The sequence below is a fragment of the Wenjunlia tyrosinilytica genome, from assembly GCF_014646055.1.
Taxonomy (GTDB): Bacteria; Actinomycetota; Actinomycetes; order Streptomycetales; family Streptomycetaceae; genus Wenjunlia; species Wenjunlia tyrosinilytica.
Genome location: NZ_BMMS01000012.1, coordinates 1 through 115,343, shown reverse-complemented (window position 1 = coordinate 115,343; position 115,343 = coordinate 1). Strand labels below are relative to the sequence as shown.

94 protein-coding genes and 2 tRNA genes (1 of these 96 running past the window's edge) are annotated in these 115,343 nt (G+C 70.7%); 49 read left to right on the top strand and 47 right to left on the bottom strand.

What is annotated here, in order from left to right; all coding sequences use genetic code 11:
- On the bottom strand, positions 1–4 hold the 5' portion of the coding sequence (locus IEY86_RS15380) for a GntR family transcriptional regulator (RefSeq protein WP_189132248.1). Its footprint begins 767 nt before the window's first position; the window shows 4 of its 771 coding nt (coding positions 1–4); it begins with the start codon at positions 2–4; the stop codon falls past the left edge of the window.
- Positions 5–227: 223 nt separating this feature from the next.
- On the opposite strand from IEY86_RS15380, the gene IEY86_RS15375 reads away from it, so the two are divergent.
- From IEY86_RS15375 to IEY86_RS15365, 3 genes are all read left to right on the top strand, one after another.
- Positions 228–887 carry a hypothetical protein gene (locus IEY86_RS15375; protein WP_189132247.1) on the top strand — a complete coding sequence of 220 codons (660 nt, stop codon included), beginning with the start codon at positions 228–230 and terminating at the stop codon, positions 885–887.
- Positions 888–1,045: 158 nt separating this feature from the next.
- Positions 1,046–2,101, top strand: coding sequence for an LLM class flavin-dependent oxidoreductase (locus IEY86_RS15370; RefSeq protein ID WP_189132246.1), 1,056 nt, complete (start codon positions 1,046–1,048; stop codon positions 2,099–2,101).
- 276 nt (positions 2,102–2,377) lie between these two features.
- Entirely contained in the window at positions 2,378–4,198 is a 1,821-nt protein-coding gene (locus IEY86_RS15365) for a glycosyl hydrolase family 18 protein (protein ID WP_189132245.1), read from the top strand.
- 91 nt (positions 4,199–4,289) lie between these two features.
- Here IEY86_RS15365 and IEY86_RS15360 read toward each other — a convergent pair whose 3' ends face one another.
- Positions 4,290–6,077, bottom strand: coding sequence for a putative bifunctional diguanylate cyclase/phosphodiesterase (locus tag IEY86_RS15360; protein WP_189132244.1), 1,788 nt, complete (start codon positions 6,075–6,077; stop codon positions 4,290–4,292).
- A gap of 269 nt (positions 6,078–6,346) precedes the next feature.
- Between IEY86_RS15360 and IEY86_RS15355 the strand changes: the two genes are divergently transcribed.
- The 3 genes from IEY86_RS15355 (at position 6,347) to IEY86_RS15345 (ending at position 11,690) form a co-directional block, all read left to right on the top strand.
- Positions 6,347–7,546, top strand: a complete 1,200-nt coding sequence (locus IEY86_RS15355) for a M6 family metalloprotease domain-containing protein (protein WP_229698447.1) — start codon at positions 6,347–6,349, stop codon at positions 7,544–7,546.
- Positions 7,547–7,657: 111 nt separating this feature from the next.
- A complete protein-coding gene (locus IEY86_RS15350; RefSeq protein WP_229698446.1) occupies positions 7,658–8,926 on the top strand; it encodes a M6 family metalloprotease domain-containing protein in 1,269 nt (422 codons plus the stop codon).
- Between the two features lie 121 nt (positions 8,927–9,047).
- Entirely contained in the window at positions 9,048–11,690 is a 2,643-nt protein-coding gene (locus IEY86_RS15345; protein ID WP_189132242.1) for a beta-glucosidase family protein, read from the top strand.
- Positions 11,691–11,767: 77 nt separating this feature from the next.
- Here IEY86_RS15345 and IEY86_RS15340 read toward each other — a convergent pair whose 3' ends face one another.
- The 3 genes from IEY86_RS15340 to IEY86_RS15330 form a co-directional block, all read right to left on the bottom strand.
- Positions 11,768–12,526 carry a zf-HC2 domain-containing protein gene (locus tag IEY86_RS15340; RefSeq protein ID WP_189132241.1) on the bottom strand — a complete coding sequence of 253 codons (759 nt, stop codon included), beginning with the start codon at positions 12,524–12,526 and terminating at the stop codon, positions 11,768–11,770.
- Positions 12,523–13,119 (bottom strand): sigma-70 family RNA polymerase sigma factor, encoded by a 597-nt coding sequence (locus IEY86_RS15335; protein WP_229698464.1) that lies wholly within the window; start codon positions 13,117–13,119, stop codon positions 12,523–12,525. The genes IEY86_RS15340 and IEY86_RS15335 overlap by 4 nt, the downstream gene beginning before the upstream one ends.
- Before the next feature lie 88 nt (positions 13,120–13,207).
- On the bottom strand, positions 13,208–13,492 hold the full coding sequence (locus tag IEY86_RS15330; RefSeq protein ID WP_189132239.1) for a hypothetical protein: 285 nt from the start codon (positions 13,490–13,492) through the stop codon (positions 13,208–13,210).
- A gap of 420 nt (positions 13,493–13,912) precedes the next feature.
- Here IEY86_RS15330 and IEY86_RS15325 point away from each other — a divergent pair, with 420 nt between their 5' ends.
- Complete coding sequence (locus IEY86_RS15325) at positions 13,913–14,869, top strand: CHRD domain-containing protein (RefSeq protein ID WP_189132238.1); 957 nt, start codon at positions 13,913–13,915, stop codon at positions 14,867–14,869.
- Between the two features lie 205 nt (positions 14,870–15,074).
- Here the strand turns inward: IEY86_RS15325 and IEY86_RS15320 are convergent, their stop codons facing one another.
- Positions 15,075–16,097, bottom strand: coding sequence for a hydroxyacid dehydrogenase (locus IEY86_RS15320; RefSeq protein WP_189132237.1), 1,023 nt, complete (start codon positions 16,095–16,097; stop codon positions 15,075–15,077).
- A 241-nt stretch (positions 16,098–16,338) separates the two neighbouring features.
- On the opposite strand from IEY86_RS15320, the gene IEY86_RS15315 reads away from it, so the two are divergent.
- The 5 genes from IEY86_RS15315 to IEY86_RS15295 all read left to right on the top strand — a co-directional run bounded on the left by IEY86_RS15315 (position 16,339) and on the right by IEY86_RS15295 (position 21,617).
- Positions 16,339–16,569 (top strand): DUF6059 family protein, encoded by a 231-nt coding sequence (locus IEY86_RS15315; protein ID WP_189132236.1) that lies wholly within the window; start codon positions 16,339–16,341, stop codon positions 16,567–16,569.
- Positions 16,570–16,652: 83 nt separating this feature from the next.
- Positions 16,653–18,461, top strand: a complete 1,809-nt coding sequence (locus tag IEY86_RS15310) for an acyl-CoA dehydrogenase family protein (protein ID WP_189132235.1) — start codon at positions 16,653–16,655, stop codon at positions 18,459–18,461.
- Positions 18,455–20,266: an acyl-CoA dehydrogenase family protein gene (locus tag IEY86_RS15305; RefSeq protein WP_189132234.1), complete on the top strand. Its 1,812-nt coding sequence runs from the start codon at positions 18,455–18,457 to the stop codon at positions 20,264–20,266. Before IEY86_RS15310 ends, IEY86_RS15305 begins: the two co-directional genes overlap by 7 nt.
- A gap of 44 nt (positions 20,267–20,310) precedes the next feature.
- The gene (locus IEY86_RS15300; RefSeq protein WP_189132233.1) at positions 20,311–20,604 is read left to right on the top strand and encodes an acyl carrier protein; all 294 of its coding nucleotides are present in this window, start codon (positions 20,311–20,313) and stop codon (positions 20,602–20,604) included.
- On the top strand, positions 20,601–21,617 hold the full coding sequence (locus IEY86_RS15295) for an acyltransferase domain-containing protein (protein WP_189132232.1): 1,017 nt from the start codon (positions 20,601–20,603) through the stop codon (positions 21,615–21,617). The genes IEY86_RS15300 and IEY86_RS15295 overlap by 4 nt, the downstream gene beginning before the upstream one ends.
- A 59-nt stretch (positions 21,618–21,676) precedes the next feature.
- On the opposite strand, the gene IEY86_RS15290 is transcribed toward IEY86_RS15295, so the two are convergent.
- Complete coding sequence (locus IEY86_RS15290; protein WP_189132231.1) at positions 21,677–22,072, bottom strand: helix-turn-helix domain-containing protein; 396 nt, start codon at positions 22,070–22,072, stop codon at positions 21,677–21,679.
- The gene (locus tag IEY86_RS15285; RefSeq protein ID WP_189132230.1) at positions 22,062–22,610 is read right to left on the bottom strand and encodes an ATP-binding protein; all 549 of its coding nucleotides are present in this window, start codon (positions 22,608–22,610) and stop codon (positions 22,062–22,064) included. Before IEY86_RS15285 ends, IEY86_RS15290 begins: the two co-directional genes overlap by 11 nt.
- A 409-nt stretch (positions 22,611–23,019) precedes the next feature.
- On the opposite strand from IEY86_RS15285, the gene IEY86_RS15280 reads away from it, so the two are divergent.
- From IEY86_RS15280 to IEY86_RS15250, 7 genes are all read left to right on the top strand, one after another.
- A complete protein-coding gene (locus IEY86_RS15280; protein ID WP_189132229.1) occupies positions 23,020–24,429 on the top strand; it encodes an NsdA family TPR-like regulatory protein in 1,410 nt (469 codons plus the stop codon).
- A gap of 32 nt (positions 24,430–24,461) precedes the next feature.
- Positions 24,462–25,367 carry an aminoglycoside phosphotransferase family protein gene (locus tag IEY86_RS15275; protein WP_189132228.1) on the top strand — a complete coding sequence of 302 codons (906 nt, stop codon included), beginning with the start codon at positions 24,462–24,464 and terminating at the stop codon, positions 25,365–25,367.
- Between the two features lie 721 nt (positions 25,368–26,088).
- On the top strand, positions 26,089–26,805 hold the full coding sequence (locus tag IEY86_RS15270) for an NsdA family TPR-like regulatory protein (protein WP_189132227.1): 717 nt from the start codon (positions 26,089–26,091) through the stop codon (positions 26,803–26,805).
- Positions 26,802–27,446 carry a phosphotransferase gene (locus tag IEY86_RS15265; protein WP_265804515.1) on the top strand — a complete coding sequence of 215 codons (645 nt, stop codon included), beginning with the start codon at positions 26,802–26,804 and terminating at the stop codon, positions 27,444–27,446. The genes IEY86_RS15270 and IEY86_RS15265 overlap by 4 nt, the downstream gene beginning before the upstream one ends.
- A 402-nt stretch (positions 27,447–27,848) precedes the next feature.
- Positions 27,849–28,394 carry an NsdA family TPR-like regulatory protein gene (locus tag IEY86_RS15260; RefSeq protein ID WP_189132226.1) on the top strand — a complete coding sequence of 182 codons (546 nt, stop codon included), beginning with the start codon at positions 27,849–27,851 and terminating at the stop codon, positions 28,392–28,394.
- 677 nt (positions 28,395–29,071) lie between these two features.
- Positions 29,072–29,929, top strand: a complete 858-nt coding sequence (locus tag IEY86_RS15255; protein WP_189132225.1) for a caspase family protein — start codon at positions 29,072–29,074, stop codon at positions 29,927–29,929.
- Between the two features lie 14 nt (positions 29,930–29,943).
- Positions 29,944–30,747, top strand: a complete 804-nt coding sequence (locus tag IEY86_RS15250; protein WP_189132224.1) for a DUF6424 family protein — start codon at positions 29,944–29,946, stop codon at positions 30,745–30,747.
- A 131-nt stretch (positions 30,748–30,878) separates the two neighbouring features.
- On the opposite strand, the gene IEY86_RS15245 is transcribed toward IEY86_RS15250, so the two are convergent.
- The 7 genes from IEY86_RS15245 to IEY86_RS15215 all read right to left on the bottom strand — a co-directional run bounded on the left by IEY86_RS15245 (position 30,879) and on the right by IEY86_RS15215 (position 37,420).
- A tRNA-Lys gene (locus IEY86_RS15245) sits at positions 30,879–30,951 on the bottom strand.
- A gap of 18 nt (positions 30,952–30,969) precedes the next feature.
- On the bottom strand, positions 30,970–31,563 hold the full coding sequence (locus tag IEY86_RS15240) for a bifunctional DNA primase/polymerase (RefSeq protein ID WP_189132223.1): 594 nt from the start codon (positions 31,561–31,563) through the stop codon (positions 30,970–30,972).
- Between the two features lie 120 nt (positions 31,564–31,683).
- The gene (locus IEY86_RS15235; protein WP_189132222.1) at positions 31,684–32,052 is read right to left on the bottom strand and encodes a DUF8844 domain-containing protein; all 369 of its coding nucleotides are present in this window, start codon (positions 32,050–32,052) and stop codon (positions 31,684–31,686) included.
- Positions 32,053–32,322: 270 nt separating this feature from the next.
- Positions 32,323–33,651 (bottom strand): AAA domain-containing protein, encoded by a 1,329-nt coding sequence (locus tag IEY86_RS15230; RefSeq protein WP_189132221.1) that lies wholly within the window; start codon positions 33,649–33,651, stop codon positions 32,323–32,325.
- Complete coding sequence (locus tag IEY86_RS15225; protein WP_189132220.1) at positions 33,648–35,183, bottom strand: hypothetical protein; 1,536 nt, start codon at positions 35,181–35,183, stop codon at positions 33,648–33,650. Before IEY86_RS15225 ends, IEY86_RS15230 begins: the two co-directional genes overlap by 4 nt.
- On the bottom strand, positions 35,180–36,415 hold the full coding sequence (locus IEY86_RS15220) for a hypothetical protein (protein ID WP_229698463.1): 1,236 nt from the start codon (positions 36,413–36,415) through the stop codon (positions 35,180–35,182). Before IEY86_RS15220 ends, IEY86_RS15225 begins: the two co-directional genes overlap by 4 nt.
- A gap of 96 nt (positions 36,416–36,511) precedes the next feature.
- Complete coding sequence (locus IEY86_RS15215) at positions 36,512–37,420, bottom strand: phosphatase PAP2 family protein (RefSeq protein ID WP_189132342.1); 909 nt, start codon at positions 37,418–37,420, stop codon at positions 36,512–36,514.
- 352 nt (positions 37,421–37,772) lie between these two features.
- Here IEY86_RS15215 and IEY86_RS15210 point away from each other — a divergent pair, with 352 nt between their 5' ends.
- Positions 37,773–38,447, top strand: a complete 675-nt coding sequence (locus IEY86_RS15210; RefSeq protein ID WP_189132219.1) for a TetR/AcrR family transcriptional regulator — start codon at positions 37,773–37,775, stop codon at positions 38,445–38,447.
- 21 nt (positions 38,448–38,468) lie between these two features.
- Positions 38,469–39,065, top strand: coding sequence for a histidine phosphatase family protein (locus tag IEY86_RS15205; RefSeq protein WP_189132218.1), 597 nt, complete (start codon positions 38,469–38,471; stop codon positions 39,063–39,065).
- 199 nt (positions 39,066–39,264) lie between these two features.
- Here the strand turns inward: IEY86_RS15205 and IEY86_RS15200 are convergent, their stop codons facing one another.
- Entirely contained in the window at positions 39,265–39,639 is a 375-nt protein-coding gene (locus IEY86_RS15200; RefSeq protein ID WP_189132217.1) for a hypothetical protein, read from the bottom strand.
- A 269-nt stretch (positions 39,640–39,908) separates the two neighbouring features.
- Here IEY86_RS15200 and IEY86_RS15195 point away from each other — a divergent pair, with 269 nt between their 5' ends.
- The gene (locus tag IEY86_RS15195; RefSeq protein WP_189132216.1) at positions 39,909–41,402 is read left to right on the top strand and encodes an NsdA family TPR-like regulatory protein; all 1,494 of its coding nucleotides are present in this window, start codon (positions 39,909–39,911) and stop codon (positions 41,400–41,402) included.
- A gap of 32 nt (positions 41,403–41,434) precedes the next feature.
- Here the strand turns inward: IEY86_RS15195 and IEY86_RS15190 are convergent, their stop codons facing one another.
- A complete protein-coding gene (locus tag IEY86_RS15190) occupies positions 41,435–41,977 on the bottom strand; it encodes a hypothetical protein (protein WP_189132341.1) in 543 nt (180 codons plus the stop codon).
- A gap of 42 nt (positions 41,978–42,019) precedes the next feature.
- Here IEY86_RS15190 and IEY86_RS15185 point away from each other — a divergent pair, with 42 nt between their 5' ends.
- The 3 genes from IEY86_RS15185 to IEY86_RS15175 all read left to right on the top strand — a co-directional run bounded on the left by IEY86_RS15185 (position 42,020) and on the right by IEY86_RS15175 (position 45,675).
- Positions 42,020–42,697: a response regulator transcription factor gene (locus IEY86_RS15185; protein ID WP_189132215.1), complete on the top strand. Its 678-nt coding sequence runs from the start codon at positions 42,020–42,022 to the stop codon at positions 42,695–42,697.
- A complete protein-coding gene (locus IEY86_RS15180; RefSeq protein WP_189132214.1) occupies positions 42,694–44,049 on the top strand; it encodes a sensor histidine kinase in 1,356 nt (451 codons plus the stop codon). The genes IEY86_RS15185 and IEY86_RS15180 overlap by 4 nt, the downstream gene beginning before the upstream one ends.
- 135 nt (positions 44,050–44,184) lie before the next feature.
- Complete coding sequence (locus IEY86_RS15175; RefSeq protein ID WP_189132213.1) at positions 44,185–45,675, top strand: cellulose binding domain-containing protein; 1,491 nt, start codon at positions 44,185–44,187, stop codon at positions 45,673–45,675.
- A gap of 299 nt (positions 45,676–45,974) precedes the next feature.
- Here the strand turns inward: IEY86_RS15175 and IEY86_RS15170 are convergent, their stop codons facing one another.
- From IEY86_RS15170 to IEY86_RS15160, 3 genes are all read right to left on the bottom strand, one after another.
- A complete protein-coding gene (locus tag IEY86_RS15170; protein WP_189132212.1) occupies positions 45,975–46,832 on the bottom strand; it encodes a carbohydrate ABC transporter permease in 858 nt (285 codons plus the stop codon).
- 18 nt (positions 46,833–46,850) lie between these two features.
- Positions 46,851–47,825, bottom strand: a complete 975-nt coding sequence (locus IEY86_RS15165) for a carbohydrate ABC transporter permease (protein ID WP_189132211.1) — start codon at positions 47,823–47,825, stop codon at positions 46,851–46,853.
- An 80-nt stretch (positions 47,826–47,905) separates the two neighbouring features.
- Positions 47,906–49,222 carry an ABC transporter substrate-binding protein gene (locus IEY86_RS15160; RefSeq protein ID WP_189132210.1) on the bottom strand — a complete coding sequence of 439 codons (1,317 nt, stop codon included), beginning with the start codon at positions 49,220–49,222 and terminating at the stop codon, positions 47,906–47,908.
- Between the two features lie 144 nt (positions 49,223–49,366).
- Here IEY86_RS15160 and IEY86_RS15155 point away from each other — a divergent pair, with 144 nt between their 5' ends.
- Positions 49,367–50,398: a LacI family DNA-binding transcriptional regulator gene (locus tag IEY86_RS15155; RefSeq protein WP_189132209.1), complete on the top strand. Its 1,032-nt coding sequence runs from the start codon at positions 49,367–49,369 to the stop codon at positions 50,396–50,398.
- Between the two features lie 93 nt (positions 50,399–50,491).
- Here the strand turns inward: IEY86_RS15155 and IEY86_RS15150 are convergent, their stop codons facing one another.
- The 5 genes from IEY86_RS15150 to IEY86_RS15130 form a co-directional block, all read right to left on the bottom strand.
- Entirely contained in the window at positions 50,492–50,863 is a 372-nt protein-coding gene (locus tag IEY86_RS15150) for a hypothetical protein (RefSeq protein ID WP_189132208.1), read from the bottom strand.
- 56 nt (positions 50,864–50,919) lie between these two features.
- The gene (locus tag IEY86_RS15145; RefSeq protein WP_189132207.1) at positions 50,920–51,240 is read right to left on the bottom strand and encodes a hypothetical protein; all 321 of its coding nucleotides are present in this window, start codon (positions 51,238–51,240) and stop codon (positions 50,920–50,922) included.
- A 519-nt stretch (positions 51,241–51,759) separates the two neighbouring features.
- A tRNA-His gene (locus IEY86_RS15140) sits at positions 51,760–51,832 on the bottom strand.
- 91 nt (positions 51,833–51,923) lie between these two features.
- Entirely contained in the window at positions 51,924–52,550 is a 627-nt protein-coding gene (gene orn / locus IEY86_RS15135) for an oligoribonuclease (RefSeq protein ID WP_189132206.1), read from the bottom strand.
- A 5-nt stretch (positions 52,551–52,555) separates the two neighbouring features.
- Positions 52,556–53,836 carry a helix-turn-helix domain-containing protein gene (locus IEY86_RS15130; protein WP_373287029.1) on the bottom strand — a complete coding sequence of 427 codons (1,281 nt, stop codon included), beginning with the start codon at positions 53,834–53,836 and terminating at the stop codon, positions 52,556–52,558.
- Between the two features lie 1,282 nt (positions 53,837–55,118).
- On the opposite strand from IEY86_RS15130, the gene IEY86_RS15125 reads away from it, so the two are divergent.
- Positions 55,119–55,643, top strand: coding sequence for a universal stress protein (locus IEY86_RS15125; protein WP_189132204.1), 525 nt, complete (start codon positions 55,119–55,121; stop codon positions 55,641–55,643).
- Between the two features lie 241 nt (positions 55,644–55,884).
- On the opposite strand, the gene glmS is transcribed toward IEY86_RS15125, so the two are convergent.
- From glmS to IEY86_RS15090, 7 genes are all read right to left on the bottom strand, one after another.
- Entirely contained in the window at positions 55,885–57,699 is a 1,815-nt protein-coding gene (glmS, locus tag IEY86_RS15120) for a glutamine--fructose-6-phosphate transaminase (isomerizing) (protein WP_189132203.1), read from the bottom strand.
- A gap of 135 nt (positions 57,700–57,834) precedes the next feature.
- Positions 57,835–58,110: a hypothetical protein gene (locus IEY86_RS15115; protein WP_189132202.1), complete on the bottom strand. Its 276-nt coding sequence runs from the start codon at positions 58,108–58,110 to the stop codon at positions 57,835–57,837.
- A gap of 79 nt (positions 58,111–58,189) precedes the next feature.
- A complete protein-coding gene (locus IEY86_RS15110) occupies positions 58,190–58,504 on the bottom strand; it encodes a cupin domain-containing protein (protein WP_373287035.1) in 315 nt (104 codons plus the stop codon).
- 121 nt (positions 58,505–58,625) lie between these two features.
- Positions 58,626–59,786 carry an acyl-CoA dehydrogenase family protein gene (locus IEY86_RS15105; RefSeq protein WP_189132340.1) on the bottom strand — a complete coding sequence of 387 codons (1,161 nt, stop codon included), beginning with the start codon at positions 59,784–59,786 and terminating at the stop codon, positions 58,626–58,628.
- Positions 59,787–59,788: 2 nt separating this feature from the next.
- The gene (locus IEY86_RS15100) at positions 59,789–60,724 is read right to left on the bottom strand and encodes a hydroxymethylglutaryl-CoA lyase (RefSeq protein ID WP_189132339.1); all 936 of its coding nucleotides are present in this window, start codon (positions 60,722–60,724) and stop codon (positions 59,789–59,791) included.
- A gap of 14 nt (positions 60,725–60,738) precedes the next feature.
- Positions 60,739–62,892 (bottom strand): acetyl/propionyl/methylcrotonyl-CoA carboxylase subunit alpha, encoded by a 2,154-nt coding sequence (locus tag IEY86_RS15095; protein WP_189132200.1) that lies wholly within the window; start codon positions 62,890–62,892, stop codon positions 60,739–60,741.
- A gap of 53 nt (positions 62,893–62,945) precedes the next feature.
- On the bottom strand, positions 62,946–64,607 hold the full coding sequence (locus tag IEY86_RS15090; protein WP_189132199.1) for a carboxyl transferase domain-containing protein: 1,662 nt from the start codon (positions 64,605–64,607) through the stop codon (positions 62,946–62,948).
- A gap of 145 nt (positions 64,608–64,752) precedes the next feature.
- Here IEY86_RS15090 and IEY86_RS15085 point away from each other — a divergent pair, with 145 nt between their 5' ends.
- A complete protein-coding gene (locus tag IEY86_RS15085) occupies positions 64,753–65,391 on the top strand; it encodes an SACE_7040 family transcriptional regulator (protein ID WP_189132198.1) in 639 nt (212 codons plus the stop codon).
- Positions 65,392–65,456: 65 nt separating this feature from the next.
- Complete coding sequence (locus IEY86_RS15080) at positions 65,457–66,041, top strand: Uma2 family endonuclease (RefSeq protein ID WP_189132338.1); 585 nt, start codon at positions 65,457–65,459, stop codon at positions 66,039–66,041.
- 122 nt (positions 66,042–66,163) lie between these two features.
- Here IEY86_RS15080 and IEY86_RS15075 read toward each other — a convergent pair whose 3' ends face one another.
- Positions 66,164–66,967, bottom strand: a complete 804-nt coding sequence (locus tag IEY86_RS15075) for a phosphatase (RefSeq protein WP_189132197.1) — start codon at positions 66,965–66,967, stop codon at positions 66,164–66,166.
- Positions 66,968–67,035: 68 nt separating this feature from the next.
- Entirely contained in the window at positions 67,036–68,538 is a 1,503-nt protein-coding gene (locus IEY86_RS15070) for a PucR family transcriptional regulator (protein ID WP_189132196.1), read from the bottom strand.
- 181 nt (positions 68,539–68,719) lie between these two features.
- Here IEY86_RS15070 and IEY86_RS15065 point away from each other — a divergent pair, with 181 nt between their 5' ends.
- From IEY86_RS15065 to IEY86_RS15050, 4 genes are all read left to right on the top strand, one after another.
- Positions 68,720–70,186 (top strand): sodium:solute symporter family protein, encoded by a 1,467-nt coding sequence (locus IEY86_RS15065; RefSeq protein ID WP_189132195.1) that lies wholly within the window; start codon positions 68,720–68,722, stop codon positions 70,184–70,186.
- A 49-nt stretch (positions 70,187–70,235) separates the two neighbouring features.
- A complete protein-coding gene (gene speB, locus IEY86_RS15060) occupies positions 70,236–71,204 on the top strand; it encodes an agmatinase (protein WP_189132194.1) in 969 nt (322 codons plus the stop codon).
- A complete protein-coding gene (locus IEY86_RS15055) occupies positions 71,201–72,844 on the top strand; it encodes a thiamine pyrophosphate-binding protein (protein WP_189132193.1) in 1,644 nt (547 codons plus the stop codon). Before speB ends, IEY86_RS15055 begins: the two co-directional genes overlap by 4 nt.
- Before the next feature lie 167 nt (positions 72,845–73,011).
- Complete coding sequence (locus IEY86_RS15050; protein WP_189132192.1) at positions 73,012–77,010, top strand: ABC transporter ATP-binding protein; 3,999 nt, start codon at positions 73,012–73,014, stop codon at positions 77,008–77,010.
- 106 nt (positions 77,011–77,116) lie between these two features.
- Here the strand turns inward: IEY86_RS15050 and IEY86_RS15045 are convergent, their stop codons facing one another.
- Positions 77,117–78,937 (bottom strand): glycoside hydrolase family 3 protein, encoded by a 1,821-nt coding sequence (locus tag IEY86_RS15045; RefSeq protein WP_189132191.1) that lies wholly within the window; start codon positions 78,935–78,937, stop codon positions 77,117–77,119.
- Positions 78,938–79,363: 426 nt separating this feature from the next.
- On the opposite strand from IEY86_RS15045, the gene IEY86_RS15040 reads away from it, so the two are divergent.
- Positions 79,364–81,409 (top strand): PQQ-dependent sugar dehydrogenase, encoded by a 2,046-nt coding sequence (locus IEY86_RS15040; RefSeq protein ID WP_229698445.1) that lies wholly within the window; start codon positions 79,364–79,366, stop codon positions 81,407–81,409.
- A 93-nt stretch (positions 81,410–81,502) separates the two neighbouring features.
- On the opposite strand, the gene IEY86_RS15035 is transcribed toward IEY86_RS15040, so the two are convergent.
- On the bottom strand, positions 81,503–82,438 hold the full coding sequence (locus IEY86_RS15035; protein ID WP_189132190.1) for a hypothetical protein: 936 nt from the start codon (positions 82,436–82,438) through the stop codon (positions 81,503–81,505).
- Positions 82,439–82,667: 229 nt separating this feature from the next.
- On the opposite strand from IEY86_RS15035, the gene IEY86_RS15030 reads away from it, so the two are divergent.
- A complete protein-coding gene (locus IEY86_RS15030) occupies positions 82,668–83,612 on the top strand; it encodes an SRPBCC family protein (protein ID WP_189132189.1) in 945 nt (314 codons plus the stop codon).
- A gap of 70 nt (positions 83,613–83,682) precedes the next feature.
- Here IEY86_RS15030 and IEY86_RS15025 read toward each other — a convergent pair whose 3' ends face one another.
- Positions 83,683–84,471: a sugar phosphate isomerase/epimerase family protein gene (locus IEY86_RS15025; protein ID WP_189132188.1), complete on the bottom strand. Its 789-nt coding sequence runs from the start codon at positions 84,469–84,471 to the stop codon at positions 83,683–83,685.
- A gap of 220 nt (positions 84,472–84,691) precedes the next feature.
- On the opposite strand from IEY86_RS15025, the gene recD2 reads away from it, so the two are divergent.
- From recD2 to IEY86_RS15010, 3 genes are all read left to right on the top strand, one after another.
- Entirely contained in the window at positions 84,692–86,953 is a 2,262-nt protein-coding gene (recD2, locus tag IEY86_RS15020) for an SF1B family DNA helicase RecD2 (RefSeq protein WP_189132187.1), read from the top strand.
- A 150-nt stretch (positions 86,954–87,103) separates the two neighbouring features.
- A complete protein-coding gene (locus tag IEY86_RS15015) occupies positions 87,104–88,393 on the top strand; it encodes a citrate synthase (protein WP_189132186.1) in 1,290 nt (429 codons plus the stop codon).
- A gap of 547 nt (positions 88,394–88,940) precedes the next feature.
- Positions 88,941–89,684, top strand: a complete 744-nt coding sequence (locus IEY86_RS15010) for an SDR family NAD(P)-dependent oxidoreductase (protein ID WP_189132185.1) — start codon at positions 88,941–88,943, stop codon at positions 89,682–89,684.
- 164 nt (positions 89,685–89,848) lie between these two features.
- On the opposite strand, the gene IEY86_RS15005 is transcribed toward IEY86_RS15010, so the two are convergent.
- Complete coding sequence (locus tag IEY86_RS15005; protein ID WP_189132184.1) at positions 89,849–90,088, bottom strand: heavy-metal-associated domain-containing protein; 240 nt, start codon at positions 90,086–90,088, stop codon at positions 89,849–89,851.
- A gap of 376 nt (positions 90,089–90,464) precedes the next feature.
- Between IEY86_RS15005 and IEY86_RS15000 the strand changes: the two genes are divergently transcribed.
- Positions 90,465–91,325 carry a DedA family protein gene (locus IEY86_RS15000; protein WP_229698444.1) on the top strand — a complete coding sequence of 287 codons (861 nt, stop codon included), beginning with the start codon at positions 90,465–90,467 and terminating at the stop codon, positions 91,323–91,325.
- 153 nt (positions 91,326–91,478) lie between these two features.
- Here IEY86_RS15000 and IEY86_RS14995 read toward each other — a convergent pair whose 3' ends face one another.
- Positions 91,479–92,159 carry a TetR/AcrR family transcriptional regulator gene (locus tag IEY86_RS14995; RefSeq protein ID WP_189132183.1) on the bottom strand — a complete coding sequence of 227 codons (681 nt, stop codon included), beginning with the start codon at positions 92,157–92,159 and terminating at the stop codon, positions 91,479–91,481.
- Between the two features lie 194 nt (positions 92,160–92,353).
- Between IEY86_RS14995 and IEY86_RS14990 the strand changes: the two genes are divergently transcribed.
- Together IEY86_RS14990 and IEY86_RS14985 are read left to right on the top strand one after the other, a co-directional pair.
- Entirely contained in the window at positions 92,354–94,684 is a 2,331-nt protein-coding gene (locus tag IEY86_RS14990; RefSeq protein ID WP_189132182.1) for an MMPL family transporter, read from the top strand.
- A gap of 203 nt (positions 94,685–94,887) precedes the next feature.
- Entirely contained in the window at positions 94,888–95,838 is a 951-nt protein-coding gene (locus IEY86_RS14985) for a trypsin-like serine peptidase (RefSeq protein WP_189132181.1), read from the top strand.
- 46 nt (positions 95,839–95,884) lie between these two features.
- Here the strand turns inward: IEY86_RS14985 and IEY86_RS14980 are convergent, their stop codons facing one another.
- From IEY86_RS14980 to IEY86_RS14960, 5 genes are all read right to left on the bottom strand, one after another.
- Positions 95,885–96,091: a MarR family transcriptional regulator gene (locus IEY86_RS14980; protein ID WP_189132180.1), complete on the bottom strand. Its 207-nt coding sequence runs from the start codon at positions 96,089–96,091 to the stop codon at positions 95,885–95,887.
- A 333-nt stretch (positions 96,092–96,424) separates the two neighbouring features.
- A complete protein-coding gene (gene hrpA, locus IEY86_RS14975; RefSeq protein ID WP_189132179.1) occupies positions 96,425–100,375 on the bottom strand; it encodes an ATP-dependent RNA helicase HrpA in 3,951 nt (1,316 codons plus the stop codon).
- Between the two features lie 179 nt (positions 100,376–100,554).
- Positions 100,555–100,914 carry a hypothetical protein gene (locus IEY86_RS14970; protein WP_189132178.1) on the bottom strand — a complete coding sequence of 120 codons (360 nt, stop codon included), beginning with the start codon at positions 100,912–100,914 and terminating at the stop codon, positions 100,555–100,557.
- A 254-nt stretch (positions 100,915–101,168) separates the two neighbouring features.
- Positions 101,169–101,315, bottom strand: a complete 147-nt coding sequence (locus IEY86_RS14965) for a hypothetical protein (RefSeq protein WP_189132177.1) — start codon at positions 101,313–101,315, stop codon at positions 101,169–101,171.
- A gap of 649 nt (positions 101,316–101,964) precedes the next feature.
- The gene (locus tag IEY86_RS14960) at positions 101,965–102,600 is read right to left on the bottom strand and encodes a TetR/AcrR family transcriptional regulator (RefSeq protein ID WP_189132176.1); all 636 of its coding nucleotides are present in this window, start codon (positions 102,598–102,600) and stop codon (positions 101,965–101,967) included.
- Between the two features lie 220 nt (positions 102,601–102,820).
- On the opposite strand from IEY86_RS14960, the gene IEY86_RS14955 reads away from it, so the two are divergent.
- The 7 genes from IEY86_RS14955 to IEY86_RS14925 all read left to right on the top strand — a co-directional run bounded on the left by IEY86_RS14955 (position 102,821) and on the right by IEY86_RS14925 (position 111,889).
- Positions 102,821–103,624, top strand: coding sequence for an SDR family NAD(P)-dependent oxidoreductase (locus IEY86_RS14955; RefSeq protein WP_189132175.1), 804 nt, complete (start codon positions 102,821–102,823; stop codon positions 103,622–103,624).
- 61 nt (positions 103,625–103,685) lie between these two features.
- Positions 103,686–104,807 carry a DUF5938 domain-containing protein gene (locus IEY86_RS14950; protein WP_189132174.1) on the top strand — a complete coding sequence of 374 codons (1,122 nt, stop codon included), beginning with the start codon at positions 103,686–103,688 and terminating at the stop codon, positions 104,805–104,807.
- Positions 104,808–104,891: 84 nt separating this feature from the next.
- Complete coding sequence (locus IEY86_RS14945) at positions 104,892–106,631, top strand: AMP-binding protein (RefSeq protein ID WP_189132173.1); 1,740 nt, start codon at positions 104,892–104,894, stop codon at positions 106,629–106,631.
- An 8-nt stretch (positions 106,632–106,639) separates the two neighbouring features.
- Positions 106,640–107,833: a lipid-transfer protein gene (locus IEY86_RS14940; RefSeq protein ID WP_189132172.1), complete on the top strand. Its 1,194-nt coding sequence runs from the start codon at positions 106,640–106,642 to the stop codon at positions 107,831–107,833.
- Positions 107,834–108,047: 214 nt separating this feature from the next.
- Positions 108,048–109,481 (top strand): ATP-binding protein, encoded by a 1,434-nt coding sequence (locus IEY86_RS14935; protein ID WP_189132171.1) that lies wholly within the window; start codon positions 108,048–108,050, stop codon positions 109,479–109,481.
- A 741-nt stretch (positions 109,482–110,222) separates the two neighbouring features.
- Positions 110,223–110,747, top strand: a complete 525-nt coding sequence (locus IEY86_RS14930) for a DUF4365 domain-containing protein (protein ID WP_189132170.1) — start codon at positions 110,223–110,225, stop codon at positions 110,745–110,747.
- Positions 110,748–111,178: 431 nt separating this feature from the next.
- Positions 111,179–111,889 (top strand): hypothetical protein, encoded by a 711-nt coding sequence (locus IEY86_RS14925; protein ID WP_189132169.1) that lies wholly within the window; start codon positions 111,179–111,181, stop codon positions 111,887–111,889.
- Between the two features lie 522 nt (positions 111,890–112,411).
- On the opposite strand, the gene IEY86_RS14920 is transcribed toward IEY86_RS14925, so the two are convergent.
- From IEY86_RS14920 to IEY86_RS14910, 3 genes are all read right to left on the bottom strand, one after another.
- The gene (locus IEY86_RS14920) at positions 112,412–112,891 is read right to left on the bottom strand and encodes an NUDIX domain-containing protein (protein WP_189132168.1); all 480 of its coding nucleotides are present in this window, start codon (positions 112,889–112,891) and stop codon (positions 112,412–112,414) included.
- An 18-nt stretch (positions 112,892–112,909) separates the two neighbouring features.
- Positions 112,910–114,124 carry a helix-turn-helix domain-containing protein gene (locus IEY86_RS14915; RefSeq protein WP_189132167.1) on the bottom strand — a complete coding sequence of 405 codons (1,215 nt, stop codon included), beginning with the start codon at positions 114,122–114,124 and terminating at the stop codon, positions 112,910–112,912.
- Between the two features lie 243 nt (positions 114,125–114,367).
- A complete protein-coding gene (locus IEY86_RS14910; protein WP_189132166.1) occupies positions 114,368–114,733 on the bottom strand; it encodes a winged helix-turn-helix domain-containing protein in 366 nt (121 codons plus the stop codon).
- 242 nt (positions 114,734–114,975) lie between these two features.
- Here IEY86_RS14910 and IEY86_RS14905 point away from each other — a divergent pair, with 242 nt between their 5' ends.
- Positions 114,976–115,281: a hypothetical protein gene (locus IEY86_RS14905; RefSeq protein WP_373287028.1), complete on the top strand. Its 306-nt coding sequence runs from the start codon at positions 114,976–114,978 to the stop codon at positions 115,279–115,281.
- Positions 115,282–115,343: the final 62 nt, after the last annotated feature.

Sequence of the window (115,343 nt, the reverse complement as noted above, 5' to 3'; positions counted from 1 at the left end):
GCATCGGGGCTCCAGGGGCTCGGTTTCGGTCACATGGACCATACCGAGCAGTGCGGGGCAGTGGTGTTGCCGCAGTGTTGCGCCACCTGCGCGGGGTGCGCGGTCCGGGTGACCTGGGGCTTCACCGTCGCGAGCACAAGATCTGCCACCTCGGGGCGGGAACCGCGAAGGGGCCCGCGCCCGTCCACACTCACCGACAGAGCACAGTGGCGGGGGAGGAACGGGCGATGGCGGCTTCCAGGCGAAGGGCGGGGCTCGGGGCCGCGGCGGCGGCCCTGGCGGTGGTCGCCCTGGCGGGATGCTGGGGCACCGGTGGCGACGGCGGCGGCGAGGGCGGCGGCGGACAGGACCCCGAGCCGGACGGCAGCGCCACGCCGAACGCGTACCAGGCGGTCGACACCCCGCAGATGGCGTTCCGCTTCAAGGTGACACCCGCGGAGCGGCTGAGCTTCACCCCCGCGCCGAGCCCGTCCGCGGCCCGGCAGTGCAACGGCGGCGCGGACCAGAGCGCGACGCTGGAGCGCGGCAAGGACCGCATCGCCTCGTTCCAGGTCTTCGCCAAGTCCTGCGAGCCGACCCGCGACAACGACAAACCGGGCAACGGCTACCACGGTGTCTACCGCTCCCCCGAAGACATCCCCGCCGACCTGCGCGGCAGCGCGGAAAGGGTCCCCACGGCCATCGGCTCGGCCCTGGTCTTCGACCAGCGCTACTACGAATGCACCAACTCCTGCCGCACCTGGACCGAGCCAGTGGCGGTCATCGACCTGACCCACCCGGCCGACGCGTCGCACCCCGCCCTGGTGGTGATCTCCCCCCAGGGCAGGCTGGGGCACGCCGAACTGGCGGCCCTGATCAAGGACCGCTTCGCCGCCCCGGGCCGGTGAGCCGCGCCTCACCGGGGGAAACGAGCCGCGCACCCGCGGGGGATACGAGCCGCGCCCCCGCGGGGAATATGCGGAGGGTTTGTCCGGTTGGAAGTCCTTGATCGGGTCCTCGTCCGGCTCGACGTCCCGCCGGAGCAACCGCCCGAAGGAGTGCGCGCGTGACCAGCCCCTTGAACTCTCCCGTACCGCTGTCCGTACTGGATCTGGCAACGGTCGGGACCGGGCACACCGCCTCCGAGGCGCTGGCCACCAGCACCGAGCTGGCGCGCCGGGCGGAGGAGTGGGGGTTCCACCGGTACTGGGTGGCGGAGCACCACTCCATGCCGGGGGTCGCCAGCGCTTCGCCCGCCGTCCTTCTCGCCCATCTCGCCGCCGCCACCAGCACCATCCGGCTCGGCTCCGGCGGAGTCATGCTCCCCAACCACGCCCCGCTCGTGATCGCCGAGCAGTTCGGCCTGCTCGAAGCGCTGCACCCCGGCCGCATCGATCTGGGCCTCGGCCGCGCCCCCGGCACCGACCAGGCGACCGCCCGTGCGCTGCGCCGCAGCGCCGAGGCCCTCTCCGTGGACGACTTCCCCCAGCAGCTCGCCGAGCTGATCCGCTTCCTCGACGACTCCTTCCCCGAAGGCCACCCCTACGCCCGCATCCACGCCATCCCCGGCCCGGTGCAGGGAAAGGTGCCCGGCGGAGTGCAGTCGGCCTCCCGGCCTCCCGTCTGGCTGCTCGGCTCCAGCGGCTACAGCGCCCGGCTCGCGGGTGCGCTCGGGCTGCCGTTCTCGTTCGCCCACCACTTCTCCCCGGCCAACACCCTTCCCGCGCTGGAGATCTACCGCGAGTCCTTCCGGCCCTCTGAGGTCCTGGACAAGCCCTACGCGATGGTCGCCGCCGGTGTGATCGCGGCCGACACCGAGAAGGAGGCGCGCAGTTCCGCCCGTGCCGGGGCGCTGGCGATGCTGCGCCTGAGGACCGGCCGCCCGGGCCTGTTCCCCTCGCCGGAGGAGGCGGACGGCTACCCGTTCAACGAGCTCGAGCGCGAGTTCGTCGACAGCTGGCTGTCGAATGTGATCCACGGCGACCGCGACAAGGTCCGCCAGGGGCTCGACGACCTGCGGGCGCTCACGGACGCCGACGAGTTGATGCTGACGTCCAATGTGCACGGCCGCGAGCGCCGACTGCGGTCCTACGAGATCGTCGCGCAGGCCCACCGGAGTTGAGAAGGCCTGCGGCAGGGGTTAAATACGGGTTTCGCGATCGGCTGTGGTTCCTCCCCGCGAGGGCCTGCGGGCCTGCCTTAAGGCATCCCTAAAACTGCTTGCTGCCCGGGGTGTTGAGCGGTCGGCGAGCTGTCGGCACGTCTCTGACGACGGCGTTTCCCCATAGATTGGTCTAGCCCTAGGTCTAGTCCAAACCATTGACGAGCCGGTGGCCGCGGGGATACATCTTTGCCAATCCTCGCCCCGTCTCCCCCCCCCATCATCGGAGGCTCCGCCGTGCATTTCCGCAAAAGACCCGTCGTGGCGCTCGCCGCGACCGCCGCCCTGGTCGGAGGTTCGCTGGCCGCGCTCCTCGGCCTCGGGTCCGCCCAGGCCGCCGACACAACTGCCACGGCCGCCGCGGCGGCGAGCAGCGGGGGCGTGAAGATCGCTTACTACGACCAGTGGAGCGTCTACGGCAACGCGTTCTACCCCAAGCACCTCGCCACCCGGGGCATAGCGGGCAAGCTCGACATCCTCAACTACTCGTTCGGCAACATCCACCCGACCAACCTCACATGTTTCGAGGCCACCAAGGCCACCTCGGGCAATGAGAGCGACCCCAACGCGGGAGACGGCGGCGGCGACGCCTTCGCCGACTACCAGAAGTCGTTCGGCGCAGCGGACAGCGTGGACGGCGTCGCCGACAAGTGGGACCAGCCGATCGCGGGTGCGTTCAACCAGCTCAAGAAGCTCAAGGCCAAGTACCCCAAGCTGAAGATCAATATCTCGATCGGCGGCTGGACGTACTCCAAGTACTTCTCCGACGCGGCCAAGACCGACGCCAGCAGGCAGAAGCTCGTCAGCTCCTGCATCGACCAGTACATCAAGGGCAACCTGCCCGTCGACGGCGGCTTCGGCGGACCGGGCTCGGGCGCCGGGATCTTCGACGGCATCGACATCGACTGGGAGTACCCGGGCTCGCCCAACGGCCACACCGGCAACCACTACAGCGCCGACGACAAGCACAACTTCACCCTGCTGCTCGCCGAGTTCCGCAAGCAGCTCGACGCCTACGGCGCCGCCAACGGCGGAAAGAAGATGCTGCTGACGGCGGCGCTCCCGGCCGGCCAGGACAAGATCAACAAGATCGAGACCGACAAGCTCGGCCAGTACCTCGACTACGCCAACCTCATGACGTACGACATGCACGGCGCCTGGGACTCGACCGGACCGGTCTACCACCAGTCCCCGCTCCACCAGTCGCCTTCGGACCCGACGAAGCCCATCGAGCCGGGGGCGAAGAAGTACAGCATCGACGCCGCCGTCAACGCCTGGACCGATGGCGACAGCGAGTACGGCATCGCGGGCGGCTTCCCCGCCGACAAGCTGACGCTCGGCTACGAGCTGTACTACCGCGGCTGGACGGGAGTGCCCAACGGCGGCAAGAACGGCCTGGGCCAGTCGGCCACCGGCCCGGCCTCGGCCCGCCCGACCAGCCAGCAGGCCGGCATCGCGTACTACAAGGAACTCGGCGGCATCGTCGACAACCCCTCGACCACGTACTGGGACGACGCGGCGAAGTCCGCCTACTTCTACAACGGCAATGAGTTCTGGACCGGGCTCGACGCCAAGACCATCCAGGCACGCGCCGACTACGCGCACTGCAAGGGCCTCGGCGGCGCGATGATGTACTCGCTGCTCGACCTGGACGAGAACGCCACGCTGCTGAACAAGATCAGCGACGCGGTCGGCGGGGGCGCCCCGAGCAGCTGCGGCGGGGGCTCGACCACCGGCGGCTCGACCTCGACCGGTACGACCGGGTCCACGACCTCGGGCACCACGGGCTCGACGACCTCGGGCACCACGGGCTCGACGACCTCCGGCACCACCGGCTCGACGACCTCCGGCACCACCGGCTCCACGACCGCGGGCACGACCGGCTCGACCACCGGTGGCTCCTGCTCGGTGGCGGCCTGGGACCGGACCAAGGTCTATGTCGGCGGTGACCAGGTCTCCCACAACGGCAAGAAGTGGAAGGCCAAGTGGTGGACGCTGAACGAGGAGCCCGGCACCACCGGCGAGTGGGGCGTCTGGCAGGACCTCGGCGCCTGCTGACCGGGCGAACGCGCTCGACGGGCGGACCGGGCAAGGCCCGCTGACGGCGCGGCAGGCGGATACGAGTGGGGCCGGGGAGCGATCCCCGGCCCTACGCGTTGTTGTGCACCGCCCGCAGCGGTGCCCCGCTCAGGATCGAGTCGATGAGCTCCGGCGGCCCCGGCCGCGAGTAGAACCAGCCCTGGGCGGTGTCGCACCCGATCGCGTGCAGCCGCCGCGCCTGTGCCTCGCTCTCCACGCACTCCGCCGTCACCGTCAGCCCCAGCTCATGGGCGAGCTGCACCAGCGCGGTCACGATCGTCTCGTCCGCCGGGTTCGGGTGGGGCTGCGCGCCGAAGCCGCGGACGAACGAGCCGTCGAGCTTGAGCCCGCGCACGGGCAGCCGGCTCAGATACGCCAGGTTGGAGTAGCCGGTGCCGAAGTCGTCGATGGCGATGTGCACCCCCATCTCGGACAGCGCGTGCAGCGCCTGGAGCGGCCGCCCGGCCGAGCCCATCACCGCGCTCTCGGTCAGCTCCAGCTGGAGGAGTTCGGGGGCGAGCCCGGTCTCGGCCAGGATCGCGGCGACGTCGGCCACGAGATCGGAGTCCCAGACCTGGCGCACGGCGACATTGACGCTGACGAAGGGCGCGACCCTGCTGGGGTGGGCCAGCTGCCAGATGCGGGCCTGGCGGCAGGACTCGGCGAGCACCCAGCGGCCGAGCTGCACGATGGCGCCGTTCTCCTCGGCCAGCCCGATGAACCGGTTCGGCGCGAGCGTGCCCAGCTCCGGGTGGCGCCAGCGCACCAGCGCCTCCGCTCCCCGCAGGGCGCCGTCGCGGATGCCCACCAGCGGCTGGTACTCGATCACGAACTCGCCGCGCTCCACCGCCGGGCGCAGCGTGCTCGACAGCGCCTGACGGGTCATCCGGTGCGCGTTGCGCTCGGGGTCGAACAGTGTCCACCGCGCCTTGCCGTCGGTCTTGGCCCAGTACAGCGTGGTGTCGGCGGCCTGCATGAGACCGGTGGGCGTGGTCCCGGAGACGGGACGCTCGACGACGCCGACGCTCGCCGAGACCGCGAGGCGCTGCCCCTCGATGTCGAACGGGAGGTCGAGGGCGCCCAGGATGGCGTCGGCGACCGCCGTGGCATGGGCGGTTCCTCGGGAGCCCTCGATGAGCACGGCGAACTCGTCCCCGCCCAGGCGCGCCACCAGATGTCCCGCGGGCTCCGCCCACATCGCCAGGCGCTCGGCCACGGCGGACAGCAGCCGGTCGCCGATGCGGTGCCCCAGGGTGTCGTTGACCGCCTTGAAGCCGTCGACGTCCAGGTAGCACAGGCCGATGCGGCTTCCGGACGCTCCCTCGCCCAGCGCGCTGGAGAGCCGTTCGAAGAACAGCTCCCGGTTGGGAAGCCGGGTCAGCGGGTCGTGCATCCGCAGATGGCGCAGCCGCTGCTGGAGTTCGCGCTGCCCGGTGATGTCCTCGGCGGTCAGCAGCGACCAGCGCGCCGCGCCGCCGGCCTCGCGAATGGGGGTCAGGGTCACTCTCGCCCAGACCGTGTGGCCGTCGCGGTGCTTGAACCTGCGGGTGTAGCGGACGCGGTCGCGCTCGCCCCGCATCAGCTCGCGGTAGGCCCTTCCGGAGCGGGCGTCGTCGTGCGTGAGCGGCTCCAGTCCCTCGCCGAACGCGCGCAGGGCGCCGTTGGGCTCGCGGATGTGCCCCTCGGGGTCGACCAGGCCGACGGCGATCCCGGCGGCGGCCAGGGCGTCCCGAAGATGGCTGGCGGACACACCCTTGCAGGACTCGTTACGTTCCGTGACGGACGCGGGGACGGATGCCTGGTGGCGGCTCGCACCGCCCGGACTGCCGTCCGGCCTGCCCACAGCTCGCTCCCGCATGCCAATGTCTCGCCGTCGTCCGGGTACCGCACTGGAAATGTGGCGATCATAGAGGCTGGCTCTCGGCCCGTTCCAGCGTCGTCCATGGTGATTCACGGCACCACACTCGACCGAAGGACATACGAGTACGACTACTGACCGTAGTCACCCCATCCTCTTGTCGGGTTGCCGTACAGGCTGAACAGGTCACTCCGGCGATCGATCAGCCTGCGCCCGGACAGCGCAGCAAAACGGGCAATCAGCGGTCATTAAGTTACAAAATGATCGCTATGCGTAGCCGTAGCCTGCTCTCCGGAGTCATGGCGGCCCTTGCCGCGATGACCTGGACCCTCGCGACCGCCGGGCCGGCCTCACCCGCCGAGCCCGAGGGGCCCTGTGCCCTGGTGCGCACCACCGTCCACCACTCCGAGGGCGTGGACTCCTGGAACGGCTCCTACACCCGTCCCCTCGGTCGGATAGACGCGGCACTGGTGTTCCTCAGCTTCCCCGACTCCACCCCCACCGTGTCCACGCGGGAACTGGCCGACGACCACATCCCGGACACGCGGGACTACTTCCGCACCGCCTCGTACGGGCGGTTCGACTACCACCTCGACCCCGTCCCCGGCTATGTCCGGATGCCCACCGCCTCCACCGGCTACGGCATCGAGCGGGACTGGAACCCCAAGGACCGGCGCCGCTACCTGCGGGACGCCGTCGCGGCGGCCGACCCCCTGGTGGACTTCAGCGCCTACGACGTCGTCTTCTTCGTCGCCGACCCGGAGGCCCCCGGGGTCGACCCGGACGCCACCAAGATCGTCAATCTGGGCCGCCCGATCGTCGCCGACGGCGTCCGGCTGGACCACATGGGCACGATCTTCGAGGCCCATCCTCCGGACCACCACGTCCTCGCCCACGAGAGCGCCCACATCTTCGACCTGCCCGACCTCTACACCCGGCCGGGTGACGGGGCGCCGGCGGGCGAGTGGAACACACGGGTGGGGGACTGGGACCTGATGGGCGACCAGAAGGGGCTCTCACCCGAGCTGTTCGCCTGGCACAAGTGGAAGTTCGGCTGGCTGGACGGCGGACAGGTCGCCTGCCTGGCCAAGCCGGGCACCGTCCGCCGGACGCTGACACCGGTCGAGCGGCCGGGAGGCGTCAAGCTCCTGGTCGTCCCCATCGACAGCAGCTCCGTCTACGCCGTGGAAGTGCGCTCCCTGGAGGGCAACGACGCCCAGGGATGCACGGAGGGGGTGCTGGTCTACCGCGTCCGCTCCGACGTCGGCTCGGGATCCGGGCCGATCCGGGTGATGGACGCCCACCCCGACTCCGCCGCCTGCTCGGGCAGGTCGGTCTTCTCGCCCCTGGCCGACGCCCCGTTCGGAGCCGGGTCCGCATTCCGCGACCTCGCGCACGAGGTGGTGGTCAGGGTCCTCGGCCGTGGCCCGGACGGCAGTTACACCGTCGAGGCCACCCGGAACCGCTGACCGGAGCGCCGATGAGGCCCCGCCAGGGCCTAGCCCATCCGGCCGAGCAAAGGAGGAGAAGGTTCGCGAATGGTGTCAATGTGGTTGCGATCGCTCACGTAGGAGGCCGGAGTGAAGCAGTCGACGGACGGCGAAGGCGCCATATCCCTGGCGCGGCGGTCTCCGGCCCTGCGGTGTGTCAAGTCCGCGGCTGTGGTGGTCGCCCTGGCGCTGAGCACGGGCATACCGAGCGCGACAGCCCGGCCCCCCAGGCCCGTTGCCCACGGCAGCGCCTCCGAGGCGGCGTGCGCCCTGCGTTCCGTGGACGGCGTCACCATGTCCGAGGGCTTCCCCGTCGACTACTCGACCTTCTCCCGGGCCTCGGGACGGATACGCGCCCTGACCCTGTTCATCGACTTCCCCGACGCCCGCGCCGACGCGAGCGCGCAGGCACGGTACGACGAGTTCTTCCCCGCCGCGCAGCAGTGGTTCGCCACCGCCTCCTACGGAAAGCTCGAGTACGAACCCGTGCCGGTGCTCAAGTACTTCACCCTGCCCCGCAGTTTCACCGAGTACGGGATCGAACGCGGCTACGGCTGGCAGGTGCACCAGCAGATGATGCGGGATCTGCTCAAAGTGGCGGACAAACAGGTCGACTTCAAGGATTTCGACCTCGTCAACGTCCTGGTCACCCCCAACGCCGGCCCTCCCGCCTCCGAGACCGTCCTGTCCGTCACCTGGACCGGAGCCACCGCCGCCGTCAGCGACGAGGGCGGCGCCCTGGACAAGGTCTCCGTCATCTACGGGCACGACGCCGCCAGGTACCGCGTCCTCAACCACGAGAACGGGCACATATTCGGCCTGCCCGACCTGTACTCGGGCACCGACTTCCGCCGCACCGACCGACTGGCCGGGCAGTGGGACATGATGTCGCTCGACTGGGGGCTGCAGAACGACTTCCTCGCCTGGCACAAATGGAGGCTCGGCTGGCTGGACACGGGCCAGGTCGACTGCGCGGTAGGCGATGGCACCAGCGAGTACCAGCTCAGCCCGGTCGAGACTCCCGGCGGAACGAAGATGGTCGTGGTGCCGGAGGGGGAACACGGAGCCTTCGCCGTCGAGGTGCGCAGCAAGCAGGGCAACGACAGCTCGGCATGCAGCGAGGGCGTGCTCGTCTACTGGGTGCGCACCGACATATCCTCCGGCCAGGGGCCGATACGGGTGATGGACGCCAATCCCCGGACGGCGGCGTGCGAGACGAGCAGTAACTCCTTCAACTCCCACAACGACGCGCCCTTCGGTGTCGGAGGCGTCTACCGCGACCCCCTCACCCGCACCGCGGTCGACGTCGTCGCCAAGGACGACGACGGCCGCTACACCGTCCGGGTGACCAAGGGGTAGGGCCGCGGGTGTCTCCTCCGGACGCGGGGTGCGACGCCCTCTCCCTGATCCGCTTCCCGGGCTGCATGCTTCTCGCAGGCAGTCTGAGCCCGGGAGGACCCGGGGAAGGGAGCCGCCCACCATGGCGCGGAACGCAGCCGTTACCCCAGCCGGCACCCCAGCCGGCACCCCAGCAGAAGCCGCGGCCGAAGACAGGGCCGCGGACCCGGCCGCGGACCCGGCCGCGGATCGACGCGCAGCCGCGCGGGCAGCCGTCGAAGAGGCCGTCACCGCACGCCTGGCCGAGCTCGACCTGGACGCCAAGACCCGCATCCTGTCCGGCCGGGACATGTGGTCACTTCCCGCGGAGCCCCGGATCGGACTGGCGTCGGTGGTCATGTCCGACGGCCCCATCGGCGTACGCGGCCTGCGCTGGACCCCTGACGACCCGTCCGTGGCGCTGCCCAGCCCCACGGCCCTCGCCGCCGCCTGGGATCCCGGCCTCGCCCGCCGGGTGGGGCACCTGCTCGCCCAGGAGGCGCGCCGCAAGGGCGTCCACGTCCTGCTGGCGCCCACGGTCAACCTGCACAGGACCCCGCTGGGCGGACGGCACTTCGAGTGCTACTCCGAGGACCCGCTGCTCACCTCGGAGATCGCCGTCGGCTACATCACCGGTGTACAGGAGGGAGGGGTCGCCACCACCGTCAAGCACTACGTGGCCAACGACTCCGAGACCGACCGGATGAGCGTCGACGTGCGCGCCACGGCACGCACCCTGCGCGAGCTCTACCTCGCCCCGTTCGAGGCCGTGGTCCGGCGGGCCGGCGCCTGGGGCGTCATGGACGCCTACAACCGCGTCAACGGCCCCACCATGACCGAGCACGCCGAACTCAACAACGGTGTGCTGCGCGGTGAGTGGGGCTTCGACGGATTCATCGTCTCCGACTGGACCGCCGCCCGCGACACGGTGGCCGCCGCCAACGGCGGTCTCGACGTGGCGATGCCGGGGCCGCTCACCGTCTACGGCGAGGCACTGGCGCAGGCCGTACGCGAAGGGGCGGTGGACGAACGGGTCGTGGACGACGCGGTGAGGCGGGTGCTGCGCCTGGCCGCTCGGGTGGGCGCTCTCGAGGACGTGCCGGCCGCGGTCCGGGACCTGCCGCCCGAGCAGAGCGGCTCCGCCGTTGCCCGTGAGGTGGCGGTCCGCTCGTTCGTCCTGGTCCGCAACGAGGGCGGGGCACTGCCGCTGGACCCGGCGGAGCTGGGCAGTGTGGCCCTGATCGGCGCGGCCGCGCGGGACGCCCGGGTGATGGGCGGGGGCTCGGCGACGGTCTTCCCCGACCATGTCGTCTCCCCGCTGGACGGTCTGCGAGCCGCCCTGCCCGATTCCGTCCGGCTGACCCACCGCGTCGGCGCCGATCCGTCCACCGAACTGCCTCCGGCCGAACGGGGTTTCCAGCTCAGGGCGATCTGCAGGGACGAGGAGGGCAGGGTGCTGGCCGAGGTGCCGCTGCCGAACGGTCTGGTGCAGTGGCTGGGCGAGCTTCCCGAGGGGCCGGCGTACGAGGAGTTGGACAGCGTGGAGACGGTGGGGACGTTCACTCCCGCCGTCGGCGGCCCGCACCGCTTCGGTGTCGGGGGAGTGGGCCCGTTCCGGCTGACGGTGGCGGGCAAGACCCTCTACGACGGCGACCAGGCCCCCCTGCTCGAGGACCCGCTCTCCGCGCTGCACGCCTACCCGCCGGAGGAACTGCCGATCGACCTCGTCGCGGGCGAGCCGGTGGAGGTCTCTTTGCACCACACGGTCGTCCCCGCGGACTTCCCCATCCCCTTCGTGTGCTTCTCCCTCGCCCATGCCGAGCCCGAGAGGGATCCGGAGACCGCGATCGAGGAGGCGGTCGCGGCGGCCCGTGAGGCGGACGCGGCCGTGGTTGTTGTGGCCACCACCAGCACTGTCGAGAGCGAGGGCCACGACCGCACCTCGCTGAAGCTCCCCGGACGCCAGGACGAACTCGTCGCCCGGGTCGCAGCCGTCAACCCGCGCACGGTCGTGGTCGTCAACTCCGGTTCGCCGGTGGAGATGCCGTGGCTGGACGAGGTGCCGTCGGTACTGCTCGGCTGGTTCCCCGGCCAGGAGTGCGGCGCCGCGCTCGCCGACGTCCTGCTCGGCGAGGCGGAGCCCGGTGGACGGCTGCCCACCACCTGGCCGGTGCGCATGGAGGACTGCCCGGTCCTGTCGACCGAGCCGGTGGACGGCGAACTCCCCTATGACGAGGGCGTGTTCATCGGGTACCGGGCCTGGGAGCGCGGTGGGACGGCTCCGGCGTTCTGGTTCGGGCACGGGCTCGGCTACACCGCGTGGGAGTACGAGTCGGCGAGTTGGGCCCCGTACAAGGGGGACAAGGCCGAGGGGGACGAGGCGGAGGTGGACGAGGCGCAGGGGGCCGAAGAAGAGGCGGACGAGGCGCAGGGGGCCGAGGCGGAGGCACTGGGCACCGTGACCGTCCGGGTGCGCAACACCGGGCGGCGGGTCGGGCGCGAGGTCGTCCAGGTGTATCTGGCCCCGGCGGAGGGTGACGAGAACCGGCCCCGGCGGGTGCTGGCGGGCTTCGCGGCCGTGACCGCCGAGCCCGGCGAGAGCGCCGAGGCGACCGTCACGGTCCCGCTGCGGTGCGCCCGGATCTGGGACGACGGCTGGCGCACCGTCCCCGGCCCCTACCGCGTCGAGGTGGGACGCTCGTACGCCGACCTCCGGCTGGGCGTGGACTTCGACGTGCGGCCGTGAGCCCTGCGGCCCACGCGTGAGAGCACGTCAAAGGGACCCGGGTGTCTGTCGTCACCCGGGTCCCGCCTCGCCCGCCGCTATGCCTTGACGCTGACCAGGTGCTTGCCGTCCAGGGTGTTGACCTCGAAGTGGTCGATGTCCTGGGGGGACATGGCGGCCCCGCCGTGCATGTAGAGCGGCTGCTTGTTGTCCCTGGGGTCGGTCGGCTTCTTGATGCCGTAACCCCACTTCCCGACCGTCCACGTCGTGACCGTCTGCTTCTCGCCGTTCTTGGAGACGGCGATCAGATCGCACTTGAACGGCCCCCTGACATTGCCGATCTGCATGACGACGTGCGTGCCCCAGTCCTTCGGCTCCGTCTTGACGGTGGCCTGGACCTTGGTCTGCGGGTCGGTGCCGCTGGTCCCGTTCTCCTTCATCGTGTCGAAGAAGAACTTCGCCGGGCTCTTGTGGAATTCCGCCAGTTCAGCACTGCCGCCGTGAACGTCCGAGGCGCTGAGCGTGCCCACCGCCAGCGGTCCGCCGACGATCAGCGCGGCCGCGGCCGCCACCAGGTACAGACGGCGCTGACGCTGCGTGCGGCGCTTGACCGCGACCTCGTCCACGAGCCGGTCGAGCATGCCCTGGCTGGGGCGTGCGGTCAGCGTCTCGGCGGTGGGCGCCGAGGCCGAGAACTCGGAGAGGATGGATCCCAGGCCCACGAGCGAGTCGAACTCCTGGGAGCACCGCGCGCACGAGTTCAGGTGCTCCTCGAACACGACGGCGTCCGAGTCGTCGAGGACACCGAGGACGTAAGCTCCGACGTCGACATGCTGGTCCTGCCCATGGGACGTCATGCCGTCACCCCCCTTTCCTCCAGTGCGAGCTTCAGGGACCGCAGTGCGTAGAAGATGCGCGACCTCACGGTTCCGGCGGGTATGCCGAGCGCTGTGGCCGCCTCGTTCACCGTACGTCCCTTGAGGTAGGTGGCAACGAGCACCTCCCGGTGGGCGTCGGTCAGGTCGTCGAGCGCGTCTGTGATGGTCATGAGCCATAGCGCTTTGTCGATCTCGTCCTCGGCCGGCATGACTTCCAGGGGAGTCGCGTCGACCTCCTTGGGCCGGGCGAGCCGGCTCCGGTGGCTGTCGATCACGATCCGGCGCGCGACCGTCACCAGCCACGGGCGTATGGACCCCGTGGCACGGTTGAGCTGGTCGACGTTCTTCCAGGCCCGCAGCAGCGTCTCCTGGACCACGTCTTCCGCGCGGTGCCGGTCGCCCGCTACCAGCCTGAGTACGTATGCGAGCAGCGGACCCGCGTGTTCGCGGTAGAGCGCCCGCATCAGCTCCTCGTCCGGTGCCGCGCGGTGCCGTGGGCCGGATCCTGCGGCGGATTCCGAGTCCCGGCTCCTCGAAGGATGGTCGTTGGTCACGGCGGCATCCTTGCGCACCCGTACCTCCCGGTCGAGAGAAGCTCTGGACAATCGATGGCAAGTAGGGTTGTGAGAAGGAACACTGAAGGTTTTACTGACCATTGGATCAGTAACGGGTGGAGGGGCCGGCCGGGTGGCCGGCGCCGGGGCCCGAGTCGGGTCCGTAGTCGTAGCCGCTGTCATAGGTCGCGTCGGTTTCGCTGGAGTCGGTGCCCGTGTCGCCGCTGGAGCCGCTGTCGGCCGTGGTCCCGTCATTGGTCCCGTAGTCCTGGCTCAGGGGGGATGGATGGGCCTTCTTGCCCTGGGGACTGCTCACGAACCACACGCCGTCGACCCCCTGGTCAATGGCGTCCCCGGGCGTGATGTCCATGGAGAAGCGGTGGAGGGGCATGCCCCCGAGGGTGCGTTGCCTGTCGCGAGCGCGGCGCCCCCGGACACGGCGAGCAGGCTGATGCGCGTGGTCTTGTGCATGGCCGACTCCCCTTGGTGTTCGTGGGTGGACAGGGCAAGAGCTCGCACCTATCACTACGGGTCCAATGGCGAGGGGACTCAACGCTGAGGAAGGAAATTTTTCGGCCATGCCCTTGGTCCGAGTGGCCGAATACAGCAGGCTCCTGCTTGATGTGGCGCGGGCATGCCAGAAGTGTGGCGGAAGCGGTCAAACGCAGACGCACCCGCGAGGTCCCCGGTTCAACCGCATCGCTGTGATGTAGCCCCCAATTTCCTGTCGAGTCGCCCAGACGGTCCGGTGCGTACCAAAGCCCGAGAAGTCGGCGCAGGGAGCGCCGGCTCCACCGGGAGGGAACTCGAAATGAACATGACCACGGGGCGCCGCACGGCCAGGGCCGTCGGAGTAGTCGCGGCAATCGCGGGAGCGGGGCTGACCCTCGCCGTCTCGCCGGTGTCGGCCCACAGCCAGGGCCACTCCACCGCTCCGGCGTACGCCAAGGCGTGGTACTTCGCGGGCAGCCTCACGGGCGCCAACGAGGTGCCCGTCCCCGGCGGCCCGGCCACGGGGGACAAGGACGGCCGCGCGATCGAGTTCGTGAAGATCCAGGGCAACAAGGTCTCGTTCGCCATCCAGTGGAAGGGCATCAAGGCGCCCACCAATGCCCACATCCACCAGGGCAAGAAGGGCGCCAACGGCCCGGTCAAGATCGACTTCTTCCACGAGAAGCTGCCCGACAGCCTGAACTCGGTGACCGGCAGCGTCACCGTCAACGATGCCCACCTGCTCAAGGACATCATCAACGACCCGAGCAGCTTCTACTTCAACCTGCACACGGGTGAGTTCCCCGGCGGCGCCGTGCGGGGCCAGCTGCACAAGCTGACCGAGCCCGTCGCCATCAACAAGGCGCTGGGCAGCTTCCAGGCGTCCGTCGTCAAGGGCAAGCAGATCTACGCCTGCACCAAGCAGTCCGACGGCTCGTACAAGTTCACCCAGAACAACGTGAGCGCCAAGCTGGACCGCGGCATCGCCCACTCCTTCGTCCACCCGAACGCCGGGCCGCCGCAGTGGAAGGCGCCCGACGGCTCCGCCGTGACCGGCACGCTCGTCACCAAGACCCCCAACGGCACCGACAACATCCCGGAGCTCGACCTGCTGGCCAACCAGTCCGGCAAGAAGTCGGGCCTGCTGTCGAAGACCGCTGAGATCCTCCGGCTCAACACCGTCGGCGGTGTCGCCCCGGCCGGTACCTGCGACCCGTACACGCACCCCAAGGTGGGAGTGCCCTACCAGGCCGACTACCTGTTCGTGACCAAGTAAGCGGCAACCGGGCGGCCGTACGAGGCCGGCCACGCGGCGCGGTCCACCGTCGAGGTGGGCCGCGCCGCGGCGTTTGCGCGAGCCGGGCCGTGCCTGCCGGGCCGTGCCTGCCCGGCGCCGGGCCCGAGGCGCGCCTTCCGCCCCCTCCCTCGCCCCTCGTCCCGCCCCTCTTCCCCGCCCCTCGTCCCCGCCCCCCGCCTCCTGCTCAGGCCGAGCGGTCCAGCGCCCCCCGCTCCACCGGCTCCTCGAACGGCAGCCCGGCCGCGTACCGCTCCAGCTCCGCGAGGGCGGCGTGCGCCAGGCGGCCCAGCTCATTGCCCAGCGACCCGGCCACATGCGGGGTCAGCAGAACGTTCGGCAGGCCGTACAGCGGGGAGTCCCCGGGCAGCGGCTCGGGGTCGGTGACGTCGAGCACCGCGTCGATCCGGCCATGGACCAGCTCCTCGGTCAGCGCAGCGGTGTCGACCAGCGAGCCACGGGCGGTGTTGATCAGCGTGGCGCCGTCCCGCAGCAGGGCCAGACGACGGCGGTCGAAGAGGTGCCGGGTCTGCGGCAGCGCGGGCGCGTGCAGGGTCACCACATCGCTGCGGGCGGCCAGCTCGTCCGGACCGACCGCCTCCACGCCGAGCCCGGCGGCTTCCTTCGCACCGATACAGGGGTCATGGAGCAGGACGTGGAAGTCGAAGGGGCGCAGCCGCTCGACGACCAGGCGGCCGATCCGGGAGGCCCCGACGACGCCCACGACCCGCCCGTAGTTGCCCCGGTGCGGGCCGCCGAGCACCTCGAAGCCCCACCCACCGCGCTCGCGCGCGTAGGTATGGGCCGTGGGCAGCACCCGCTTCCCGGCGAACAGGATCGCCGCGACCGTGTACTCGGCCACCGGCACGGCGTTGGCCGAGGCCGCGGTGGACACGGCGATGCCGCGCCGCCAGCAGGCCTCGGTGACCAGGCCCTTGACCGAGCCCGCCGCGTGGACCACGGCCCTGAGCTCCGGCATGCGCTCCAGCGCCGCCTCGTCCAGCGGAGGGCAGCCCCAGCAGGTCAGCAGGACCTCGGCACGGGCGAGCGCGGCGGCGTACCGGGGGTCGGCGAAGTCGGTGACCGCCGCGCCGGGAGCGGTCTCGGCGGCGCCGGCCAGCCGGTCCAGCGCCTCGGCGTCCAGCAGGGCCGAGCGCACCTCGTCCGCCATGGCCAGGACGGTGGGTGGGCGGCGGCGTTGTGCGGTCATGGCGGCCAGTGCTCCTCGGGAGGGCGGGTCCCCCGACCGTACTGATCTTCCGTGGGATTGCGCACGTTCCTGTGCGGAAGGCGGCGCCGTTTCCGCCTCCGGCGCCCGCGTCCGCACTCGGCTGCGCCCTGAGCCCCCGGTAGGCCGCGGCAGGGCGGCGCTATATCGAGACTCGAGCGCGGCTGCCCACCGTATGGGCCGTGCCCGTACCGCGAGCGGGCACGGAACAGGAGAAACGCTTATGCGACGCCCCACCGGATGGGGACTCCTCGATCGCTTCCTGCGGAATCTGGTCGAGGGACTCATCTCGTTCGGCACCCACTGGGTGCACACGCCCTCGCGCGCCGTCGAGGGCAGCGGTCCGCCGATCGGCCACCCCGAGCGGCTGCGCTCCGACGTCCCGCTGACCGACCTGGAGCGATTCCTGCTCCATGACCTGGGACCACTGGAAAAGCTCCCAGAGCTCTTCTAGGCGCGCTTTAGCCCCGGCCCGCACGCTCCGAACGCCACGGGCAACCCGAAGCTGCGACCTACGCGGCAGTGAGGGACGGGTAGATGACAGCGATCCAAGAGGCCGAGACACGCAACGCACTGAGGTACGCACCACTCGAACTCGCCGAGCGCCTCGACCACCACCTCGGCGATCCGCACGACCCGGACAGCGTCTTCTCCTACCAGGACGCCGTGGACCACGACGTCAGGGAGGCATTCCCCGAGCGGGTGTGCGCAGAGCTCAACGCCTGGGGGCTGGCCGACTACTACGTGCCCGCCGAGTACGGCGGCGCGCTCACCAGCTACGAGGAACTGCTCGGCCTCATCCGGACGATGGCCCGCCGCGACCTCACCGTCGCGATCGGGCACGGCAAGACCTTCCTCGGCTCGGTGTGCGCCTGGGTCGCCGGGGACCCGGCGACCGCGCTGCGGCTGGGCGGGCTCATCCGCTCGGGCGCCCAGGTCTGCCTCGGGCTGACCGAACGCTCGCACGGCAGCGACCTGATGGCCGGTGAGCTCACCGCCGAGCCCAGGAACGGCCACTACCGCGTCAGCGGTGAGAAGTGGCTGATCAACAACGCGACCAGGGGCCGCCTGCTGTGCGTGCTCGCCCGGACCTCGCCGGTCGGCGGCCCCCGCGGCTTCAGCCTCCTGCTCGTGGACAAGGAGACCCTGCCCGCCGGGACGTACCGCTGCTCGCCCAAGGTGCCCACCCTCGGTATCAGGGGCGCGGACATCAGCGGCATCGTCCTCGACGGCGCTCCCGTGGACCGGCTCTCGCTCCTGGGCGACGAGGGCTGCGGCAGCGAACTGCTGCTGAAGGCCCTGCAGATCACCCGGACCCTCTGCCCCGCGCTCTCCCTCGGCGCGGCGGACCACGCCATGCGGCTGACCCTGCGGTTCGCCCGGGAGCGCGAGCTGTACGGCAAGCGGCTCACCGAACTGCCCCTGACCCGCGGTGTCCTGGCGGAGAGCTACGCCGACCTGCTCACCGCCGAGGCCGTCAGCATCGTCTCGGCCCGCAGCATCCAGGCGCTGACCGGTGAGCTGAGCGTCACCGCCGCCGTCGCCAAGTACCTGGTGCCCAGCACCGTCGACCGGGCCGTCGCCAGGCTGGGCTCGGTGCTCGGAGCCCGCTCGTTCCTCGCGGACCACTACGCGCACGGGATGTTCCAGAAGGTCGAGCGCGACCACCGGATCGTGGGCATCTTCGACGGCAACACGCTGGTCAACCAGTACCAGCTCGTCGCCCAGTTCCGCTCCCTGGCCAGGAACTTCCTGCGTCGGCAGCCCCACCGCGCCGACCTCGAGCCGCTGTACGACCTGCGGCGCGGGCTTCCCGCGCTGGACCCCGGGCGGCTGAGCCTTCTCTCCCGCCACGGCAGCACCGTCCTGGGAACAATGCCCGAGGCCGCCGCCGAGCTGGCCGAGGCCGCGCGCGACAACCCCGCGCTCGCCGGGGCCGCCGAGTGCGCCCGCCGCCTCACCGACGTCACCGAGCAGCTGCACGACCGGTTCCGGGACCGCGCCGAGACCATCGCGGGCGCCGGCGAGGAGTCCTTCGCCGACGCCCAGGCCTACGCCCTGTGCTTCGCCGGAGCCGCGTGCATCGGGCTGTGGCGGCACAACCACGAGGCCGCCGGGGCCGGGCGCACCGGCGGCCTGTGGCGCGACGGGCTGTGGCTGCACGCCGCCCTGACCAGGCTGCTGGACCGGCTGGCCGCGGGCGGTGCCCCCGGTCTGTCCGGCACCCGCCCGACTCCTCCCGACGAACTCTTCGACCGCATGCTCGCGCACCTCAACGCGCAGTACGAGGAGGGGGACCTCTTCTCGCTCCTGCCCTGCCGGACAGCCGAGGGACCACCATGCTGAACGACACGTCGCTCTACCCGTCATCCGGGCACAGCAGCGCCGCCGACGCGAGTGAGGCCGACCCGCCCGTCGGCGCGGCCGAGGCCGAGGTCCGGGCCCGCGTCGACGAGCTGGAGAGCCGCCTCGGCGACCCCCGGGACCCGGAGAACCCGTTCGGCCACGCAGCCGTCCTCGCCGCCGACGAACGGGCGGAACTGATCGCCGAGGCCGAGGTGATGCTCACGGAGTTCGGCCTCAACGCGGAGTTCGTCCCGCGTGCCCTCGGTGGGCGGCTGGACCGCGTGGACACGCTCGGCCGGGTGCTGCGAGGGGTGTTCCGCCGTGATGCCTCCCTCGGCCTCGGGTACGGAGCCACCTCCCTGCTCGCCTCGGTGAGCGTGTGGGCGGGGGGCACCGACGAGCAGAAGCGCCGCACCGCCGAACTCCTGCTCGGCGGCGGGCGGCTCGCTGTGGCGTTCCACGAACTCGCCCACGGCAACGACCTCGTCCGCAATGAGTTCAGCGCGCTGCCGCAGGACGGCGGCTACCTCCTCAACGGCCGCAAGGAGGTGATCAACAACGTGGAGCGGGCCGAGGCACTCGTGCTGTTCGCCCGCACCAACACCGCCCCCGGCAGCCGCAGCCACTCCGTCCTCCTGGTCGACAAGGCCGCCGTCCCCGCCGACCGCATCGGCTATCTGCCCCGCTTCGCCACCGCCGGGATGCGCGGATGCCTCATCGGGGGAGTGGAGTTCACCGACTGCCCGCTGCCCGGCGACGCGGTCGTCGGCACCGAGGGCGGCGGGGTCGAACTGGCCCTGCGCTCGTTCCAGCTCACCCGCAGCTGCGTGCCCTCCATGGTGCTGGGCAACGCCGACACCGCGCTGCGGACCGTGGTCGGCTTCGCCGTGGACCGCCAGCTCTACGGACGGTCCGTGCGCGAGATCCCGCACGCCCGCGCGACGCTGACCGGTGCCTTCCTGGACCTGCTGGTCGGGGACTGCATGGCCCTGGCCGCCACCCGGGCCGTGCATGTGCTCCCCGAGGAGGCCGCGGTCATCGCCTCCTCCACCAAGTACCTGGTGCCCAAGCTCCTCGGCGAGGCCACATACGAGATGTCCGTGGTCCTCGGCGCCAACTTCTATGTCCGGCAGGGAGAGTACGGCGCCTTCCAAAAGCATGTGCGCGACCTTCCCGTGGCCACCCTCGGCCACTCCGGCGCCGCCGCCTGCCAGGCCACGGTCATCCCGCAACTGCCGCGGCTGGCCAGGCGCTCGTGGTTCAGCGGCCCGCAGGCCCCCGAGGCGCTGTTCGGGGTCCATGACGATCTGCCGCCGCTCGACACCGACCGCCTCGCCCTGGTCAGCGGCGGCGACTCCCTCGCCGCCTCGCTGCTCGCCGCGGCGGAGGCGGCCGAGACCTCCACCGACGCGGGCGAGTACACCGATGCGCTGCGCACCCTGGTCCGCGGGTTCACCGGTGAACTGCGCGCCCTCCGGGAGGAGTGCGCCGCACTCGCCCCGCAGGACCGCACCGTGCTCGCCGACCCGCGGGTGTACGGCCTCGCCGACCGGTACGCGCTCCTACTGGCCGCGTCCGCCTGCCTGGGCGTCTGGCGCGGACAGCGCGACGAGGCCGCCACCCCGTTCCTGTCCGAGCCCGCCTGGCTCGTCGCCGCCCTGCGGCGGATCGCCGGACGGCTCGGCCATGCCCTGCCGCCGATCCCCGACGGCTGCTCGGAGGCGGTGTGGGACGAGTTGCTCGCCCGCACCTTCGACGACCGCAGCTTCGATCTGTACGACACACCGCTGGGCGGGCAGGGCTGAACCCCGTCCCCGCCCCAAGCCGTCCGACCCTCCAAGGAGCGCACATGGCCGTGCCTCAGCCCACCCGCACGGAAGCGGAGTTCCGTGACTGGCTGATCAACCGCTTGAGCCTGTATCTGCGGCGGCCGGAGGACGAGATCGACCTCCGGGTGCCGTTCGCCGAGTACGGCCTGGACTCGGTGGCGGCGCTCAGCCTCTTCGGGGACATCGAGGACGAGTACGGCTTCTACCTGGAACCGACCGTGGTCTGGGACTACCCCACGATCGCCGGGCTCGCGCGCTTCGTCGCCTCCCAGGCGGCCCAGCGCGCGGCGACCGGGACGGGAGGCGGGGAATGAGCGCCGCGCGCGGAGCCCGTGTCGCCTACCTGTTCACCGGACAGGGGGCCCAGTACCCGGCTATGACCATGAAGCTGTACCGGCAGTCGCCGGTGTACCGGATGCACCTGGACGAGGCCGCGCAGGCGCTCTTGCCCTACACCCGCGAGGACATGGCGGAGCTTCTGCTGGCCGGCGACGAGCGGGTCGACTGGACCGGCTTCACCCAGCCGGGCCTGTTCGCCGTGCAGTACGCGCTGGCCAAGACGCTCCAGGAACTGGGGGTCCGGCCGGCCGCGGTCCTCGGCTACAGCATCGGCGAGTTCGCCGCCGGTTGCGTCTCGGGCGCGCTGACCCTGCACGACGCCGCCCGCCTGGTGGCGGTCCGGGGAGCGTTCATGCAGTCGCTGCCGGACGGCGGCGGCATGCTCACCGTCCGCGCCGGGCGCTCCGAGGTCCAGCGTCTCGTCGACTCCGAACCCACGGTGGGCATCGGGGCGGACAACGGCCCCCGCGAGACCGTCCTGTCCGGCGATCTGCTCGCGCTGGACCGTATCGGCGGTGTGCTGAAGGAGCGGGGCGTCACCACCGTGCCCGTCCGGGTGTCGCACGGCTTCCACTCCCCGCTGATGTACCCGATGATCACCCGGTTCGCGCGGGTGGCGATCCGGTCGCACGGAAGGGTGCCCCGGATTCCGTTCTACTCCACGATGCTCGGCCGCCGTCTCGGCGGGGAACCTCTGGACGGGCCCTACTGGACCGAGCACGTCAGCGCCGCCGTGCGCTTCGGCGAGGCGATCGAGGCACTGCTGTGCGACGGCTACACGCATGTCGTCGAGATCGGTCCCCGCCCGTATCTCACCCAGCTGGTGCGGCGCCTGCCCAGAGGAGGGGAGCCCCTGCCGGTGTGCCTGAACACGGTGATGGACGAGGACTCGGGCCTGGAGGAGCTGCGGCAGGTGGCCACATCCGTGCTCGGTCAGGGGGCGCCGGGACGTCCCAAGGAGCCGACGTTCGAACCGCAGGCGGTCTGAGGCCATATGAATAGCTGAAGGGCCGCCGTCTGTTCGCCGCCGAGGCGGTTCCGGGGGTGCTACCCGTCCGCCCGGCGGTCGGTCGGGGCGGCGTTCGCGCCCTTCGCCAACAGCCTGAGCAGTGTCGCCGCCATCGGCTCCGGCATTTTCTCCACCGACCCCTCGACGACGAAGACGTGCACCGGCCTCGACTCGGCTCTGCGCCGTTCCGCTTCCAGCATGGGCAGCGCCGCTGCCAGGAGCCCGTTCGCGTCCAGCACGTCCTCGAGCCGCAGCGTGTACTCGTCCGTGGCAATGCGGGTGGCGGTCTCCACATGGCCGACCAGCGCACTGGCGTAGCGCAGCTTCTCTCCCAACTCCGTGTGGGTGAGTCGTGCGCGTCTGCGGAAGTGCCGGGCCACCTGACCGAAGTACCTCAGAGCTTCGGAGGGCTGCGTCAGGTCTTCAGTGATCACGATTCCTCCCACGGTGATGACTGTGCTCGTTGTGCGCGGCGCCCGCTCGGGCCGTCCGCTGGCCTTCCGTCACCGGCCGGAGCGGGTGGTGAAGGGCACCGTTCCGGACCGCCGACAAGCGAAGGTAGACCCACACCCTCTTTCCGCTCCCGCCGCTGTTCGGCCATGAGGCCCACGCATCGGCCAGTTCGGCCACCAGTCGAAGCCCGCGGCCGGATACGGCTTCTGGCCCGGTGACGCGGGGTAAGGGCAAGGCGCTGGAGTTGTCCGCCACCTGGATCAGGAGCCCAGCGCCCGGCCGCAGAGTCAGGACGAGGCAGATCCTCTCGTCCTCCTCACGCGGTCCGGTGCGGCCGTGCACGACGGCGTTGGTGGCCAACTCGCTGCAGATGAGCTCGGCCGAGTACTCGATTTCGGCGCATCCCCACTCGCCGAGCTTCTCCACTGCGAACCTGCGTGCCCGACCGGCGGCTCGGGCATCGCTGCGGATTTCAAGGGATGCGGAGACCGTTGCAGGGTCGTGGAGGATGAAGGACATGACCGCGGCCGGATTGGCCTTCCCGGGCCGATGTGCGGGAGCCGCCTCGTCCGATGCCGTGTTTGCGGGCGGGACAGCGAGCACGCAGTCCTGCGCTGGGTCGGGGGTCATCCATGTTCCTTTCCTGTACGCCGGGCGGTATCTGCGTGCCGTGCCGGGTCGGTCGGACGCGCTTCGGTTGACACAGCCGCCTTCGGACGGCGGTGAGGGGGCGCTTCCTCGCTGAACTTGCGACGCCCAGGTTCGACGAGCCGACCCGGCGGAACAACCTGGAAAAGACGCGGAATCGGCCACAGCCGTGTGGATCGACGGAAACAGCCCCAGATCCAGTGAAAGGTCACGGGCTGTCGTTACTGACTGTCGCCCGGATCATTACCCTGGGCTTCCAAGGGTCATCGAGGAGGTGAACGTGGCAGGTCACCAGCATCGCCCCTCTTGTGCAGGGCGGATACGAGAGCATGCGGCCGCAGAGGGATGGGAGCACCAGGAGACCGTTGCGTCGATCATCCGATGTTGCGGAGTCAGCAGACTGCGGGCACATCGCCTGGCCCGGGGCTGGACGCTACGTGGCGCCGTGGACCAGTACCGAGTCCTGGCCCAGAACGTTTCGGGTGCCGCAAGGCTGGATGAGGACCAACTGCGTCTGTGGGAGACCGATCCGAAACGCAGTCCTCGCATCCAGACCATCGACCTGCTGTGCCGGCTGTACCGCACCAACGCTCAGGGGCTGGGTCTGGCCGGTGATTACCACGAACAGCCACCAGAGACTGTCCCGGTCGTGGACCAGGGCGATCATGCGGCTCCGCACTTCTTACAGGGCCTTGCGCCGTTCCGCGCGGAGATGGACGTGACCACCGGTCCGCTCGACCGGTTGGTGGAGGACGCGCGCCGCAGCGTCGACCGCACGCTGGCTCGGGCCACCGTCACCCAAGCCCAACTCGATCTGCTGGACGAACGGATGCTGTGGCTCCGCCACCAGTACATCTTCACCGCGCCCATACCGATGCTGAGCCTGCTCTTGTCGGAGATGGAGGAGGTCCACGCGCTCGCGACGGAGCGTCAGCCGGCGGCCGTCCAGACGAGGCTGTCGGAGATGACGGCGCTCCTGGCCACCTTGGTGGCCGACGCGTTGATGAAACTGGGCAAGCTGCGGCAGTCCCGCGCGTGGTACGCCACCGCCACGACCGCCGCCGACGACAGCGGAAACGTCGAGCTGCGCGCTCGTGTTCGAGCTCAGGCGGCGATGCTGCCTTACTACTACGGGCTCCTGGAATCGGCAGTCACCCTGGCCCGGGAAGCCCGGTTGATCTGCCGCAACCGGCCAACAGCGACAAGCGTGCTCGCCGCAGCCGCCGAGGCCCGTGCTCTCGCACGACTGGGAGATGCCAAGGGAGCCGAGCACGCCATTCACCGCGCCCGGTCGGACTTCGAGCACTGTGACCAGGGCGCCGACGATGATGCCTTCGCCTTCCCCGAGCGCCGATTGCTGCTCTACCTGAGCGGCACCTACACCTACCTCGGTCGCAATCGCCAGGCCCGGCAGGTCCAGCGGCAGGCGCTTGGTCTCTATCCGGACGAGGGCGGCATCGACCCGGCCCTGCTCCGGCTGGAGGAGGCGATCTGCCTGGCCCAGGACCGCAGCCTCACCGAGGCGTGCCAACTGGCCGCAGTCACCTATCTGGAAGTCCCCGAGCAGCACCGCACACCGATCCTCGGTGCGCGGGCGCGGCATGTCATCAGTGTCCTTCCACCCGCGATGAGGTCTGCCCGAGCGGCCCGTGAGCTCGGACAGGTCCTGGAACAGCCAGCAGGGAGGTGACACTCGGGACGCCGGTCGGTCAGCCTTGGCCCATGACTGCACCGGCGCCGCTGCACGGCGGCTTCGAGAAATCCGAGATGTACGACGTCCTGGAGCGGGCCTGCGCGGTCGCGGGGCTCGACAGCAGCGAAAGCGATCTCCTGCGCGGCCACACCAACGCGGTCGTGCGTCTGCGCCGTGCACCTGTCGTGGTCAAGATCGCACGAAAGGGCACGCCGCCGGTGAAGGTGGGGCACACGGTTGCGTTCGTACGCTGGCTGATGAGCCAGGGCTTCCCCACGGTGCCGCTCCACACGGGCCCTGAGCAGCCCATGGTCGTCAACGGGCATGCGGTGACCTTCTGGACTTACCTGCCTCCAACGGCCGCCTCCATCACCGCCGCCGATCTCGCCGAGCCCCTCAAAGCGCTGCACCGGCTGCCCCCGGCCCCGGTTCCGCTGCCGCGCCTGGACAACATCGCGGCCATTCGCACCTCCCTTGCCGCGACCCGCACGCTTCCCGACGCCGACCTCGCCTTTCTCGCCCGCGTAGCCGACCAGTTGGAGCATGCCCTGAGCGGCGTCGCCTTCGTCCTGCCCGAAGCGGTGATCCAAGGCGACCCGCAGCACCGCAACGCCCTGCGCGACCGCAACCGGACCGTCCTGTGCGACTGGGACACGATCGCTTATGGGCAGCCGGAGTGGGACCTGACCACGGTCGAGGTCCACTGCCGCCGGTTCGGCTACGGCCAACCGCACTACGCGTCCTTCGCCGACACCTACGGCTTCGACGTGACCGCATGGTCCGGGTACCCGGTGCTCCGCGACATCCGAGAGCTGCGCATGATCACTACGAACGCCCGCAAGGCCCACCACGCGCCGGGAACGATCGCCGAGGTACGCCGCCGGATCGCAGGCCTGCGGGAGTCGGAAGGAGACCTGGCGTGGAGCATCCTGTAGGCCTGCGCGTCGGGCCGCGGACGGGGCTTCAGCCTGTAAGGAGGGCGGGGATCTCGAATGTGAGCGTCGAGCAGATCCACCGGGCCTGCACCGTCCTCGGCGACCGGCTCGCCGACGTGCAGAACCAGTACTCCCTGGGCGTACGGGACAGCGAGGCGCAACTGCGCCTGTGCGACGAGGTGGGCCGAGCATTTCCGCCGTGGAGACTCCTGGGCGGAATCTCACGCAGCTCGCTGGACGGTCCGTCGGGACCCGCCTCGACCGGCACGGCGTTCCACGGTCGCGGCCGAGCGCGGGGTGAGCCCGCAGCGGGTGTGCCTGCTGACCGCCGAGGAGCTAACACGCCTGGGTCCCGGCCACGTCCGACCCGGCGTCGGCCCGGTGCGATCGTGGATTACCGCTCCTTCGTTGGCGCAGGGGGCGTGAGGCTGTCCCGGATCACCCGCTCTCGACGTCGATCGATCGCCCGCTGCGCGTCCATCGGCTCGGCGATCGTTCGGAGCGGGCTCAGAATCGCCTGCGCGCTCACGTGGGCGAGAAGATACGTCTTGGATCCGATCCAGTGCCTTTTCGCCGGTGGCGACGGCATCGTGAGGCAGACAGCGACCACGGCCATGCTGTGGGCCGAGGACCTTCTCCAGGCCAAGTGCCGCGCTGATCTGGGCAGGACCGACACGGCGGCCTCCGCTCCGCGCTCTTCGTCGCGGTCGCCCGCCTCGGCATGGTGGTCGGTGCGAGCCACTTCGATGCGTGCGCGCACGCCGACGCGCGACAGACCTTCCGCTTCGCGGCCGTCTGCGCCGAAGAGGCGAAGGAGTGGCACCTACGGGCCAAGTCGTACTCGCTCCTCGCTCGCCAAGCCATCTGGATCGGCGAGCCCGACGAGGGGCTGACATTCGCAGAGCTGGGGCTTGCGCGATCCGACCGCCTCACGGCCACTGAACGAGCGATGCTGCACACGGCGCGCGCCCGCGCGTTCGCGAAGATGGGGCACGTCCATCAGACGCTGTGCGCGGTCGGCGAAGCCGATGACGCCTTCGCTCACGCTCGTCCCGGGGAAGACGCTCCGTGGATGGCCTACTACGACATGGCGCAGCACAATGGCGACACCGGCCACGCGCTGTACGACCCAGCCGTTCTGGGCCACGATCCGGCTCGCGCGGCCCGCCGTCTCAACACCGCGGTGGAAGGGCACGACGACCACTACGCGCGATCTCGCGCGATCAGCCGTACGAAGCTCGCATCACTGACCATGGCCACCGGCGATCCGAACGAGGCGGCTGAGATCGGACACCGAGCGCTGTCGGAGGTCGGACACATGCACTCCCGACGAGCGGCGGACGACGTGCGCGAGCTGGGTCGCCTCGCGGCCAAGCATCCCAAGAATTCGAACGCAGTGTCACTGCGTGAACGTATCGCCGCTACCGTGCCTGCGTGAGCAGTCAGAGCGAGGACACCCGCATCGCTCTGGCGGCGGCCTGCGCGGCCCTCGGATTGTCCGCCAGTGGCGCAGAGCCCATACGTCTGGCGGAGAAAGCCATTTGGCGCCTGCCCGGAGGCGTCGTCGCCCGCGTCGCCAAAGCCGGACAACGCGCCGAGACGGAGCGCGAGCTGCGCCTTGCGCGATGGCTGGCGGACATGGGCCTTCCCGTCGTGCGGCCCCACCCAGGGGTGCGGGCCATGGTCGTCGCATGCTGCCGACCGGTCTCCTTCTGGGAGGAACTGCCGCCGCACGAGCACGGCTCGGTGCTGGACGTCGCCGCCCTGCTGCGGCAGCTCCATGCTCTGCCCCCGCCGCCTTTCCCGGTGGGCCGTCTCGACCCCTTCACCAGAGTCAGTCAACGTATCGATGTCGCCGACACACTCACTGAGAACGACCGCGATTGGCTGCGAGACTTCCTCCGCGACCTCCAAGCCGCATGGCAGGACCTGCCCGCCGGGCTTCCGGAGTGCGTGGTCCACGGCGACGCCTGGGCGGGCAACGTCGCTCGCGTGTTCGACAGTGGCAAGACCCTCTTGATGGACCTCGAGCGTTGCTCGCAAGGGCAACCCGAATGGGACCTCGTATCCACGCGGTGAAGTTCACCAGCACCGGGTCGGTGTCGGCGCAGGAGTACAAGGAGTTCTGCGACGCATACGGCCTCGATGTGCTGGAGTGGCCCGGGTACACCACCATGCGTGCCGCCCGGGAGCTGCGGATGACCACCTACGCCGCACAACACGCATCCACTCACCGCGCCTGGCGTCAGCAGGCCCAGTACCGCGTTGGCTGCCTCCGAGGCCGCAACGGACCACGACCCTGGGCATGGACTGGGATTTGTAGCGCGCCACTCCTCGACAGCTGTGCTACGCCATGGTGCTCGGGGGCTCGCCCCAGCCGACGACCATTTCGACCAGGCCGACTTGGGGCTTACCGTCGAAGGCGATCCAGTGGAGACGCTGGGGCGGATTGGGAGAGCTGACATCGAGCGACGAACCCTCTTGACCACAGCCGCATACTCCGTGGCCGGCGCCGCCCTGCCTCTAGGCGTAGCAGGCGAGATCCAGGGCCGCACCGAGCACGCCGTGAGAGGCGGCGTCATCGGAGCCGCCGAGGTGGAGGCTGTCCGGGACATGGTGGCGCGGGGGGAGATCGGCGAGATGACGGGGTGGGCCTCTTTGTGGGGAGCGCCGTCCGCCACGGTCGATTCGCACACGGCGAAGATCTACGCCCGAGTCGGCGACCACGCAGCTGCCGAGGCGCATTACGCGGGTGCTCGGAAGAGGTACGGCTCGACGGCACACCAGCGGATTGCCGCGCTGTCGGCCGCAGCCGAGGGCCGCGCCCAGCTGAAGCAAGGGCAGATCGAGGCGGCGTGCGTCACCTGGGGCAAGGCGCTGGACACGATGACCGGCATCCGCTCGGCCCGCGCCCGAAAGTCGGTCCAGTCCATGCGCTCGGACCTGGCACCGTTCCGTTCGCGCGGTGCCCGCTCGGCGCTGGAGTTGGACGAGCGCGCCAGGACGTGGCTGCGGGAAGCGGTCTGAAGCCCTGCACGGTCGGACGGCATGCGCCCTCGAAGTGGTCGTCTCCTGCGGCCGTTCGTCGTTGCGCCCCGGAAGTTCGGCTCGAACCAGGGCACCGCCGTTGATGGCCCGTGCCTATGTGCACTCGTCCAGTGAGTCGTGATGTTCGCGACAGTCGAGGGCGTCATCGACTCCGCGGCCCTGGCGATGCTCGGTGCGCTCTCTGCTGTCTCTCATGACGGGGCGGTAGGACGCTGATGACATGCTGCTCCCATCCGCGCCGGAGTTGGGGAGCCGAAACCGATCCTTCGAACGCCCCACGCGCAGTCACCTCAACGACGGCGGCGCAGTCGGACGAGGCGAGGACGGCGGGGACCACCGCCATGCTGGTGTCCACCTCGCCCTGGTCGCCCTAGTCCCCCCACCGGCGCTCTGGCCGTGGTCACGCCTGTGGCCCAAGCTGCCAGCGATCTCACCGAAACCTCAAGGCGGCACCGGCTGCCCCCGCCCCCGGTATCCGTTGCGGCGCCCGGACAACACCGCGGCCATCCGTACCCTCCTTGCCGCGACCCGGACCTCCCGACGCCGTGTCGGGGGACTGGGCTGGGTGGGGGATTGGTGTTATGAACTGATTAGCGCCTGGGTGGAGCGTGGAACGCATCCCCGTGGATCGTCCCGCCCGCGTCGAGGAGAGCCCCATGCCCACTGGTCTGTCCATCCACATCGGCCTCAACGCAGTCGATCCCGCCCGGTACGAGGGCTGGGACGGCGAGCTCATCGCCTGCGAGCAGGACGCGCAGGACATGGCGCAGCTCGCCAAGAACTCCGGCTTCACCGTCACCCCTCCGCTGCTCACCGCCGACGCCACCGCGAAGAGAGTCACCGCCGCGCTGCGGGAGGCGGCCGGGTCGCTGAAGAAGGAGGACGTGCTCCTCCTGACGTACTCCGGCCACGGCGGGCAGGTGGAGGACCTCAACGGCCCGGAGGACGAGCCGGACCGGCTGGACGAGACCTGGGTGCTCCACGACCGGCAGTTCGTCGACGACGAGCTCTTCGCCCTTCTGGGGACCTTCGCCGCCGGTGTCCGCATCCTGGTGTTCTCCGACAGCTGTCACAGCGGGTCGGTCGTCAAGGAGGTGCCCCAGCTGCTCAGCCCGGCCGCGCTGGAGAGGCAGTTCCAGACGCAGGACGCGGCGGAGGTCGAGAAGCGCATCCGGGTGATGCCCCTGAAGACCCAGGCCAAGGTCAACAAGAGGGACAAGAAGCTCTACGACGGGATCCAGGCCGAACAACCGGCCAAGGACGCCGCCGACATCGCCGCCTCGATCCTGCTCATCTCCGGCTGCCAGGACTGCCAGACCTCCGCCGACGGCCTGCGCAACGGCCTGTTCACCTCCAAGCTCCTCGAGACCTGGAACGGCGGTCACTTCAAGGGCGGCTACCGGGCGTTCCACCGCCAGATCATGAAGAAGATGCCGATGAACCAGATCCCCAACCTGCTGAGGGTGGGGCACCTGGACAGCGCGTTCCTGCGCCAGACACCGTTCACGATCTGAGAGCGGGCCACGACATGGGCACGGACGGCAGCCACCCGCGGCACGAGGACTTCCCCTGGACGATCTCCGTGGCGGACCATCCGCCGCGCACCGAGAGCGCGCAGTACCGGGCGAGCAAGAAGCTGATGCGCAAGCTCGTCGACACGACCGCCGAGTGGGCCTTCGCCCCCGGCCCGTACCAGGACCACCACGGCGGGGGAGTGTGGGTCAAGGACAGCGACGGATGGCAGTGCCTGTTCATGCCGCTCGGCGTCGAGTGGTCGGCGCAGTTCTGCGCGGACCCGAAGAAGGTGGACCGGATGCGCCGCAGCGCCGCCCGGGTGGTCAAGGCGTTCCCCGACACCCTCCCCGGGTACGCCGAATTCGGCTACGACCACGGTGAGCGCCTGCTGGAGACCCCCATCAAGACCGCCGAGCAGGTGGCCGAGTGGACGGACTCGATCTTCAACGCCTCGGTTCCGCTGCCGGCGGGCACCCACTCGGGGGTACTCCCGAAAGCGGCGGGCTACCACCACTACCCGAAGCCGATCGTGGACATCGACCACTTCAGATTCGACGACTTCGAGCTGTTCGTGACCGACCAGCGGGGCCTGCCGGTCGCGGTGGTCCCGGTCTCCCCCCGTGGCTCGGGCGACGCACGGGTCCGCGTGCTCGCCGCCCATCCCGACTCCCCCTACGCCGAGCGCCTGGCCAGCCCCGTTCCCGCCGCCGACGGCGCACCCGGGGCCAAGGAGGGCCCCATGGCGGTCGACCAGGACGGAGCCGTCCTCCCGCCCGAGGACCACCTCGCCCGCGAGGCCTTCAAACGGCAGCGGTGAGAGGCAGCGGCCAACGGCGGCGGTGAGGTGCGCCCGCCTTCGGAGGGGGCCAGGAATGGGAGGGGGCCAGGGAATGACAGAAGGCGTCCCCCTCGTGAGGAGAACGCCCAAGTCAACGGTTGGACCGTGAGTGCGCCGCCAGGGACTCGAACCCCGAACCCGCTGGTTAAGAGCCAGCTGCTCTGCCAGTTGAGCTAGCGGCGCTCGCTGACGTCGAAGAGATTAGCATCCAGTCCGGGGCGACGAAAAATCGGTTTGGCGCACACGGGGGCGCGAGGCCTCGGGGGCGCTCCCGAGGGCCGCCGCCTCGGCCCGGGCGGCGCGGACGCAGGCCCAGATCAGCACGTCGGGACCGGGCAGCCAGGGGTCGCCGGTGTCGGGGGCCACCACCCACCGCGACGGGATGTTGGTCATCCGGTGCAGAGGCGGAATCGTTACTGCGTCACCGGCGCCGTGGCAGAGCATCGCGGGCACCCGAGGTCCCCACTCCTCCCAGGTCAGCAGGGACGGGAGGCGGTCGGCGGTGCCGGGGCGGCAGAAGGCGAGCAGCCGGCTCCGGTGCACCGCCACGGGGCCGCAGCCGGGGCCGGCCGACCACAGCTGCTCCAGCACGCGCCGGCCGAAGAGCACCGGCAGGTTGATCACGTCGAACACGTTCCCGCACGGAAGCACGCTGGGCGCCCATGGGCGGGCCGTCCACAGCGCTCGCACACTGCGCGGGAAGTCGCTCGACGAAGCGAGCCAGGCGGCCCCCTCCGCGGTCACGTACTCGACCGAGTCGGCGGCTTCCCAGAGTCCGTTGTCCCAACCATCCATGGCCCACAGCGTGGCCAAGCGCGTGCTTCAGGAATGGGACATTCGTTGAATTGCGTACAAGGGAGGGGGTGATGCGCTACGATCCCCCGCATATGCCAGAGGTGAATGCTTCTGGCTGATTCATTCTCCGGCGCGACCGTTTTTGATGAGGTCCCTGCCGAACTCGACCATCTTCTTGGCGTAGTCCGGGGTCCAGTCCGCGCGCTCGGCGATGGCCTCGAACGACACCTGGTCGAAGCGCCGGGGATCGGCGAGCTGGGCCGCCGCCAGGGCCTGGAACTCCATCGCGCGCTCCGCCGCGGCCCGGAACGCCAGCAGCAGCTCCGTCGACCGGTCCAGCAGCTCGCCGGCGTCCTCCATCGACTCCAGGTCGAAGAAGTGCTCCGGACCGCTCTCCTGCTGACCGGGCTCGAACAGCAGCGGAGCGGGGCGCAGGCGGCGCTGCTGGTCGGGGCGCCCCTCGTGTCGGGACGACTGCGGATCTGCCATGCGTGGAACCTCCGTCGTTCTGATCTCTTCCATTGTCCTTGCGGGCGCAAGACCCCTGCGGCGACCTCGGTCGGGGCCGGGGCGGAGCGGGCGAGGGGCGGCCGGGCCAGGCCGAGCCTGCGGTCGGTGCGGTCGGTGCGGGACGGCCGGGCCAGGGGCGGCAGGGTCAAGCCGGCCGCGTCAAGCCGGTGGCCGGGCCGGGCCCGCCGCGGCGCGGGCGGCCGGGTCACGGGCGGCCGGGTCACGGGCGGTCGGTGCGGGGCGGCCGGGTCACGGGCGGTACCGCACCCGGCGCTCGTTGAGGTGGGCCAGCACGGCGTGGTTCGCCTCCCAGCCGTCCGGGAACTTCACGGTCACCCCCAGCTGCACGGGCTCCGTCGACGGGTGCTCGTCCAGCAGCCGCTCCACCCCCGCCCTCGAGACCACCACGCAGGCGTGCCGGTGCCGCGAGGCGAGCACGCACAGCCGCCCGGTCTCCAGATGGAACGCGGTCGCGTCCGGCCGCCCCGACAGCGGGTGCAGGACCACGGTCACGTCGTACTCCTGGCCCTGGAGGCGGTTGGCGGTGTCCACGGTGACCCCGGCCACCCCCAGCCCGGCAAGGGCCGAGCGCACGGCCGCCGCCTGGTCCCGGTGCGCCGTGCCGACCGCGATCCGGTCCGCCGTCAGCGCCGCCGTGCCCTTCTCCGACAGGGTCCGCCCTCCCCGGTCCAGCAGCCGCCGCACCAAGGTGGCCACCGCCGCCACCGCCTCGGGGTCGGTACGGACCGTGCGCCGCTCCGGGAGCTCCAGCAGCCCCCAGCCCGACTCGGCGGCCAGATCCAGGACGCGGTCGTGGGCCGATCCGTCGCCCGCCGCCGCGAAGGACAGCCGCCGGTCCTCATGACCGGTGCCCGCGCGGAAGGGGGTGTAGGGGTAGAACGCGTCCGAGACCAGCCGCGCCGCCGACGCGGGCAGCCGCCAGGACACGGGCAGCCGGTGCTGCGGCAGCTCGGGGTTGTGGGCGAGCAGGGTGACCACCGCGCTCGCCGAGGGATCGTACGACAGCCCCGCCCACTGGTCGGCGCCCACGACCGTGAACGGGTCGAGCTGGCCCGGATCGCCCACGAACAGCGCCCGCTCGAAGAGCCCGGCCACCTTCAGCAACGCGTCCGAGCGCATCTGGTACGCCTCGTCCACGATGGCGTGCCGCCACGCCGGGACATCCTTGACGAACGCCCACTTCGCCGCCGTGGCGATCACCACCTCGCGCCCGGCCAGGTCCCCCACGGAGGAGGACAGCACCACCGAGGGCAGCTCGGACAGAGCCGGGTCCGGCGGGGAGTCGCTTCCGTGCAGGCGCCCGATCGGGAGCCGAGGATCCTCCTTCGCCAGCCGTTTCACCAGGTCGTCCACCTGGCTGTTGGTCTGCGCCACCACCATCGGCTTCTCGCCCGCCGCGGCCAGCTCACGCGCCGCCCGCACCACCAGCGTCGACTTCCCCGCTCCGGGCGGGGAGTCCACCACGACACCGCGGCGGGGGCTGTGCAGGGTGTCGTGCAGGATCTCCTCGGTGACCCTGGCGGCCTCCGCCGACGGGTCTCCCACGGGAGCGGTCACAGGTAGTCCTCCGCGGTGTGCGGGTCGGGTGCGGAGGCGCCCATGGCGGCCTCGCCGGGCGGTCCGCCGTGCGTCCACGGTGTCTCCTCCGGCGGGGGCAGCGGAGCGGCCGGCCGGGGGTCGTGCTCGAACGCCGTCAGGCACACCACGTCGCCGGGCTCGGGCACCGTGCCCTCGGCCGGGACCCTGCCGCGCCCCATCTGGTTGACCAGCCGGACCACCACCAGGCCGGGCTCGGCCGCCGCGACCTGCGCCTCCTGCGCCTTGCCCGCGAGCCGCCGGAACACCCGCGTGCCCGGCTCCACATGCGGACGGTCGTGTGTGCTCACCGACACCAGCGGCCGCGGCCGGGGCGAGCGCCCCTCGCTGTACGCCATCTCGACCGCGACGACCTCACCGGCGAACGCCTCGCCCGCCAGGCGCCGTTCGGCCATGACCAGCGGATCGTCCAGGGCCTCGTGGGCGTCCAGGCGCACCTGGTCGGTCTCGCGCCGCACCAGCTTTGCCGCCGCCGTCACCGCGTCGTCCCGCTTCGGCTGCGGGGGCTCGCCCGCGCGAAGGCGGTCCCGGTGGCCGGTGTACGACCAGCGGTCGCCCTCCCAGCGAGCCGCCACCCTGTCTCCAGGCGGCAGCTCACGCAGCAGGTCCAGCCCGCGCCACACGTGGTCCCAGGTGGGCCGCAGCTGGCTCCCGACGAGATCCCTCACCGCCCGTTCCGCGCCTGAGAGCCCCGCGTCGTAGCGGGTGATCGCCGGAGCGAGCAGCTTGTTGTCGAACGCCGGGTCGGTGGCCGGGCCCGCGGGCGGGCACTCCAGCAGGCCGCGTTCGTCCCTGGCGGTCTCCGCCCGCAGCGCCGCCTCGGAGCCGTGCACGCCCGGCGGGGGATCGAGCCACGCCAGCAGCGCGCCCAGGTGCTGGTCCTCGAGGCCGCTCTGGCCGCTCGCCCAGTGGCGGGAGAGCAGGTCGGTCATCGACACCAGCAGGCACGAGCCGGGGGTCAGCGCCCGCTCGCCGAAGTGGGTCATCCACCGGCCGAGCAGCGGCACCCGCGACGGCACCGGGTACGGCTCGTCGGGCGCCTCCTCCGCGGTGCGGCGAAAGCGCATGGAGCGGCCCAGCAGGCGGACGTACCGCACTCCCGAGCCATTGGGGACGAGCAACTGCGGGGCGTCCCGGCACAGCTCGCGCTCCACCTCGACCGGCTCGCCCGTCTCCGGGTCCTTGCCCTTCCTCACTTCCACGTCGACGTCGTCGGCGTACCCCTCGAGGTACGGCAGCATCCCCTGCGCCAGCTGCGCCAGGAAGGCGAACCGCAGGTCGCGGTCGCGCGGCTGCGGCACGACGAGCAGCGTCGGCTCCTCCCGGTCCGTGCCGAACAGCGCCCCCAGCGGCGCTCCGGCCTCACCCGCGGTGGTCAGGGGCACGAAGACCATCGGGCGCTCCGACAGATGCCGGTGCCGCACCGTGGCCAGCGGCCGCGCCCGGCCCTCCCGCAGCGCCTCCATCCGCGCCAGCGTGGCGATCAGGCTCATGCCCGGCCACCCGCGGCGGTGCCCGCCAGCGCCTCCGCCCGCAGCCGGGCCGCCTCACGCAGCCGCCAGGTCACCGCGTCGTCCCCGAAGTCCCGGCGGTCCCCGCCGCTGAAGTCCCCGCCGCCGAAGTCCCCGCCGCCGAAGTCCCCGCCGTCCTCGGCGTACCCGTGCGCGTCGGTACCCCCGCCGACCCCGCAGCCCCCGCCGCTCACGTGTTCCGCGGGCGCGCTCCCCTCGCCGTCCGCCTGCCACGCCCCGCCAAGTCCCGCAGCGGCGGCGGCCAGGACCTCGTCCACGGAAGCCAGTGCCCCCAACTCTCCGCGCACACCGCGCCCCAGCGCTTCCACCGCCCCGCACTCATGGGCGCGGGCGCGGCAGTGGAACGCCAGCTCGCACACGGACAGGCAGTCGGGGGCGTACGCCGCCGGCACGGCGTCGACCGCGGCGGCCAGCTCCTCGACCGGCCGCCGAGGCGTCCTGCGGTCGTCGTCGAGCGCCAGGTCGAAAGTGGTGCCCTCCGGCAGCTCCGAGACGATGTCCTCGACCCTCGTGAGCCTCGTGAGCTGCCGCACGGTGACCGAAAGCTGCTTGCGGACGTCCACCGCCGCGCACGTCGGGAGGTTGGAGAAGTCCTTCGGGCAGACCAGCACCACGGTGTGCTCGGGCTCTCCCCGGCCGATCCGCTCCGCGAGCGCGCGCAGCGCCAGCACGTACACCGCCGACTGCCGCGCCGCGGCCCCCACCTTCGCGGGGTCGGCGCAGCCGTCGAGGATCGGGAACGACTTGATCTCCACCACCGTCCAGCGCCCGTCGGGCCGCACGACGACGGCGTCCGGCTCCAGGTGGACCGCCGACCCGGCGACCTCCAGGCGCAGCATCGGATGGTCGAGCAGCGACCAGCCGCCCGCGGCCGTGGCCTCCTCCAGCGCCTGCCGGGTCCGCTCCGCGCGCCCGGCCGGGCCGACCGCCGACAGGTCGGGCAGCGCGGCCTCGTCCGGGGCGGGCAGGCCCAGCCGTTCGCACAGCAGCCGCAGCAACTCCGCGCAGCCGTCGGCCTTGACCCGTGCCTCGAACGCGTTGCCCCGCACGATCGAGAACTGGGACTGCCCGAACGGCGCGGGTCTGCCCAGGTGTTCGGCCACCGCCCCCTTGTCGACTCCCGCCGCGTCGAGCAGGGCCCGGCGCCCGCAGCCGGGGTTGGCGGCCAGCGCCGCCAGGGTGCGCGCGTCCATGGGCCGCGGCGGCGCGCTTCCGCGCAGAGCCGCGAGCCGGGACTCGAGTGTGGTGCTCACGCGCCGCAGTCTCGCACCTCGGTGTGACAGCGGGGGTCAGGAGCCCACGGCGGAGCCCGGTTCGATGCCGGTGCCGAGGTCGGGATCGAGTGCCGGTTCCTGCCGGGGACCGGGGACGCGGCGGTGGCTCTGGAGCGGGATGACCGCGGCGGTCCCGTGCCGCGACGGCCCGTCACCGGCGGCGTTGCCGCCGCGGCATGCGTCCCACGTGCTCCGCAGCCGGTCGGCGAGCCGCATCGCCGGGCGGGCCAGCAGCGCGCCGATGCCCATGACCGCCGCTCCGGCGACCGCGTCGAGCAGGTAGTGGTTGGCGGTCGCCATCACCACGAAGGTGATGACCAGCGGATACAGCACACCGAGCACCCGGACCGCGGGGGAGCGCCCGTACCGCCACAGCAGCACTCCGCACCACAGCGCCCAGCCGACGTGCAGGCTCGGCATGGCCGCGTACTGGTTGGTCATCCCGCCCAGTCCGCGCGGCGCGCTGGCCTCGCTGCCCCACCAGCCGAACGAGGCGTACTGGGCCATGGAGTCCACGAACCCGTAGGAGCGCTCCAGCAGCCGCGGCGGCGCCGTCGGCATCAGAGTGAACCCGACGAGGCCCAGGACGGTGGATATCGCGAGCCAGGTGCGGACGGCGCTGTAGTGCTTCTGGCGCCGGTGCCACATCCACAGCAGGACCGCGGGGGTCACCAGGTAGTGCAGGGCCGCGTAGGCGAAGTCGCAGGCCACGCCGACGGCGGTGCTGTGGGTGAGCAGGCCGTTGAGGGCCCGTTCCATGTCCAGGCGCAGGACGCGCTCGACGTGCAGGATCCGCTTGCCGTGGTCGAGGGCCGTGGAGACGTCGCCCCTGGCCAGGAGCCGTCCGAAGGAGTACGCCCCGTACAGGGCGCCGATCAGGAGTAGTTCGGTCCACCAGCGCAGGCGGCGCGCCGGCCCCGATATGCCCGGTTCCTCGGAGTCGCCCCGCTTGCTCGGCGTGCTCCCGTCGGCCCTCTGACGAGGCACGGCTATGGACACGGCAGGAAATCCCCCAGGTTCGGCTGTGAAGCTGTGAACGCGAACGTCCTGTATGGCGAACGTCGAACCTCTACCGTACGACGTACGCTAAGGAGAGCACGGACCGACCCCAGAGATTCGCGCCAATCATTTCATCCTCCAGCCGTCCCCAGGTCATCTTCTCGCAGGTCGGACCGGGCAGTATCCGCTCACTCACCCCTCGGCGCAACGCGGGGTCGCCAGGACCGCTGTCCCCGCCTCGGCGAACCCGGCGCCGCACTCCCCCTCGGTGTCCGCCATGACACATATGGAACCGGCCCGCTCCCCACGGCGCCGCGCACCACGCAATTCGCTCAACCGCGAGCTCATCATCGAGTCGGCCCTGCGCCTGCTCGACGGCGAGGGCGTCGGTGCCTTCACCATGCGCGCCCTCGCCCAGGAGCTCGGGGTCGGAGCGATGGCCCTCTACACCTATTTCCAGGGCAAGGAGGAGCTCTTCGACGCCGCGCGCGAACGGCTCCTCGCCCGCTACCAGCCCGTCGGCGCGGAAGGCAGCCCCCGCGAGCAGTTGCGCGAGTCCTGTATCGCCGTCTACCGGCTCTTCGCGGAGCACCCCTCCGTCATCGAGCTGCTCATCGGGCGGCCCGAGCGCTGCGACGCCGCGTCAGCGGGCGTCGAGCACATGGTCGGCCTGCTGCGCCGCTGCGGCCTCGGCCCCGCCGACGCCTCGCGGGCGCAGATGGCGCTCATGCAGTACACCCTCGGTGTCGCCCGGTGGGCGGCACGCGGCGCCGACCGGGCGAGGTACGGGGGCGACGGCACGGAGCGGTGCCCGCCCGGCGGTGAACCCCAGTTCCAGTACGGCCTGGAGGCCCTGCTCGACGGGCTCGTGGAGGGTCCGCGCGACGAAGCCGCCCGAGCCGCCGGAGCCGGTGTGATGGATCATGGCGGGAGCAGCCGGGCAGTCGGCTGATCCCGACATCGGAGGTGGGACATGCCGGCGCGCGTCATCCTGGTACGCCATGGGCAGACCCAGTGGTCGCTGTCCAACCAGCACACCGGGCGCACCGACATCCCGCTCACCGAGGAGGGGCGGCGCACCGTCCGCCTGCTGGGTGAGCGGCTCGAGGGCGCCCCGTGGAACGGCCTCAAGGACGCGGTGGTCAGGACCAGCCCGCGTGTGCGGGCCACCGAGACCTGCCGGCTGGCCGGGTTCGGCGACCGCTGCGAGCCCTGGGACACGCTCGCCGAGTGGGACTACGGCGAGTACGAGGGCAGGACGACGGAGGAGATCAGGACCGAGCGGCCGGGGTGGATGATCTGGCGGGACGGCGTTCCCGGCGGGGAGCGGCTGGAGGACGTGGCGGCCCGCGCGGACAAGGTCGTCGAGTGGGTCCGCGGCGGCGACCGCGATGTGCTGGTCTTCTCGCACGGCCACTTCTCCAGGACGCTCGCCGCCCGTTGGCTGGGCCTCGGCCCCGCCAGGGGCGCCGCGATGCCACTGGCCCCCGCCGCGCTGTCGGTGCTCGGATGGTCCTACGATCAGCCCGCGCTGGAGCGGTGGAACGACACGGCGCACCTGGAGGGCTGACCGGCCGTGCTCCACCCGCCCGGGGAAGGGGCCCGCGGCCACCCGCCGGGTCGGCTCGGGGACGGGAAGCTCCGTATGCCCGGCGAGGAGCAGCACATTGCCGAAGCACCGGCCGCGCGGCACGGCGGGGTCGGTGATCAGGAGCCTGGTCGGGGCGGATGCGCCGGGACGGCTCCGCTCCCGCGCGGGCATGGGCGGCTCAGAGGCCGTCGGCCGCCGCCAGGGTCACCGCGGCCAGCCCCAGCGCGTCCCGCAGCTGGACGGGATCGGTGTACGGGGCCGCGACATTCGGAGGCAGCAGCCACCCCGTCGAGGAGCCCGGAGGCAGCCCCGCGAGCATCGGCTGGGGACAGGTGACCGAACAGGAGCTGCCCGGAAGGTCCCAGCGTTCCGCGGTGCCCTCGGGGACGACGAAGCCGAGCGTGTCCGCGGCGCGGTCGTGCAGCACCGGCCCCACCGCCGTACGCATCCTCAGGATGTCCACCGCCTCGAGTCCCTGCCGGGCCGGGACCGTGACCAGGTCGCAGGGGGGCGCCCCCTGCGCCGACGTGCGACCGAGCCATGCCGATGTCATGTACGACGTCCTGGGACTCACGGAAACCGTCCTCCTGCCTGTCGGGCGCGGATCGCCTGGTGCGGTGTTCAACGCGCGAACCCGTCAACAGCCACGGGCACGGACCGCCTAAGGGATGGCATTTCATAGCAGATCGGGTACGACTTGTCCCTTTTGTGGTCGAACTCCGGGTAACCCCCGACGTGGAGCCGGTACCTTCGTCGCGCTACCCAACGGCGATGGGTCCTCGGCAACGGCCGTCGGCCCAGCGGCAATTAGGGGGTGCGGCGATGGCGCTTCCTCGAGACCCGCGACCGGGGCCAGTACCGAACACCGCTTTCCGCGCGCTCAGAGGGGACCTGTCCCCCAACGAGTTCGCCTCGGCGGTGCGCCGGGCGGCACGAGAGATCGGCGAACAGGTCTCCTGTGACGCCCGGTACGTCGGACGTGTGGAGTCCGGGGAGATCAAGTGCCCCAACTACGCGTACGAGCGTGTGTTTCGGCACATGTTCCCGGGCAACTCTCTTCAGGACCTCGGCTTCGCCCCACGCGAGAAGGTCCGGGGAAGATGGGTCGACGGCCCCGTGGGACCCGGCCTCGTGGTTCCGTGCGGACCGGTCGTGCCACGTCCGCAGCCCTGGCTGCTCGGTGGGAACCCCGAGGGTGGCGTCCACGAGGGCGGACCAGCCGACTTCGACCTGTACGACGAGGAGAGCGACGTGCTCCGTCGCGCGTTCATGACCGGCGGTCCCGCGGCGATCACCGCCGCCCTCTCGCTGGAGCGGCCGGCCGCGGCGGCACCCCTGCCCGAGCCGCCGGCCGCGGCGCCGCCTCCCGTGCTCCCGAGGGCCCGAGGAGTGCCCCGGCGAGTCGGCAGAAGGGAGGCGCGGGCCGTGGAAGAGGCCGTCCGCCAGATCCGGGTCCTCGACGACCGGCACGGCGCCGACGCGCTGTACCGGCAGGCCGGGCGCTCGCTGCGCACCGCCTACCTCCTGCTCGACGAGGGCTCCTACGACCCCCGGGTCGCGGGCCTGCTGCACTCGGGCGCGGGCGAACTGGCCATCTCCGTGGGATGGCTCGCCCATGACTGCGGCCGCCTCGACGACGCGCGCTCGTACTACGCCGAGGCCCTGTCCACCGCGCGGATGGCGGGCGACCCGGCGCTCGAGGCGCACGCCTTCTGCAACACGGCCTTCCTCGCCCGTGACGCGGGCCGTCCCCGCGAGGCCGTGCGGGCCGCCCAGGCGGCGCGGCAGGCCGCCAAGAAGCTCTCGTCCCCGCGGCTGATGTCCCTGCTGTCGCTGCGAGAGGCCGGGGGCTGGGCGGGACTGCGGGACCGCTCCTCGTGCGAAAGGGCCCTGAAGCACGCCCACCGCCAGTTCGACAAGGGCCCCGGCGACCGCGACCCGGAGTGGATGTCGTTCTTCGGCCCCGGCGAGCTCGCCGGGCTCGAGGCGCAGTGCTGGTCGGCGCTGGGCGACTATGAGCGCGCGGCCGAGCACGCTCGGCGGGCGGTGGAATTCCAGGACGGCCACTTCGTGCGCAATATCGCCCTGTTCACCGCGGAGCTGGCACACGACCTGACCGGCCGAGGAGAGGTGGTCGAGGCCGCCCACCAGGGCCGACGCGTCCTGGGCCTGCTCGACCAGGTCAACTCGTCCCGAATCCGCGGCATGATCGGCGCCACCGCCCGAACCCTGACCGCCCACCGCGCCAACCACGACGTGGCCGCGTTCCTCGACGCCTACGAGGAAACGAGCCGGGGCTCCGGCATCCCGGCCTGACCGTGCGCCCGGGGGAACCGGGCGCCTGCGGCCTACGAGTGCCAGGTGTCCACCGTCGGGGGGTGGCCGTTCCAGGTGCAGAAGACCGACGACGTCGTGCCGCCCTCGGTGAAGTCCACCCTGATCCAGGCCGGTTCGTTCCACACCTTCATCCGCCATCCCGAGTCCGGGGTGGCGGAGACCAGCTTGCCGGTGCTCCCGCCCAGATCGAACGCCACCCGGCCGCCGGAGACCGTGTAGCTCTTGACGTCGCCCCAGTCGGCGTCCGGGGAGGAGCTCTGCTTGGGCGTGTTCGTCGGGCTGTTCGCGACATCGCCCAACGAGCCGCGGCGGCTCGGCGTGACGGGGGCCGACGGTGACGGGGACGAACCCGCCTTGCGGCTCGCGGACGGCGAGGCCGGGGGGAGCGGCTTGGAGCTCGCCGAGTCCGGCGACCGCCCGCCCGTGGTGGCCACGGCTCGCGGCGGGTCGTAGGCGGTACCCGCCAGCACCGAGTGGACCCCGAACCACGACAGCGCGACAGCGGCTGTCGTCGCCGCCAGCCACGCTCCGGTATGTATTACTCCTCGACGCATCAGCACATAGTGCACCACCCGTATGGCGTACGGTGTCGGGCCATGGCAAGTGTGCTGGTGGTCGAGGACGATCCGTTCGTCCGCTCGGCCCTGATCCGCCATCTCACCGAGGCGTCGCACACCGTGCGCAGCGTCGGCACCGCCCTCGAGGCGCTGCGTGAGGTGGCCCAGGTCGGATTCGACCTGGTCATCCTTGATCTTGGGCTGCCCGATCTCGACGGAGCCGAGGCGCTGAAGATGCTGCGGGGGATCACCGACGTCCCCGTGATCATCGCCACGGCCAGGGACGACGAGGCCGGAATCGTCAGCCTGCTCAACGCCGGCGCCGACGACTACCTGGTAAAACCGTTCTCCGTGGAGCACCTGAGCGCCCGCATGGCGGCCGTGCTGCGCCGCTCGCGCGGCTCGGAGGCGGCCCAGTTGCTCCGGGTCGGCGGTCTGCACATCGACCTGCTGCGCCGGCAGGCGACCCTGGACGGCAACGCGCTCGACCTCACCCGCAGGGAGTTCGACCTGCTCTCGTTCCTCGCCGCCCGCCCCGGCGTCGTGGTGGCGCGCCGGGAACTGCTCGCCGAGGTGTGGCAGCAGTCCTACGGCGACGACCAGACCATCGACGTTCATCTGTCCTGGCTGCGCCGCAAACTCGGAGAGACCGCGGCCGATCCCCGCTACCTCCACACGGTGCGGGGCGTCGGCGTGAAGCTGGAGCCCCCGGCGTGAGGTGGGCGCTGGTCAAGGTCTCGCTGGCCGTCACCGCCATGGTGGTGCTGGCCTTCGCCCTGCCGCTGGGTCTCATGGTCAAGGAGATGGCCCGCGACCGGGCGTTCACCGCGGCCGAACGGCAGGCCTCCGCCCTCGACTCGGCGCTGGCGATCACCACCGACCGGGACTCGCTGAAACGGGCCGTGGCCACCAGCGACGCCAAGATCGCCGTCCATCTGCCCAAGCAGCCGGTCGTCGGCCACCAGCACGCCTCGGACGCCGACCTTGCCGCTGCCTCCCGTATGGGCCGCGCGGCCAGGGTCCATGTCCGCGGCGGCTACGCGCTGCTGCACCCGCTCGCCGTGGGCTCGGGGGCGATCACGGTCGTCGAGGTGTTCGTGCCCGACAGCGACGTCACCCGCGGTGTCGCCACCGCCTGGCTCGTCCTCGCCGGGGTCGGCATCGGGATCATCGTCGGCTCGGTGGCCGTCGCCGACCGGCTCGGCAGCCGAATGGTCCTGCCGGCCCGCAGCCTCGCCGAGGCCGCCCGCGGCCTGGGCCGCGGCGACCTCGACGTCCGGGTGCCCGAGGCGGGTCCCTCCGAACTGCGCTCGGCCGCCGTCGCGTTCAACTCCATGGCCGACCGGGTCAAGCAGCTCCTCGCGAACGAACGGGAGATGGCCGCCGACCTGTCCCACCGGCTGCGCACCCCGCTGACCGTGCTGCGCCTCAACGCCGCCTCGCTCGGTGCGGGTCCCGCCGCCGACCAGACCAGGGCCGCGGTCTCCCAACTGGAGCGCGAGGTCGACCAGATCATCCGCGCCGCCAGGCACCAGACTCCAGGACCAGGCCTTTCCAGTGACGCCGCCGAGGTCATCCGTGAGCGCATGGCGTTCTGGTCGGCGCTGGCCGAGGACCAGGGCCGCGAGGTGCGCCTGGCGGGCGTGGGCCGCTCCACGCCGGTACCCGTCGCCCGCCCCGAACTCGTCGCCGCGCTCGACGCGATGCTCGGCAACGTCTTCCGGCACACCCCCGAGGGCACCGCCTTCTCCGTGGACGTGCACACCGGCGAGGAGGCCGTGATCCTGCTGGTCTCGGACGCCGGCCCCGGCATCAAGGACCCGGGGGCGGCGCTGCGGCGCGGTCACGGCGCGGGCGGAGAGGGCTCCACCGGGCTCGGCCTGGACATCGTGCGCAGGGTCGCGGAGTCGACCGGCGGGGATGTCACCATCGGCCGCTCGGTGCTCGGCGGCGCCGAGATCCGGGTGTGGCTCCAGCAGGGACCGCCGACCGCGCTCCCCGACCGCCGGGGGCACCGGATGCGCCGCAGGAGGGAGAAGGCGAAGGCCCCGCAGGGCGTCGACCGTTAACCCTCCTTCAGCACGGGCTTAAGCCCGCCATAAGAAGTGACCTCACCGCCCTGAACAGGTAATTCGTCCCGTCCGCGGGGGCTAGCGTGATGCTCGCACCCCCCACACCCGGACGAAGAAGAGGTACGGGCGCCCATGAGTACCCACCGCAAGAGCATCAGCCGCAGGGCCAAGGCCATAGGCGTGGTCACCGCGACCAGCGTCGTGGCCGCCGGTGCCGCGGTCCTCCTGTCCGGCACCGCGTCGGCCGCCTCGCTCGGCGCCGCCTACACCCGGACCAGCGACTGGAGCGGTGGCTACACCGCGCAGTACGTCGTGACCAACAACTCGGACAAGCCGCTGTCGGACTGGAAGCTGGAGTTCGACCTGCCGCAGGGCACCGAACTCGGCACGCTGTGGAACGCCAAGTCCACCGTCTCCGGGCAGCATGTCTCGGTGACCGCGGAGGAGTGGACCAAGTCCATCGCGGCCCACAAGTCGGTGTCGATCGGCTTTGTCACCAAGGCCGCCGCCAAGGGCGCCGACCCGGTCAACTGCCGTATCGACGGCGAGAAGTGCTCCGTCGACGACTCACCCGTACCCGAGCCGAGCGGGCGCCCCACCGCCACGCCGACGGCCACCCCCACCACCAAGCCCACCCCCACCCCCACGAAGCCCACGCCCACCCCCACCCAGACCAAGCCGCCGACGCCGACGCCCACCCCCACCCCGTCCCCCACCGGGGGCGGCGGCTCGGCGGCCTTCGCACCCTACGTCGACACCTCGCTGTTCCCGCCGTTCGACCTGCTGGCCGCCGCGAAGGCCACCGGGGTCAAGGAGTTCAACCTCGCCTTCATCACCTCCGGCGGGGGCTGCACGCCCAAGTGGGGCGGCGTGACCGAGCTCGGTTCCGACGCCGTGGCCGCGCGGATCGGTGACCTGCGCAAGTCCGGTGGAGACGTCCGGGTGTCCTTCGGCGGGGCCGTCGGCTCCGAGCTGGGGACGGTCTGCGGCAGCCCCTCCGAGCTGGCCGACGCCTACGGCAAGGTCATCGACCAGTTCAAGCTGACCAAGGTGGACTTCGACATCGAGGGCGGCGCGCTGGCGAACAAGGCCGCCAACTCCCGCCGGGCGCGGGCCATCGCCGAGCTCCAGAAGGACCACCCGGACCTGGAGGTCTCGTTCACCCTGCCGGTCCTGCCCAGCGGTCTGACCCAGGACGGTGTGGACCTCGTCGCCGACGCCAAGAAGAACGGCGTCGACACCTCGGCCGTGAACATCATGGCGATGGACTACGGCACGTCGTTCGACGGTGACATGGGCCAGCTCGCGATCGACGCGGCCACCGCCACGCACGGCCAGATCAAGGGCGTGCTCGGCCTGTCCGACGCCGCCGCCTGGAAGGCCGTCGCGGTCACCCCGATGATCGGCGTCAACGACGTGTCATCGGAGATCTTCAAGGTCGACGACGCGGACCAGCTGGTCACCTTCGCCAAGTCCAAGAACCTGGCCTGGCTGTCGATGTGGTCCTCGACCCGCGACAAGGAGTGCGACGGCGGCCCGCAGAACTCCGCTCAGGCCACCTGCAGCAGCATCAGCCAGTCCCGGCTGGCCTTCACCAAGGCGTTCGGCGCCTACACCGACTAGGCGGCAGCCGCGCCCACCAGCGGCCGAAGGGCGCCCCCGGCACCCGACGGCGGCCAGGGAGGACAGGCCCTGGCGAACGCGGCGGCGGGACGCTCCGGAAGGGAGGACCCGGAGCGCCCCGCCGCCCGCCTGCTCCTTCCCGCCGAGCCCGGACCGCGTCCGGGCTCGGCGGTTCGGGCTCCGCGCCCGAGGGGCTCGCCGGCTCCCGCGGCGGTCATGTGGCAAGCCTCCCGTCGAAGGGGTGCGGACAGGTGTGAAGAGGGCGGGGAAGGGCGGGGAAGGGGGTGGGGGAGGCGGCGCTAACCCTTGACCGCGCCCTGCATGATCCCGCCGACGATCTGCCTGCCGAGGACCACGAAGACGAGCAGGAGCGGCAGGGTCCCCAGGAGGGCGCCGGCCATGATGACGGAGCGGTCGGGGACATACCCCTGACCGAGCTCGCTGAGCGCGACCTGGACGGTCGGGTTGTCCCCGTTGAGCACGATCATGGGCCAGAACAGGTCGTTCCAGGACTGGACGAAGGTCAGCATGCCCAGCACGGCCATCGCGGGCCTGGCCACCGGCAGCACCACATGCCAGAAGATCCGCAGTGAGTGGGCGCCGTCCACCCGGGCGGCCTCGATCAGCTCGGTCGGCAGTGCCTCGGCCAGGTACTGCCGCATGAAGAACACACCGAAGGCGCTGACGAGGGTGGGCAGGACGACCGCCTGGAGCTGGTTGCTCCAGCCCAGGTCGCCCATGAGCATGAACAGCGGCACCACACCGAGCTGCGGCGGCACCATCATCGTGCCGATCACCAGCATGAGCAGGAGACTGCGGCCTTTGAACCGCAGCTTGGCGAAGGCGAATCCGGCGAGCGTCGCGAACAGCACCGTGGCCAGCGCCACCGACCCTGCGACGAAGAAGGTGTTCACCAGGGCGGTGCCCATGTGGACCTGGGTGTAGGCCTCCTTGAGGTTGTGCGCCAGGTTCGCGCCGGGCACGAGCGGCGGCGGGGTCCGGGTGATCCTGTTGTTGGAGGTGGACGCGGCCACCACCGTCCAGTACAGGGGGAAGAGCGAGACGATGGCGGCGACGGCGAGTACCACGAAGGTGACCGGGCCGCCGTGGAGCTGGCGTCCCGCACCGGGCCGCAGGCGCAGGGCAGGGGTGGTCATGTCGGCTGCTCCAGGACGTCAGGCTCGGCGCAGACGGCGCGAGACAAGGGCGTTGACGGCGGCGATCAGGATGAGGATCAGGAACATCGCCCAGGCGATGGCGGCCGCGCGGCCGAAGTGGAACAGCGCCCAGCCCTGCTGGTACAGCAGCACCCCCAGGGTCTGGTACTGCCCGTCGGTCCCTCCGCGGGCCCCCGCGGTGCCGCCGAACAGCAGCGGCTCACCGAACAGCTGGGTCGCGCCGATCGTCGAGACCACGACGGTGAACAGGATCGTCGGCCGCAGCGAGGGGATGGTCACCTTCCTGAACTGCTGCCATCGTGAGGCACCGTCGATCGCGGATGCCTCGTAGAGGTCGGTGGGGACGGACTGCATCGCGGCGAGGTAGACGAGCGCGTTGTAGCCGGTCCAGCGCCAGGTGACGATGGAGCCGATCGCGATCTGCGAGGTCCAGTGGCCGGACTCCCAGTCGACCGGGTGCACTCCGACGAGGTCCAGCAGCCAGTTGATCATGCCGAAGTCGCGGCCGAACATCAGGGAGAACACCAGCGTGCCCGCCGCCACCGAGGTCGCGTGCGGGGTGAGCACGGCGACGCGGAAGAAGGCGGAGCCGCGCAGTTTGTAGTTGAGCAGGTGCGCCAGGCCCAGCGCCATCAGCAACTGCGGGACGGTGGAGATCACCCCGATCGTGAAGGTGTTCCACAGCGCGTTCCAGAACCGGTCGTCGACCAGCATCTCGGTGTAGTTGCCGAGCCCCACCCATTCGCGCCGGTCCGGGGTCTGCAACTCCACCCGGTGCAGGGAGATCCAGCCCGTGTAGAGCAGCGGATAGAGGCCGAAGGCCGCGAACACGGCGAAGAACGGGGTGACATAGGCGTACGGGGCCGCCGTGCGGTCGAGCCAGTCGGACAGGGACCGCCTCGTGCGCCCCGGTGGTGCCTGCGGGACGGGAGCGGGCGCGTCGTGCGTGTCGGTGAGTGCGGGGGCGGCCAAGGGGGCGTCCTTCCGTCGGGCGGCCGGGCCGGCCCGCGGGTGCTGAGCGGACCGGCCGGAGTCTGCGCGTGCCGCGCGGGTCAGCCGATGACGTCCTTGTCGATCGTCTTCGTCGTCGCCTTCCAGGCGTCCTCGGGGCTCTTGCCCTGCTGCTCGACGAGTTGGATGCCGTTGGAGATGCTGTCCTTGATGGCGCCGTCCTTCGGCCCGAGGACCGCCACGGGGATGGACTTCGCCGAGTCCCCGAAGATCTTGCCTATCGGGGCGTTGTTGAAGTAGGCGAGCTTGGCGGCCGAGACCCCGGAGGCGGAGATCGCGCCGGTCGAGGACGGGAAGAGGCCCTGTTCCTCGAACAGCTTCGCCTCCTGCTCGGGGGCGGTCAGCCAGGCGGCGAGCGCCTGCGCCTCCTTGACGTGCTTGCCGGTGGCCGGGACGGCGAGGAAGGAGCCGCCCCAGTTGGCGCCGGCCGGGGGAGCGGCCACATCCCACTTGTCCTTGTTCGCCGGACCGGCCTTGTCGGCGATGTGCGCGGTCATCCAGGCGGGGCAGACCACGGTGGCGAAGCGGGAGTTGGAGAAGCCCTGGTCCCACGCGGTGTCGAACTGGCGCAGTTTCGCGGTGAGTCCGTCCCGAGCGGCCTGGGTGGAAAGCGTCCAGGCCTTGCGGACCAAGGGGTTGTCCTTGTAGATCGCCTTGCCGTCGGCGTCGTAGTACTGCCTGGCGGCGGAGGCGGTCATGGCGTTGTTGAGGCCGCTGGCGGTGTCCATGTAGGCCACCTTGCGGTCGGGGTAGTCCTTCTTGAACTTCCGCCCGGCCTCCACGTAGGCGTCCCAGCCCGAGGACCACAGGCCGGCCACCGCCTGCCGGTCGGTGGGCAGCCCGGCCTTGGCGAACATGTCCTTGCGGTAGCAGATCGCCATGGGCCCTATATCGGTGCCGAGTCCGATGACCTTGCCGTCCGGGGCCTTGGCCTGCGCCCACTTCCACGGCAGCCAGCCGTCCTCCTTCACCCCCGCGGCGGTGGACATGTCCGTGAACTTCGCCGACTGGACGGTGGCGACCTCGCGGATGCGGCCGACCTCGAGCGCCTGGATGTCGGCGAGGCCGGAGTTGGCGGCGAGGCGGGTCTGGAGGGTGCGGTAGTAGTTCTGCTCGTCCGCGGTGGACGTCGACTTGATCCGGATGTCCGGGTGCTGGGCCTCGTACTCCTTGAACAGCCCGGCCTCCTCGTAGCCCATGACGCCGAACAGGCCGAGGTTGAGCGTGGTCCTGCCGCCGGACGAGCCCTGTCCGTCCCCGCCGCCGTCACCACCGCATCCCGCGAGCCCGGTCGCGAGCACGGCGGCGCACAGAAGCGCGGCGGTTCTTCCGGGGTGTCCTTTGCGGGGGGTTCGCATTCGGTCCTCCTAGCGGCAGCACGTTGTGTGAGAGTGTGGGAGCGCTCCCATTAGGGTGTCAATACTTGCGAACGGAGCTATTTCGGCCACGGGGGCGAGATCATTGCGTAGTTGGCGGTGTGCGGTCCGGGGAGAGGGGCGGGGATGACACAGACGAGAGCGCGGGGCCGCAGGCCCACACTGGAGGAGGTGGCGGTCCGGGCCGGGGTCGGCCGGGGCACGGTCTCCCGGGTCATCAATGGATCGCCCAGGGTCAGCGAGCAGGCGAGGGCCGCCGTGCAGGAGGCCATCGCGGAGCTCGGCTATGTGCCCAACCGCGTGGCCCGCTCCCTCGTCACCAGCAGGACGGACGCCGTCGCCCTGGTGATCCCCGAGCCGCAGACCCGGCTGTTCGCCGAACCCTACTTCTCCGACATCGTCCGCGGTGTCAGCGCGGAGCTCGCCGGCACCGACATGCAGCTCCTGCTGACCCTCGTCCGCACCTCCCACGAGCGCCAGCGCCTCGCCCAATACCTGTCCGCCCACCGGGTGGACGGGGTCCTCATGGTCTCGGTCCACCAGGACGACCCTCTGCCCGACCTGCTGAAACGGATCGAGATGCCGGCCGTCCTGTCCGGCCGCCGCTCGGGGCCGGAGCCGGTGAGCCATGTGGACTCCGACAACGTCGGGGGAGCTCGCCTCGCCGTCCGCCACCTGGTGGAGGTCCGCGGCAGCAGGGCCGTCGCCACCATCACCGGCCCGCCGGACATGGACGTGGCGCGATGCCGCCTAGACGGCTACCGGCAGGCAATCGCGGACAGCGGCCACGAGCCCGACGAGCGGCTGGTCGCCCACGCGGACTTCACCGAGGAGGGCGGCCGCGAGGCGATGCGCAGGCTCCTGGTGCGCCGCCCCGACGTGGACGCGGTGTTCGCCGCCTCGGACGTCATGGCTTCGGGCGCCCTGCGGATCCTGCGCGAGAGCGGCCGCTCGGTCCCGGACGACGTCGCGCTGATCGGCTTCGACGACTCGGTGGTCGCCCGCCACACCGACCCACCCCTGACCAGCGTCCGCCAGCCCACGGAGGAAATGGGCCGCACGATGGCGCGCCTGCTCCTCGAGGAAATGGCGACCCCGGGCCGCGACCACCGCCGGATGGTCCTCCCGACGGAGCTGGTGAGAAGACGCTCGGCGTAGCACGCCACCCTCAGCGGCGCCCCGGGGCTCGCACCGGGCCCCCGGCCACGCCGTCGCGCCCAAGACCGGGGGTGAGTGTTCGCTCTCCTACGGCTACGAGAGGCCGGGGAGTTGGCCCACCGCGGCCACCTGGCGGGCGGTTTTGGGACAGGTCCAGACTGCTTCGCAGGCGGACACCACTGCCGTGAGGGGGTGGGCGTCGGGGTGGTCGGGGCACTGGGGCCAGACGGCCGGGAGACCTTGCGACCACAGGGCCTCGACGGCCCACTCCTGGACCTGGTCGGCGAGGTTGGCCACCTGGTCGGGGAACTCCTGGCAGGGCCAGACCGCGACGCCCTGGCCGCTGCCGTCCGGGGCGAAGAGCATGACCCAGTGGTCCTCCACGCGGACGTCGGGCAGCACGGCGCAACTCGCCCGCAGGTCCCGCAGGACTGGCTCGAACGCGGCCTCGAACTCTCCATCCATCCGCACATTGTGGGCCGACCGGCGGTCCGCGCACCCCAATTGCGTTGCGACGCCGCTCATTTGGCGCAGTGGGCGCCGCGCGTGGGGCGCGTGGGGTCTACGCCCGTGAACCGCACGGACCGGCTGTACACGCTCGTGGAGGCACTGCGCGCGATGGCGCCGATGCCCCGCGGCGCCCGGCGGCCGGCGCGGCACTTCGAGGTCGGCACCCGCACCGGGCGGGAGCGGGCCCTGAAGGCGCTCCAGGAGACCGGCGTACCCATCCGCGCCGAGATGAGCCGCCCGGCCCCGAGGCAGGCGGCGCGGCCGTGCGCCCCGACGAAGGCCACCACCGCCGCCACGGCCTGCGTCACCACCAACGCGACGGCCTGTGCCACCGCCGGCACCAACGCCGCGGCCACCACCACCGGGCCAGTCCGCGCGAAGGGACTCGGGCGCGGTGGCCGTGCGGATCTCGAAGTCGCCCGCCGGCCAGGCGGAACGCTCGGCCGCGTCCTCGAACGAGGTGTACAGGCGCTCCACGGGCACATCGACCGTCTTGCTCGCGTTGGCCCGGAACCGCCCGTCACCGCTCCGGCCCGGCACCCGCGGGCCGCTCCGGCCCGGCACCCGCAGGCCGCGCGCCTGCTCGTAGCCGACGGAAGGGCGAAGGAATCGGTTCGGCGTTCCGAGGACTCGAGGTCCCCCTCACCCTCCGGGGTCCGGTGGCGTGAGCACCGGTTCGAGGGGCGGGCGCGGAACAGCGCCGTGCCCACGGTAGGAAGCCCCACCCTCCCGGGGCAAAACATCCTCACCGGGCGCCGGGTGCGGGAAGCCGCACCGGTCCCGGGATGCCCATGAGCCCCCGGCGCGCATCGGGCCCCGACGGCGATGCCGTCCGGGCCCGATCCTGAAAGGGTGAGTGACGGGACTTGAACCCGCGGCCACCTGGACCACAACCAGGTGCTCTACCAACTGAGCTACACCCACCATCACCGGCGCTGTTTCGCACCGGCCTGAAAAAGTGTACAGGGTCCGAGGGGGTGCTCGCCGCCACGTTTTCGGGCGGCGCGCCGACCGCTCAGGAGGCCGTCGAGGACTCCGTCGGGGTGGGCGGCAGCACGTACTTCGCGGCGATCGTGCGCGAGGTGTCCGTGTCCGGGCCCGGCTGCGGCACGAAGACCGCCTCGCGGTAGTACTTCAGCTCCGCGATCGACTCGCGGATGTCCGCCAGCGCCCGGTGATTGCCGTTCTTCTCGGGGCTGTTGTAGTACGCCCTCGGGTACCAGCGGCGGGCCAGCTCCTTGATCGAGGAGACGTCCACGAGCCGGTAGTGCAGGTGGCCTTCGAGGTCGGGCATGTCCCGGGCGAGGAAGCCCCGGTCGGTGGCCACCGAATTTCCGCACAGGGGGGCCTTGCGCGGCTCCGCCACGTGCTCGCGGATGTACGCCAGCACCCGCTCCTCGGCCTCGGCCAGGGTCAGCCCCTGGTCGAGCTCGTCGAGCAGGCCGGAAGCGGTGTGCATCTCGCGCACCACTTCCGGCATCTGCTCCACGGCCTCGGCGGGCGGGCGGATCACGATGTCCACCCCTTCGCCGAGCACGTTCAGCTCGGAGTCGGTGACCAGTGCGGCCACCTCCACCAGGGCGTCGTCACGCAGGGACAGCCCCGTCATCTCGCAGTCGATCCAGACCATCCGGTCGTTCATGTGTCTCACCCTACGGCGCGATCACGCTGTCCAGGCACTATGGGCCCACGAGTGGGCCGACCCGTCGCCGCGCGCGCCTGGACCGGAGACTGCTCGACCCGTGCCCGCTGCCGTCCTCCTTCCTGTGCGTCCGGCCGCCCGAGAGAGTCCGCGCGGGAGTGCTGTTCCGGCAGCTTGGACGAGTACATGTCCATCGGCGGCTTCGGCTCGGCCGCGGCCTCCACGGCCTCCTCCTGGCCCCGCCGCGCCCGGTACGAGGCACGGTAGGAGGCGGGGGAGGCCCCCAGCTGGCGGCGGAAGTGCCCGCGCAGCGCCACCGGGGAGCGGAAGCCGCAGCGCTGGGCGACCTCGTCCACGGAGTAGTCGGAGGTCTCCAGAAGCCGCTGGGCCTGGAGGACCCGCTGCGTGATCAGCCACTGCAGAGGTGCGCTCCCGGTCAGCGTCCGGAACCGCCGGTCGAACGTGCGGCGGCTCATGTAGGCACGGGCGGCGAGGGTCTCGACGTCGAACTGTTCGTTGATGTGCTCGAGCGCCCACGCCACGACCTCCGCGAGCGGGTCGCCGCCGATCTCCTCCGGTAAAGACCTGTCGAGGTAGCGGTCCTGCGCGCCCGGTCTGCGCGGTGGCACGACCAGGCGGCGGGCCAGCGCGCTGGCGACGTCGGCGCCGTGGTCGGTGCGCACCACGTGCAGGCACAGGTCGATTCCCGCCGCCGTGCCGGCGCTGGTGAGCACGTCCCCGTCGTCCACGAAGAGCTCACGCGGGTCCACATGGACCGTCGGGTAGCGCTTGGCCAGCGTGGGCGCGTACATCCAGTGCGTCGTGGCCGGGCGCCCGTCGAGCAGCCCCGCGGCCGCCAGCACGAAAGCGCCCGTGCACAGCCCGATGATCCGTGCCCCTTCCTCGTGCGCGCGCCGCAGCGCGTTGAGCGCGTCCGCCGGCGGCGCCTGGGAGATGGAGCGCCAGGCGGGGACGACGACCGTCCCCGCCCGTGCGATTGCGTCCAGTCCGTGCGGTGCGGTCAGCTCCAGGCCGCCCGTCGTGCGCAGCGCTCCCTCCTCGCCCGCGCACACCAAAAGCCGGTAGCGGGGCACCCCCGCGTCCTGGCGGTCCACGCCGAAGACGGACAGGGGAATGGAGCTTTCGAAGATCGGTCCGCCGCTGAACAACATCACCGCTACGACTTCGCGGCGGCGGCGCGCGGAGAGTTTCCGGCCCGCGGCGCCGATCGCTGATGTCACGGGGCGGGGAGTCGCAACCGCACCATCCGGTGCAATACCGGTCATGGAGTCCTGGCTCATGGCCCTAAAGCCCCCCTCGGTTGTTCCGCCCTCCAGCGCCGGTCGGCCCACTACTCGGGAGCCCGGCGTCTGGCTGTCCGGTCCTGCATGTTCTCCCCCGCGTTGTTGCCCAAGATCGAATCTACTGTGTCGGATGTGGCTGGTGTGACAAGTTCACCACTCACCGCTATGTCGACATGACCACGTGGCGTGAAGCATTCGATCACGAACTGTTGCATTCGTGGGGCTTCGAGGGAAGTGCGCATTGCCCCCTTGCACGTGCTGCATACGGGCCACAGACACTCCAGGGCGTTCTGGGCAGGGGCGGTACCCCTGTTCGGAGTGTGTTCGGCCAATAGTTGCCGGAGATCGACAACTTGGCCGAAAAAAGCCGGATACAGAGCCGCCGGACCGGTTTAGCGCCGGGTCGTGCGCCCTGTGTGCCGGTGTCCGCCCCGATGCGCCCCTCCACTCGACCTTGCGACCCCGCGCGTTCCGGAACCTCGGGCGAACGCTGCCGGAAGCGGCCATCTCGAGGCCGTTTCCGTCCAACTTCGAGCCCCCGTCGACGAGCGCAGGAGCAGGGCCCGGCACAGCGCGGTCACCGCCGCGAGGCCGCATGTGACGAGCAGCGCACCGGAGATCGAGGACCCGCACAGCAGGAGGACGAAGGGCACCAGCGCGCAGCTGAACGCGCCCCAGCGGACGACCTCCGCGACCGAGGCCGCCGACGCGGCGGACGAGGCGGCCCGACGGCGTGCGGAGGCGGTCGCAGCTGCGCTTCCGGAACGGACGACGCCGACCGCCGGACGCGGCAGGGCCCGCGGAGCCCGGCGCTCCGCCGGCAGCGGGCGGGCCGGAGGTCCGGACCAAGGGGGCCGGTAACCGGACAGGGCGCCCTCCGTCCGTCGTGTGGCCTCGCGAGCGGGAGCCGCGGTCGCGGATCCACTCCCACAACGCGCTCCGGGCGCCCCGGGTCACGAGGTTGTGCTCCGTCCGGGCGGGGAAGGGGGCCATTGCACAATGGACGTCCCTCCGGCATGCTCCCTGAAACGCCGACTGCGGCGGCGCACGCAGTGCGCCTTGTGTCCGATCATGGACGCGGGCGTATGCGTCCGCTCCTGGCGAAGGGTGGCGAATCGCAAGATTCGTACGGTGGGCACCTGTAACAGGACGTTGCGTCGCCGTACCCTGTGGGTAGGAGGTCTCGAAAGGCTATTCCAAGCCCTTCCATCTTCAACATTCCAGTCCCGCCGACACATTGGCCTTGACGCCGAAGCAACCAGAGATGGCCGGTTACGAGATTCCCGAGCCCGCAGAGGGCAAGAAGCCCCTCGCCCACCCTCCGTCGGAAGCCGAGGCGGCGCCTCAGTCACGCCCCGCATGCGACCCCGCGTTCCAGCACGGCGTGGTGGTCGGCTTCGACGGTTCCGTGTCGAGCGAGCGGGCGCTCGCGTACGCGATCGGTATGGCCCGAAGATCGGGTTCCGGGCTGGTGATCGTCCACGTCGCCAATCGTCTGCCCGCCACGGTCTGGGCCGGCTGCGAGCCACCCGTCTTCGTGGATGTCCCCGACCACCGCACCGAGGTGCTCGGCCTCGAGCTGGCCTGCGCCGACCATCTCACCGAGGTCTCGTGGATCCTCGTCGAGCGCGGAGGCGACATCTGCCACGAGCTCGAAGAGGTCGGGCGGGAGTACGCCGCCGACGCCATCGTCGTGGGCGGCACGCAGGGCATCATCGGCAAGATCTTCGGCTCCGTCGCAGGCCGTCTGGCGCGCCGCGCGCAGCGTCCCGTCATCGTGGTCCCTTAAATCCTGTTGGTTCCCCAGCCTTCATCGCACCACAACGCGCTCCGGCTCCGGTCGCGCGCGGGTCGCCGCCGACTCGAGAGGGGGCCCTGGAGGGCCCCTCCGAGCCGTTCACGGCCGTCCGTCGGCGCGGTTCCCGGGCGCCAGTCCCTGGGCGCCAGTTCCTCGGCGCCGGCTCCTCGGCACCAGTGCCTGGGCGCCGGTCCCTTGGTGTCCGCCCGCTCGCGCCGCCTGTTCGTGAGATCTATTCCACGGTGACGCTCTTGGCGAGGTTGCGCGGCTTGTCGACGTCCCGGCCCAGGTGCACGGCCGCGTGGTAGGCGAGGAGTTGGAGCGGGATCCCCAGCAGGATCGGGTCGAGCTCGGGCTCGTTCCTCGGCACGGTCAGCGTGTGGTCCGCCGTCCGCTGTTCCTGGTGGCCGATGGCCAGGATGCGCCCGCTGCGCGCCTTGATCTCCTCGAGCGTGGCGCGGTTCTTCTCCAGCAGCTCGTCGTCGGGGACCACCGCCACCGTCGGCACGTCCGGCTCGATCAGCGCGAGCGGCCCGTGCTTGAGCTCGGAGGCCGGGTAGGCCTCGGCGTGCACATAGGAGACCTCCTTGAGCTTCTGGGCGGCCTCACGGGCCACCGGGTAGCCGCGCACCCGGCCCACGAACATCATGCTGCGCGCGGGGGCGTAGGCGGCCGCCAGCTCGGCGACGCGCTCCTCCTGCTGGAGGATCTCCTCGATCTGGGCGGGCAGCTTGCGCAGCCCGTCGAGGATGCGGCGGCCGTCGGCGACGGACAGGTCCCTGACCCGGCCCAGGTGCAGGGCGAGGAGGGCGAAGGCGACCGCGGTGTTGGTGAAGCACTTCGTGGACACCACGCACACCTCGGGACCGGCGTGCAGGTAGATCCCGCCGTCCGCCTCGCGGGCGACCGCGCTGCCGACGACGTTCACCACGCCGAGGACCTTGGCGCCCTTGCGCTTGAGCTCCTGGACGGCGGCGAGGGTGTCATAGGTCTCGCCGGACTGGCTGACGGCGATGTAGAGGGTGTCGGGGTCCACGACGGGGTTGCGGTAGCGGAACTCGCTCGCGGGCTCGGCGTCCGCCGGGATCCGCGCCAGCTCCTCGATCAACTGGGCGCCGATCTGACCCGAGTAGTACGCGGAGCCGCAGCCGAGGATCTTCACCCGCCGCACCGCGCGGGCCTCACGGGCGTCGAGGTTGAGCCCGCCGAGGTGGACGGTGGCGAAACGGTCGTCGATGCGGCCGCGCAGGACGCGGTCGACCGCCTCGGGCTGCTCGAAGATCTCCTTGTGCATGAAGTGGTCGTGGCCGCCGATGTCGTAGTTCTCGGCGTCCCACTCCACGGTGGTGGGCGACTTCTCGGTGGCCAGCGCCTCGGTGGTGTAGGTGCGGTAGTCGTTGGCCCGCAGCGTGGCCATCTCGCCGTCGTCGAGGGTGACGACCTGGCGGGTGAAGCGCACCAGCGCGGCCACGTCGGAGGCGACGAACATCTCGTGGTCGCCGACACCGAGGACGACCGGGCTGCCATTGCGGGCGGCCACGACGCGGTCCGGGAAGCCGGCGTGCAGGACGGCGATGCCGTAGGTGCCCTGGACGAAGGACAGGGCGCGCTGGACGCGGGCCTCCAGGGTCTCCAGGTCGTCGGCGCGGGCGATGAGGTGGACCAGCACCTCGCTGTCGGTCTCGGAGGCGAAGGCGACGCCCTCGGCGGTGAGTTTGGCGCGCAGTTCGGCGGCGTTGTCGATGATGCCGTTGTGGACGACGGCGATCCGGCCGGAGGAGTCGAGGTGCGGGTGCGCGTTGTCGTCGGTGGGGGCGCCGTGGGTGGCCCAGCGGGTGTGGGCGATGCCCGCCGTACCCGCGAACCGCTTGGGGAGCCTCGCCTCGAGGTCGCGGACCCGGCCGGCCGCCTTGACCGTCTTCAGTCCGCTGCGGGCGGCGACGGTGACACCCGCCGAGTCGTAGCCCCGGTACTCCAGGCGCTGCAGGCCCTCCAGCAGAAGGGGGGCGGCGTCACGCTTCCCGATGTATCCGACGATTCCGCACATGGATGAATGCAACTCCCTGTATTCCGGCAGGTGTAACGGACCGCGACCGGTCATGACGTACGGCGATCGTGGGCGTCGCCACGAGGTGCGGTGACGGCCGTGTGGCGCGGCCACCGGGGGCACCCGCTCATCAGGTCACCCGTAGACGATCCGGCGCAGTTGCCGCAGTGACAGCTGCGCCGGGGCCACGGCCCGGTGCGGCAGCTCGGCGGTCACGCGCTCGAAGATCTCCGCGTTGGGCAGGCCCTTCGCCTGGAGCTCGCGGTGGCGCCTGCGCACGAACTCCTCCGCCGACTCGCCGAAGTACGCCAGCACGTCGGCGACCACCTTCGCGGCCTCCCCGCGACGCAGCGGGGTGGTGCGCGTCAGGTGGTCGAGAAGGTCTTCGTGAAGCGGACGGCGATCGAGCACAGGAGGGATCCTGGCGGCCCGATCGCCGTGATCGCAACAATCCTGCCCGATATCGGGCAAGGGTCAGCGGTTCGGTCGGTCAGCTCTTCGGCTTGGCGTATTCCGCGGACTGGCCGGCGAAGTCGTAGACGACGCACTTCTCGTCGCCGACGACCCATGCGTCGTGCCCGGGGGTCGCCACGAAGGCGTCACCCGGTCCGAGGTCCGCCTCCTCGCCGTTGTCCATGCGGATGTGCATATGCCCCTTTTCCACGTAGCCGTTGTGGCTGAACTCGCAGGAGTCGGTGCCGGCGATCGGCTTGACGCTCTCCGACCACCGCCATCCGGGCTCGAACGTGGCCCTGCCGAAGGTCACCTCTCCGACCTCCACCACATCCATGTGGCCCTTGGGCATGTCTCGCTGCTCGTCCGGCTTGTCGAGGTTCTTTGCCTTGATCACAGCGGTTCACCTCCACCCTCTCCATCCATTTTGGCCCCATTCAGGATGAAGGGTGTGGTGATGGATGGATATTTCCTCAGCCGGTAAGACCCAGCTCCCGGGCGATCAGCATGCGCTGGACCTCGCTCGTGCCCTCGCCGATCTCGAGGATCTTGGAGTCCCGCCACATACGGGCGACCGGGTACTCGTTCATGAAGCCGTATCCGCCGTGGATCTGGGTGGCCTCCCGGGCGCTGGTGACGGCGATCTCCGAGGAGTACAGCTTGGCCAGTGCCGCCTCCTTCTTGAACGGCTCTCCGTGCAGCATCCGGGAAGCGGCGTCGCGCCAGGCCAGGCGGGCGGTGTGCGCGCGCATCTCCATGTCGGCGATCTTGAACTGGATCGCCTGGTTGGCGCCGATCGGCCGCCCGAACGCCTCCCGCTCCTTGGCGTACCGCAGCGACTCGTCGACGCAGCCCTGCGCCAGGCCGGTGGACAGCGCGGAGATCGCGATCCTGCCCTCGTCCAGGATGCGCAGGAACTGCGCATAGCCGCGGCCCAGCTCTCCGAGGAGGTTGGCCGCCGGGACACGGCAGTCGGAGAACGACAGCTCACGGGTGTCCGAGGCGTTCCACCCCACCTTGGAGTACTTCTTCGACACCGTGAAGCCGGGGGTGCCGGACGGCACGATGATCGAGGAGATCACCGGGCGGCCGTCCTCCGCGCGGTCGGTCACGGCGGTAACGGTGACCAGGCCCGTGATGTCGGTGCCGGAGTTGGTGATGAAGCACTTGGTGCCGTTGATCACCCACTCGTCGGTCTCCGGGTCGAGCCGCGCCGTGGTCCGGGTACCGCCCGCGTCGGAGCCGCACTCGGGCTCGGTGAGGCCGAAAGCGCCCAGCATCTCGCCCGAGCACAGCTTCGGCAGCCAGGTGCGCTTCTGCTCCTCCGTGCCGAAGCGGTGGATCGGCATCGCGCCGAGGGAGACCCCCGCCTCCAGCGTGATGGCCACCGAGGAGTCGACCCGAGCCAGCTCCTCCAGGGCCAGGCACAGGGCGAAGTAGTCGCCGCCCATACCGCCGCACTCCTCGGGGAAGGGCAGGCCGAACAGGCCCATGCGGCCCATCTCGCGCACGATCTCGTAGGGGAACTCGTCGTGCTCGTAGAACTCGCCGATCTTGGGAGCGACGACGTCGTGGGCGAACTGCTCCACGGTGCGCCGCAGTTCCTCGTACTCGCCGTCGAGGCGGTGGTCGATGCTCATGACTGCTGCTCCTGATGGGAGAGGGCACGGACGGTGCGGGAAGGGCTGGGTCGGCCCAACTGCCCGGCCATCCACACGCTTGTGGCGGTGAGGCGGCCGATGTCGACCCCGGTGTCGATGCCGAGCCCGTTCAGCATCCAGACGAGGTCTTCTGTCGCGAGATTGCCGGTCGCGCTCTTGGCGTAGGGGCAGCCGCCGAGGCCGCCCGCGGAGGCGTCCACGGTGGTCACCCCGCGCTGGAGGGCGGCCAGGGTGTTGGACAGCGCCTGCCCGTAGGTGTCGTGGAAGTGCACGGCGACGCGCTGGAGCGGGGTGCCGCCGCCGGTGAGCGCGTCGAGCAGGGCGGTGACATGGCCGGGCGTGGCGGCGCCGATGGTGTCGCCGAGGCTGAGCTCGTCGCAGCCGAGGTCGAGCAGGCGACGGCCGACCGCCGCGGCCTGCTCGACGGGGACCGAGCCCTCCCAGGGGTCGCCGAAGCACATGGACAGGTAGCCGCGCACCCGCAGCCCGGCGTCCTTGGCCCTGGCCACGACGGGGGCGAACATCGCGAGCGCCTCGTCCACCGTGCGGTTGAGGTTGGCCTTGGCGAACGACTCGGTGGCGCTGCCGAAGACGGCGACCTCGGTGGCGCCGAGGGCCAGAGCCCGCTCCAGACCCCGATCGTTGGGAACGAGGACGGGCAGCCGCACCCCGGACGAGGCCAGGGCGGCCACGCGGGGGAACAGCTCCTCGGCGTCGGCGAGCTGCGGCACCCACTTGGGGTGGACAAAGCTCGTGGCCTCGATCGTGGTCAGACCGGCGGCGGCGAGCCGCTCGATGAACTCGGCCTTGACCTCGACGGGGACGGTCCCCTTCTCGTTCTGCAGGCCGTCGCGCGGGCCCACCTCGTGGATCCGCACACGCTCCGGCAGGCCGGACATCGGCACGTTCATGGGCAGGGCGGTGGTCACCGGGCCTCCCCGACGCTCGTGGGGGTGGTCGGACTCGCGCCGATCACCGGGTCCTTGGCGCCCGCGGCGCCCTTGCCCGCGGCGCCCTTGCCCGCGGCGCCCTTGCCTGCGGTGTCTTTGCCTGCGGTGTCTTTGCCTGGGGTGCCCTCCCCGTCCCCGTCGCTCCCGTGCGGGGTGACGACCACGAGGAGTTCGTCCATGGCGACGGTGGCGCCCGCGGCCACGGTGAGGCGGCTGACGGTGCCGTCGTGGGGTGCGCAGATGACGTGCTCCATCTTCATCGCCTCCACGACCAGCAGGCCCTGACCCGCCGTCACCTCGTCGCCGACGGCGGCCTTCACCACCGTCACCGTGCCGGGCATGGGGGCGGTGAGCGCGTCACCCCCGGCGGCGGCCCCGCCGAGCAGCGCGGCCTCCACCGGGTCGTGCGGGTGCAGCGCCCAGCTGTCGCCGTCCCGCCCCAGCCAGTCCCCGGCGTGGTGGAAGGTGTGGGTGACGCCGTCCCACGTCAGATGCAGCCGCCCTTCGCTGCCCCGCTCCAGCCGGGCCGCCACGGGCGCGGCTTCGCCGACGGCGACCTCGGCGCCCGCGGCCCGGCCGCGCACCCGTACCTCCACGGGCTCGCCACCGGGGGCCTTGAGCCGGTGCACCGTCCAGGCCCTCTCCCCGATGCGCCAGCCGTCGGGAACGCCGAACGGATCGACCCACGCGGCGCCGGACGGTTCGGTGGCGGGCTCGAGCGCGAGCTGGCGGGCCAGGGCAGCGGCGCCGTAGACCTCGTCGGGGATGCCGGAGTCCACCAGGGAGTCCACCTCCCGCTCCACCAGGCCCGTGTCGAGGTCGCCCGCGGCCACGTCGGGGTGGGCCAGCAGCCTGCGCAGGAAGCCGGCGTTGGTGGCGACGCCGAGCACGACGGTCTCGGCGAGCGCCGCCCGCAGCCGCCGCAGCGCGGTGGGCCGGTCGGGACCGTGGACGATGACCTTGGAGAGCATGGGGTCGTACGTGCTGCCGACCTCGGTGCCCTCGGCGAGCCCGGAGTCGGTCCGCACGTCCATGCCCCGCGGCTCGCGCAGGGCCAGCACCGTGCCCCCGGAGGGCAGGAAGCCCCGGGCGGGGTCCTCGGCGCAGACGCGCGCCTCGACGCTGTGGCCGGTGAGCCGGATCTCCTCCTGCTGAAGGCCCAGCCGCTCGCCCGCCGCCACCCGCAACTGCCACTCCACCAGGTCGAGGCCGGTGACGTACTCGGTGACCGGGTGCTCCACCTGGAGCCGGGTGTTCATCTCCATGAAGTAGTAATGGGCCGGGTCGTCGCCGGGGACGATGAACTCCACCGTGCCCGCGCCCGCGTAGCCGCACGACTTGGCGGCCCGCACCGCGGCCGAACCCATGGCCTCGCGGGTCGCCTCGTCGAGCAGCACCGAGGGGGCCTCCTCGATGACCTTCTGATGGCGGCGCTGGAGGCTGCACTCGCGCTCGCCGAGGTGGACCGCGTGCCCGTGCCCGTCGGCCAGCACCTGGATCTCGATGTGCCGGGGCCGGTCGATCCACCGCTCCAGCAGCAGGGTGTCGTCGCCGAAGGAGCCGCGGGCCTCCCGGCGGGCGGCCGCGATCTCGTCGGCGAGCGCGGCCGGGTCCCGCACCAGCCGCATGCCCTTGCCACCGCCGCCCGCGGACGGTTTCAGCAGCACGGGTGCGCCGATCCCGCGGGCGGCCTCGATCAGTTGGGCGTCGGTGAGCCCGGAGCCGCTGCTGCCGGGGACGACGGGCACGCCCGCCGCCTGCACGGTCTCCTTGGCCCGGATCTTGTCGCCCATCAGCTCGATGGCGTCGGCGGGCGGGCCGATGAAGACCAGGCCCGCCGAGGCGCAGGCGCGGGCGAACGCGGCGTTCTCCGCGAGGAATCCATAGCCGGGGTGGACCGCCTGCGCGCCCGTGCGGCGGGCCGCCTCCAGCAGCCGCTCGACGGACAGATAGCTCTCCGACGCCGCCGCCGGGCCGAGGCGCACGGCGGTGTCGGCCTCGCGCACATGGCGGGCATCGGCGTCGGCGTCGCTGAACACGGCGACGGAGCGCACTCCCAGGCGGCGCAGGGTGCGGATGACCCGGACCGCGATCTCGCCTCGGTTGGCCACCAGGACGGTGTCGAACATCGTCGTGCCTCTCCCTGTCGCAGCGCCCACAGCCGTCACACCCCTCACACCCCTCACATCCGGAAGACGCCGTAGCCGGGCGCGGAGGGATCGCGGTGCGGCAGCGGCGCGTTGGCGCACGCGGTCAGGGCGAGGCCGAGCACGGTGCGGGTGTCCATCGGGTCGATCACGCCGTCGTCCCACAGCCGGGCCGTGGCGTAGTAGGCGTTGCCCTGCGTCTCGTACTGCGCGCGGATGGGGGACTTGAACGCTTCCTCGTCCTCGGTCGGCCAGCTCTCGCCCTGCGCCTCGATCTGGTCGCGCTTGACGGTGGCAAGGACGGAGGCGGCCTGCTCGCCGCCCATGACGGAGATCTTGGCGTTGGGCCACATCCACAGGAAGCGGGGGGAGTAGGCCCGGCCGCACATCGAGTAGTTGCCCGCGCCGTAGGAGCCGCCGACGACCACGGTGAGCTTCGGCACGCGGGTGCAGGCCACGGCCATGACCATCTTGGCGCCGTGCTTGGCGATGCCGCCGGCCTCGTACTGGCGGCCGACCATGAAGCCCGAGATGTTCTGCAGGAACAGCAGCGGGATGGCGCGCTGGTCGCACAGCTCGATGAAGTGGGCGCCCTTCTGGGCGGACTCGGAGAACAGGATGCCGTTGTTCGCGACGATCCCCACCGGGTGCCCGTGGATGTGGGCGAAGCCGGTCACGAGCGTCTGCCCGTACTCGGCCTTGAACTCCGCGAAGCGGGAACCGTCCACGACCCGGGCGACGACCTCGCGGACGTCGTACGGCGTGCGCGGGTCCACCGGCACCGCTCCGTACAGACCCGCCGGGTCGACCGAGGGCTCCTCGACCGGCACCACGCGCCACGGCCGGGGGGTGCGGGGCGCGAGCGTGGAGACGATGTCGCGCACGATCCGCAGGGCGTGCGCGTCGTTCTCCGCGAGGTGGTCGGTGACGCCGGAGGTGCGCGAGTGCACCTCGCCGCCGCCGAGCTCCTCCGCGGTGACGACCTCACCGGTGGCGGCCTTCACCAGCGGCGGGCCGCCGAGGAAGATCGTGCCCTGGTTGCGCACGATGACGGCCTCGTCGCTCATGGCGGGCACATACGCGCCACCCGCGGTGCAGGAGCCGAGGACGGCGGCGATCTGCGGGATGCCGCGCGCGGACATCGTCGCCTGGTTGTAGAAGATCCGGCCGAAGTGCTCGCGGTCGGGGAAGACCTCGTCCTGCTTGGGCAGGAAGGCGCCGCCGGAGTCCACCAGGTACACGCACGGCAGGCGGTTCTCCAGCGCGATCTCCTGGGCCCGCAGGTGCTTCTTCACGGTCATCGGGTAGTAGGTGCCGCCCTTGACCGTGGCGTCGTTGGCCACGACGACGACCTCGCGGCCGCGCACGCGCCCGATCCCCGCGATGACGCCCGCGGCGGGCGCCTGGCCGTCGTACAGCCCGTCGGCCGCCAGCGGGGCGATCTCCAGGAACGGCGAGCCGGGGTCGAGGAGGGTGTCGACCCGGTCGCGGGGCAGGAGCTTGCCCCGGGCGGTGTGCCGGGCACGGGCCCGCTCGCCCCCGCCGAGCCGGGCCGCGGCCAGCTTCTCGCCGAGCTCGGCGGCCAGCCGGGAGTGCGCTCCGGCATTGCTCCGGTAGACGTCCGAGCCGGGGTCGAGCGCGCTGGTCAGTATGGGAGCGCCGACGTCTCCTGGGGCGATGCCCGCCTGCTGTCCCATCGTCTCGAAGCTCCTTTGCTCCGGATCCGGACCCGAGGCCCGGGTGCCGACCTGCCGGTGCCGTTCGTCCTGGTGGTCACGTTAGTGGTCGTTAACTATTGCCACCAGGTTAACGAGCACTAACGCCCCTGTCTAGAATGGCCGGGTGCCCAGTTCCACGACAGACAAGAGCGCCGGGTCCCGGCGGGACCAGATCCTGCGGGAGGCCGCCCGGCTGTTCGCCTCGCGCGGCTTCCACGGTGTGGGCGTGGACGAGATCGGGGCCGCGGTCGGCATCAGCGGCCCCGGCCTGTACCGGCACTTCGCCGGCAAGGACGCGATGCTGGCGGAGCTGCTCGTCGGCATCAGCGGACGGCTGCTGGCCGAGGGCAAGCGGCGCAAGGCCGAGGCGGAGGACGCGCACTCCGCCCTGGAATCGCTGGTCCGCGGGCACATCGACTTCGCGCTGGACGACCGCCCGCTGATCACTTTGCACGACCGCGAGCTGGACCGCCTGCGCGAGTCCGACCGCAAGCTGGTGCGCCAGCTCCAGCGGCAGTATGTGGAGCTGTGGGTCGAGGTGGTGCGCGAGGTCTATCCCGGCCTGGCCGAACCGGAGGCCCGCGCCTGTGTGCACGCCGTCTTCGGCCTGATCAACTCCACCCCGCACAGCACCTCGGCGCCCCGCTCCACGCCGGCCCCGGGCCGCACGGCCATGGCGTTCCTCCTGCACAGACTCGCCCTGGGCGCCTTCGGCGCGGCAGCGGACGGTCAACCCAGCCGTCATGATCACCCTTTCGAGTGACCGCACCGGCATTCGCACTGGGTAGCCTGAACAAGACGACGAAAATCCCGCCCATGGGAGGAACGATGACCGCGGCCCCGCTGCCCGATTGGCTCATTCCGCCGAGTGGCGGTTACACGGCCGACGACCTGGATCGGCTCCCGGACCTGCCTCCGCACACGGAGCTGATCGACGGGAGTCTTGTCTTCGTGAGTCCGCGGAAGAGTTTCCATACGCTGGCGATGTTCCTGCTGGAAAGCAGGCTGCGGACCCAGGTGCCGGAGACACTGCGTGTCCGACGGGAGATGAGTGTCACGCTCGGGAAGAGAAACCGACCCGAGCCCGACGTCTCGGTGGTCCGCGCCGAAGCGGTGAGTGAAGCCGCCGACGAGACCGGTTACCTGGCCGAGGACGTCGTCCTCGTCGTCGAGGTGGTCTCGCCGGAGTCGGAGGAGCGGGACCGGGACGCCAAGCCCCGCAAGTACGCGGCCGCCGGGATCCAGCACTACTGGCGGGTGGAGAAGGGCGAGGGCAGGCTGCCGGTGGTCTACGTCTATGAACTCGACCCGGCGACCGGTGCTTACATCGGCACCGGCATCTTCCACGAGCGGCTCAAGCTCACCGTGCCCTTCACGATCGACATCGACCTGACCGAGATCGAACGCCTCTGACACCTCGACCGACCGACCAACCCACCCGACCCACCCGACCCACCCGGCTGACCGGCTGACCGACCGACCCGGCTGACCGACCGACCGTCGACCGGTCGGTCAGCCGAGGAGATCCTCGCTGGTCAGTCGTCGAAAAGGCCCGCCATCTCCAGCAGGTACTCCGTCATCGGGTCGTACAGGTGCGGGGGGACGTTGTCGTCCAGGGGGACGGTTACGGCGATCGTGCCTTCCGCCTCGCCGACGAAGAGGGCGGGATCGTTGCAGTCGGCGAAGCCGATGGTGTCGATGCCCCGCTGTGCCGCGCAGCCGGCCCAGCCGTGGTCGGCGAAGACCAGGTCGGGCATCGGCAGGTCGTCGCGCTCCAGGGCGTCCAGGATCGCGGTCATCGGGTCGGGGGAGTGGGTGTGCAGCAGGTTGCCGCCCCGGTGCAGGGCGGAGACGCCACCGATCAGCCGTACATCCCCGTTGTCCGCGTACAGTCCCTCGGCCGGGGTGACGAGCCGGCAGCCCACCAGCCGCAGGGAGCGGGCCACCGCCTGGTGGACGGGCAGCATTCCCGCAGGGTGGCCGGTAGCGAAGAGCACCCGCTGCTCGCCCGCGATGGCCTTGCGCAGCCGAACGGCCACACGTTCGAGGGCGTCCACCGTCAGCTCGGCGTTGATGGTGTCCTGGCCGGACACATGGTTGGGGTCGGCGACGACGCCGCAGCGCTGCGCCATCACCTCCAGGACCGCCCTCTCGTCGGTCCAGCGGTCGCCGAGTTCGAGGCCGAGCCAGAAGTGCCGGTTGCCCTCCGCCAGTTCGCGGTAGTGGGCGAGGTTGTTGTCGCGCGGGGTCGCCACGTCTCCGGCTATGCGGGACCGGACGAGATGGGCGACGAGCTCGTCACGGGCGGGCGTGGCGTTACGGACTTTCGACTTGGCCATGCGGGCATTGTCCAACGTCCACCCGTGGCCGTGGGACGGGAGGCCGGTGATCGGCGGGGTGGCGCCCGTCACTTCCCGCCATGTCCGGGCCCAGGGTTCGCCGGCAGAAACCGCAGCGCGAACCACAGCTCCATCCGGGTGTCGGCGTCGGCGAGGTCGGCGTCCAGCAGGGATTCGACCCGGGCGATGCGCTGGCGGACGGTGTTGCGGTGCACCTCCAGGGCCACCGCGGTGCGGTCCCAGCTGCCGTGCAGTGAGAGCCAGGCGCGCAGGGTCTCCGCCAGCTCCGGGGCGTCCGCCAGAGGGGACAGCCGGGCGCGGGCGAGCACGGCGGCCTCTCCCGGGGCGACCAGCGAGGCCATCCCCGAGTCCTGGGGGCGGTGGCGGGCGACGGCCGCCCGGTTGGCCAGGGCCCGCCGCAGAGCCCGTTCCGCCTGACCCTCGGCGACGGTCAGATCCGCGGCGGGCGCGGGCGCGCTGACGCCGAGCGTCCACCCGGGCTGCTCGGCGACGGCCGCGTCCCCGGGCAGGAGTGCCCGTAGCTCCTCGCCCTCGACGTCCACGAACGGGGTGCCGAGCGCGGTGCCCAGCGTCGCCGCCGCCAGCTCCGGGGCCTCCGTCGTCCGCCCGCGCCGTCGGCCGCGCACGACGGCCCAGGGGCCCTCACCGAGCAGTGGTGCCGCGTCCTCGGGGCGGGCACCGAGCAGAAGGCGCACCAGCGCCGCCGCCGACCCCGATGCGGACAGGCTGTGCCGGGACCCGGTCAGCAGCGACAGCAGGACCGCCGCGACTCCGGACACCGACCGGTCCACCGCGTCCTGGTGCCCCGCCGCCAGGCCGAGCACCAGCCCGGTCTCGGCCAGGGCGTGCGCGGTCAGATGCTGGTCGCCCGTGTGGTCGGCGGCGGTGGACAGGGGCCGGCCGCCGTGCAGCCGCGCCGCCAAAGAGGCCAGCCGGGCGGGAACGGGATCCGAGGGACGCACACCGGCCGAGTGCAGCTCCCGCCCCTCCCGGTCGAAGAGCACCACCCAGGCCGTCAGCGCGTGCGCGAGCTGGCGCAGCACCGCCGGAACGGGGTCGCGCCGGGCCGCCGCCGTGGCCAGCCCCTGCTGCGCCTCGCTCATCCGGCGCAGCTCCCGGGTCCTGGCCTCGGAGATCGCCAGCCACACCGCCCGTCCGACGGCCACGAACGAGGTCGGGGGCGGGACCTCGAGCAGCGGCAGCCCGTGCATGTCGCAGGCGGCCACCAGCTCGGGGGGCACGGTGTCGTGGACGGGCGCGACACCGAAGCCGAGCGCCGCCGCCCCGGCCTCCACGGCCCGCGCGACATAGCGGTCGAGGTATTCGTGCCGGTCACCGGTCGCGGGGAAGTGCACCCCGGCGGTCAGCAGGAGCTCCCCGCCCAGCAGATAGGGCACGGGGTCGTCCATCTCGCTGGTGTGCACCCAGGCGATGGAGGTGTCCTCGGCGGGCGTCCCCGCCACCTGCCGCAGACCGAGATCCTCTCGGGCCAGCAGCCAGGTCAGCGGCACGGCGAGGGTCGCGGACGGTGAGAGCGGGGGCTCGTTCATATGGATGGTTCATCCTGATCGCATAGTGAGGATGGATGAAACGTACACTTCTCCGCCCCTTTGTGGCCACCTAGAGTCAACTCCGACGCGCTGCCCCCTCACCGCGGCGGTCACTTCCCCAGAGCAGTCCCCCACAGCACCACCCTCCCCCGAACCGCTCCCTCACATCGCGGAGGCCCGGATGGCCGTCGACTACGCCGTCATCGTCGTGTACCTGGCCGGCATGCTCGCCATGGGCTGGTGGGGCATGCGCCGCGCCCGCTCCAAGAGCGACTTCCTCGTGGCCGGCCGCCGCCTCGGCCCATGGATGTACTCCGGCACCATGGCCGCGATCGTCCTCGGCGGCGCCTCCACCATCGGAGGCGTCGGGCTCGGCTACAAGTACGGTCTCTCGGGCGCCTGGATGGTCCTCACCATCGGCCTCGGCCTGCTGGCGCTGAGCATCTTCTTCTCCGCCCGCATCGCCCGCCTGAAGGTCTACACCGTCTCCCAGATGCTCGACCTGCGCTACGGCGGCTCGTCGGCGGTCATCTCCGGCATCGTCATGTGGGCCTACACCCTCATGCTCGCCGTCACCTCGACCATCGCCTACGCGACCATCTTCGACGTGCTGTTCGGCCTCGACCGGACCGTGGCGATCATCCTCGGCGGCGCCATCGTCGTGTGCTACTCCACGCTCGGCGGCATGTGGTCGATCACCCTGACCGACATGGTGCAGTTCGTCGTCAAGACCGTCGGTGTCCTGCTCCTCCTGCTGCCCATCGCCGTGGTCAAGGCCGGCGGCTTCGGCGAGATGAAGGACAAGCTCCCCCACGGCTACTTCTCCCCGATGAACATCGGCACGGAGACGATCTTCACCTACGTGCTGATCTACACCTTCGGCATGCTGATCGGCCAGGACATCTGGCAGCGCGTCTTCACCGCCCGCAGCGACAAGGTCGCCCGCCTCGGCGGCACCGTCTCCGGCATCTACTGCCTGGTGTACGCGATCGCCGGTGCCGTCATCGGCACCGCCGCGAAGGTCCTCTACCCCAAGCTCGGCAGCGCGGACGACGCCTTCGCCACCGTCGTGAAGGACGCCCTGCCCATCGGTGTGAAGGGCCTGGTCCTCGCCGCGGCGCTGTCCGCGGTGATGTCGACCTCCTCCGGCGCGCTGATCGCCTGCGCCACCGTGGCCAACAACGACATCTGGTCCCGTCTGCGCGGCATCAGGCGCGAGGGCACCGACCACGACGAGGTCCGCGGCAACCGCGCCTTCATCCTGATCATGGGTGTCGGCGTGATCTCCATCGCGATCGCGCTGAACAACGTGGTCGAGGCGCTCACCGTGGCCTACAACCTTCTCGTCGGCGGCCTGCTCGTCCCCATCCTCGGCGGACTGCTGTGGAAGCGCGGCACCGCCCCCGGCGCCCTGGCCTCCATCGCGGTCGGCGGCGGCACGGTCGTCGTCCTCATGGCGACCAAGGGCATCCTGGCGAACGAGCCCATCTACTACGGCCTGCTCGCCGGCCTCGCCGCCTACGCGGTCATCAGCCTGGCCACCAAGCCCACGGACGCCGCCGTCCTGAGCGCCTGGCGCGAGCGGCTCGCGGGCCGCGGTCCCGCGGCGGAGGAGAGCGACGTGCCGCCGGTCCCGGCGAACGCCTGACACAATCCCCACTTGTCATCAGAAAGCATCATCGGAAGGGCATCCACTCATGAGCACCGAGCCCCGCGGCCCCATCGACTCGTCCCGCACACCGCGGTACGCGGGAGCGGCCACGTTCGCCCGGCTGCCGCGCCTGGACGAGGTAGGGACCGCCGACATCGCCGTCGTCGGCGTCCCCTTCGACTCCGGTGTCTCGTACCGTCCCGGCGCCCGCTTCGGCGGCAACGCCATCCGTGAGGCCTCCCGGCTCCTGCGCCCGTACAACCCGGCGCAGGACGCCTCCCCGTTCGCCCTCGCCCAGGTCGCGGACGCCGGTGACATCGCCGCCAACCCGTTCGACATCAACGAGGCCGTCGAGACCGTCCAGGCCGCCGCCGACGACCTGCTCGACACCGGCGCCCGCCTGATGACCCTCGGCGGCGACCACACCATCGCCCTGCCGCTCCTGCGGTCGGTCGTCCGCAAGCACGGCCCCGTGGCCCTGCTGCACTTCGACGCCCACCTCGACACCTGGGACACCTACTTCGGCGCCGAGTACACCCACGGCACCCCGTTCCGCCGGGCCGTCGAGGAGGGTCTGCTCGACACCGAGGCGCTGTCCCACGTCGGCACCCGCGGCCCGCTCTACGGGAAGAAGGACCTCGACGACGACGAGAAGATGGGCTTCGGCATCGTCACCTCCGCCGACGTCATGCGGCGCGGTGTCGACGAGGTGGCCGACCAGCTGCGCGGGCGCATCGGCGACCGCCCGCTGTACATCTCCATCGACATCGACGTGCTCGACCCGGCGCACGCCCCCGGCACGGGCACGCCCGAGGCGGGCGGCCTGACCTCCCGCGAACTGCTGGAGATCCTGCGCGGTCTGTCCTCGTGCAACCTGGTCTCCGCCGACCTCGTCGAGGTGGCCCCGGCCTACGACCACGCCGAGATCACCTCGGTCGCCGCGTCGCACACCGCCTACGAGCTGACCACCATCATGTCCCGCCGGATCGCCGCCGCCCGCGAGGCCGGGAAGTGACGCGCAACGGGGGAGACCTGGTCACCGAGTCCCTGGCCGCCCTGGGCGCGACCACGGTCTTCGGCCTGCCGGGACAGCACGCCCTCGGCACCTTCGACGCGCTGCGCCGCTCCGGCCTGGAGTACGTGGGCCTGCGGGTGGAGAACAACGCGGGCTTCGCCGCCGACGCCTTCGCCCGGGTCACCGGGACGGTCACGCCCCTGCTGGTGTCCACCGGCCCCGGTGCGCTCATGACCCTGGCAGCGCTCCAGGAGGCCGCCGCCGCGTCGGCGCCCGTCCTGGGCATCAGCAGCCAGGTCCCTACCGCGGGGCTCGGCGGAGGCCGCAAGGGCTATCTGCACGAGCTGACCGACCAGAAGGCCTCCTTCCGGGACGTCGTGAAGTCCGTGCACACCGTCCGTTCGGCCTCCCAGATCCCCTCGGCGATCGCCGCGGCCTGGGAGTCGGCCCTCACCGCGCCCTACGGCCCCACCTGGGTGGAGATCCCGCAGGACGTCCTGCTGGCCGAGACGACCGTGCCGCCGGTGACGGCGCTGTCCGCCTCGCCGCGCCCCCCGCTGCCCCGCCCCGAGCTGGTCGAGGAGGCGGCCAGGCTGCTCTCCGGTGCCCAGCGCCCCGCGATCCTCGCGGGCGGAGGCGTGGTGCGCGCGGGAGCCGCCCCCGAGCTCCTGGCGCTCGCCGAGAAGGCCAACGCGGCCGTGGCCACCACCTTCGGCGGCAAGGGCGCGTTCCCCTGGGAGCACCCGCTCTCGCTCCAGTCGTGGATCGAGGACCGGCACACCACCGACTTCTTGGAGGAGGCCGATGTGCTCCTCGTGGTCGGCTCCGGTCTCGGCGAGCTGTCCTCGAACTACCACACCTTCCGCCCCCGCGGCCGGGTGATCCAGATCGAGGCGGACCTGGGCAAGCTCGAGTCCAATGTCCCGGCGCTCGCCCTGCACGCCGACGCGCGCCCGGCCCTGGAGGCGCTGCTGGAGGCGGTCGGCGAACGCCCCGACGAGACGGCCGCGAAGGCCGTGTCCGAGGTGCTGTCCAAGGTCGCCGAGCGCATCGGCTCCCAGGACCTCGGCCTCGAGCAGCGGGTGCTCGCCTCCGTCCGCGCGGCCCTGCCGGACGACGCGGTCAGCTGCTGGGACATGACGATCCTCGCCTACTGGGCCTGGTCGGCGTTCGACGCCCGCGAGCCGAACACCATGCACTCCGCCCAGGGCGCCGGCGGCCTCGGCTACGGCTACCCGGCGGCGCTCGGTGCCGCCGCGGCCGACCGGTCGAAGCCGGTGCTCGCCGTGTCGGGCGACGGCGGCGCCATGTACTCGATCGCCGAGCTGGCCACCGCCCGCCAGCTGGATCTCAAGGTCACCTGGCTGATCGTCGACGACGGCGGCTACGGCATCCTGCGCGAGTACATGAACGACGCCTTCGGCCAGGCGACGGCGACGGAGCTGGCCCGCCCCGACTTCGTGAAGCTGGCGGAGTCGTTCGGCGTCCCGGCCGTGCGGACCACCGTGGAGGACCTGGAGGCCGACCTGGCCAAGGCCCTGGCGGCCCCCGGCCCGAATGTCGTGGTGCTTCCGGCCCTCCTGCGGATGTTCGCTCCCACCCACGGCGACCACGGCGACCACGGCGACCACGGGGAGTAGCGCGGGCGCACAGCCGCGGCACCGTCCGAGCCGGCCCGAGGGCCGTTCGAGGCGGACTGGGAATCATTGGCCAGGGAATCAGAAGTCCCGTCCACCGGTTCATCCGGTGGACGGGATTTTTTTCATTAGTATGGCTAAGTACATTTCCCTTGGAAAAGGTGGAACGGGTGTCAGGTCGGGCTGAACAGGGGCAGGGCTGGCTGCGCAGGCTCGCGCGCTACTGCTGGCGTTACCGGCGCAATGTCCTGCTCGCGTTCGGGGCCTCGCTCGCCGGGATGGCCGTCACCGCGCTCGTTCCGCTCGTGCCCCGGCTGATCATCGACGACGTCATCGTCTCCCACACCCGGCCGCTGGGCCCCTGGGCCGCCGTCCTGGTCATCGCGGCCCTCGTCGTCTACGGGCTCACCTATGTGCGGCGCTTCTACGGCGGGCGGCTCGCGCTCGACGTCCAGCACGACCTGCGCAATGAGATGTTCCGCTCGCTGACCCGGCTGGACGGCGCCCGTCAGGATGAACTCGACACCGGTCAGGTCATCGGACGGGCCACCTCGGACCTCCAGCTCATCCAGGGGATGCTGTTCATGCTGCCGATGATGATCGGCAACATGCTCCTGTTCGGCCTCTCGCTCGTCGTCATGCTCGTGCTCTCGCCCCTGCTGACGCTCGTGGCCCTCGCCGTCGCCCCCGCCCTGTGGTTCCTGGCGGTGCGCAGCCGCACCCGGCTCTTCCCGGCCACCTGGTACGCGCAGGGGCAGGCCGCCGCCGTCGCCGGGATCGTGGACGGCTCGGTCACCGGAGTCCGCGTCGTCAAAGGCTTCGGGCAGGAGGAGCAGGAGATGGCCAAGCTGCGACGGGTCAGCCGCAAGCTGTTCGCCGCCCGCCTGCGCACCGTCAAGCTCAACAGCCGCTACACCCCCGCCCTCCAGGCCGTCCCCTCCCTCGGCCAGGTGGGCATGCTGGCGCTGGGCGGCTGGATGGCCACGCACGGCCAGGTCACCCTGGGCACCTTCGTCGCCTTCTCCACCTACCTGGCGCAGCTCACGGGGCCCGTGCGCATGCTCACGATGTTCCTCACCGTGGGCCAGCAGGCCCGCGCTGGTGTGGAGCGCGTTTTCGAGCTCATCGACACCGAGCCGCTGATCAAGGACAAGGCCGACGCCCACGCGCTGCCCGCCGACGCCCCCGCGACCGTGGAGTTCGAGCACGTCACCTTCGGATACGACGAGAAGCGCCCGGTCCTCAGCGACCTGAGCCTGCGCATCGAACAGGGCCGGACCCTCGCCGTCGTCGGGACCTCCGGATCGGGCAAGTCCACGGTCTCGCTCCTGCTGCCCCGCTTCTACGACGCCGCCTCCGGCACGGTGCGGGTGGGCGGCCACGACGTGCGCGAACTGACCACCGAGTCGCTGAGGGCCGCGATCGGCATGGTGCCCGAGGACAGCTTCCTGTTCTCCGACACCGTGCGCTTCAACATCCTCTACGGTCAGCCGGACGCGTCCGAGGAGCAGATGCTCGCCGCGACCCGGGCGGCGCAGGCCGACGAGTTCATCCGCGAACTGCCCGACGGCTACGACACCGTCGTCGGTGAGCAGGGCCTGACGCTGTCCGGCGGTCAGCGCCAGCGCATCGCCCTGGCCCGCGCCATCCTCACCGACCCCAGGCTCCTCCTGCTGGACGACGCCACCTCGGCCGTGGACGCCCAGGTGGAGGCCGAGATCCACGACGCGCTGCGCGAGGTCATGGTCGGCCGCACCACGCTGCTGATCGCCCACCGCCGCTCGACCCTGCTGCTCGCCGACCGGATAGCCGTGCTCGACGCCGGGCGGCTGGTCGACATCGGGACCCACGGCGAGCTCGAGGAGCGATGTCCGCTGTACCGGGCGCTGCTCACGGACCCGGACGCCCTCGCCGGGGAGGTACGCGAGAAGGACCCCGCCGCCCTGGCGGCCCGGAACGGACATGTGAACGGACATGTGAACGGGCATGTCAACGGGCACATCGACGGACATGCCGACGGCCGCATCGACGGGCACGCCGACGGGCATGTGAACGGGCACATCGACGGCGATGCAGACGGCCGCACCAAAGTGTCCGTCGACGGGCACCTCGACGACCACCGGGGCGTCCGGGCCCGAATCCCACAGGGCATCACCCCCCAATTGTGGCGCCGCGACGAGGACGAGCCCGCCCCGGCCGCCAAGGGCGACGGTGAGGCCAGGACCCCGGCCGCCGCCGTGCCCGCTGTCGGTCGGCACGGCGGGGGCATGGCCGCCGGCATGGCCGGGATGCCCGCCACCCCCGACCTGCTCGCCAAGGTCTCCGCACTGCCGCCCGCCACCGACACCCCCAAGGTGGACGAGCGGGCCGCCCGCGCCGCCGACCCCGACTTCAACCTCCGGGCCCTTCTGCGCGGCTTCCGCGCACCGCTGGCCATCAGCTTCCTGCTCGTGGCCGTCGACGCGCTCGCCGGGCTGGTGCTGCCGATCCTGATCCGCTACGGCATCGACCAGGGTGTGCAGCAGGTCGCGCTGAGCGCGGTGTGGGCGGCCTCGTTCGCCGGGCTCGTGATCGTCGTCGCCCAGTGGGCCGCGCAGGCCGGGGAGATCCGGATGACCGGGCGCACCGGTGAGCGGATCCTGTACTCCCTGCGCGTCAAGATCTTCGCCCAACTCCAGCGGCTCGGCCTCGACTACTACGAGCGCGAGCTCACCGGCCGGATCATGACCCGGATGACGACCGACGTGGACGCGCTCAGCACCTTCCTCCAGACCGGACTCGTCACCGCCGTCGTCAGCCTCTTCACCTTCTTCGGCGTCCTGGTCGCGCTGCTCGTTCTCGATGTCGAACTGGCTCTGATCGTCTTCGCCGCGCTCCCGGTGCTCGCGGTGAGCACGTACTACTTCCGCAGGGGCGCGGTACGGGCGTACGAGCAGGCCCGGGAGAAGGTCAGCACGGTCAACGCGAGCCTTCAGGAGCATGTGGCCGGTCTGCGGGTCGTCCAGGCGTTCCGCGGTGAGCGGCGCGGCGCCGAGGTGTTCGCCGCCGACAGCGCTCAGTACCGCCAGGCCCGGGTACGCGGTCAGCGCTACATCTCGGTGTACTTCCCCTTCGTGCAGTTCCTGGCGTCCGTCGCCGCGGCCCTGGTGCTCATCGTCGGCGCCGGGCGGGTCAGTGACGGCACCCTGACGGCGGGTGCGCTGGTGGCGTACCTGCTCTACATCGACCTGTTCTTCGCCCCCGTCCAGCAGCTCTCCCAGATCTTCGACGGATACCAGCAGGCCTCCGTCTCGCTGGGCCGGGTCCGCGGCCTGCTGCGGCTGCGGACGGCGACCCCGCTGCCCGCAGAGCCCCGTCGGGTGGAGAAGCTGCGCGGCGAGGTCGAGTTCGACGACGTGCACTTCAGCTACAACATCTCCGGCGAGGGTGCCGAGGGTGCCGAGGGTGCCGAGGGCGGCGAGGCCGAGCAGGAGGCCATGGCCGGGATCTCGCTGCGCATCCCCGCCGGGCAGACCGTGGCCTTCGTCGGTGAGACCGGCGCGGGCAAGTCGACGCTGGTCAAGCTGGTGGCCAGGTTCTACGACGTGACGTCGGGCGCGGTCCTGGTGGACGGCACCGACCTGCGCGAGTACGACCTGACGGGCTACCGGCGCCGCCTGGGCGTCGTGCCGCAGGAGCCGTTCCTCTTCCCCGGAACGGTGCGCGACGCCATCGCCTACGGCCGTCCCGACGCCGCCGACCACGAGGTGGAGGCGGCGGCCCGCGCGGTCGGCGCGCACGAGATGATCGCCACGCTGGAGGGCGGCTATCTGCACCGCGTGGCCGAACGCGGACGCAATCTGTCGGCCGGTCAGCGCCAGCTCATCGCACTGGCCCGCGCCGAACTGGTCGACCCCGACCTGCTCCTGCTCGACGAGGCGACCGCGGCCCTCGACCTGGCCACCGAGGCACTGGTCAACCGGGCCACCGAGCGGCTCGCCGGGCGCCGCACCACCCTCGTGGTCGCGCACCGGCTCACCACGGCAGCCCGAGCGGACCGGGTCGTGGTGCTGGACCGGGGACGGGTCGTGGAGGACGGCACGCACGCCGAACTCCTCGAGGCCGAGGGCCGCTACGCCGAGCTGTGGCGGACCTTCACCGGCGAGGTCGAGGAGGCGGCGGTCGCCTGAGCGCCCGCGCCGTCCTCTCGCCCCGGCCCGCCATAGAGGTCGGCGGTCATCCCGTTGAGCCCGTTGAGCCCGTTGAGCCCGTGGAGCGCTGGGCCGGACTCGGTGTTCAGTAGGTGAGCCCGTATCCGATCGGGTAGAGCGCCTTCGCCGGGTCGTCGGCCCTGGGCACGGCGACCGGCAGCCTGCCCGTGGGGGAGACCCTGCCGGTCAGCGCCCGCGCGGCCGCCCGCAGGGCGACATCCGTCCATGAGTACGTGGCCAGGGCTGCCTTGATCCCGGGCAGCTGGGCGATGTCGTAGGGATTGCGGACGGCGATCTGCGCAACCGGCTTCCCGGTGTCCAGCAGCGCCTGGACCAGTCCGCGCTGCGTGGACGCGGCGGTGACGTTGTAGGTGAGGACCACGACGGCGTCGGCGGAAGCGGCGGCGGCCACCGCCCGGTCGATCTGCGCCTGGCCGGGAGCGATGCCCGTGGACACCGCGGACGCCGAGTGCCCCAGCTCGCCCAGCGCTGCCGCGACCACGGCCGTCGGCGGGCCCCCGGTGCCCGAGGGAGCCGCCGGGTCGGCGCCGACGACGAGGATCCGGGGGCGGGCGGCGGTCAGGGGCAGCAGCCCGCCGTCGTTGCGCAGCAGGGTGGTGGTCCGCTCGGTGATCCGGTCGGCCGCCGCGAGATGGGCCCGGATGCCCACCGTCCGGTCCACACCCCGGTGGGTGACATAGGGGTGGGTGAACAGGCCCTTGCGCAGCTTCAGCTCCAGGATGCGCGTCAGCGAGATGTCGAGGCGCCGTTCGGTCAGCTCGCCGCTCCGGACCGCCGCCAGGACCGCGTTCCAGGCGACGTCCAGGTCGGGCGGGTTCAGCAGCTGGTCCGCCCCGGCCTTGAGGGCGAGCACCGGAACGCGGTCGTCCCCGTACTTCTGCCGCACCCCCGCCATGCCGAGCGAGTCGGTGACCACGACCCCGTTGTAGCCGAGCTGCCGGCGCAGCACCCCGGTGAGGATCGGCCCGGACAGCGTCGCCGGGTCCCCGGAGGGATCCAGCGCGGGAACGAGGATGTGCGCGGTCATGATGCTGTCGATGCGGTGCGCGACCGCCGCCCGGAACGGGGGCGCGTCCACACGGTTCCACTCCTCCAGGGAGTGGTTGATGACCGGCAGGTCGTAGTGGCTGTCGGTGCCGGTGTCGCCGTGGCCGGGGAAGTGCTTGGCGGTGGAGGCCAGACCCGCGCGCTGGTAGCCGTCCACCTGGGCACCCACGAGCGAGGCGACGGCCTTGGGGTCCGCGCCGAAGGACCGTACGTTGATGACCGGGTTGGCCGGGTTGACGTTGACGTCGGCGACCGGGGCGTAGTTCTGGTTGACGCCCATCGCGGCCAGCTCGCTGCCCGCCACCAGAGCCGCGGACCTGGCGGCACCGGTGCTCCCGGCCGCGCCGAGGGCCATTCCTCCGGGGAAGAGGGTGGCGGGTGAGCCGATACGGGCCACCGCGCCCTGTTCCTGGTCGGTGGAGATCAGCAACGGGATGGGGGTGCGGCCGGTCAGGCCCGCCTTCTGGATGCCGTTGGACAGGTCGGCGATCTGGTGGGGGTCATGGGTGTTGTGCGCCCAGGCGAAGTAGATGATGCCGCCGACGTGGTACTTGGCGATCAGCTCGGCGGCGTCGGCCACGCCGATCTCCTGCTGATTGGCGGCCACGTCCTCGGGGGCCGGACGGGTGGCCGAGGCGCCGTAGACCCGCATCACGAAGAGCTGGCCGACCTTCTCCTCGAGGCTCATACGGCGCACGAGCGCGGCGGCCTTCGCGCGGTGGCCGCCGGCCGCGGCGAAGGCGGGGCCGGCGCCGGCGGCCGTCGCAGCCGAGAGCGCCGCCGTGGCGGTGAGGACCGAACGGCGGGAAGGGCCGCTACATGGCGAGGTGTTGTGCACTGGTGCTCCTTCCGGTCAGGAGGAGTTCGCGCATTCGGGAGGGACGTTCGGTGGAGCGTTCGGTGGAGCGTTCGGTGGAGCCTTCGGTGGAACGCCCGGATGGTTCCTGAAGGAAAGTTCCAGAGAGTCAGATTCGTGCGAAAGTTATTGCCGGTCAATGCTCCGCGCATGCCCGTGGCCCGATGTGTCGCCCGATCAGCTCTGCCCACCGCGACCCGCCGGGCACTCGCGCAGGCCCGCCCGTCGGCCGCTGGCCGCGATCCGCGGGGGAGGCCCAACTTCACGTCATGAAGTGATCCGACCTCTTGACCGCATTAGGAAGGACTCCTTACGGTTCCAATGCTTGGTTCGGACCATCCGCCGCGGTTCGAGCAGAACTTGTCATGCCTGGATCATTCCTGCCTGGATCACTGCGGAGGACACGCGATGCCGAACCGAAGACTCGAAGTCCTGATGGCCACAGGAGCCGTGGCGACTCTCGCCGGAGGGCTCCTCGTCACGGTGGCCGGGACGGGCAACGCAGCGCCCGCCTTGCTGAGCCAGGGCAAGCCGACGACCGCGTCCTCGGAGGGGGGAGCCGACTACGCGGCCAAGAACGCGGTGGACGGCAGCACCACCACCCGCTGGGCCAGCGTGCGCAATGTCGACCCCCAGTGGATCAAGGTCGACCTGGGCGCCGCCAACTCCATCAGCGAGGTCAAGCTCGTCTGGGACCTGTCCTGCGCCACCAGCTACAAGGTGGAGTTCTCCACCGACAACAGCACCTGGAAGAGCGTCTACTCGACCACCACGGGGGACGGCGGGACCGACGACCTCACCGTCTCCGGCAGCGCCCGCTACGTCCGGATGACCGGCAGCGCGCGGTGCCGCCCGACGATGGGCTACTCACTCCAGGAGTTCCAGGTCTACGGCGGCTCGGGCGGCGACACCCAGGCGCCCACCGCCCCGCAGAACCTGCGCTCCACCGGGTCCACCGCCACCAGCGTCGCTCTCGCGTGGGACGCCGCCACCGACAACGTCGGCGTCGCCGCCTACGACATCTACCACGACGGCAACAAGATCGCCGAGGCCGCGGGCACGTCCACCAGCAAGAACGTGACCGGCCTGAAGGCCAACACGCAGTACCGCTTCACGGTCTTCGCCCGCGACGCCGCCGGGAATGTCTCGCAGGCCAGCACCATGCTCCCGGTCACCACCCCGCCGAGCAGCGACACGACCAAGCCCACGGCGCCCACCGGCCTTGCCGTCACCGGCACCACCTCCAGCACCGCCTCGCTGAAGTGGAACGCCTCGACGGACGACGTCGGTGTGACCGGCTACGACGTCTACAACGGCACCACCGTGATCCTGCCCGACGCCAAGGGAACCTCGGCGACCGTCACCGGCCTCGCCGCCGACAGCTCCTACCAGCTGACCGTGCGGGCCAAGGACGCGGCGGGCAATGTGTCCGACCCCAGCAACCAGGTCACCGCCAAGACCCTGCCCGACTCCAGCGGCGACAAGGTCCCCTCCAGCATCAAAACGATCTCCAGCGGCTGGTCGATCCCCTGGGGGCTCGGCTGGCTCCCGGACGGCTCCGCGCTGATCACCGAACGGGACTCGTTCAAGCTCTTCAAACTCACGCAGTCCGGCACCAGGACCCAGGTCGGAAAGGTGCCCAACGTCGTGACCACCAACGGCGAGGGAGGCCTGCTGGGCATCGCGGTGTCGCCCAACTGGGCCGATGACCACTTCATCTACCTCTACCACACCTCCTCCAGCGACAACCGGATCGTGCGGATGACGTACGACGGCTCCGCGCTCGGCGGCTACAAGGTGCTCCTCACCGGCATCAAGAAGAGCACCTTCCACAACGGCGGGCGGCTGAAGTTCGGCCCCGACGGCTACCTCTACGCCACCGTCGGAGAGGCCCAGACGCCGAACCTCGCCCAGGACAAGAACTCGCTCAACGGCAAGATCCTGCGGATGACCGCCGACGGCAAGCCGGCCCCCGGCAACCCGTTCGGGAACTACGTCTACTCCTACGGCCACCGCAATCCGCAGGGCCTCGCCTGGGACCCGCAGGGACGCCTGTGGTCCGCCGAGTTCGGCAACAGCAAGTACGACGAGCTCAACCTCATCGAGCCCGGCAAGAACTACGGCTGGCCCATCTGTGAGGGCAACTGCTCCACCTCCGGGATGACCAACCCGAAGAAGCAGTGGGCGGTCTCCCAGGCCTCCCCAAGCGGCCTGGCCTACTCCGACGGCGCGCTGTACATGGCGGCGCTGCGCGGCCAGCGGCTGTGGCGCATCCCGGTCAGCGGAACGACGGCGGGCACCCCGACCGCGTACTACGTCAACGCCTACGGGCGGCTGCGCACCGTGGAGAAGGTGCCCGGCAAGAGCTCGCTCTGGCTGACCACGACCAACGCGGACAACAACGGCGGGCAGCCGGACGGCTCGGACAAGGCGTTCCAGATCGATCTGAAGTAGACCTCGAAGGAGCGGTCCCCGAAGGGCGTGGCGGTGGGCCGGGCCGGCTTCCCGGCCCACCGCCACGCCGTCCCCGTGTCAGCACTTCCCGTGTCAGAACTTGGGGCCGAGGGGCTGCTCCGGCACCAGCGGCCGGGGCAGCGAGAAGACCGCCACATACCGCTCGGCGCGCAGGCAGCGCACATTCTCCCCGCCGCTCGGCGACGCCGCGAGCCCCTTGCGCGAGACCGCCAGATCCGCGCCCTTCGCCTTGCAGCCGGTGAGCGTGAAGGCGAACCGCCGCTCGCCCGGCTCTTCGGGGCCGGCCTTGGCGAGCTGGCTTCGCACCTTCTTGTCCGTGCCCGAGGGCAGTGCGCTCAGGAAGTCCTTGAGCGCACCGGGCTCCGTGACCTCGGCCTTCTTCTCCGGTCCGGCCGCGGAGGCCTTGTCCAGACGGGTGAACGCCGCCAGCTCACCAGGGCTCGCCGGGTCGGGCTTGTCCCTCTCCGACCCGAAGACGGGGTGCTTGGGCAGCTTGGCGAGCGGGACCTCGAACACGCTCACGGCCTTGTAGGGCCGCAGGCACTCCGACGGGGGCTTGGGGCGGTCGACGAGGCGGACGCTCAGCCGGTCGCCGTCGGCGAGGAGCTGTGTGCTGCCCGCCTGGCTGCAGCCGGTGGTGGTGACGTAGGCCACCAGGGCGTTGCGCTTGAGGTCGGTGCCCATCGTCTTCGCCTCGATCTCCCGCTCCGCCTTCGCGTCAACGCGGGCGCCCGCGAACCACCCGGGCAGCAGGGCGCGCTCCTTCTCGGTACGCACGACCGTGTGAAGGTCGTGCGGCACGCCCAGGTCCTTGGCGAAGTAGACCAGCCGTGAGTCGATGCGCCCGGACGGGCCTGATGAGGACCCGGCTCCGGCCGAGGAGTCCTGCGATCCCTGGGCCCCGGACCCCTTGCCGGCAGGGGCCGGCTCGTTGCCGCACGAGACCGCGGCGGCGGCGACCGCCACGAGCAGGGCCGTCCAGACGGTGGTTGCATTTCGTCGTCGCATGCCGATCCGACGTGAGTGGGCCCGGAAGGGTTCCACCGGCGCGGGGAATCGGGACAGGCAGTAGGTCGTCACCCCTCCATCCTTCGGATGGAGCCATGGCGTTCGCACGCTCCACGCCCGGTTCGGCATACGGTTCAACGCATCGGACGCAGCGATTTCGAAAGAATTGTCCTTCGGAGCCGCCGCGCCTCGAACAACCCATGGAACGGCCCGTCGAAGGGGACGGCTCATGCTCGAGCACATGCGGTCGCGTCAGCATCCGTATCCGGAGCCGGCGAACCTTCCGCCGCCGTTGTTCGCCACGCGCAGGAGCGGCATGGGCCCCCGGCGCCTGGCCGCCGTGCTCGGGGCGCTCGTCTGCGCCGCCGGGGGCTACCGCTTCCTGCACGCGTTCGGCCTGGAGCGGACCACGCTGTTCTTCCTGGGGCTGCCCGCGCTGATGGCGGCCGCGGTCGTCCTCGTCGGACCCGTCGCCGGATCGGCGTGGACGGCCGCGGTGGCGGTCACCTTCGGACTCGTGGTCGCGGGTCCCCTGTTCAACGTGGGCGTGGTCTCGCTCCTCCTCGCCGCGCCGCTGTTCTACCTGGTGGCGGTGGGGTTCGCCGTCGCCTGCGGGAGTCGGCGGGGGCGGGTCGTGACCGTGCTCCTGCTGGTGGCGCTGGGCCTGGAGGGATTCGCCTACACCCTGCCCCGCAGCACCGCCGTCGTGGTCTCCCACACCGTGAACGGCACCCCCGAGCAGGTGGAGCAGGCGCTCGCCGTGCCGCCGCACTTCTCGGCTCGACGGCCTGCCGTGCTCCGCCTGGGCTTTCCCCGGCCGGTGGTCGAGCGCGGGGGCGGGCTCGCGGTCGGCGACCTGCGGACCGTGGAGTTCAGCCCGCACAGCCCGTTGGGACTCGGGGTGCAGCGGGGACCTCGGGCCCTTCGCTTGCGGGTCGAGGACCACACCGCGCGCCGGGTGCTCTTCCGCGTTGTCGAGGACACCGCACTGGACGAATGGTCGGACCTCCGGGGCGCGGAGGTGACCTGGCAGCCGCTCACGCCGGGGCAGACCCGGGTGACGTGGAGGCTCGACTACGGGCGTGGGTTCGACCCGTCGTGGTACTTCGGCCCGGTTCAGAGCTACGGCGCACAGCAGGCCGCCCGGTATCTCGCGGACTCGTTCGCCCCGTAGCGGGCGGGAACGAGACCGGCGGGGGAGGAATCCGGCGGGGGAGGAGTCCGGGTGGGCCGCCCCGGGGGCCTCACATGGTGAGTTCGCGCAGGTACTGGGCCGCCTCGCCGAGCAGCGGCGGGTACGGGGCCGCGTGCGGATACCAGGCGGCCTCGTACTCCCAGCACAGCCAGCCCTGGTAGCCGCCCGAGGCCAGCGCGTCCACGCACTCGCCGATCGGCAGCACCCCGTCGCCGAGCGCGAGCGGGGTGGTGTCCTCGTAGCTGGCGATGTCCTTGACCTGCACATAGCCGAGGTACGGGGCGCAGGCCGCGAAGGAGTCCGCGGGCTGCTCGCCGCCGCGCCAGGTGTGCATCAGGTCCCAGATGATGCCGGCGCCCTCGTAGCCGACCCTCGCCAGCACCCGGGCCGCGTCGGCGGCGCGGCTGTGCGAGTCATGGGTCTCCAGGAGCACGCGCACCCCGTGCTCGGCGGCGAACGGCGCCACCGCGGCGAGGCGGCGGGCGGCGTTGTTGTCGGCCTGCTCGCGCAGAAGCTCGCCGCCGCCGGGGAATACCCGGACGTAGGAGGCGCCGAGGTCCGCCGCCAGCCGTACGTGCGCGCGAACGTCCTCCAGCACCGGCTCGTCGTCCCCCGGAGCGGCCACTCGGCTGTAGGCGGCGATGGTCAGGGGAACGAGCTCGGCGGCGGCGAACTGCTCGACCACCTTCGCCCGTTCGGACGCGTCGAGGGCCGCGGTGACCGGCTCCCCTTCCCTGGCGCGCAGCTCGACGCCCTGGAACCCGTTGTCGTTGGCGAGCTTCAACACCGCGTCCAGGGCGAGTCCGGGGACGCCGAGCGTGGAGAACGCTAGCTTCATGCGGGGAATCTAGACCTGCCGTCAGGGCCTGGGAAGGGGATCACTCAGCTTCTTAGGCGCGCTGTCCGCAGCGCCCGTGCGTGAAGGGACCGCGGGGCATCCGCGGGCTCCCGAGGCTCCGACCCGGAAGGGGTTTTCCACAGGGCCTGACGTGCTGTCCGCCCTCGGCGGTAACGTCGGTCCCCACTCGGACTTTCCACGGAGGACAGGGGGCGCGGCCATGGGGGCTGGGCAGCCGCGCGGGGCCGCGGACACCGGCGCGGGGCCCCGCTTCGCCGTCGTCGAGGGCGTGCTCGAGCGGATCACGTATGCGAATGAGGAGACCGGCTACACCGTCGCCCGCGTGGACACCGGCCGCGGCGCGGACAACCTGCTGACGGTCGTCGGGGCGCTGCTCGGAGCCCAGCCCGGCGAGTCCCTGAAGATGCACGGCCGGTGGGGCTCGCACCCGCAGTACGGCAAACAGTTCGCCGTCGAGCACTACGAGACGATGCTCCCCGCGACGGTGCAGGGCATCAGGCGCTATCTGGGCTCGGGGCTGATCAAGGGCATCGGCCCGGTGATCGCCGAGCGGATCGTCGCCCACTTCGGCACCGAGACGCTCGACGTCATCGAGCAGCGGCCGAAGCGCCTGATCGAGGTGCCGGGCCTGGGCCCGAAGCGGACGAAGATGATCGCCGCCGCGTGGGAGGAGCAGAAGGCGATCAAGGAGGTGATGGTCTTCCTCCAGGGCGTGGGGGTCTCCACCTCCCTCGCCGTTCGTGTCTACAAGAAGTACGGCGACTCATCGGTCTCGGTGGTGAAGGACGAGCCGTACCGCCTGGCCGCCGATGTGTGGGGCATCGGCTTCCTCACGGCGGACAAGATCGCCCAGGCCGTCGGCATACCCCACGACAGCCCTCAGCGGGTGAAGGCGGGACTGCAGTACGCGCTGTCGCAGTCCACCGACAGCGGGCACTGCTATCTGCCCGAGGAGAAGCTGATCGCCGACTCGGTCAAGCTCCTCCAGGTGGACACCGGGCTCGTCATCGAGTGCCTGGCCGAGCTGGTCGCCGAGGAGGGCGTGGTCCGCGAGGACGTCCCCGATCACGACGGGCAGCCGGTCAAGGCGGTGTACCTGGTCCCGTTCCACCGCGCCGAGATCTCGCTCGCGGCCCAGCTCCAGCGGTTGCTGCACGCCGAGAAGGACCGGATGCCGGGCTTCGCCGACGTGGACTGGGACAGGGCGCTGGCCTGGCTGCGGGAGCAGACCGGGGCGGATCTGGCCCCGGAGCAGGAGGCGGCGGTCCGGCTGGCGCTGACGGAGAAGGCCGCCGTGCTCACCGGAGGACCCGGCTGCGGGAAGTCGTTCACCGTCCGCTCCGTAATCACCCTGGCCCGTGCCAAGAAGGCCAAGGTGCTGCTCGCCGCGCCCACCGGCCGGGCCGCCAAGCGGCTGGCCGAGCTCACCGGCTGCGAGGCCTCCACGGTCCACCGCCTCCTGGAGCTGCGGCCGGGCGGGGACGCCGCCTACGACCGGGATCGGCCGCTGGACGCCGATCTGGTCGTCGTGGACGAGGCGTCCATGCTGGACCTCCTCCTGGCGAACAAGCTGGTGAAGGCCGTGCCGCCGGGGGCCCACCTGCTCTTCGTGGGCGATGTCGACCAGCTGCCGAGCGTGGGGGCTGGGGAGGTGCTGCGCGACCTGCTCGCCGAGGGCAGCCCGGTGCCCTCCGTGCGTCTCACCAAGATCTTCCGACAGGCCCAGCAGTCGGGGGTGGTGACCAACGCCCACCGCATCAATGCCGGGCTCCAGCCGGTCACCGACGGCATGCGGGACTTCTTCCTCTTCGTCGAGGACGACACCGAGGAGGCCGGTCGGCTTACCGTGGATGTAGCGGCACGCAGGGTTCCGGCGAAGTTCGGGCTCGACCCGCGCCGCGATGTGCAGGTGCTCACGCCCATGCACCGGGGCCCGGCGGGTGCCGGCGCGTTGAACGGGCTGTTGCAGCAGGCGGTCACGCCTGCCCGGCCGGACCTGCCGGAGCGGCGCTTCGGCGGCCGGACCTTCCGGGTCGGCGACAAGGTCACCCAGATCCGCAACAACTACGAGAAGGGCGAGAACGGCGTCTTCAACGGGACGGTGGGCGTCGTCACCGCGCTCGACACGGAGAACCAGCGGCTCACCGTGCGCACGGACGAGGACGAGGAGGTGCCGTACGACTTCGATGAGCTGGACGAGCTGGCGCACGCCTATGCCGTGACGATCCACCGCTCGCAGGGCAGCGAGTATCCGGCAGTAGTGATTCCGATCACGACGGGAGCGTGGATGATGCTTCAGCGGAATCTGCTGTATACCGCTGTAACACGGGCGAAACGTCTGGTAGTGCTCGTGGGATCGCGCAAGGCCCTCGGCCAGGCCGTCAGGACGGTATCCGCAGGTAGACGCTGTACGGCATTGGATCACCGGCTCTGCGCGGCCCGTGCGGTCCAGGTCCGGTGAATGGCTCGGCCGTGCACGGCCTCGGGGGCACTGGGTGCCATCGTAAGGCCCCTCCGGCGACCCCGGGTGCACGCTTCGGCGCCAAATGGGGGAAGGTAGTAAGCAGTCAGGGCACCTCGAAGAAGAGGCAAATCGTCGGTGAGGGATGACGTGAGCGACAACTCTGTAGTACTGCGGTACGGGGACAGCGAGCAGAGCTATCCGGTGGTCGGGAGCACGGTCGGTGACAAGGGCTTCGACATCGGCAGGCTCCGGGCGGACACCGGTCTGGTCACGCTGGACAGCGGCTTCGGTAATACCGCGGCCTACAAGTCCGCCATCACCTACCTCGACGGCGAACAGGGCATACTGCGCTACCGGGGCTACCCGATCGAGCAGGTCGCCGAGCGCGGCAGCTTCCTGGAGACGGCCTACCTGCTGATCAACGGCGAACTGCCCACGGTGGACGAGCTGGCGGTCTTCCAGAACGAGATCACCCAGCACACCCTTCTGCACGAGGACGTCAAACGTTTCTACGACGGGTTCCCGCGCGACGCGCACCCGATGGCGATGCTCTCCTCCGTGGTGAGCGCCCTGTCCACCTTCTACCAGGACAGCCACAACCCGTTCTCCGAGGAGCAGCGGCACATCTCCACGGTGCGCCTTCTCGCCAAGCTTCCGACGATCGCCGCGTACGCCTACAAGAAGGCCATGGGCCACCCGATCGTCTACCCCCGCAACGACCTCGGCTACGTCGAGAACTTCCTCCGGATGACGTTCTCCGTGCCGGCCCAGGACTACGAACTCGACCCGGTCGTGGTCAACGCGCTGGACAAGCTCCTCATCCTGCACGCGGACCACGAGCAGAACTGCTCGACCTCCACCGTCCGCCTCGTCGGCTCCAGCCAGGCCAACCTGTTCGCGTCCATCTCCGCCGGTATCAACGCGCTGTGGGGCCCGCTGCACGGCGGCGCCAACCAGGCGGTGCTGGAGATGCTCGAGGGCATCAAGCGCGACGGCGGCGACGTCGACTCCTTCATCCGCAAGGTGAAGGACAAGGAGGACGGCGTCAAGCTCATGGGCTTCGGCCACCGCGTCTACAAGAGCTTCGACCCGCGTGCGCAGATCATCAAGGCCGCCGCGCACGATGTCCTCTCGGCGCTGGGCAAGTCCGACGAACTGCTGGACATCGCGCTCAAGCTCGAGGAGCACGCGCTGGCCGACAGCTACTTCGTCGAGCGCAAGCTCTACCCGAACGTGGACTTCTACACCGGCCTGATCTACCGGGCCATGGGCTTCCCGACCACGATGTTCACGGTGCTGTTCGCGCTCGGCCGCCTGCCCGGCTGGATCGCCCACTGGCACGAGATGATCAAGGAGCCCGGCAGCCGTATCGGCCGTCCGCGCCAGGTCTACACCGGCGTCGAACTGCGGGAATACGTTCCCGTCGAGGCCCGCTGACCGCCGCACAGCCTTAACGGAACAGCCTTAACGGAACAGCGGTAACGGAACAGCGGTAACGGAACAGCCGTACAAACGAGGCGCCCCGCACCGGATCCCCCCACGGGTCCGGTGCGGGGCGCTTTCAAGCCCCGGATACGGATCCCCCCACGGGTCCGTGCCGGGCGTTTCCGAGGACCAGCGGCCCTCCTCCGCGTCGCCGGGACGGGAGCCTTCCAGGAGGGCCGCTCAAGCTCCCTGGTCACTCCGCCCCGGCGTTTGCGAGTGTGGACCGTCCCCCAAGACAGTCCACGCCACCTCACCGGATCCGCCGGGGTTCCGGTGGCAGGCGGTGCCGTCGGCGCCGGGCGCGCGGCGTGCCTGCACCTGCTAAGACCACCGTACCGGCCGAGGGGTTACGTTCCGAGAGGTGTGATCTGCGTCTCTTATGTTGTCGGTCGGGGCCCGTGCGAGCAGCGGATTCGTATCGCGTAGCGTGGTCTGCCCCCGGGCGCGAACGGCGTTGTCCGGCATGGGTGTTGATTGTACGAAGAGCGTGCGAGGTGCGATGAGCGAGGCGGCTGGCCGCAGCGTCGTGGTGGCGGGCGGAGGCACGGGCATCGGGCGCGCGGTCGCTCGGAAGTTCGCCGAGGCGGGTGACCGGGTGGTCATCGTCGGCCGCCGCCGTGACGTGCTCCGGGCCACGGCCGAGGAGCTGAGGGCGCCCGGTGGTCCCGATGTGGTCCCCGTCGTGTGCGACCTCGCCGACCCGGACGCGGTGGAGGCCTCCCTCGCCTCGCTGCCCCGGACGATCGATGTCCTGGTCAACAGCGCCGGCAGCCGCGAGCCCGTCCTCAGCGGGGGGCCGCACGCCGTGCTGGCCCGCTGGCGCGGCGACTTCGAGCGCAATGTGCTGACCGCCGTCCTGCTCACCGACTCCGTCCGCGACCGGCTCACCCCCGAGCGGGGCCGTGTCGTCACCGTCTCCTCGGTGGCGGCGCTGCGCGGCGGGGACTCCTACGGGGCCTCCAAGTCCGCCCTGCACGCCTGGAACCACTCCCTGGCCGCCCAGCTCGGCTCCCGCGGGGTGACCGCGAACGTGGTGGCGCCCGGAACGATCGAGGGCACGGGCTTTTGGGGGGACCGGCTCGACGACGCCGAGCTGACCCGCCGCGCGGGGCGCACCCTCGTCGGGCGGGTCGGCCGTCCCGCGGACGTGGCGGCGGCCGTGTTCTTCCTCGCCTCGCCGGACGCGGGCTTCATCACCGGTGAGATCCTCAACTGCAACGGCGGCGAACTGCTCGGGCGGTGATGCCGCCTGCCCGAGCGTGTCCGGGCTTGAACGCGACGGGGCCCGGATGCGTCCGGGCCTGCGTCTGCGGGCCTGCGTCTGCGCCCTGAGCGTGTCCGAGCGTGTCCCGGCCCGGGCATCTGCGGGCCTGAGCGTTTTTCGCCCCGCGTGTCCGGAACCGGAGCTCAGGCGCGTCCGACCAACTCATAACCGGCCTCGTCGACGGCGGCGCGGACGGCGTCCTCGTCCAGGGGTGCGGTGGCGGTCACCGTCACCCTTCCGCTCTTGGCGTCGGCCTCGACGGAGGTCACCGCGGGCAGGGCGGCGATCTCCTCGCCGACCGCCTTCTCGCAGTGTCCGCAGGTCATGCCGGAGACGGAGTAGACGGCCGTGTGGGTCCCGGTGGCGGCGGTGGAGCTGTTCATGGGTCCTCCGAATGTCTCGTGCGAGTGTCTCGTGCGAATGTCCGGCGATGGCAGGTTATGACTGTCCGGTTGTACGGATACCCCCTCACTCTATACCCCTGGGGGGTATGTCCGTCGGAGGATGCCGGCTCGGCGCGCCGATCTTCGCGGCCGTGGGTGCCGTTCCAGCGGAATGCGACCGGCGTCTTAGGTGTTCTTGATGGCATACCTCCATGGGAGGTCTTCGGTGTCATCCCCCAGTAGGGGATGTCCCCCGACGCCCCCCGCTCGGCCGTAATGCGATTGACGTGCTGATTTTTCACCTGACAGCGTGACCTCAGCGGCGTGGCGGAGGTCCGGGGGAGACACGGGACCGCAGGGGCGGAAGGAGGCGGGCGTGGGCTGGCTCTCGACGCTGTCCGAGCTGTCGGCGTTCGACTTCACCGAGCCGTTGGCGACCCACCTCGGCGGCAACGCTCTTCTGGCGTACGGCATCCTCGGCGTCACCACGGCGCCCCCGCTGATACCCAACTCCGCGATCCTGGTCACCGGCGGCGTCCTGGCCGCTCGCGGAGATCTCAACATCCTCGCCGTACTCGCCGTGGTCGCCATGAGCGCGGTCCTCGGCGACATGCTGATCCACCGCGGCGGCGCCGCCATGAGCAACAGCGTGCTCAGCCGTGTCTACCGCCGGCCGCGCCGCCGGGCACTGATGGAATGGGCGGCCCTGCGGATAGAGCGGCATGGCGTCCCGTTCGTCATCGGTATGCGATTCCTGCCCAGCGGCCGTGTCTTCGGCGGCCTCGCCGCGGGCGTCATCCGCTTCCCCGCCCGCCGGTATCTGTTCGGGGCGCTCATCGCCGAGGGCGTCTGGGCGAGTTACTCCGTGGGCCTGGGCTACTTCGGCGGCCGGGTGACCTCGAACTCCTTCTACGCCGTCGGACTCGGCATCGGCGTCTCCGCCGCCGTGGCCACGATCGGCGCGGTCGCCCAGTGGGCGGCCAGGCGCCGCGACCGCAAACGGCCGGTGGCGGTCGGCGATCACCGTCTGCCCACGGTCCCCGCGGCCCTGGGGCCGCCGGCCAGACCGGGGCCGGTGGGTCCCGCCGTTGTGCCTTCCACGCCCTCGCCCGGTGGGCCCGGCTCTGGCTCTGGCTCTGGCTCTGTATCCATATCTGGATCTGGATCTGGATCTGGATCTGGGCCCGAACCTCGGCCCGAGGCCGGGCCCTCGGCGAGGACGGGCCGGGCGTCGTGACGGGACGAGGGCGCTGACAGGATGAGGACGCTGACGGGATGAGGACGCTGACGGGACGAGGTCGCTGAGGGGACGAGGGCGCTGACGGGCCGCTCTGATGGCGCCGGGCGTGTCCGGGCGTGTCCGAGGACGTCGGCCCGGTCGCCGGGTCCGTCAGGCCCGGCCCGCCGTGCCGCGCACCGCTTGCGGGCGCAGTGCGGGGGCGTCCTCACCCATGATGGGCTCCAGATAGCCGTACAGCAGCTTCTTCAGCTCCGGGACCAGTGCGTGCCGCTCCGCCTCGTCCTCCTTCTCGAACATCGCCTGGAGCACGCCCTTGAAGGTGTGCCAGCAGATGTCGGCGGTCCGGTCGAGTGCGCTCCGCTCCAGTTGCGGCGCGCGGCCGGCGAATATCGTCTTCACCTGGTCGAGGATCGCCTTCTCGAGCAGGTCGTGCTCCTCGTCGAAGCGCTGCGGCATGTCAGGACCGTGGAAGAGGGCGAAGCAGACCGGGTTCTCCAGGTTGAAGTCGACGAGCGGATCGATCACCCGGTCGAGCAGTTCGCGCAGGCCCAGAGCTGAGTGGTCGAGCGAGAGCGCGGTGCCGTGCACATTGCGCATCTCGATCACCAGGCGCTGCGAGAGAGCGTCGCCGATCGCCTCCTTGTTGGGAAAGAACTGGTACAGCGTGCCGGGGGAGACCCCGGCCTCGCGGGCGATGGCGTTGGTGCTGGCCGCCCGGTACCCGACGCTGCAGAACACATTCGCCGCGGCGTCGAGGAGCTGTGCGATCCGCCGCTCACCCCGGGCCTGCCGACGGCGTGGTTTGTCGCCGCCCGACCGTGCTTCGCTCACGCGTATCCCCAACCTGCCGGATCACTGTTGACAAACGCGAGCGCCCGCTCGCATTCTTGGGAAATGCGAGCGGCAGCTCGTGTTTGCCAGTCTATGGCAACGGCGAACCGATGACGCCTGCCCTGAAGCGCTGACCAGCGCGACAGACCGACCGGCAACCGTCACAGGTTCCAACGGGGAGGGGACACCGAACGATGCCCGATGTCAACCACGACCGTGACGGGGACGGTGGCGCGGACCGCCGCCGACCGGTCCCGGAGGCGGTCGAGAGGCCGGTCCCCGAGCCGATCCGCGGGTGGAGCCGTGCGGCCACCGCCAAACCGCGGCTGAGCCTGTTGCTGGCGCTGCTGTTCGTCGTCTTCGCCGTCGTCGCGGGCAGCGGAGTCGCCGATCACATGAAGAGCGGCGGCTGGGAGGCCCCCGACTCCGAGTCGGCGTACGCGTCGGCCGAGCTCGACAAGCTGTTCCCCTCCGCCCGGCCCAATGTCGTCCTGCTCGTCCGAGCCGACGGGGGAGCGGACTCCCCGGCAGCGGCGGGCGAGGGCAAGGAACTGGCGCACCGGCTCGCCACGGAGAAGTCCGTCGTCGGCGTCACCTCCTACTGGGACACCAAGGCGCCCGCTCTGCGCGCCAAGGACGGCGGCCAGGCACTGATCGCCGCCCGCGTCGAGGGGGATGACAACGAGGCGGGCAAGGTCCTGGAGCGCATCCAGCACACCTACGAGGGCAAGCACGGCAGACTCGATGTCTCCTTCGGCGGTATCACCGCCGTGCGCCATGAGATGCAGCAGACCATCCAGGACGACCTGGTGGCCGCCGAGGCCATAGCCCTGCCGATCACCCTGGTGCTCCTGGTGATGGTCTTCGGCAGCGCCGTCGCCGCCCTGCTGCCCCTCGGCGTCGGCATCGTCGCCATCCTGGGCACCAATGCCATCCTGCGCGGGCTGACCACCTTCACCGATGTCTCAGTCTTCGCGCAGAATCTCACCACCGCCCTGGGTCTGGGCCTCGCCATCGACTACGCCCTGTTCATCGTGCGGCGGTTCCGCGAGGAGCTGCCGGGAGCGCCGGGCCCGCGCGAAGCCGTGGCCGCCACGCTGCGCACGGCCGGGCGCACGGTTCTCTTCTCCGCCCTCACGGTCGCCGTCTCGCTCGCCGCGATGCTGGTCTTCCCGCAGTACTTCCTGCGCTCGTTCGCCTACGCGGGCATAGCCGTGGTGCTGCTCGCGGCCTCGGCGGCGCTGATCCTGCTGCCCGCCCTGCTCTACCTGCTCGGCGACCGGGTCAACGCCTGGGACCTGCGCAAGCTGGTGCGCGGGCGCCGCAAGGACCGGCCCGAGCGCGAGCAGGGCACGGGCTATGCCCGCCTGGCGCGCACGGTGATGCGCCGGGCCCCGCTGTTCGCCATCGCCACCACCGTCGGCCTGGTGGTGCTGGGAGTGCCCTTCCTGGGTGTGCAGTTCGGCAGCGCCGACGACCGCCAGCTTCCCTCCACCGCGCAGTCCCACATCGTCCAGCAGCACATCCGCGAGGACTTCCCCGGCAGCCCGGACAACGCCATCGAGGTGCTCGCCCGGGGAGCGGTCGGCAAGGGCATGCCGGAGTACGCCAAGAGGCTGTCGGAGCTGCGCGATGTGCTGCGCGTGGAGAGCCCGGCGGGCACCTTCGTCCAGGGCACCCGCGCGGGTGAGCCGGGACCGGGCGACGCCGGGCGGGCATCCGGCGGCGCCGCCTATCTGACCGTGCTCCCGAAGGGGGAGGCGTTCGACACCTCCACGCAGAAGGTGGTGGACGCCGTGCGTGCCGAGCACGCGCCCTTCCAGACCTCCGTCACGGGTTCGGCGGCCACCATCGTCGACAGCAAGCAGGCCATCGGCGACCGGCTGCCCTACGCCCTGGCGATGATCGCGGTGACGACGCTGGTACTGGTCTTCCTCCTCACCGGCAGTGTGCTCATACCCATCCAGGCGGTCGTGCTCAATGCGCTCAGCCTCACGGCGATGTTCGGCGCCGTGGTGTGGGTCTTCCAGGAGGGACATCTGTCGGGGCCGCTGGACTTCACCGCCACGGGCACCATCGAGACCTCGCTGCCGGTGCTGATGTTCTGCCTGGCCTTCGGGCTGTCCATGGACTACGGCGTGTTCCTCCTGTCGCGGATCAAGGAGGAGTACGAGCACACCGGCGACCACGAGCGAGCGGTGGTCTTCGGAGTGCAGCGCACCGGAGGGCTGATAACCGCGGCCGCCGTGATCCTGGCCGTCGTCCTCGTGGCGATCGGCACATCACGGGTGGCCAACACCAAGATGCTCGGCCTCGGAGTGGCGCTGGCCGTGCTGATGGACGCCATGGTGGTGCGGGGTCTGCTGGTCCCGGCGGTGATGCGCCTGACCGGCAGGGCCACATGGTGGGCACCGGCGCCGCTGCGGCGGCTGCACGACAGATTCGGCATCAGCGAGGGCGGCGCACCGCCTCCGGCGGCACCGGAGGTGGACGCCCCCGAGCCCGAGTTGGCCCGGACCACGTGACCGGGCGCGGCGGGCAGCCCGGAGCTCCGATGGGGACCTGGGCTCCCGGCGGGGCGGCCCGCCGCAAGCTCACCGTGCGAGACGTGCGCCGCTCGGCTGCGGCGCGGCTCCGCACCCGTGCCTGATAGGGGTGGGACGAGGGCTTGCGCCAAGTGCACCAGTCCGACGGGCCGCTGACGGGCGGTGCGCCTAGGTTCACCGGCATGGGAACGATCCTCTCCGCCACCCGGGCCGTGCTCCTCGCCACCACCGTCGGCAGTGCGCTGCTGTCCGCCGCGATCCCGACCGGGGCCCAACCGGCAGAGCCCGCCGCGGGGGTGGTGCGGCACTCGGCGGAGGAGTCCGAGTCGGCCCAGCGGCGGGCACATGCCTACTGGACGCCGGAGAGGATGCGTGCGGCCAGGCCGGTGGAGGAGTACACGGCGGCGGGCCGTGCCGCCGCGCCTCCGCCCCATGCCGACGGCAAGCCGTGGCCGGGCGGCAAGCAGGCCGTCAGGACCACCGGGCAGCTGTTCCTCGTGGTCTCCGGCGGCCGGCCGGCCTCCTGCACCGCCGCCGTCGTGGAGTCCGGCAGCGAGGACGTCGTCGCGACCGCCGCGCACTGCGTCCATCTGGCCGAGAGCGGCGGCTGGTCGGAGCGGATGGTCTTCGTCCCCGGCTACGAGGGCGGCCGCGCCCCGTACGGGGAGTTCCCGGCGAGGCGGGCGGCGGTCTCGGCGGCCTGGATGGAGGACGAGGACCCCGACGAGGACTACGCCTTCGTCCGGCTCGCCGCCTCCGACCGGGGCCATGTCGCCGATGTCGTGGGGGCGCGCCCCGCCTCGTTCACACCGAGCCCGCACCGCGAGACCGTTGTCCTCGGCTACCCGGCCGACCCGCCCTTCGACGGCGAGTCCGTGCAGTACTGCTCGGGCGCGGCCCTGGCGTCGCCCTACGTCAACAATCCCCGGCAGCACTACGTCAAGCCCTGCTACTTCACTCCGGGGGCCAGCGGCGGCCCCTGGTACACCGGGTTCGACGCCGCCACCGGCAAAGGGGTGCAGACCGGGGTCACCAGCGCCAAGCCGGTGGGGCCCGGCGGTGACGCCTATGTCTTCGGCGCGATGTTCGACGCCATGGCCGAGCGGCTCCTCCACGCCGCCGACAGCCCCTGACCCCGGACACCCCTCGCCATCGAAACACCCCCAGGTCGGCGGAGGGTCACCTGGCGGGATCGCTCCGGCCCCTGTTGCCCGGTCGTCGGGCGCTCCACACCCGGATGGTGTCGGCGTACCAGTACGGTTTTCCGCCCTCGACCAGGTCGGGCGCGGGCAGATGCCCGAGCTTCTTGTACGAGCGCACCGTGTCGGTGCGCACCCGGATATGGGCGGCGATCTCGGCGTACGACCACAGGGTCCGGTCGGTCATCTCATCCACCTCCCAGCGGGCGCCGCAGAGACGGCCGGGGTTGCCGTCGCGGGGCTGCGACGCGAGGACGGCCCGGGCCGCCTTCAACCGAAGCGCGGGGGACCGCCGCTGTCGGAAAGCCAGCCTGCCGCTGCCACGAAGCGGAATCGATCTACGCCGCTTGCTGTGCCAGGCTTGTGACGCGGTGCCCGCGTAATAGTGACAAACGGCGGCGAATGGGTAGAACGCGCGCACGCCGGGCCCCCCTTTGGTGTGCCGCCGTCCGTGCTTCGAACCACCGGGTGCGTCGTTGTACGCCCGGTGATCCACCGGCCGCTCACGCCATACGGGGTGTCAACCGGGCAGCTGGTCGATCGCCTTGACGATCCGCTTGTCCGAGACCGGGTACGGCGTGCCGAGCCCCTGGGCGAAGTAGCTGACCCTCAGCTCCTCGATCATCCAGCGGATGCGCTCCAGTTCCGGTCCGGGCGGGGTGCCGGAAGGCAGCGCGTCCACGAGCCGCTGGTACTCGTGCCGCATCTGCTCGACCTTGAGCATCAGCTCCCGGTCGCGCTGGGGCGCGTTCGGCAGCCGCTCCAAACGGTGCTCGACGGCCTTGAGATAGCGCAGCACGTCCGGAAGCCGCCGCAGGCCCACCCCCGTGGCGAAGCCCCGGTGAACCAGCCCTTCCAGCTGCGCCTTGATGTCGGTGAGGGCCGGAACGAGCGCCAGGCTGGTAGAACCCTTGAGCCGCCGCTCCACGCGGTGCGCGACCGCGAGGACGTTGGCGACCTTCACCACCGCGTCGGCCGCCGTGCCGTACAGCTCCGCCCGCACATGGTCACGCAGCTTGGCGAAGCCCTCCTCGTCCCAGGCGGGGCCGCCGAAGTCGTCCATCAGCTTGTCGACCGCGCAGGAGACGCAGTCGTCGAACAGGTCCGCGGTGCTGTTGTGCGGGCTGTGGCTGAGGGCCAGTTTCGCCTGGGTGCCCAGCCGGCCCTGAATCGACTTCACCGGCGAGTTGGCGCAGAGCAGCAGGAGGCGGCGGGTGCCCGCCCACATGGCCCGCTGCTGTTCCTCCTCGGTCTCGAACAGCCTGATGGCCGCCGTCTCGCCCTCGTCCACCAGCGCCGGGTAGCCCTTGACGGCGTGCCCGTCGCGCTTGTCCTCGAAGGTGCGCGGCAGGGTGCCGAACGTCCAGGTGGTCAGCCCCTTGCGCTCGATGCCCGACCCGGCCGCGGACATCGCGGCCCGGGTCTTCGGTCTGAGCTTGAACTTCAGCGCGCCCAGGTCCTTGTCCTCGGCCACCTTGTGGTGCTTGCCGTCGACCACGCGGAAGGTGATCCGCAGATGGTCCGGAACCCGTTCCAGATCCCAGGCCTCGGGAGGGATCACCACACCGCGTATCCGGTGCAGCTCACGGGCGAGCGCCTCGGTCAGCGGCTCCTCGCGCACGGCGAGGCGGGCCAGCGCCTCCCTGGCGACGTCGGGGGCGGGGACGAAGTTGCGCCGGATCGCCTTGGGCAGCGAGCGGATGAGCGCGGTCGCCAGGTCCTCGCGCAGCCCCGGGATCTGCCAGTCGAAGCCCTCACCCGTCACCTGGTTGAGCACCGGGAGCGGGATGTGCACGGTGACGCCGTCCGCCTCGGTGCCCGGCTCGAACTGGTAGGACAACCGCAGCCGCAGCTCGCCCTGCTGCCAGAAGTCCGGGTAGTCGGCCTCGCAGACGCCGCCCGCCTGCTCGTTGATGAGCATCGACTTCTCAAAGCTCAGCAGGTCGGGCTCGCTGTGCCGGGTCTTCTTCCACCAGCTGTCGAAGTGGCGGGCGGAGACGACCTCCCGGCCGACGCGCTGGTCGTAGAAGTCGAAGAGGGTCTCGTCGTCCACGAGGATGTCGCGGCGGCGGGCCCGGTGCTCGAGGTCCTCCACCTCCTCGAGCAGGGCCCGGTTCTCATGGAAGAACTTGTGGTGGGTGCGCCACTCGCCCTGCACCAGGGCATGCCGGATGAACAGCTCACGGGAGAGCTCGGGGTCGACACGCCCGTAGGAGACCTTCCTGGCGGCGACGATCGGCACCCCGTAGAGCGTCACCTTCTCGAACGCCATGACGGCGCCGCGGTCCTTCTCCCAGTGCGGCTCGCTGTAGTTGCGCTTGATCAGGTGCCGGCCGAGCGACTCGGCCCACTCGGGCTCGATGCGCGCGGCGATACGGCCCCACAGCCGGGAGGTCTCCACGAGTTCCGCGGCCATCACCCAGCGCGGGGGCTTCTTGAACAGCGACGAGCCCGGGAAGACGGCGAAGCGCGCGCCCCGCGCCCCGATGTACTCGCGCTTGTCCGGGTCCATCAGCCCGATGTGCGAGAGCAGTCCGGCCAGCAGCGACTGGTGGATGCGCTGGGGGTCGGGCGGCGCCGCGTCGTTGAGCGCCATGCCGAGGTTCTTGGCCGTGGTGCGCAGCTGGCTGTAGATGTCCTGCCACTCGCGCACCCGGAGGAAGTTGAGGAACTCCGCCTTGCACAGCTTGCGGAACTGGTTGGAGGACAGCTCCTTCTGCTGTTCGCGCAGGTACTGCCAGAGGTTGAGGTAGGCCAGGAAGTCCGAGCTCTCGCCGTCGCTGGCGGCGGTGAACCTGCGGTGCTTCTCGTCGGCCGCCTGCTGTTTGTCGGCGGGCCGCTCGCGCGGGTCCTGGATCGACAGCGCCGCGACGATCACCATGACCTCGCGCAGGCACCCGTTCTTCTCGGCCTCGATGACCATCCGGGCCAGCCGCGGGTCGACCGGCAGCTGGGCGAGGTTGCGGCCCAGCGGGGTCAGCCGCTTGCGGACGTCCTTCTGCTCGGGGTCGATCGCGCCGAGCTCCTCGAGGAGCTGGACGCCGTCCTTGATATTGCGGCGGTCCGGGGGCTCGACGAACGGGAAGGCCGCGATGTCGCCGAGGCCGATCGCGGTCATCTGGAGGATGACGGAGGCCAGGTTGGTGCGCAGGATCTCCGGGTCGGTGAACTCGGGGCGTCCGAGGAAGTCCTCCTCGGAGTACAGGCGGATGCAGATGCCCTCGGAGACACGGCCGCAGCGGCCCTTGCGCTGATTCGCGCTCGCCTGGGAGATCGCCTCGATGGGCAGCCGCTGCACCTTGAGCCGGTGGCTGTAGCGGGAGATCCGGGCGGTGCCGGGGTCGACCACGTACTTGATGCCGGGGACGGTCAACGAGGTCTCGGCGACGTTGGTGGCCAGCACCACGCGCCGCCCGGTGTGGCGCTGGAAGACGCGGTGCTGCTCGGCGGCGGACAGCCGCGCGTACAGGGGGAGGATCTCGGTGCTGCGGCCGCGGGCGTGTAGGGGAGCGTGCTTGCTCAGCGCGTCGGCGGTGTCGCGGATCTCCCGCTCACCGGAGAGGAAGACCAGGATGTCGCCGGGGCCCTGCTCGCACAGCTCGTCCACGGCTTCGCAGATCGCCTGGATCTGGTCGCGGGCGTCGTCGCCGTCCCCGTCCTCGTCGGCGTCCTCGGCGAGCAGCGGCCGGTAGCGGACCTCGACGGGGTAGGTGCGGCCGGAGACCTCGATGACGGGCGCGTCGTCGAAGTGGCGGGAGAAGCGCTCCGGGTCGATGGTCGCCGAGGTGATGACGACCTTCAGATCGGGGCGGCGGGGCAGGAGCTGCTTGAGGTAGCCGAGGATGAAGTCGACGTTGAGACTGCGCTCGTGCGCCTCATCGATGATCAGGGTGTCGTACTGGCTGAGGTTGCGGTCGTTCTGGAGCTCGGCGAGGAGGATACCGTCGGTCATGACCTTGACGAGGGTGTCGTCCCCGACCTGGTCGGTGAAGCGGACCTTCCAGCCGACGGCCCGGCCGAGCGGCGTGCCGAGCTCCTCCGCGACACGCTCGGCGACCGTGCGGGCGGCGATGCGGCGGGGCTGGGTGTGGCCGATCAGGCCGCTGACGCCGCGGCCGAGTTCCAGGCAGATCTTCGGCAGCTGCGTGGTCTTGCCGGAGCCGGTCTCGCCCGCGACGATCACGACTTGGTGGTCGCGGACGGCCGCGAGGATCTCGTCCTTCTTCTGGCTGACCGGCAGGGCCTGCGGGTACTTCACCTCGGGTACGCCTGCCCGGCGCCGCTCGAGCCGCAGCTCGGCCTCGTCCACGGCGGCGGCGATCTTGGCGGCGGCGGCCCGCTGCCCCTCGGGGTCACGGATCTTGCGTATGCCGTCGATCCGGCGCTGAAGGCGGCGCTGGTCGCGCAGCATCAGGTCGGACAGGCGTGACTGCAGGTCGGCGAGGGAGCTTCTCACAAGCGGGGTACCCATTACAGGGGCAAGGATAGGCACGCCGACGCCCGAGTCCGCCACCGGATAACGCCGCGCCGCGCACGCGCCGTCCAGGACCGGCCCGTTCCTGCGCTTGGAAACGGTGCCTGGAGCGGCGGCGGAAGGCGGCGTGAAGGCCCCAGGAGCGGTCGGCGCCCCGGCGCCCCGGCCGCTTTGGGCTATCTGCCCGTGCGGCCCGGGACCGCCGGGAGACCGGCTTCCGCCCCCGGCACCCGAGCGGCCTCCGTGACCGGCTCGGGGACAGGTACGTCGGCCGGCTGCGGACCCGGCGCACCGCTCGTTCTTCCCGGCAGCCTTCCCTGCAGCCGCAGGGCCGTCGTCGCTGTTCCGGTGATCAAGAGGACCGCCGCGCAGCCCGAGGTCGGGGTGATGCGTTCGGCCTGGAGGAGCCAGGCCGAGGACATGCCGAAGACGGGGACCAGCAGGGAGTACGGGGCCGCGGTCGCCGCGCCCACCACCGGTACAACCGCCCCTTTGGCCGCCCCGCCCTTCGCGGCCTCCAGCCACGCTGTGCTCACCCGGTCACGGAACGGATACGAAGTCCGCGATCGGCCGATGACTTCCGCTCCGGTGCCGCACCCCCTGGTTGCGCTGCCACACGGGCGTCGTACGACCTGCCCGGGACGCTGATCATCGGCGATCCCCTGGATGGGGAGAGGAGCCCGTTCCATCTGTCCTGGGCGGCCGACAACCAGGGCGCCAACGGGGCCTTCGCAGTCACCTCCGCTCAGCGCGGCACGGACACCACGGACGGTGAGCCGGTCGCCATCGACTACTGGTCCTTCTCCGCGGACGGGTCGGGCGGGATCTCCGGGAAGCTGACCGACGCGGCCACCAGCCAGGGGGCCGCGCTCAATCTGCTCTTCCTGCCGAAGCCGCTGGTGAACTGCGGGATGTACTCGCCGTTCGTGTTCAGCATGGGGGAGGGGACCCCCGCTCGAGGGCAGCGTCGGCAGCGGTGATGTCTCGCTGACCCTGAGCGGCACCACGGGCGACGGCACCCGGAAGTTCACCGTCACCTGGTGACGGACGACGACCCTGTGGGATCGGGGGACCCATGACCGCGGACCGACTGGTGGGCGAATGGGCCCGACGTGTGGCCGATGTGGCCGCGCCCCAGGAGATCGACTCGGCCGAACCGACCGCCCGCGCCTACGCGGTGGGCGGATCCGAACGCCGACGGATGCTCCAGCGGGCGCCGGCGGCGCCGGGAGGCGCGGGTGGCGAGTTGGCGACCGTGCTGCCCGCGTTGTGGGACGCGCCGGCGGCCACCGCTCTGTTGATCAATCGATTCTCGGATCACCGGCACTGGCCCAGCCCATCTCCGGCGCCATGCTGTGGCTTGCCCTGCGCGAGCGTGCCGCCGCCCGACGAGCCGACGAGCCGACGACCCGACGGCAACAGCCGCGTCAGGCAGCGGGCAGCCGACCGTGGGACGCACGGGGACTGCGGGTGGCGCGGGGACCGTTCCCCCTCCCGAACTCGCAACGGCCTCCCACCAGGCACAAGCCCCCGGCTCCCCCCGAGTTCCCATGCGAAGGGGACCCTCCCGAGGAGGGCCTCGGCACTCACCGGCGGCTAACCAGCTGTCCCATAAGCTGTTCCGTGTTGCTCCGCAACTCGTCGACGGATTCCTCGCGGCCGGTCAGGTATCTGAGCAGCGCCTGTTGGAAGAGCCCGTCAAAGACCGCATAGGCGATCCCCGAGGAGACCGTGGGAGGTGATCCTGACAGTTCCGCGTAGTGACTGACGACGCGCCAGATCATCCGCTCGAGACTCTGGTCGATGTCGAGTACATCGGCACGGAACGACTCCTCGAACAGGCCCTGGTTCCGCAGGTCGTACCAGAGCCGGTGCATAGGTGCGTCGTCGCGCAGCGTTGCGGCCATGGCCTCGCCGAAGCTCCGTCCCAGCTCATCCGCCGAGTCGGCGCTGACGACGATCCGGTCGTAGCGGGTGACGCAGTCCGCCTTGTACTGCCGCACGCAGTAAGTGATCAGCTCCACCTTGTCACGGAAGTAGTAGTGCAGAACGCCGTGGGAGAACTCGGAGTTCTGCGCGATCTCCCGCAGGCTCGTACGGGCGTAGCCCAGCTCGGCCAGGGTCTGCAGCGCGGACGCCGCGAGCTGCGCCCGCCGCTCGGCGAACTTGTCGACCTGCCGCCGGGAGATCCGGTCCCGGTTCTTGCCTTCGACCTGGGCCACAGCGCCTCTCCGTCAAGCCGTCCCGCCCGCTGCCGTGCGGGTCCCCGACCAGGCTAGCGTGCCTCGCCGCGAATCCATGGAGGAAATCTTGACAGTCGTCCAAGAAACTCTTGACGACTGTCAAGAAGTGCTCGAAGCTGTCGTCACCTCCCGCGGTCCGGGTCTTGTCACGGCTGAGCGCGCGGCGGGGCACACAGTCGTCTCAACGAGGAGATGTGCCATGAGTGTGTTCGACCTGGCCGGACGCAGGGCCCTGGTGACGGGCGGAGCCCGAGGACTGGGCGCGGGGATGGCCGAGGCGCTGGCCAGGGCCGGTGCCGCCGTCGCCATAGGCGACATCCGGGAGGACCTGGGCAAGGCGACGGCCGAGTCACTCCGGGAGGCCGGCGCCACAGCCGCGTTCGTCCCCCTCGACGTGACCGAGGACGCGAGCTGGGAGTCGGCGGTCGCCCGAACCATCGACGAGCTGGGCGGCCTGGACATCGTCGTCAACAACGCCGGGGTCGAGATCTCCGGCCTGGTCGTCGACCTCGACCCCGCCGATGTACGCAGGATGCTGGAGGTCAACGTCCTCGGCGTGGCCCTCGGCACCAAGCACGCCTTCCGCGCGATGCGGCCCGGCGGCCCGGCGGGGGGCGGGGGCGCGGTCGTCAACATCGCGTCTGTCGCGGCGACCATCCCGTTCCCCGGCATCGCGGGCTATTCCGCCACCAAATCGGCGGTGGACCGGCTCACCCGGGTGGCCGCGCTGGAATCCGGAAAGCTCGGCTACGGCGTACGCGTCAACTGCGTCCACCCCGGGCTGGTACCCACCGAGATGGGCGCGAGGCTCGCCGAGGACATGGTGGCCCTCGGCCTCTGGCCGAGCGCCGAGGCGGCCGTCGGCGACGTCATCGGCCTCACCCCGCTCGGCCGGCTCGGAGAGGCCGCCGACATGGCTGACGCCGTGGTCTTCCTCGCCTCCGACGGCGCCCGCTTCATCACCGGTGCCGGCCTGCCCGTCGACGGCGGCATGGGCATGTGACGGGCCCACCCGTTCCACCGCCGCACCCCTCGCACCGGACCTTCGGAAAGGCCGACCGAACATGAGCAATGACAAGCCCGTCGTCGTCTACGGAGCCTCCGGCTACACCGGCCGCCTCGTCTGCGAGTACCTCCGGGAGTACAACGTTCCCTTCATCGCCGCCGGGCGTGACAAGGCGCGCATCCAGGCTGTCCTGGACAAGGTTCCCGGCATCGAGACCGTGGACCACGAGGTCATCGAGGTCGAGCACGCGGTAGGACCGCTGACCGAGCTCTTCCGCGGCGCCAAGGTGGTCAGCAACATGGTCGGCCCGTTCATCAAGTACGGGCCCGAGGTGGTCGAGGCCGCCCTCGCCGCCGACTGCCACTACCTGGACACCACCGGGGAACAGGACTGGGTCCTGGACGCTCAGGCGCGGTGGGGCGATCGGTACGCGGAGAAGGGGCTCCTGCTCTCCCCCGGCATCGCCCAGATGTACACCACGGGGGAGATCGCGGCCAACATCTGCCTGGAGACACCGGGCCTGGACACGCTCGACATGCTGGTGCTCTGGAAGGGGTTCCCGACCTACGCCTCGACGCAGACGATCTTCACCATCCTGAAGGCCGACTGGCACTACCTGGAACAGAACCAGTACAAGAAGTGGGACCCGCTGACCGCCGTCGAGGTCGCCGTCCCGGGGCAGCATGAAACGGCACTGGCCCTGCCGTGGGGCGGCACCTGCCACCCGGTGTGGTTCAAGAACGACCCGCGCGTGGCGAACTGCAAGGTGCTCGGCGGCGTCATGGACCGTGCGGTCATGCAGGGCGTGGTCGAGACGGTGAAGATGGTCGAGTCGCAGATCAAGACCCTCCCGGCCGACCAGCAGGACGACGCCCTGGCCGAGGTGGCCGCCTCGGTTCAGGCCGGCATGCCGCCGAGGGAGAACCCCAGGATCAACACCTCGGTGGACTCCGTCCACGCCTCCGGCCCCTTGGGGCGCGCGCACTGTGTGATCCACGGCAACAGCAACTACAAGCAGACCGGGCTGCTACAGGCCTACGCCGCGTACTCGCTCCTCCAGCAGGCACCCAGGCGCGTCGGCCTCGCCTCGGCGTGCCAGGCCTTCGGCCACCGTGAACTGCTCGGGGTACTCAAGAGCTTCGGACTCGTCCTCGACCCGGTGCTCACCGTCAACAGCTGACCGATACGGGGCCCGGCGCCACCGAGGCCCCGAGCCCCGTTCGCTCGCCGAGCCGCGACACTTCGACGTTTGAGGATGGCGCCCGTGCGTCTGACCGACTACCTCGACAAGGGTGCGTCCCTGGGCCCCGGATCCCCTTGTCTGACGACCGGGGACCACACACTCACCTACGGCGAGGTCCAAGCGCTCTCCTGGCGGGTGGCACGAGGGCTGGAACGGTCGGGAGTGCGCCCCGGGGAGAAGGTGGCCGTACTTTCGGCGAACGACCCGACCGCCTTCTCGTGCGTGTTCGGCATCTCGCGGGCGGGCGCGGTGTGGTGTCCGGTCAACCCGCGCAACGAGGCCGCCGAGAACCGGGAACTGCTGGACCTCTTCGACTGCGTCTGCCTCGTCTTCCAGGAGGCCTACGCGCCCCTCGTCGCCAAGATCCTTCCGGACCTGCCCAAACTGACCACCCTGGTCTGCCTGGACGGGACACCGGGCTTCGCCGTCTCCTTCGACCAGTGGCTGGACGGCGTGTCCGCCGAGCCGTGGCAGCCGGAACCCGTGGGGACCCCTGAATCCGTGGGGACCCCTGAATCCCGGGGGACCTCCGAACCCGTGGGGACCCCTCAACCCCTGGGGATCCCTGAATCCGTGGGGACCCCTCAACCCCTGGGGACCCCTCAACCCCTGGGGACCTCTGAACCTCCGGGGACCTCCGAACTCCTGGGGCGCTCGGAATCCCTCGCGACCGTCGGCGACACCGTCATGCTGGTCGGTACCGGCGGCACCACCGGCCGGCCCAAAGGGGTGATGCTGACCGACCGGAACATCGAGACGATGACGGCGCTGACGCTCATGAGCTACCCGTTCGGCAGCCGTCCCGTCTACCTGGCCCTGGCTCCGCTCACCCATGCCGCCGGGGTGCTGTGCTTCCCCGTCATGACACTGGGCGGCGAGATCGTCATCATGCCCACCCCCGACCTGACCCGGTACCTCTCACTCGTCGAGCGGCACCGGGTCACCCACACATTCCTTCCTCCGACCCTGATCTACATGCTGCTCGGCCACCCGGGCCTGGACGGCGCGGACCTGAGCTCCCTGCGGTGCCTCTGGTACGGCGCGGCGCCCATGTCGGCCGCCCGGTTGGAAGAGGCGATCCACCGGATCGGCCCGGTGATGGCGCAGCTCTTCGGCCAGTCCGAGGCCCCCATGATGATCTCGACCATGGCCCCGGGGGACCATTTCCACCCCGACGGCTCACTCGCCGTCGAGCGCTTCTCCTCGGCGGGACGGCCCTCCCCCCTGGTCCAGGTCGCCATCATGGACGGCGAGGGAAGGCTGCTGCCGCCCGGCGAGCACGGGGAGATCGTCGTCCGCGGCTCCCTGGTGATGGCGGGCTACTACAAGGACCCGTCGGCCACCGAGGAGACGTCCCGTCACGGCTGGCACCACACCGGGGACATCGGCTACCTCGACGCCGACAACTACCTTTTCATCGTCGACCGCGCGAAGGACATGATCATCAGCGGTGGCTTCAACGTCTACTCCACACAGGTGGAGCAGGCGGTGATGGAGCACCCCGCGGTACGGGACTGCGCGGTCGTGGGACTGCCCGACGACACATGGGGCGAGCGGGTCGTGGCGGTCCTGGAACTCCATCCCGGCGAGAACGTCACCGACGACGGCATGCGTGCTTTCGTGAAGGCCCGCATCGGGAGCGTCAAGGCGCCCAAGCAGGTCGAAGTATGGCCCGACCTTCCCCGTTCGAAGCTCGGCAAGGTCGTCAAGACAGAGGTCAGATCCCGTCTGCTGCGGGATGCCTCCCGCGGCCACCCGTAGGAGTCCTCATGGTGGAGAAGGTGCGTATAGCCGGGGTCGGCATGATCCCGTTCACCAAGCCGGGCACCGGCGAGACCTATCCGGTGATGGCCGAACGCGCCGCGAGGGCTGCTCTCGACGACGCCGGGCTGTCCTACGAATGTGTCCAGCAGGCCTGTGCGGGATACGTCTACGGTGATTCGACGGCGGGTCAGGCGGGGCTGTACTCCCTTGGGCTTTCCGGGATACCCGTCGTGAACGTGAACAACAACTGCGCCACCGGCTCCTCGGCCCTCTGGCTCGCACGGCAGGCCGTCGCCTCGGGCGCCGCCGACTGTGTACTGGCCGTCGGCTTCGAGCAGATGCGCCCCGGCGCGCTGGCCGGCGTGTGGGACGACCGTCCGGACCCCCTGCGGCGCTTCCTCGACCGGATGACCGAACTCCAGGGGTTCGACGAACGGGCCCCGGTCGCGGCCCAGTTGTTCGGTGGCGCCGGGGTCGCCCACACCGCCGTGCACGGCACCGATCCCGCCACCTTCGCCAAGATCGCGGTGAAGGCGCGTCGCCATGCGGCGGCCAATCCGTACGCGGTCTTCCGCACCCCTGTGACCGAGGCGGAGGTCCTCGCCTCGCCGCGCGTCTACGGGCCGCTGACCCGCCTGCAGTGCTGCCCACCCACTTGCGGGGCCGCCGCGGCGGTGCTGTGCAGCGACGACTTCGCCCGGCGGCACGCCGTCGCCTCCCCGGTCGTGATCCGCGCCCAGGCCATGACCAGTGATTCCCCGGGCACCTTCGACTCCGGGGACATGAGGCGAGTGGTGGGCTACGAGATGACACGGGAAGCGGCCCAGCAGGTGTACGAGGCGAGCGGCTACGGCCCCGAGGACATCGACGTGGTCGAGCTCCACGACTGCTTCACCGTCAATGAGCTGCTCAGCTACGAGGCGCTCGGCCTCACCCCGGAGGGCGCGGGCGAGAAGTTCGTCCTCGACGGCGACAACACCTATGGGGGAAGGGTCGTCGTGAATCCCTCCGGTGGTCTGCTCTCCAAGGGACATCCCCTGGGAGCGACCGGCCTCGCCCAGTGCGCGGAACTCGTGTGGCAGCTACGCGGCCAAGCCGAGGCCCGCCAGGTCGAGGGCGCGAAGACGGCACTCCAGCACAACATCGGCCTCGGCGGGGCCTGCGTGGTCACTCTCTACGAAAAAGCCGCTGAGCGGTGACGGGCCGCGCTTGGCGCTGCGATGCGGGACAGACGAGCGCCCCGGCAGCCGATGGCATGCGGCAGTCCAGGAAGGAAAGCTCTGCCTGCCTGCCTGCCTGCCTGCCTGCCTGCTGCACTGCCTGCTGCACTGCCGGGGGAAAGCAAGGTAGCATCTAAGTAAGATTCAATCTACGTAAGATCGAACCTATGTTTCTCTCCAGGGTGGATTGCCGATGGAATTCAAGGGCAGGGCGGCCGACCTGGATCTGCTGGCTCTACAGCTGGGCCTCGTGATCGAGGGCGCAGGTGCCACACGCGGGCGGGCCGTGATCATGACGGGGCGGCGCCGAGTGGGGAAGTCCCGCCTGGTCCAGGAGTTCTGCGACCGGTCCGGAGTTCCCTATGTGGTCTTCCAGGCGACTCGGGGCCGCCACGCCGCGGCCGAGCGGGCGGACTTCACCGCGGCGCTCACGCAGGCCTCCCTGCCCGGGGCGGAGCTGGTGGCCGGGCTGCGGGCCGCGGACTGGAATCAGGCGCTGCGCTCGCTGGCCGTCGCTGTGCCGGACGATGCCGCGAGTATCGCGGTGATCGACGAGGTGCCGTGGCTGGTGGAACAGGACGCGGAGTTCGAGGGAGCGCTGCAGACGGTCTGGGACCGCCACCTGTCCGCCAAGCCGGTCCTGCTCATCCTGGTCGGCAGTGACATGTCGGTCATGGAGGCGCTGCAGTCCCACCGCCGTCCGTTCTTCGGGCGGGCGGCGACGATGACCGTGCGACCGCTGCATCTGGGTGATGTGCAGACGATGACCGGGCTGGATGCGGCAGACGCGATGGATGCTCTTCTGATCACCGGAGGCTTCCCGGAGATCGTCCAATCCTGGAGGCCCGGAATGAGCCGCGGCGACTTCCTGCGCGAAGCGGTGGCGAATCCGCTCTCCCCGCTCCTGGTGGCGGGCGAACTGTCGCTGCTGGGGGAGTTCCCCGAGGCCTCGCACTCCCGGGCGGTGCTGGAGGCGGTGGGCAGCGGCGAGCGGACCTTCTCCACCATCGCCGCACAGGCCGGGGGCGCGGGGGCGCTGCCCTCGGGCACGCTGTCCCCGCTGCTGAGCACCCTGCAGGCCAAGCGGGTCCTCGCGGCCGACCTGCCACTGTCCGGAAAGGCAGACACCAAGAACAAGCGCTACCGCATCGCAGACTCCTATCTCCGGTTCTGGCTGGCCTTCCTGCAGCGGGGACTCCCGCTCATCGAGCGCGGTCGGGGGGATCTGGCCTTGGAGCGCGTTGAGCGCTCGTGGACGACCTGGCGGGGACGCGCGGTCGAGCCGGTCATCCGGGAGTCGCTGCTGCGGCTGCTGCCGGACGGGCAATGGCCTCGGACGGAGGCGGTCGGCGGCTGGTGGAACCGGCAGAACAACCCTGAGATCGACCTGGTCGGCGCCGACCGCGAACCCGTGGCGGGCGCGGTGCACTTCGTCGGCTCCATCAAGTGGCTGGAGTCCCAGCCGTTCGGCCGGCGCGAATACGACGCCCTGGCGCGGGACGTGCCGGCGGTGCCCGGCGCCGGGCCGGATACCCCGCTGGTCGCGGTGTCCCGCAGCGGTGTGGCCGGCGGTCTGCCTCTTGCGGCCCACTGGGGGCCTGAAGAGCTGGTCCGCGCCTGGCGGTAGCCCGGAGAAGGGATGGGCCTGGGGCGCGTGGCTCAGGATGCGCGCGCCCGGAAGCGCCACCGCGTATCCACCGCAGCCACCGCATCCACCCGCGAAACCCCGGTGACAGCCGTACGGCGCGGCACCGGACCCTCCCGCGATCCGCAGGCGAGGTCCGGCGCCTTTCAGCGTGCGCAGGCACATGCTCTGACGAGCAAAAAGGCCCTCCCCGAGGGAGGGCCTACGGGAGTGCCCCCGGCAGGACTCGAACCTGCGGCCAAGCGCTTAGAAGGCGCCCGCGGGGATCGACGGGGCTGACCCGCTGACCTGTGTGTTTCCCACCATTACTGCGATTCCGCTGCTGTAGTTCGACCCGTATTCGACAGGCGGAACCTAGCGGTAGGCCGTGGGCGCCGACAGCGTGACGATGGAGCCCAGCCGTCGGCGCCAGGCATCCGTCAGAGGGGGGCGTTGCCGACGGGCTGCAACACTCGGGGGTGTTGCAGCTCCTCCGGGACCGGCCACCTGAGCTTGGGTTGTCCGACCGATTCCGTAGATCCAGCAACTGGGACATCTCCCGATGGAACTTGTCTGGGCAGGCCCCGCCGCACAGGAACGTCCTTCGGGCATATAGGACAACTCTCACGCCAGCCCCACCCTTCACTCAATCTCGCCTTGACCCTGGAGTCGGTGGGGTAAGAAGTTGGCCGAGTCTGCACGAATGGCTGACATGTGAGGTAGGTCCCATTCACTATGGACGCCATGACCATGTCCATTCCGCGCGGTGAATCGGATGAAGTTTCGATTGCTACTCTCACCGACAATGGCGCCAAGGGGCGATTCGGTGTGTCGTACGTACGTTCCATAATCAGTCAAGCCGGGGTTGGATTCACGGAGACCCCGCCTGACGAAGACGTGCTGGCAGTAGACGGGACCGTGGATTTCGCCGTTGCGTCCGCGCGAATCCAAGTAAAGTGTTCATCGCGTTTCAAGATTGCTGGCAGTAGCGCCTCTTGGCATTCTGAATTACATTGGCGGGAACGATGGAAGGAAAGCGGGGTTCCTGTGTATTTCGTCTTGGTCATATTGGACTACGACGAGCGTCCCCACTGGATTGACCACCACGCGTCCGGCACCAATCACAAAGCTGCTGCCTTTTGGGTGCGAGTTAATCAGCTAGAAGAAGGGGGGAGTATCCACATTCCCAAGACACAGCGACTTACGATCGATTCCCTTTACGTGTGGGCGAAGGAGGTTGAGTCGTGCTTCTTTCCGGCAGTGGTGTAGTCCAGAATGCAATGCGAGTTCCCACCCTGCCTCAGATTCGCTCTTACATGGAATACTCTGGGTGGGAACGGCGGGCGCCTGGTGTCGCAGGCACGCTATGGGTTCGGAATGGGATCCGGATTGGCGTCCCGAATTCGACGATAGGCGATAGAGAAATCGTTAAGGGTATCGTCGCCCGCCTTGCCGCTTATGAGCAGTGCCCGGAAAGTAAACTGGCGAGCCGTATTCGATATCACCTCATGGATGTTACTTTCCTCCGTGCCGCGAATGACTACCGAATCACAGACACCATCCCGTTCGAAGCCGCCTCCACGGTAATCGGATCAGCCCGGAAGCTGCTCCGTGCCTCAGGAACTACGGCATGGAGAGAGCGTGGCGAGATCGGTGGCAATTATGCTCGCCGAGGAGACGAAGTTCTGCGAAGTGCTCGCATGGATCACACACTAGACGGGTCATTTGTCATCCCTCTACTCGTTCCCCTCTCTGCACCGGATGAGCGAACGCCCCATGCGGCGGACTTGCCGAATCTCGAACTATTCACCTCGGCCCCTGAGCCGTTTGAGCGGCGGGTTACGCGCACCCTGGCCCAGTCCATCCAGGCGGTCAGAGAGATTATCGTCCAGCCCGAGAATTCGCCATCGATGTCCGAGTTGCATGCCGTTGTAGAACGCGGCGTCAGTAGGGAATTTTGCTCCGCTCTGGCGAGTATTCTTGCGGAGCCTGCGGTGGGTGAGTTTGAAACACAATTCGACTGGGCGGAATCCCTTCCGGCGCCAGGTGCGATGCCCACGTCGGTGGTGATCGAGAGTGAAGCTGTCGGCCGAATTGAGGAAGCGGCGAAGAAGCTTAAGAAGGGGCGGATTGATACCAGGTCAACGTTCTCTGGGGATATTGTCGAACTTAGGCACGTAACCGATGAGCCCTTTGGTTTCATTTGGGTGTCAACGATAAGGAAGGGTCGACGTTCCGAAATCCGTGTCCGTTTGCCTTTTTCTGAATATCAGGAAGCGTTGACCTGGCATCACTCTCAAAGGGTCGTGATCGTAGAAGGGCGGATTGAAGTGGGTGCGGGTCGCCGCTTGGTCGTAGAAAGCCCGGTTAGCTGCCGTCCGATTGACGAGATCTTTGTTGATGCCCACTAGTCGGATAGGTCAGTAACGGCACCTCGAAGCCTCTCTCATCATTGTCTGCCCGTGCGACGTCACTCAGGGCAGACGCCGCCAAGGACACCCGACGTAAACGTGGCGCCGACCTGCCGTCACCAATCATCCGACCCAGCGCCTTCGGTGAGCAACTGGTCAACCCTTTCCATGACCAAAGCGAACTGAAGCCAGGGGGTCGCGCTCACCAGCTTGGCCATGAACTCACGCGCCTTCTCGGGTGCGAGAGTGTGGCGCTCACCACGGACGTGCCGTACCCGAGTGCCTGGGGGCGGTCCTAATCGATGTACAGCTCAATTCGTCCGCCCTTCGTCTTTCTAATGCCAACAGTTGCGCCTCTCGTAGTGACGTCACCACCAATGCGGTGCAAGGTGTGCCCTCTCTTTGTGTGTGACCGGACAGTCCGGACAGCAATACTCCACCCTGTCCGCTCCGTTTCCGCAGGTCAAGGGCTTAACCGGACAGTCGGACGGCTGCGACAGGTATGGCTCCTGGCCCTCTTGGCTATCGTGCTTCCGCTTCTTGGCCGTGCTCCAAGTAGGTGACCCGGCCTTCACTGCGGGCAGTTGCCGCAGCTCTGATGCGGCGCGCCAGTCGGGGGATCGTGAGGGTGTCCACCGCGTCTAGAGAGTGGTAGCCGTAAGCCCGGACCTCGGTTGCCTGCAACCGGATCTGTCCCTCTAGTTCCTCGGTCAGGGTGCCTCCGTCGAAGATGTACAGGACTTTGTCACCCTCTGCCGGATGGGGCGCCCAGTCCACTGCGAGCAGGCGGCCGATAGTCGGCGCGATGCCCAGCTCTTCTTGGACCTCCCGCACGCATGCTTGGAGCGGGGACTCGCCCGTCTCGACGTAGCCGCCCGGGATTTCCCGGTAGTCCTTATACGTCGGCTCAAGTAGTAGTACCCGGTCTTGATCATCGAAGAACAGCGCACCCGAGGCCATCCTTGGGTGCGCCATCTTTGCCTCGTGCTCGTTCTCGCTCACGCGACTGAGCCTAACCACTCACACCACACGAAGCCTGTCGGCCAGGTCCGCAACGGACTGCGTCGGCCGACCCCGGGTGCCACGGACCCATCCGAGGACGAGTTCGCGGCTCATGTAGTGGTGCCGGACCTGCTCAGGCGCGATCCGCTCGGCTTGCAGGACCATGGCGAGCGCGTCATCTGTGCGGTTCCAGGCGCTGAGGGCCCGGGCAACCTCCAGGTTGTGTCGGACCCGCCGCTCCACTGGTAGGGCGCTGGTGTCCACCGTCGGACCCAGTTCTGCGGCAACCTGCATATCGCCGAGTTCGCCGGCGGTGGCTACGCGGTGGATGGCGACGTTGGTCGGCCCGAAGGCTGTCCACATGTGGTTCGCATCGGAGCCCAGGCGAGCCGCCATCGTGCTGGCTTCTTGCAGGAAGGCTTGGGTGGTGGCCCGGTCCTCCGCTCTTGCCGCCGCCATGGAACCGGTGAGGAAGAGCGTGCCGTACACGGACAGGTAGGCCGGAGTCGCGTCATTGAGGCCGGGCTCCAGGAAGCCCGCGGCATCATTCACGAGCTGGACGGCGGTCTCAAAGCGACCCGTGGACAGCAGGCAGTGCGTGACGGATCGGAACAGCGATCCCGTGATCACGTTGTTGCCGCTCTGCTGCGCGGCGGCAAGTCCACGATCCGCCGCGATCCACGCCAGCTCGTTCTCTCCGAGCTTGCCGAGCACCATAGCGGCGCCCTGGTACGTCAGTGCCAGCAGTGAGTTTGATTCCTCCCGCTCGGTTCCCGAGTGCGCTCGTACGGCAAGCAAGGCGTCCGCGAGTAGCAGCGGGAGTTGTCGCGCCGCGAACCCATACCGTGATCCCTGGTAGGCGTCCCATACCTCGCCCACGTCGGATCGCAGCGCGTCGAGCGCGGGTGGCTCGCCGTCGGCCGGCGCGCCGATGAGCGGGGTGAGGAGCCTGTAGTCCATGAGCGCTTCGCGCAGGGCGGGGAGCGTACCGCGACCGCTTTCCTTGGACCACTCCACGAGGGTCGGCTCCCCGATCAGGTCGCCCATGGAGACGTCCAGTGCGTGGGCGAGTGCCCGGATCACTGACAGTCGGTCGAGTTCGATGCGGTTGTTCTCGGCTTTGCCCAGCCAGTCGGCGGTACGGCCCACCAGTCCGGCAAGCACTTCTTGGGACAGGCCGCGGCGGTGGCGGTACCAAGCGACGCGCTCGCCGGTCGTCAGATGCTGTGTCATTCCTCGCATGACTTCAGCCTCACCTCGGTTCGCGAAGAGACCCCGGAAGGATTTTCCGGGGTCGTCCAGTGGGTGCGCCATAGCGTCGTGAACGTCCGATGCGAGACGCCTTGAATCGACAACGGGGAGGTACTGACGTGGCTCTGACGGCTCGTGAGCGGCTGAGGGTGATGGTGGCTCTTGAACAGCTCTCTGCGGAAGCGCTCGATCTGGCGCGTCGGGCGCAGAGACTCGCGGAGTCTGTCAATCCGACCGCTGCGCCTCCTCGAGTTGCTGGAGGCGGTCATCAAGGCGAGTCAGATGAGCGCGGATCGCTTCGATCTCCTGCATGATCGCGGTGAACTCTGGGCTCAGCTCGTTCGCGGCCTGCTTCTCCTGCGGTTCGCATACGAAGTAGCCGCGAGTCGAGTCGGGACGGACGGTACCCCGCTGCACGAGTAGCTGAAGTGCCTTCGTTGCGGTACCAGGGGCCACGCCGAAGCGCTCGGCGATGGTCCGTACGGCTGGCAGCTTCGTCCCGGGCTCGTACTTGCCCGCCTTGATGTCCTTCTGGAGATCGTCCGCGATCTTCTCGTTCACGCGGCGCGTGGCATCAGCAGTAGGCGTCATACGGCCGATGCTAGCTGCCTCATCACCAGTTCAACCGGCACTGCTGACACGACCTATTGTGCTAGTTGTATCAGTCATGCTAGAACAGTAAGTGCCGATGGACGCCAGGCTCTCACGGGCTGGATTCCGATGTGAGTCCTGCCTGGCCTGCGTCATCGAACGCCCCAACTGGGGTGGCGGCACTCCCGGCCAAGGACAGCCCGTCGCCCCGCCTGCCACGACAACTACTTGAGGAGACCCGCATGCGGATGCGCGTCTTCGTAGCTGGCCACGAAGCCAGAGACGAATCCGAGTTCCTAGAACTTGCGCTCGGCACACCGCCGGAGCTGTGGCTTGGTGAGCCGGACGAGACGGAGGAGGAGCGGGCTGCGCGGCTGGACGCGGCGCGCGACATCCTCGCTGACGACCCGACGCTGTTCGACCGTGTGACCAAGGTGGCCGCTCAGGCCATCGAGTCCCACGCCCCGGAGCTCCTGCCCGCCCCGCTTCCGCTTGGCGTCTCGCCTCGGCGTGGGCGCTACGTCCCCCGGTCGGGGGTGGCAGCGTGAGCAGCGCCCTGACGGCATTGGCGGCTACTGCGCCGCTGGCTGCTGGCTGGTCCATCCACAGT

Excerpts from the sequence above, each read along its gene's own strand:
- IEY86_RS15375 (WP_189132247.1), top strand. The coding sequence starts at position 228 with ATGGCGGCTTCCAGGCGAAGGGCGGGGCTCGGGGCCGCGGCGGCGGCC.
- IEY86_RS15205 (WP_189132218.1), top strand. The coding sequence starts at position 38,469 with ATGCCGGCGCGCGTCATCCTGGTACGCCATGGGCAGACCCAGTGGTCG.
- IEY86_RS14980 (WP_189132180.1), bottom strand. The coding sequence starts at position 96,091 with ATGACCGACCGGACCCTGTGGTCGTACGCCGAGATCGCCGCCCATATC.
- IEY86_RS15040 (WP_229698445.1), top strand. The coding sequence starts at position 79,364 with ATGCCGAACCGAAGACTCGAAGTCCTGATGGCCACAGGAGCCGTGGCG.
- IEY86_RS15125 (WP_189132204.1), top strand. The coding sequence starts at position 55,119 with ATGGCCGGTTACGAGATTCCCGAGCCCGCAGAGGGCAAGAAGCCCCTC.
- IEY86_RS14950 (WP_189132174.1), top strand. The coding sequence starts at position 103,686 with ATGAGCAATGACAAGCCCGTCGTCGTCTACGGAGCCTCCGGCTACACC.
- IEY86_RS15200 (WP_189132217.1), bottom strand. The coding sequence starts at position 39,639 with ATGACATCGGCATGGCTCGGTCGCACGTCGGCGCAGGGGGCGCCCCCC.
- IEY86_RS15325 (WP_189132238.1), top strand. The coding sequence starts at position 13,913 with ATGAACATGACCACGGGGCGCCGCACGGCCAGGGCCGTCGGAGTAGTC.
- IEY86_RS14955 (WP_189132175.1), top strand. The coding sequence starts at position 102,821 with ATGAGTGTGTTCGACCTGGCCGGACGCAGGGCCCTGGTGACGGGCGGA.
- IEY86_RS15035 (WP_189132190.1), bottom strand. The coding sequence starts at position 82,438 with ATGCGACGACGAAATGCAACCACCGTCTGGACGGCCCTGCTCGTGGCG.
- IEY86_RS15030 (WP_189132189.1), top strand. The coding sequence starts at position 82,668 with ATGCTCGAGCACATGCGGTCGCGTCAGCATCCGTATCCGGAGCCGGCG.
- IEY86_RS15285 (WP_189132230.1), bottom strand. The coding sequence starts at position 22,610 with ATGTCCTTCATCCTCCACGACCCTGCAACGGTCTCCGCATCCCTTGAA.
- IEY86_RS15300 (WP_189132233.1), top strand. The coding sequence starts at position 20,311 with ATGGCCGTGCCTCAGCCCACCCGCACGGAAGCGGAGTTCCGTGACTGG.
- IEY86_RS15130 (WP_373287029.1), bottom strand. The coding sequence starts at position 53,836 with ATGACCGGTATTGCACCGGATGGTGCGGTTGCGACTCCCCGCCCCGTG.
- IEY86_RS15360 (WP_189132244.1), bottom strand. The coding sequence starts at position 6,077 with ATGCGGGAGCGAGCTGTGGGCAGGCCGGACGGCAGTCCGGGCGGTGCG.
- IEY86_RS14910 (WP_189132166.1), bottom strand. The coding sequence starts at position 114,733 with ATGACGCCTACTGCTGATGCCACGCGCCGCGTGAACGAGAAGATCGCG.
- IEY86_RS15075 (WP_189132197.1), bottom strand. The coding sequence starts at position 66,967 with ATGGCCAAGTCGAAAGTCCGTAACGCCACGCCCGCCCGTGACGAGCTC.
- IEY86_RS15150 (WP_189132208.1), bottom strand. The coding sequence starts at position 50,863 with ATGGATGGAGAGTTCGAGGCCGCGTTCGAGCCAGTCCTGCGGGACCTG.
- IEY86_RS15155 (WP_189132209.1), top strand. The coding sequence starts at position 49,367 with ATGACACAGACGAGAGCGCGGGGCCGCAGGCCCACACTGGAGGAGGTG.
- IEY86_RS15340 (WP_189132241.1), bottom strand. The coding sequence starts at position 12,526 with ATGACGTCCCATGGGCAGGACCAGCATGTCGACGTCGGAGCTTACGTC.
- IEY86_RS15330 (WP_189132239.1), bottom strand. The coding sequence starts at position 13,492 with ATGCCCCTCCACCGCTTCTCCATGGACATCACGCCCGGGGACGCCATT.
- IEY86_RS15310 (WP_189132235.1), top strand. The coding sequence starts at position 16,653 with ATGACAGCGATCCAAGAGGCCGAGACACGCAACGCACTGAGGTACGCA.
- IEY86_RS15175 (WP_189132213.1), top strand. The coding sequence starts at position 44,185 with ATGAGTACCCACCGCAAGAGCATCAGCCGCAGGGCCAAGGCCATAGGC.
- IEY86_RS14925 (WP_189132169.1), top strand. The coding sequence starts at position 111,179 with ATGGATCACACACTAGACGGGTCATTTGTCATCCCTCTACTCGTTCCC.
- IEY86_RS15255 (WP_189132225.1), top strand. The coding sequence starts at position 29,072 with ATGCCCACTGGTCTGTCCATCCACATCGGCCTCAACGCAGTCGATCCC.
- IEY86_RS15065 (WP_189132195.1), top strand. The coding sequence starts at position 68,720 with ATGGCCGTCGACTACGCCGTCATCGTCGTGTACCTGGCCGGCATGCTC.
- IEY86_RS15025 (WP_189132188.1), bottom strand. The coding sequence starts at position 84,471 with ATGAAGCTAGCGTTCTCCACGCTCGGCGTCCCCGGACTCGCCCTGGAC.
- IEY86_RS15345 (WP_189132242.1), top strand. The coding sequence starts at position 9,048 with ATGGCGCGGAACGCAGCCGTTACCCCAGCCGGCACCCCAGCCGGCACC.
- IEY86_RS15090 (WP_189132199.1), bottom strand. The coding sequence starts at position 64,607 with ATGGGACAGCAGGCGGGCATCGCCCCAGGAGACGTCGGCGCTCCCATA.
- IEY86_RS15080 (WP_189132338.1), top strand. The coding sequence starts at position 65,457 with ATGACCGCGGCCCCGCTGCCCGATTGGCTCATTCCGCCGAGTGGCGGT.
- IEY86_RS15240 (WP_189132223.1), bottom strand. The coding sequence starts at position 31,563 with ATGGATGGTTGGGACAACGGACTCTGGGAAGCCGCCGACTCGGTCGAG.
- IEY86_RS15355 (WP_229698447.1), top strand. The coding sequence starts at position 6,347 with ATGCGTAGCCGTAGCCTGCTCTCCGGAGTCATGGCGGCCCTTGCCGCG.
- IEY86_RS15270 (WP_189132227.1), top strand. The coding sequence starts at position 26,089 with ATGGTGGTCGGTGCGAGCCACTTCGATGCGTGCGCGCACGCCGACGCG.
- IEY86_RS14985 (WP_189132181.1), top strand. The coding sequence starts at position 94,888 with ATGGGAACGATCCTCTCCGCCACCCGGGCCGTGCTCCTCGCCACCACC.
- IEY86_RS14905 (WP_373287028.1), top strand. The coding sequence starts at position 114,976 with ATGCGGATGCGCGTCTTCGTAGCTGGCCACGAAGCCAGAGACGAATCC.
- IEY86_RS15275 (WP_189132228.1), top strand. The coding sequence starts at position 24,462 with ATGACTGCACCGGCGCCGCTGCACGGCGGCTTCGAGAAATCCGAGATG.
- IEY86_RS15315 (WP_189132236.1), top strand. The coding sequence starts at position 16,339 with ATGCGACGCCCCACCGGATGGGGACTCCTCGATCGCTTCCTGCGGAAT.
- IEY86_RS15095 (WP_189132200.1), bottom strand. The coding sequence starts at position 62,892 with ATGTTCGACACCGTCCTGGTGGCCAACCGAGGCGAGATCGCGGTCCGG.
- glmS (WP_189132203.1), bottom strand. The coding sequence starts at position 57,699 with ATGTGCGGAATCGTCGGATACATCGGGAAGCGTGACGCCGCCCCCCTT.
- IEY86_RS15220 (WP_229698463.1), bottom strand. The coding sequence starts at position 36,415 with ATGGACGCGCGCACCCTGGCGGCGCTGGCCGCCAACCCCGGCTGCGGG.
- IEY86_RS14990 (WP_189132182.1), top strand. The coding sequence starts at position 92,354 with ATGCCCGATGTCAACCACGACCGTGACGGGGACGGTGGCGCGGACCGC.
- IEY86_RS15320 (WP_189132237.1), bottom strand. The coding sequence starts at position 16,097 with ATGACCGCACAACGCCGCCGCCCACCCACCGTCCTGGCCATGGCGGAC.
- IEY86_RS15170 (WP_189132212.1), bottom strand. The coding sequence starts at position 46,832 with ATGACCACCCCTGCCCTGCGCCTGCGGCCCGGTGCGGGACGCCAGCTC.
- IEY86_RS15005 (WP_189132184.1), bottom strand. The coding sequence starts at position 90,088 with ATGAACAGCTCCACCGCCGCCACCGGGACCCACACGGCCGTCTACTCC.
- IEY86_RS14965 (WP_189132177.1), bottom strand. The coding sequence starts at position 101,315 with ATGCTGAACACGAACGGCGAGTACATCCCGCAGTTCACCAGCGGCTTC.
- IEY86_RS14935 (WP_189132171.1), top strand. The coding sequence starts at position 108,048 with ATGGAATTCAAGGGCAGGGCGGCCGACCTGGATCTGCTGGCTCTACAG.
- hrpA (WP_189132179.1), bottom strand. The coding sequence starts at position 100,375 with ATGGGTACCCCGCTTGTGAGAAGCTCCCTCGCCGACCTGCAGTCACGC.
- IEY86_RS15295 (WP_189132232.1), top strand. The coding sequence starts at position 20,601 with ATGAGCGCCGCGCGCGGAGCCCGTGTCGCCTACCTGTTCACCGGACAG.
- IEY86_RS15100 (WP_189132339.1), bottom strand. The coding sequence starts at position 60,724 with ATGAACGTGCCGATGTCCGGCCTGCCGGAGCGTGTGCGGATCCACGAG.
- IEY86_RS14940 (WP_189132172.1), top strand. The coding sequence starts at position 106,640 with ATGGTGGAGAAGGTGCGTATAGCCGGGGTCGGCATGATCCCGTTCACC.
- IEY86_RS15250 (WP_189132224.1), top strand. The coding sequence starts at position 29,944 with ATGGGCACGGACGGCAGCCACCCGCGGCACGAGGACTTCCCCTGGACG.
- IEY86_RS15195 (WP_189132216.1), top strand. The coding sequence starts at position 39,909 with ATGGCGCTTCCTCGAGACCCGCGACCGGGGCCAGTACCGAACACCGCT.
- IEY86_RS15225 (WP_189132220.1), bottom strand. The coding sequence starts at position 35,183 with ATGAGCCTGATCGCCACGCTGGCGCGGATGGAGGCGCTGCGGGAGGGC.
- IEY86_RS15305 (WP_189132234.1), top strand. The coding sequence starts at position 18,455 with ATGCTGAACGACACGTCGCTCTACCCGTCATCCGGGCACAGCAGCGCC.
- IEY86_RS15210 (WP_189132219.1), top strand. The coding sequence starts at position 37,773 with ATGACACATATGGAACCGGCCCGCTCCCCACGGCGCCGCGCACCACGC.
- IEY86_RS15235 (WP_189132222.1), bottom strand. The coding sequence starts at position 32,052 with ATGGCAGATCCGCAGTCGTCCCGACACGAGGGGCGCCCCGACCAGCAG.
- IEY86_RS15110 (WP_373287035.1), bottom strand. The coding sequence starts at position 58,504 with ATGCCCAAGGGCCACATGGATGTGGTGGAGGTCGGAGAGGTGACCTTC.
- IEY86_RS15160 (WP_189132210.1), bottom strand. The coding sequence starts at position 49,222 with ATGCGAACCCCCCGCAAAGGACACCCCGGAAGAACCGCCGCGCTTCTG.
- IEY86_RS15010 (WP_189132185.1), top strand. The coding sequence starts at position 88,941 with ATGAGCGAGGCGGCTGGCCGCAGCGTCGTGGTGGCGGGCGGAGGCACG.
- IEY86_RS14915 (WP_189132167.1), bottom strand. The coding sequence starts at position 114,124 with ATGACACAGCATCTGACGACCGGCGAGCGCGTCGCTTGGTACCGCCAC.
- IEY86_RS15070 (WP_189132196.1), bottom strand. The coding sequence starts at position 68,538 with ATGAACGAGCCCCCGCTCTCACCGTCCGCGACCCTCGCCGTGCCGCTG.
- speB (WP_189132194.1), top strand. The coding sequence starts at position 70,236 with ATGAGCACCGAGCCCCGCGGCCCCATCGACTCGTCCCGCACACCGCGG.
- orn (WP_189132206.1), bottom strand. The coding sequence starts at position 52,550 with ATGAACGACCGGATGGTCTGGATCGACTGCGAGATGACGGGGCTGTCC.
- IEY86_RS15185 (WP_189132215.1), top strand. The coding sequence starts at position 42,020 with ATGGCAAGTGTGCTGGTGGTCGAGGACGATCCGTTCGTCCGCTCGGCC.
- recD2 (WP_189132187.1), top strand. The coding sequence starts at position 84,692 with ATGGGGGCTGGGCAGCCGCGCGGGGCCGCGGACACCGGCGCGGGGCCC.
- IEY86_RS14930 (WP_189132170.1), top strand. The coding sequence starts at position 110,223 with ATGACCATGTCCATTCCGCGCGGTGAATCGGATGAAGTTTCGATTGCT.
- IEY86_RS15190 (WP_189132341.1), bottom strand. The coding sequence starts at position 41,977 with ATGCGTCGAGGAGTAATACATACCGGAGCGTGGCTGGCGGCGACGACA.